86 protein-coding genes, 4 tRNA genes and 1 rRNA gene are annotated in these 92,636 nt (G+C 43.2%); 58 read left to right on the top strand and 33 right to left on the bottom strand.

The window, feature by feature from the left end; all coding sequences use genetic code 11:
- Positions 1-281 precede the first annotated feature (281 nt).
- The 9 genes from BN1765_RS01400 to dnaA all read right to left on the bottom strand — a co-directional run bounded on the left by BN1765_RS01400 (position 282) and on the right by dnaA (position 12,707).
- Positions 282-1,831: ribosomal RNA gene (locus tag BN1765_RS01400) — 16S ribosomal RNA — on the bottom strand.
- Between the two features lie 529 nt (positions 1,832-2,360).
- The gene (locus tag BN1765_RS01395; RefSeq protein WP_230199491.1) at positions 2,361-3,449 is read right to left on the bottom strand and encodes an HD-GYP domain-containing protein; all 1,089 of its coding nucleotides are present in this window, start codon (positions 3,447-3,449) and stop codon (positions 2,361-2,363) included.
- A 163-nt stretch (positions 3,450-3,612) separates the two neighbouring features.
- Positions 3,613-6,129 carry a DNA gyrase subunit A gene (gene gyrA, locus BN1765_RS01390; protein ID WP_050613531.1) on the bottom strand — a complete coding sequence of 839 codons (2,517 nt, stop codon included), beginning with the start codon at positions 6,127-6,129 and terminating at the stop codon, positions 3,613-3,615.
- Between the two features lie 91 nt (positions 6,130-6,220).
- The gene (gene gyrB / locus BN1765_RS01385) at positions 6,221-8,140 is read right to left on the bottom strand and encodes a DNA topoisomerase (ATP-hydrolyzing) subunit B (protein ID WP_050613530.1); all 1,920 of its coding nucleotides are present in this window, start codon (positions 8,138-8,140) and stop codon (positions 6,221-6,223) included.
- A gap of 87 nt (positions 8,141-8,227) precedes the next feature.
- Complete coding sequence (remB, locus tag BN1765_RS01380; RefSeq protein ID WP_069202974.1) at positions 8,228-8,473, bottom strand: extracellular matrix regulator RemB; 246 nt, start codon at positions 8,471-8,473, stop codon at positions 8,228-8,230.
- Positions 8,474-8,483: 10 nt separating this feature from the next.
- A complete protein-coding gene (gene recF, locus BN1765_RS01375; protein WP_050613529.1) occupies positions 8,484-9,602 on the bottom strand; it encodes a DNA replication/repair protein RecF in 1,119 nt (372 codons plus the stop codon).
- Between the two features lie 13 nt (positions 9,603-9,615).
- Positions 9,616-9,834: a S4 domain-containing protein YaaA gene (gene yaaA / locus BN1765_RS01370; RefSeq protein ID WP_050613528.1), complete on the bottom strand. Its 219-nt coding sequence runs from the start codon at positions 9,832-9,834 to the stop codon at positions 9,616-9,618.
- Between the two features lie 176 nt (positions 9,835-10,010).
- A complete protein-coding gene (dnaN, locus tag BN1765_RS01365) occupies positions 10,011-11,144 on the bottom strand; it encodes a DNA polymerase III subunit beta (RefSeq protein ID WP_050613527.1) in 1,134 nt (377 codons plus the stop codon).
- 216 nt (positions 11,145-11,360) lie between these two features.
- A complete protein-coding gene (gene dnaA, locus BN1765_RS01360) occupies positions 11,361-12,707 on the bottom strand; it encodes a chromosomal replication initiator protein DnaA (RefSeq protein WP_050613526.1) in 1,347 nt (448 codons plus the stop codon).
- Between the two features lie 800 nt (positions 12,708-13,507).
- Here dnaA and rpmH point away from each other — a divergent pair.
- From rpmH to BN1765_RS01310, 11 genes are all read left to right on the top strand, one after another.
- Entirely contained in the window at positions 13,508-13,642 is a 135-nt protein-coding gene (rpmH, locus tag BN1765_RS19410) for a 50S ribosomal protein L34 (protein WP_019243402.1), read from the top strand.
- Between the two features lie 95 nt (positions 13,643-13,737).
- Positions 13,738-14,100 (top strand): ribonuclease P protein component, encoded by a 363-nt coding sequence (gene rnpA / locus BN1765_RS01355; RefSeq protein ID WP_050613525.1) that lies wholly within the window; start codon positions 13,738-13,740, stop codon positions 14,098-14,100.
- Between the two features lie 137 nt (positions 14,101-14,237).
- Positions 14,238-15,008, top strand: coding sequence for a YidC family membrane integrase SpoIIIJ (gene spoIIIJ, locus BN1765_RS01350; RefSeq protein WP_050613524.1), 771 nt, complete (start codon positions 14,238-14,240; stop codon positions 15,006-15,008).
- Positions 15,005-15,625 carry an RNA-binding cell elongation regulator Jag/EloR gene (jag, locus tag BN1765_RS01345; RefSeq protein ID WP_050613523.1) on the top strand — a complete coding sequence of 207 codons (621 nt, stop codon included), beginning with the start codon at positions 15,005-15,007 and terminating at the stop codon, positions 15,623-15,625. The genes spoIIIJ and jag overlap by 4 nt, the downstream gene beginning before the upstream one ends.
- Before the next feature lie 446 nt (positions 15,626-16,071).
- Entirely contained in the window at positions 16,072-17,457 is a 1,386-nt protein-coding gene (gene mnmE / locus BN1765_RS01340) for a tRNA uridine-5-carboxymethylaminomethyl(34) synthesis GTPase MnmE (RefSeq protein WP_050613522.1), read from the top strand.
- A 30-nt stretch (positions 17,458-17,487) separates the two neighbouring features.
- A complete protein-coding gene (gene mnmG / locus BN1765_RS01335) occupies positions 17,488-19,374 on the top strand; it encodes a tRNA uridine-5-carboxymethylaminomethyl(34) synthesis enzyme MnmG (RefSeq protein ID WP_050613521.1) in 1,887 nt (628 codons plus the stop codon).
- Positions 19,375-19,394: 20 nt separating this feature from the next.
- On the top strand, positions 19,395-20,111 hold the full coding sequence (rsmG, locus tag BN1765_RS01330; RefSeq protein ID WP_050613520.1) for a 16S rRNA (guanine(527)-N(7))-methyltransferase RsmG: 717 nt from the start codon (positions 19,395-19,397) through the stop codon (positions 20,109-20,111).
- A 195-nt stretch (positions 20,112-20,306) separates the two neighbouring features.
- Complete coding sequence (gene noc, locus BN1765_RS01325; RefSeq protein ID WP_050613519.1) at positions 20,307-21,170, top strand: nucleoid occlusion protein; 864 nt, start codon at positions 20,307-20,309, stop codon at positions 21,168-21,170.
- A 384-nt stretch (positions 21,171-21,554) separates the two neighbouring features.
- Entirely contained in the window at positions 21,555-22,316 is a 762-nt protein-coding gene (locus tag BN1765_RS01320) for a ParA family protein (protein ID WP_050613518.1), read from the top strand.
- Positions 22,309-23,148 (top strand): ParB/RepB/Spo0J family partition protein, encoded by an 840-nt coding sequence (locus BN1765_RS01315; RefSeq protein ID WP_050613517.1) that lies wholly within the window; start codon positions 22,309-22,311, stop codon positions 23,146-23,148. The genes BN1765_RS01320 and BN1765_RS01315 overlap by 8 nt, the downstream gene beginning before the upstream one ends.
- A gap of 85 nt (positions 23,149-23,233) precedes the next feature.
- Positions 23,234-23,947: a DUF554 domain-containing protein gene (locus BN1765_RS01310; RefSeq protein WP_050613516.1), complete on the top strand. Its 714-nt coding sequence runs from the start codon at positions 23,234-23,236 to the stop codon at positions 23,945-23,947.
- Here BN1765_RS01310 and yyaC read toward each other — a convergent pair.
- Positions 23,938-24,576, bottom strand: coding sequence for a spore protease YyaC (yyaC, locus tag BN1765_RS01305; RefSeq protein ID WP_050613515.1), 639 nt, complete (start codon positions 24,574-24,576; stop codon positions 23,938-23,940). The genes BN1765_RS01310 and yyaC overlap by 10 nt on opposite strands.
- A 164-nt stretch (positions 24,577-24,740) precedes the next feature.
- Between yyaC and BN1765_RS01300 the strand changes: the two genes are divergently transcribed.
- The 6 genes from BN1765_RS01300 (at position 24,741) to rpsR (ending at position 28,436) form a co-directional block, all read left to right on the top strand.
- Positions 24,741-25,646: a mechanosensitive ion channel family protein gene (locus tag BN1765_RS01300; protein ID WP_050613514.1), complete on the top strand. Its 906-nt coding sequence runs from the start codon at positions 24,741-24,743 to the stop codon at positions 25,644-25,646.
- Between the two features lie 17 nt (positions 25,647-25,663).
- Positions 25,664-25,861, top strand: coding sequence for a DUF951 domain-containing protein (locus tag BN1765_RS01295; RefSeq protein WP_050613513.1), 198 nt, complete (start codon positions 25,664-25,666; stop codon positions 25,859-25,861).
- 146 nt (positions 25,862-26,007) lie between these two features.
- Positions 26,008-27,108, top strand: a complete 1,101-nt coding sequence (ychF, locus tag BN1765_RS01290) for a redox-regulated ATPase YchF (protein WP_050613512.1) — start codon at positions 26,008-26,010, stop codon at positions 27,106-27,108.
- 160 nt (positions 27,109-27,268) lie between these two features.
- The gene (gene rpsF, locus BN1765_RS01285) at positions 27,269-27,556 is read left to right on the top strand and encodes a 30S ribosomal protein S6 (protein WP_050613511.1); all 288 of its coding nucleotides are present in this window, start codon (positions 27,269-27,271) and stop codon (positions 27,554-27,556) included.
- A 70-nt stretch (positions 27,557-27,626) separates the two neighbouring features.
- Complete coding sequence (ssb, locus tag BN1765_RS01280; RefSeq protein ID WP_050613510.1) at positions 27,627-28,142, top strand: single-stranded DNA-binding protein; 516 nt, start codon at positions 27,627-27,629, stop codon at positions 28,140-28,142.
- A gap of 57 nt (positions 28,143-28,199) precedes the next feature.
- Complete coding sequence (gene rpsR / locus BN1765_RS01275) at positions 28,200-28,436, top strand: 30S ribosomal protein S18 (RefSeq protein WP_050616648.1); 237 nt, start codon at positions 28,200-28,202, stop codon at positions 28,434-28,436.
- A 206-nt stretch (positions 28,437-28,642) separates the two neighbouring features.
- Here rpsR and BN1765_RS01270 read toward each other — a convergent pair whose 3' ends face one another.
- Both BN1765_RS01270 and BN1765_RS01265 read right to left on the bottom strand, forming a co-directional pair.
- Entirely contained in the window at positions 28,643-29,200 is a 558-nt protein-coding gene (locus tag BN1765_RS01270) for a short-chain dehydrogenase (RefSeq protein WP_050613509.1), read from the bottom strand.
- A 401-nt stretch (positions 29,201-29,601) separates the two neighbouring features.
- Positions 29,602-29,952 (bottom strand): GIY-YIG nuclease family protein, encoded by a 351-nt coding sequence (locus BN1765_RS01265; protein WP_050613508.1) that lies wholly within the window; start codon positions 29,950-29,952, stop codon positions 29,602-29,604.
- A gap of 138 nt (positions 29,953-30,090) precedes the next feature.
- On the opposite strand from BN1765_RS01265, the gene BN1765_RS01260 reads away from it, so the two are divergent.
- The 5 genes from BN1765_RS01260 to dnaB all read left to right on the top strand — a co-directional run bounded on the left by BN1765_RS01260 (position 30,091) and on the right by dnaB (position 36,165).
- Positions 30,091-30,837 carry a DUF2087 domain-containing protein gene (locus tag BN1765_RS01260; protein ID WP_050613507.1) on the top strand — a complete coding sequence of 249 codons (747 nt, stop codon included), beginning with the start codon at positions 30,091-30,093 and terminating at the stop codon, positions 30,835-30,837.
- A gap of 348 nt (positions 30,838-31,185) precedes the next feature.
- A complete protein-coding gene (locus BN1765_RS01255) occupies positions 31,186-32,127 on the top strand; it encodes a YybS family protein (protein WP_050613506.1) in 942 nt (313 codons plus the stop codon).
- 56 nt (positions 32,128-32,183) lie between these two features.
- The gene (locus BN1765_RS01250; RefSeq protein WP_050613505.1) at positions 32,184-34,154 is read left to right on the top strand and encodes a DHH family phosphoesterase; all 1,971 of its coding nucleotides are present in this window, start codon (positions 32,184-32,186) and stop codon (positions 34,152-34,154) included.
- A complete protein-coding gene (rplI, locus tag BN1765_RS01245) occupies positions 34,151-34,600 on the top strand; it encodes a 50S ribosomal protein L9 (protein ID WP_050613504.1) in 450 nt (149 codons plus the stop codon). Before BN1765_RS01250 ends, rplI begins: the two co-directional genes overlap by 4 nt.
- 200 nt (positions 34,601-34,800) lie before the next feature.
- A complete protein-coding gene (gene dnaB / locus BN1765_RS01240) occupies positions 34,801-36,165 on the top strand; it encodes a replicative DNA helicase (RefSeq protein WP_050613503.1) in 1,365 nt (454 codons plus the stop codon).
- Positions 36,166-36,217: 52 nt separating this feature from the next.
- Here the strand turns inward: dnaB and BN1765_RS01235 are convergent, their stop codons facing one another.
- The gene (locus BN1765_RS01235) at positions 36,218-37,642 is read right to left on the bottom strand and encodes a polysaccharide deacetylase family protein (RefSeq protein ID WP_050613502.1); all 1,425 of its coding nucleotides are present in this window, start codon (positions 37,640-37,642) and stop codon (positions 36,218-36,220) included.
- Positions 37,643-37,942: 300 nt separating this feature from the next.
- On the opposite strand from BN1765_RS01235, the gene BN1765_RS01230 reads away from it, so the two are divergent.
- The 13 genes from BN1765_RS01230 to rlmH all read left to right on the top strand — a co-directional run bounded on the left by BN1765_RS01230 (position 37,943) and on the right by rlmH (position 48,215).
- Positions 37,943-39,235 (top strand): adenylosuccinate synthase, encoded by a 1,293-nt coding sequence (locus tag BN1765_RS01230; RefSeq protein WP_050613501.1) that lies wholly within the window; start codon positions 37,943-37,945, stop codon positions 39,233-39,235.
- Positions 39,236-39,524: 289 nt separating this feature from the next.
- Positions 39,525-39,600, top strand: a tRNA-Lys gene (locus tag BN1765_RS01225).
- Between the two features lie 8 nt (positions 39,601-39,608).
- A tRNA-Glu gene (locus tag BN1765_RS01220) sits at positions 39,609-39,680 on the top strand.
- 74 nt (positions 39,681-39,754) lie between these two features.
- A tRNA-Asp gene (locus BN1765_RS01215) sits at positions 39,755-39,830 on the top strand.
- Positions 39,831-39,836: 6 nt separating this feature from the next.
- A tRNA-Phe gene (locus BN1765_RS01210) sits at positions 39,837-39,909 on the top strand.
- A 428-nt stretch (positions 39,910-40,337) separates the two neighbouring features.
- The gene (gene yycF / locus BN1765_RS01205; protein ID WP_050613500.1) at positions 40,338-41,048 is read left to right on the top strand and encodes a response regulator YycF; all 711 of its coding nucleotides are present in this window, start codon (positions 40,338-40,340) and stop codon (positions 41,046-41,048) included.
- 7 nt (positions 41,049-41,055) lie between these two features.
- The gene (gene walK, locus BN1765_RS01200; protein WP_050613499.1) at positions 41,056-42,879 is read left to right on the top strand and encodes a cell wall metabolism sensor histidine kinase WalK; all 1,824 of its coding nucleotides are present in this window, start codon (positions 41,056-41,058) and stop codon (positions 42,877-42,879) included.
- Complete coding sequence (locus tag BN1765_RS01195; protein ID WP_050613498.1) at positions 42,876-44,204, top strand: YycH family regulatory protein; 1,329 nt, start codon at positions 42,876-42,878, stop codon at positions 44,202-44,204. The genes walK and BN1765_RS01195 overlap by 4 nt, the downstream gene beginning before the upstream one ends.
- Entirely contained in the window at positions 44,191-45,003 is an 813-nt protein-coding gene (locus BN1765_RS01190; protein WP_050613497.1) for a two-component system regulatory protein YycI, read from the top strand. Before BN1765_RS01195 ends, BN1765_RS01190 begins: the two co-directional genes overlap by 14 nt.
- 75 nt (positions 45,004-45,078) lie before the next feature.
- On the top strand, positions 45,079-45,873 hold the full coding sequence (locus BN1765_RS01185; RefSeq protein ID WP_050613496.1) for an MBL fold metallo-hydrolase: 795 nt from the start codon (positions 45,079-45,081) through the stop codon (positions 45,871-45,873).
- A gap of 155 nt (positions 45,874-46,028) precedes the next feature.
- Positions 46,029-47,216, top strand: a complete 1,188-nt coding sequence (locus BN1765_RS01180) for a S1C family serine protease (protein ID WP_050613495.1) — start codon at positions 46,029-46,031, stop codon at positions 47,214-47,216.
- A gap of 266 nt (positions 47,217-47,482) precedes the next feature.
- Positions 47,483-47,641 (top strand): CxxH/CxxC protein, encoded by a 159-nt coding sequence (locus BN1765_RS19245; RefSeq protein ID WP_069202973.1) that lies wholly within the window; start codon positions 47,483-47,485, stop codon positions 47,639-47,641.
- A gap of 94 nt (positions 47,642-47,735) precedes the next feature.
- Positions 47,736-48,215, top strand: coding sequence for a 23S rRNA (pseudouridine(1915)-N(3))-methyltransferase RlmH (gene rlmH, locus BN1765_RS01175; RefSeq protein ID WP_050613494.1), 480 nt, complete (start codon positions 47,736-47,738; stop codon positions 48,213-48,215).
- 173 nt (positions 48,216-48,388) lie between these two features.
- On the opposite strand, the gene BN1765_RS01170 is transcribed toward rlmH, so the two are convergent.
- Positions 48,389-49,141 (bottom strand): alpha/beta hydrolase, encoded by a 753-nt coding sequence (locus BN1765_RS01170; RefSeq protein WP_230199490.1) that lies wholly within the window; start codon positions 49,139-49,141, stop codon positions 48,389-48,391.
- 76 nt (positions 49,142-49,217) lie between these two features.
- Here BN1765_RS01170 and BN1765_RS01165 point away from each other — a divergent pair, with 76 nt between their 5' ends.
- From BN1765_RS01165 to BN1765_RS01145, 5 genes are all read left to right on the top strand, one after another.
- Positions 49,218-50,048 carry a helix-turn-helix domain-containing protein gene (locus BN1765_RS01165; RefSeq protein ID WP_050613493.1) on the top strand — a complete coding sequence of 277 codons (831 nt, stop codon included), beginning with the start codon at positions 49,218-49,220 and terminating at the stop codon, positions 50,046-50,048.
- 153 nt (positions 50,049-50,201) lie between these two features.
- Complete coding sequence (locus BN1765_RS01160) at positions 50,202-51,170, top strand: ABC transporter substrate-binding protein (RefSeq protein ID WP_050613492.1); 969 nt, start codon at positions 50,202-50,204, stop codon at positions 51,168-51,170.
- A gap of 134 nt (positions 51,171-51,304) precedes the next feature.
- Positions 51,305-52,285, top strand: coding sequence for a FecCD family ABC transporter permease (locus tag BN1765_RS01155; protein WP_050616646.1), 981 nt, complete (start codon positions 51,305-51,307; stop codon positions 52,283-52,285).
- Positions 52,285-53,301, top strand: coding sequence for a FecCD family ABC transporter permease (locus BN1765_RS01150; RefSeq protein ID WP_050613491.1), 1,017 nt, complete (start codon positions 52,285-52,287; stop codon positions 53,299-53,301). Before BN1765_RS01155 ends, BN1765_RS01150 begins: the two co-directional genes overlap by 1 nt.
- Before the next feature lie 5 nt (positions 53,302-53,306).
- Positions 53,307-54,092, top strand: a complete 786-nt coding sequence (locus BN1765_RS01145; RefSeq protein ID WP_050613490.1) for an ABC transporter ATP-binding protein — start codon at positions 53,307-53,309, stop codon at positions 54,090-54,092.
- A 96-nt stretch (positions 54,093-54,188) separates the two neighbouring features.
- Here the strand turns inward: BN1765_RS01145 and BN1765_RS01140 are convergent, their stop codons facing one another.
- Positions 54,189-54,644 carry a hypothetical protein gene (locus tag BN1765_RS01140; protein WP_050613489.1) on the bottom strand — a complete coding sequence of 152 codons (456 nt, stop codon included), beginning with the start codon at positions 54,642-54,644 and terminating at the stop codon, positions 54,189-54,191.
- 308 nt (positions 54,645-54,952) lie between these two features.
- Positions 54,953-55,468: a peptide-methionine (S)-S-oxide reductase MsrA gene (gene msrA / locus BN1765_RS01135; RefSeq protein ID WP_050613488.1), complete on the bottom strand. Its 516-nt coding sequence runs from the start codon at positions 55,466-55,468 to the stop codon at positions 54,953-54,955.
- Positions 55,469-55,855: 387 nt separating this feature from the next.
- On the opposite strand from msrA, the gene BN1765_RS01130 reads away from it, so the two are divergent.
- A complete protein-coding gene (locus tag BN1765_RS01130; RefSeq protein WP_050613487.1) occupies positions 55,856-56,845 on the top strand; it encodes a glutaminase in 990 nt (329 codons plus the stop codon).
- Between the two features lie 61 nt (positions 56,846-56,906).
- Here BN1765_RS01130 and BN1765_RS01125 read toward each other — a convergent pair whose 3' ends face one another.
- The 6 genes from BN1765_RS01125 to BN1765_RS01100 all read right to left on the bottom strand — a co-directional run bounded on the left by BN1765_RS01125 (position 56,907) and on the right by BN1765_RS01100 (position 64,699).
- Positions 56,907-57,815 carry a Gfo/Idh/MocA family protein gene (locus BN1765_RS01125; protein WP_050613486.1) on the bottom strand — a complete coding sequence of 303 codons (909 nt, stop codon included), beginning with the start codon at positions 57,813-57,815 and terminating at the stop codon, positions 56,907-56,909.
- Positions 57,816-57,988: 173 nt separating this feature from the next.
- Positions 57,989-60,352: a glycoside hydrolase family 65 protein gene (locus BN1765_RS01120; protein WP_075050771.1), complete on the bottom strand. Its 2,364-nt coding sequence runs from the start codon at positions 60,350-60,352 to the stop codon at positions 57,989-57,991.
- Positions 60,353-60,563: 211 nt separating this feature from the next.
- Positions 60,564-61,244 (bottom strand): beta-phosphoglucomutase, encoded by a 681-nt coding sequence (gene pgmB, locus BN1765_RS01115; RefSeq protein ID WP_050613485.1) that lies wholly within the window; start codon positions 61,242-61,244, stop codon positions 60,564-60,566.
- Positions 61,245-61,368: 124 nt separating this feature from the next.
- A complete protein-coding gene (locus tag BN1765_RS01110; RefSeq protein ID WP_050613484.1) occupies positions 61,369-62,193 on the bottom strand; it encodes a carbohydrate ABC transporter permease in 825 nt (274 codons plus the stop codon).
- Between the two features lie 13 nt (positions 62,194-62,206).
- Positions 62,207-63,157 (bottom strand): carbohydrate ABC transporter permease, encoded by a 951-nt coding sequence (locus BN1765_RS01105; protein WP_050613483.1) that lies wholly within the window; start codon positions 63,155-63,157, stop codon positions 62,207-62,209.
- Positions 63,158-63,412: 255 nt separating this feature from the next.
- A complete protein-coding gene (locus BN1765_RS01100; RefSeq protein WP_050613482.1) occupies positions 63,413-64,699 on the bottom strand; it encodes an ABC transporter substrate-binding protein in 1,287 nt (428 codons plus the stop codon).
- 297 nt (positions 64,700-64,996) lie between these two features.
- Between BN1765_RS01100 and BN1765_RS01095 the strand changes: the two genes are divergently transcribed.
- On the top strand, positions 64,997-66,019 hold the full coding sequence (locus tag BN1765_RS01095; RefSeq protein WP_050616645.1) for a LacI family DNA-binding transcriptional regulator: 1,023 nt from the start codon (positions 64,997-64,999) through the stop codon (positions 66,017-66,019).
- 98 nt (positions 66,020-66,117) lie between these two features.
- Here BN1765_RS01095 and BN1765_RS01090 read toward each other — a convergent pair whose 3' ends face one another.
- Positions 66,118-66,894: a DUF1189 family protein gene (locus BN1765_RS01090; protein WP_050613481.1), complete on the bottom strand. Its 777-nt coding sequence runs from the start codon at positions 66,892-66,894 to the stop codon at positions 66,118-66,120.
- A gap of 209 nt (positions 66,895-67,103) precedes the next feature.
- Between BN1765_RS01090 and BN1765_RS01085 the strand changes: the two genes are divergently transcribed.
- Positions 67,104-69,473, top strand: coding sequence for a glycoside hydrolase family 65 protein (locus BN1765_RS01085; protein WP_187119416.1), 2,370 nt, complete (start codon positions 67,104-67,106; stop codon positions 69,471-69,473).
- Positions 69,474-69,583: 110 nt separating this feature from the next.
- Complete coding sequence (locus tag BN1765_RS01080) at positions 69,584-70,063, top strand: hypothetical protein (RefSeq protein ID WP_050613480.1); 480 nt, start codon at positions 69,584-69,586, stop codon at positions 70,061-70,063.
- 59 nt (positions 70,064-70,122) lie between these two features.
- Here BN1765_RS01080 and BN1765_RS01075 read toward each other — a convergent pair whose 3' ends face one another.
- Positions 70,123-71,220 carry an ABC transporter ATP-binding protein gene (locus BN1765_RS01075; RefSeq protein ID WP_050613479.1) on the bottom strand — a complete coding sequence of 366 codons (1,098 nt, stop codon included), beginning with the start codon at positions 71,218-71,220 and terminating at the stop codon, positions 70,123-70,125.
- Between the two features lie 266 nt (positions 71,221-71,486).
- Positions 71,487-72,470, bottom strand: a complete 984-nt coding sequence (guaC, locus tag BN1765_RS01070) for a GMP reductase (RefSeq protein ID WP_050613478.1) — start codon at positions 72,468-72,470, stop codon at positions 71,487-71,489.
- Between the two features lie 340 nt (positions 72,471-72,810).
- Between guaC and BN1765_RS01065 the strand changes: the two genes are divergently transcribed.
- Entirely contained in the window at positions 72,811-73,152 is a 342-nt protein-coding gene (locus BN1765_RS01065) for a zinc ribbon domain-containing protein YjdM (RefSeq protein ID WP_050613477.1), read from the top strand.
- Between the two features lie 212 nt (positions 73,153-73,364).
- Positions 73,365-73,853, top strand: coding sequence for a PaaI family thioesterase (locus tag BN1765_RS01060; protein ID WP_050613476.1), 489 nt, complete (start codon positions 73,365-73,367; stop codon positions 73,851-73,853).
- Positions 73,854-73,936: 83 nt separating this feature from the next.
- On the opposite strand, the gene BN1765_RS01055 is transcribed toward BN1765_RS01060, so the two are convergent.
- Entirely contained in the window at positions 73,937-74,716 is a 780-nt protein-coding gene (locus BN1765_RS01055) for a DUF817 domain-containing protein (protein ID WP_050613475.1), read from the bottom strand.
- 239 nt (positions 74,717-74,955) lie between these two features.
- Here BN1765_RS01055 and gpmA point away from each other — a divergent pair, with 239 nt between their 5' ends.
- The gene (gene gpmA, locus BN1765_RS01050; RefSeq protein WP_050613474.1) at positions 74,956-75,711 is read left to right on the top strand and encodes a 2,3-diphosphoglycerate-dependent phosphoglycerate mutase; all 756 of its coding nucleotides are present in this window, start codon (positions 74,956-74,958) and stop codon (positions 75,709-75,711) included.
- Positions 75,712-75,789: 78 nt separating this feature from the next.
- On the opposite strand, the gene BN1765_RS01045 is transcribed toward gpmA, so the two are convergent.
- Together BN1765_RS01045 and BN1765_RS01040 are read right to left on the bottom strand one after the other, a co-directional pair.
- Positions 75,790-76,131 carry a heme oxygenase gene (locus BN1765_RS01045; RefSeq protein ID WP_050613473.1) on the bottom strand — a complete coding sequence of 114 codons (342 nt, stop codon included), beginning with the start codon at positions 76,129-76,131 and terminating at the stop codon, positions 75,790-75,792.
- 105 nt (positions 76,132-76,236) lie between these two features.
- On the bottom strand, positions 76,237-77,646 hold the full coding sequence (locus tag BN1765_RS01040) for a sigma-54 interaction domain-containing protein (RefSeq protein ID WP_050613472.1): 1,410 nt from the start codon (positions 77,644-77,646) through the stop codon (positions 76,237-76,239).
- A 329-nt stretch (positions 77,647-77,975) separates the two neighbouring features.
- Here BN1765_RS01040 and BN1765_RS01035 point away from each other — a divergent pair, with 329 nt between their 5' ends.
- Both BN1765_RS01035 and BN1765_RS01030 read left to right on the top strand, forming a co-directional pair.
- Positions 77,976-79,169: an ornithine--oxo-acid transaminase gene (locus BN1765_RS01035; RefSeq protein ID WP_050613471.1), complete on the top strand. Its 1,194-nt coding sequence runs from the start codon at positions 77,976-77,978 to the stop codon at positions 79,167-79,169.
- Positions 79,170-79,310: 141 nt separating this feature from the next.
- Positions 79,311-80,018 (top strand): hypothetical protein, encoded by a 708-nt coding sequence (locus tag BN1765_RS01030; protein WP_050613470.1) that lies wholly within the window; start codon positions 79,311-79,313, stop codon positions 80,016-80,018.
- A 41-nt stretch (positions 80,019-80,059) separates the two neighbouring features.
- Here BN1765_RS01030 and BN1765_RS01025 read toward each other — a convergent pair whose 3' ends face one another.
- The 3 genes from BN1765_RS01025 to BN1765_RS19895 all read right to left on the bottom strand — a co-directional run bounded on the left by BN1765_RS01025 (position 80,060) and on the right by BN1765_RS19895 (position 82,877).
- Entirely contained in the window at positions 80,060-80,788 is a 729-nt protein-coding gene (locus tag BN1765_RS01025; RefSeq protein WP_050613469.1) for an amino acid ABC transporter ATP-binding protein, read from the bottom strand.
- Positions 80,781-82,193, bottom strand: a complete 1,413-nt coding sequence (locus BN1765_RS01020) for an amino acid ABC transporter substrate-binding protein/permease (RefSeq protein WP_050616643.1) — start codon at positions 82,191-82,193, stop codon at positions 80,781-80,783. The genes BN1765_RS01025 and BN1765_RS01020 overlap by 8 nt, the downstream gene beginning before the upstream one ends.
- 507 nt (positions 82,194-82,700) lie before the next feature.
- On the bottom strand, positions 82,701-82,877 hold the full coding sequence (locus BN1765_RS19895) for a hypothetical protein (RefSeq protein ID WP_154666071.1): 177 nt from the start codon (positions 82,875-82,877) through the stop codon (positions 82,701-82,703).
- Between the two features lie 233 nt (positions 82,878-83,110).
- Between BN1765_RS19895 and BN1765_RS01010 the strand changes: the two genes are divergently transcribed.
- The 4 genes from BN1765_RS01010 (at position 83,111) to BN1765_RS00995 (ending at position 88,033) form a co-directional block, all read left to right on the top strand.
- On the top strand, positions 83,111-84,556 hold the full coding sequence (locus tag BN1765_RS01010; protein WP_050613467.1) for a DEAD/DEAH box helicase: 1,446 nt from the start codon (positions 83,111-83,113) through the stop codon (positions 84,554-84,556).
- A 77-nt stretch (positions 84,557-84,633) separates the two neighbouring features.
- Entirely contained in the window at positions 84,634-85,281 is a 648-nt protein-coding gene (locus tag BN1765_RS01005; protein WP_050613466.1) for a DUF305 domain-containing protein, read from the top strand.
- Positions 85,282-85,345: 64 nt separating this feature from the next.
- On the top strand, positions 85,346-85,816 hold the full coding sequence (locus tag BN1765_RS01000) for a hypothetical protein (RefSeq protein ID WP_050613465.1): 471 nt from the start codon (positions 85,346-85,348) through the stop codon (positions 85,814-85,816).
- Positions 85,817-85,915: 99 nt separating this feature from the next.
- Positions 85,916-88,033 carry a catalase gene (locus BN1765_RS00995; protein ID WP_050613464.1) on the top strand — a complete coding sequence of 706 codons (2,118 nt, stop codon included), beginning with the start codon at positions 85,916-85,918 and terminating at the stop codon, positions 88,031-88,033.
- Positions 88,034-88,091: 58 nt separating this feature from the next.
- Here BN1765_RS00995 and BN1765_RS00990 read toward each other — a convergent pair whose 3' ends face one another.
- On the bottom strand, positions 88,092-88,388 hold the full coding sequence (locus tag BN1765_RS00990) for a winged helix-turn-helix transcriptional regulator (RefSeq protein WP_082195389.1): 297 nt from the start codon (positions 88,386-88,388) through the stop codon (positions 88,092-88,094).
- Positions 88,389-88,569: 181 nt separating this feature from the next.
- Here BN1765_RS00990 and BN1765_RS00985 point away from each other — a divergent pair, with 181 nt between their 5' ends.
- Together BN1765_RS00985 and BN1765_RS00980 are read left to right on the top strand one after the other, a co-directional pair.
- Positions 88,570-89,064 (top strand): lactoylglutathione lyase family protein, encoded by a 495-nt coding sequence (locus BN1765_RS00985; protein ID WP_050613462.1) that lies wholly within the window; start codon positions 88,570-88,572, stop codon positions 89,062-89,064.
- A gap of 149 nt (positions 89,065-89,213) precedes the next feature.
- Positions 89,214-89,780 (top strand): biotin transporter BioY, encoded by a 567-nt coding sequence (locus tag BN1765_RS00980; RefSeq protein WP_050613461.1) that lies wholly within the window; start codon positions 89,214-89,216, stop codon positions 89,778-89,780.
- A gap of 147 nt (positions 89,781-89,927) precedes the next feature.
- On the opposite strand, the gene BN1765_RS00975 is transcribed toward BN1765_RS00980, so the two are convergent.
- Positions 89,928-90,335 carry a YkvA family protein gene (locus BN1765_RS00975; protein ID WP_050613460.1) on the bottom strand — a complete coding sequence of 136 codons (408 nt, stop codon included), beginning with the start codon at positions 90,333-90,335 and terminating at the stop codon, positions 89,928-89,930.
- A 183-nt stretch (positions 90,336-90,518) separates the two neighbouring features.
- Between BN1765_RS00975 and BN1765_RS00970 the strand changes: the two genes are divergently transcribed.
- From BN1765_RS00970 to BN1765_RS00960, 3 genes are all read left to right on the top strand, one after another.
- Positions 90,519-90,995, top strand: a complete 477-nt coding sequence (locus tag BN1765_RS00970) for an N-acetyltransferase (protein ID WP_050613459.1) — start codon at positions 90,519-90,521, stop codon at positions 90,993-90,995.
- A gap of 158 nt (positions 90,996-91,153) precedes the next feature.
- Positions 91,154-91,675 (top strand): GNAT family N-acetyltransferase, encoded by a 522-nt coding sequence (locus BN1765_RS00965; RefSeq protein WP_050613458.1) that lies wholly within the window; start codon positions 91,154-91,156, stop codon positions 91,673-91,675.
- Between the two features lie 55 nt (positions 91,676-91,730).
- On the top strand, positions 91,731-92,636 hold a 906-nt coding region (locus tag BN1765_RS00960), incomplete at its 3' end, for a LacI family DNA-binding transcriptional regulator (RefSeq protein WP_050613457.1).

Raw genomic sequence — 92,636 nt, 5'->3', positions numbered from 1 at the left:
AAGAAATATTGGTTTTACTTGGTGTGTTTGGATGCAAAAATTTACTTTGCCTTCTTACTGTTATCTAGTTTTCAAGGAACAAATCCGTCGAATGATCAACTTTGTTCTTCTTCGTCAGCTTCAATCACTCAGTCACTCACTTATGCAAATAAGCTCGTTCCTTCGTTCAATCGCTTCCTCGAATAACTCGTTGCTGATTCGACTCAGTTTTATGTTTGAGAAAGGAATGCTCTCTCAAAACTAAACAAGACAGTCACGTAACATTCTTCTAATTTCCTTAGAAAGGAGGTGATCCAGCCGCACCTTCCGATACGGCTACCTTGTTACGACTTCACCCCAATCATCTGTCCCACCTTAGGCGGCTGGCTCCAAAAGGTTACCCCACCGACTTCGGGTGTTACAAACTCTCGTGGTGTGACGGGCGGTGTGTACAAGGCCCGGGAACGTATTCACCGCGGCATGCTGATCCGCGATTACTAGCGATTCCGGCTTCATGCAGGCGAGTTGCAGCCTGCAATCCGAACTGAGAATGGCTTTATGGGATTGGCTAAACCTCGCGGTTTCGCTGCCCTTTGTACCATCCATTGTAGCACGTGTGTAGCCCAGGTCATAAGGGGCATGATGATTTGACGTCATCCCCACCTTCCTCCGGTTTGTCACCGGCAGTCACCTTAGAGTGCCCAACTGAATGCTGGCAACTAAGATCAAGGGTTGCGCTCGTTGCGGGACTTAACCCAACATCTCACGACACGAGCTGACGACAACCATGCACCACCTGTCACTCTGTCCCCCGAAGGGGAACGTCCTATCTCTAGGAGTGTCAGAGGATGTCAAGACCTGGTAAGGTTCTTCGCGTTGCTTCGAATTAAACCACATGCTCCACCGCTTGTGCGGGCCCCCGTCAATTCCTTTGAGTTTCAGTCTTGCGACCGTACTCCCCAGGCGGAGTGCTTAATGCGTTTGCTGCAGCACTAAAGGGCGGAAACCCTCTAACACTTAGCACTCATCGTTTACGGCGTGGACTACCAGGGTATCTAATCCTGTTTGCTCCCCACGCTTTCGCGCCTCAGTGTCAGTTACAGACCAGAAAGTCGCCTTCGCCACTGGTGTTCCTCCAAATATCTACGCATTTCACCGCTACACTTGGAATTCCACTTTCCTCTTCTGCACTCAAGTCCCCCAGTTTCCAATGACCCTCCACGGTTGAGCCGTGGGCTTTCACATCAGACTTAAAGGACCACCTGCGCGCGCTTTACGCCCAATAATTCCGGACAACGCTTGCCACCTACGTATTACCGCGGCTGCTGGCACGTAGTTAGCCGTGGCTTTCTGGTTAGGTACCGTCAAGGTACCAGCAGTTACTCTGGTACTTGTTCTTCCCTAACAACAGAACTTTACGACCCGAAGGCCTTCTTCGTTCACGCGGCGTTGCTCCGTCAGACTTTCGTCCATTGCGGAAGATTCCCTACTGCTGCCTCCCGTAGGAGTCTGGGCCGTGTCTCAGTCCCAGTGTGGCCGATCACCCTCTCAGGTCGGCTATGCATCGTTGCCTTGGTAAGCCGTTACCTTACCAACTAGCTAATGCACCGCGGGCCCATCTATAAGTGATAGCCGAAACCATCTTTCCTTCTTCCTCCATGTGGAGGAAGAACCTATCCGGTATTAGCCCCGGTTTCCCGGAGTTATCCCAGTCTTATAGGCAGGTTGCCCACGTGTTACTCACCCGTCCGCCGCTGACTTCCGGGAGCAAGCTCCCTTCTGTCCGCTCGACTTGCATGTATTAGGCACGCCGCCAGCGTTCGTCCTGAGCCAGGATCAAACTCTCCAATAAGTGTTTGACTTGCTCATAAAATAAAACTTGTGTGTTTCAACTCTGTTGAAACGTTTAGTTAGAATTAACGTTGACGTGTTGTCTTGTTTAGTTTTCAAAGAACATCTTCGGTCGCTTGTTTCCTAAGCGACTTTTATATATTATCATTTCTGTGTAACATTGTCAACAACTTTTTTTCTTCGTTTGTGAAGACGTTTATCTCTTGTCGACTTTTATTATTATATAGATGCTCCTTATAAAAAGCAAGCTATTATATAAAAGACAGAAAAATAAATTTACTGTCCTTTCCTAAATCCCTTTTAACACATTCCCCAGCCCAAATAAAAAGCATGAAGCCATGCAATATAGGCTTGGCTTCATGCTTTTTATGATCTATTAATTGATCTCTTTCTACCTGATGCTAAACCTCTCGTTTTCAACATAAGAATGAAGACAAAGAAAAAGCTGCACATCAAGCCATTGTAAGGACTAAAAGCAGTTTAAAGAATGATCGGCGAAGAATGAAGGAAAACTCCCATCGTTAAAAGTTTCACTTTATCTTTTCAACGATATATATAGCCCTTTCTTTATCTAAATCAATCAGTTCCCCTGAATCACTTATCTTAACCATCGGCCTCATCGGATAACGAGTGCTCATGAACATAATTTCTCCACTTCGCCCATCGGATAATTCCACTGATGTGCCAATGGACAATTTGACAGCTCCCCGGACAAGTGTGTCGATCATTTCAATATCAAATTTGCCAAACTCATCGTGCATCATTAATTCAAGTACACGATAGGACGACAGGCGAGGCCTATAGACTTTATCTGAAGCCATAGCATGGAAAACGTCAGCAACCGCTACAATCCTTGAAAAAGGATGAATCTTATCAGCCTGGACAGCATTTGGATAACCGGATCCGTCCAACCGCTCATGATGCTGGAGAATGGCCAGCTTCATTTCCTTTTTGATCCCTGTACTTTTCTGAAGCATCTGATAACCCAATAACGGATGATTTTTAATTTCTTTAAATTCTTCCTGCGTTAACGGGCGTTCCTTGGCCAAAATGCGATTCGGGATTTTTGCCATCCCTATATCGCTTAGACAACCAGCAAGGCCTACTTGGACAATATCGCCCTGATTATAGTACAGTTTCTTAGCCATATATGCAGATATCAGCCCCACTGATATAGCATGATGATAAAAATAATCATTTTTATTTGTATAATGATGGAGAGAAAAGAGATCTTCCTCTGATGGCAACGCTTTCTCAAGAAGGGGCACAAATATGTTTCTGATTGCCGGAACATCGACCATAGATCCAGCTTGCCAACCTTTAAAAAGCTTTTTGAAGGACTTTACTGCATCCATATATGAAAGAAGGAAACTGGTTTCCTTACATGTTTCACCGCCGGCCTCACCATGGTCAGCATCGCTTGTTTCTTTTGGATTAACAGCTTTGCCGTCCTCCCTGTATTTTTCAACGTATAATTCCTTGATTAAAAAGGCATTCAATACCTCTATCAGCTCATTGGTCACAATTGTCTTTTTATAGGCAATCGGATGCCCCTTCCTTAACTGGATATCCCTCTCCAGGATGCATCCCTCTGTAAGATCGCCTAGCTTGATTTTCAAAATCCCCACCCCTAATCAGGACAAACTTTATGTATATGTCTATAATAATAAAACATTCCACTTGGGAAAACTATACAATTTAAAAAGATTAAGTAAATTACAAGTAAAACATAAAAACCCATAAAAAAAGCCCGGGTCCGATTAATCGGATCCGAGCCTTTTTTTATTCATTGTCACTAACCTCATTTGAATCTGCTGTTGCCTGTTCCTCTTCCGCATGTGCGTCTGTCGGGGCATTGCCAGCTTCTTCTTCGTCTTCTTGGTCGACGATGGCCACTGTGGACACATACTCATTTTCTTCATCACCCAGGCGGATCAGCTTAACGCCTTGCGTGTTCCGTCCTGTCTGTGAAATGTCGCTGACAGCTGTACGGATAATAACGCCTGCCGCTGATATGATCATAAGGTCTTCATCGCCGGTAACCGTTTTAATCGCCACTAAATCGCCAGTTTTTTCAGTGACATTGCACGTTTTGATTCCTTTGCCTCCTCGGCTTTGAATCCGGTATTCTTCTTCTTTCGTACGTTTTCCGTAACCGTTTCTTGTTACATTCAGGATTTCATCGCCTTCATGCACCAATTCCATTCCGATTACTTCATCGCCTTCACGGAGAGTAATCCCTTTTACACCGGTCGCCGTTCTGCCCATTGTTCTTACATCCTCTTCTGGAAAACGGATCATCATACCGTCTTTTGTTCCGATGATAATTTGCTTATGGCCGTCAGTCAATCTAACGGAAATCAACTCATCCTCTTCCTTTAGGCCAAGTGCAATCAAACCATTGTTGCGGATATTGGCAAAAGATGCAAGAGGAGAACGTTTGCTGATGCCGTGCTTGGTCGTGAAGAATAAGAAATTATCCTCATTAAACTCACTGACTGGGATAATAGCATTCACCCATTCGCCTTTTTCGACTTCCAAGAGGTTGATGATAGGAAGCCCCTTGGCTGTACGTCCATACTCTGGGATTTCGTATCCTTTGGCGCGGTATACTTTCCCTTTATTCGTAAAGAATAAGATCGTATCATGCGTGCTGGTCGTCAACAGATGCTCTACGAAATCATCTTCATGCGTACCCATGCCCTGAACGCCTCTGCCTCCGCGTTTTTGACTCTTGTATGTCGAAATCGGCAGGCGCTTGATGTAGCCTTTTTGTGTCAATGTCACAACGATGTTCTCAACAGGGATTAAATCTTCATCCTCAATGCTCTCCAATCCTTTGAGAACAATCTCTGTCCGTCTTTCATCGTTGAAGCGCTCTTTAATTTCTGTCAGTTCTTCGCGGATAATTTGAAGAACCTTCTCTTCATCAGCTAGGATCGCCTTCAATTCGTTGATCAATTCAACCAGCGCCTGATATTCGTTTTCGATTTTTTCTCTTTCTAGTCCTGTCAAGCGTTGCAGACGCATATCGAGGATAGCTTGGGCTTGTTTCTCGGAAAGAGAGAAATTGCTCATTAATCCTTCTCTTGCGATATCCGTCGTTTCTGATCCACGGATCAACGCAATAACAGCGTCAAGATGGTCAAGGGCAATGCGCAGCCCTTCCAGGATATGCGCTCTTGCCTCCGCTTTCCGCAGTTCGAATTCGGTACGTCTGCGGATAACGACCCTTTGATGGTCCAAATAATGTGTTAAGCACTGCTTTAAGTTCAGCACTTTCGGCTGGCCATCAACCAAAGCAAGCAGGTTAATGCCAAAATTGGTCTGCAGGGCAGTATGCTTGTAAAGATTATTGAGAAGGACATTTGCATTGGCGTCTCTGCGAAGCTCCATAACAATACGCATTCCTCTGCGGTCGGATTCATCCCTTAAGTCGGTGATGCCATCGATCTTCTTATCGCGCGCCAATTCTGCAATCTTTTCAATCAATTTGGCCTTATTGACCTGATATGGAATTTCATGAACGATAATCGTTTGCTTGCCATTTGCCTTTTCCTCAATTTCAACACGGGCGCGCAAGGTAATGGAACCTCTGCCCGTTTGATAGGCTTTACGGATTCCGGAACGGCCAAGGATCAGTCCGGCTGTCGGAAAGTCTGGCCCTGGAATGTATTCCATCAACTCATCGATTGTAATATCAGGATTGTGTGTGATAGCTAATACTCCATCGATTACTTCACCAAGTTGGTGCGGAGGTATATTCGTCGCCATCCCTACAGCAATCCCCGCTGAACCATTCACAAGTAAGTTTGGGAATCTGGCCGGAAGAACAACCGGCTCTTTTTCGGCACCGTCGTAATTGTCTTGGAAATCGATTGTGTCCTTATTGATATCACGGATCAATTCCATAGAAATTTTTGACATACGGGCTTCTGTATAACGCATGGCAGCTGCCTGGTCGCCATCGACAGATCCGAAGTTCCCGTGGCCATCCACCAGCATATAGCGGTAGTTAAAAGGTTGCGCCATACGGACCATAGTGAAATACACAGCAGTATCGCCATGCGGATGGTATTTACCGATAACTTCACCGGTGATACGGGCCGACTTCTTGAAAGGCTTATCGGCAGTGATTCCCAAATCATTCATCGCATATAGAATCCGTCTGTGCACCGGCTTCAGACCGTCCCTCACATCAGGAAGCGCCCTTGATACAATAACGCTCATCGCGTAGTCAAGGAATGACGTACGCATTTCATTACTTATATTAACTTCTGTTACTCTTGATTCTGACATGGAGCAAACCTCCTTTTGAAAGCATTCACTTATCTATTTTCTCGATTCGTATGATGTAAAAGACAGGATAGACCTAATCTATCCTGTTCCCTTAAATATCTAGGTTTTTTACATAAACGGCATTTTCTTCAATGAAGTTTCTTCTTGGTTCAACTTTATCGCCCATCAGCATTTCAAACGTTTCATCTGCATCAATTGCATCGCTCAAATGCACCTGCAGCATGGAACGCATATCGGGGTCCATTGTCGTCTCCCATAATTGTTCCGGATTCATTTCCCCAAGACCTTTGTAACGCTGTAAATTTGGCTTCGGCTGTTGAGGAAGCGTGTTTAGAATTTCTTCAAGCTGTCTATCATTATAGGCATATTCCACTTTCTTACCTTGTGAAATCTTGTAAAGAGGCGGCTGGGCGATATATACATAGCCGCTTTCGATCAGATTTCTCATATAGCGATAGAAGAATGTAAGCAATAGTGTGCGGATGTGAGCCCCATCGACGTCGGCATCTGTCATGATGACGACTTTATGGTAACGGGCTTTAGAGATATCGAATTCATCGCCGATCCCTGTTCCAAGCGCCGTAATCATCGTCCGGATTTCTTCGTTTGACAAAATTCGATCCAAACGCGCTTTTTCCACATTCAGAATTTTTCCGCGCAACGGAAGGATGGCTTGGAAATGGCGGTCGCGTCCCTGCTTCGCTGAACCGCCCGCAGAGTCTCCCTCAACGATGTACAATTCTGAAATGGACGGGTCCTTAGAGGAGCAATCCGCCAATTTCCCTGGCAAACTGGATACTTCCAGAGCAGATTTTCTTCTGGTCAGTTCCCTTGCTTTTTTGGCTGCCATTCTTGCACGGGAAGCCATCAATCCTTTTTCTACGATCTTCCGGCCTATTGTCGGGTTCTCATACATAAACTTTTCCAGTTTGTCGGAAAGAATGGAATCCGTAATCGTTCTTGCTTCTGTGTTGCCCAACTTTGTCTTCGTTTGCCCTTCGAATTGGGGATCAGGATGCTTGACGGATATAATCCCGGTCAACCCTTCCCTTACATCTTCCCCTGAAAGGTTCGCATCGTTTTCTTTGATTAATCCCTGCTTGCGGGCATAATCATTAATCACACGAGTCAACGCTGATTTAAATCCAGCTTCATGCGTCCCACCCTCGTGTGTAGGGATATTGTTCGCAAATGAGTAGATGCTGCTTGTGAAACCTTCGTTGTATTGCAGGGCCACCTCAATGGTGATGCCATCCCGTTCGCCCGAAATAGCGATTGGCTCTTCATGGATGACTTCCTTGCTGCGGTTTAAATGCTCCACATAAGACACGATTCCGCCTTCATAATGATAGCTATTTTCCCGCTTAGGCTCCCTGTTGTCCTTGATGGAAATTTTGATATTCTTATTCAGAAAAGCGAGTTCCCTGATACGGGTCGCTAGCGTATCATAGTCGTATTCCAGTGTTTCCGTGAAGATTTCCGGATCTGGACTGAAGTGGATGACTGTTCCTGTGTGGTCAGTTTCCCCAATGACTTTCAGATCGGCAACCGGAACGCCTCTTTCATATTTTTGGTAGTAGATTTTTCCATCACGGTGGACACTGACTTCCAAGTAGGAGGATAGAGCATTAACGACTGATGCACCTACACCGTGAAGGCCTCCGGATACCTTATATCCTCCACCGCCAAATTTACCTCCTGCATGGAGGACAGTCATGATGACCTCTACAGCCGGACGTCCCATTTTCTCCTGGATATCCACCGGAATACCGCGGCCATTATCTTTTACTGTAATACTATTGTCTTCTTCAATGATCACTTCGATATGATCGCAGAAACCTGCCAGCGCTTCATCAATACTATTATCGACAATCTCCCATACAAGATGGTGAAGGCCTTTTCCGCTTGTCGAACCGATATACATTCCCGGACGTTTCCGAACCGCTTCAAGACCTTCCAAAACCTGTATCTGATTGGCATCATACGTTTGTTGTTCTGTTTTTTGATCCATAGTCAATCCGTATCACCTGCACTTTTTATTTAAAATCCATTTCTGTCGCTTACTATTTATGTGAATCAATCTAGCAATCATTTTTCCTTAATCATAGAGGGGCCCTCGTTTCGAACGTTTAATAAGCGTGGAAGAGGATAAAGGGGAAAAATAAATATGATTGGCAGTTACGACAATCGATTTGCATGTGTCTGTCCCAATCTGAATGGGTTTGACAGGCCATTTCCCAAGAAACTCCTGAACACTTGAGGAATTCTTGACTGTTTGGCAGTCAAGGACGGCCAACAAATCCTTTGCTTTGACCACCTGGTCCCCGCCAATGCTAATATACATGATTCCACCCCTATTTCACTTGCTTCATTTGCCCCTGTACCACTTCAAACGCCGCCGCTTCCCTTAAGGTCGCGTGGTCAATCCCTTCCACGCTGGTCGTTGTAACGAACGTCTGGACTTTCCCTTGAATTGTGTTTAATAAATGGGATTGTCTATAGTCGTCTAATTCGGAAAGAACATCATCAAGCAGCAGGATCGGATATTCCCCGATTTCAGAATAAATCAATTCTATTTCGGCCAGTTTCAACGATAGGGCGGTCGTGCGCTGCTGCCCCTGGGAACCAAAGGTCTGAACATCACGGCCGTTCACGATGAAGACAAGATCATCGCGATGCGGACCAAACAGCGTAACGCCGCGGTCAATCTCTCTTTGTTTTATTTTATCAAATTTCATTTGGTATTCTTCAGTCATTTTCGACAAATCCATTGAATCTGATACATCTACGGATGCTTTATATTGTATTTGAAGTGTTTCGAGGTTACGGGAAATGCCCTTATGGATGGGTTCGGCCCATTTTTGGAGAAGCGCAAGGAATTGAAAACGTTTCTCGACGACTTTCACCCCATACTCAATGAACTGCTCGGTCAATACATCGAGCATTGCCATATCCGTCTGTTTTTTGCTTTGAAGCAATTTTAGGTAATGATTGCGCTGCTGCAGGATTTTTTGGAATTGCGAGTACTCATATAAATACAAAGGCGATACTTGTCCAATTTCCATATCTATAAAACGCCGTCTGACCTGTGGGCTGCCTTTGACAAGGTTCAGATCCTCCGGCGCGAACATGACGACATTCATATTTCCAATATATTGGCTGAGCCGTTGCTGCTCAATATGGTTGCACTTTGCTTTTTTTCCTTTTTTTGAAATGATGAGTTCAAGCGGGATTGTACTGTTCCGTTTTTTTATCCTACCTTCTATTTTAGCATATTCTTCGTCCCAGCGAATAAGATCTTTATCATTGGACGTTCTATGGGATTTAGCCATGGCAAGAACGTAGATCGCTTCCATGATATTGGTTTTGCCCTGTGCATTTTCACCCAGGATGACATTCACTTTATTTTCGAAACCTATTTCAAGATCTTCATAGTTTCTGTAGTTCTTCACTTTAAGCGATTCAATATGCATACGATCGTTCCTTTTATTCTTCTCCGCTTATAAGGAATTTGCCGAATTGCGGGATTTCAATGACATCTCCATTTCTTAACTTGCGCCCTCTGCGCACATCTAGTTCACCATTGATAAAAACGTCATGTTCACTCAAGAACCATTTAGCCATGCCGCCGCTATCTATGACATCTGCGATCTTCAAAAATTGGCCCAGCGTTATATATTCAGTTGAGATAGCAATTGATTTCATACGTATATACACTCTTTCTATCAAGATTTCTGATACTTAATTTTACTAAAGTAAATGATAATACACAAAGAAAACTCTTTATTAGTTTATCATGCCCTTTTTCCGGGTGTATTTTGCCTTGGCAAAGTAAAAAAGCTGCCAGTCGAAACTAACAGCTTTCACTATTCAAGATAAAATCAATACGTTCTTACCGGCAAAATCAGTTGAAGCATGGAATCATCATGTTGTGCTTGGATGACAAAAGGTCTCATGGCCCCTGTAAAGCTAACTTTGATATCCGTTCCTTCAAGTGCTCTTAGGGCATCCATCATAAACTTGGCATTGAAAGAGATTTTAAGGTCTTCCCCTTCAATATTTTCCACTTGCACTTCTTCTACCACTTTCCCAATTTCAGGAATGTTGGAAGAGATTTCGACTCCTGATTGGCCTAAGGTTGAAAGTTTAACGATATTATTTTTTCCTTCACCCAATAACGAAGCACGCACGATTGATTGAAGGAAATCTTTTGTGTTCAGCGTCACATCCGTTTTGCTTTCCGTTGGGATCAGGCGGGATGTGTCAGGGTAATTGCCTTCAAGTAGTCGGGAGAAGAATAACAAATGCTTCGTTTTAAATAAAATTTGGTTATTAGTAATGACGATATGCACCAAGTTATGAGAATCATCCAGAATTTTGCTCAACTCAGTCAAGCTTTTACCAGGAATGACTACGTTATAGTTTTCAGCAGCCTTCGATTCTACCTTTGCTTTCCGTAAAGAGAGCCTGTGGCTATCTGTTGCAGTACAGGTGATATTTTCGTTTTCTATCTTCCAGTTGACACCTGTCAAGATAGGGCGTGTTTCTGACGTGGACACTGCATAAACAGTTTGGCGAATTAAGGTCTTTAAGAGATCGGTAGGAATACAAATGGTATTCTCTTCTTCGATTTGTGGAAGATGAGGATATTCATCTGGATCTAAACCATTTAGATTGAACTCTGCTTTTCCTGAACGAATAATCGTTTGGAATCCGTTCTCTACAGAGATCTCCACATTTTCTAGAGGAAGTTTTTTGACAATCTCGTTAAAGAACTTTGCTTGAAGGACAATGCTGCCCTGCTGCTTGATCTCAACCAATTCATTCCCTTCTTCTTCTAAAGGGATGAATGATTGGATCGAGATATCAGAGTCGCTTCCCGTCAGACTTACTCCATTATTTGTAGCTGTGATTTTAATACCAGTCAGAATAGGGATGGTTGTTCTAGAAGCAACTGCTTTCATTACATCTTGCACACTTTCGACAAGTTTGTCTCTTTGTATGATGAATTTCATAGTGAACCTCCTGATTTTATGAACGTATGTTTATATTATTTTTTTTAAAAAAAGTAGTAACAGTAGTAATAGGGGCTGTGAGTATGTGGATAACTGCCATTTTGCTAAGGAAAAACAGTCTATCCACATGTGGACAGACTGTGCATAAACATAATGAGGTTATCAACATTATTCAGTTTGCCGATAGATTTGCCTATTTAGCCGATGTATCTATCTTTACTTTAACTGATTATTGATCTCTTTAATTTGCATTTGAAGTTGGGGATCGGTTTGCAAAAGCTTTGAGATTTTTTCGTGAGCATGGATAACAGTAGTATGATCCCGTCCTCCAAATTCATCCCCTATTTTTGGCAGGGAGGAATCCGTTAGTTCACGTGACAAATACATGGCAACCTGGCGAGGGAAAGCGACGGATTTCGTACGTTTTTTTGCCTTGAAGTCTTCAAGCTTAATATTGAATTGCTCGCCTACGGCCTTTTGGATTTCATAGATTGTAATAACCTTTGGTTTCGAGCTCGGAATGATATCCTTTAATGCTTCAGCTGCTAGATCAGCATTGATATCTTTATTGATCAACGACGAATAGGCGACAACCCGAATCAAAGCTCCTTCAAGTTCACGGATGTTGGAGTCGATTTGATTGGCGATATACAGCATTACTTCGTTTGGTATATCCAACCCTTCTGCTTTTGCCTTTTTTCGCAGAATCGCAATTCTTGTTTCCAGATCAGGAGGAGTAATATCCGTGATAAGGCCCCATTCGAAACGTGAGCGCAGCCGGTCTTCTAGTGTTGGAATTTCCTTTGGCGGCCGGTCACTGGATATGACAATCTGTTTACTTTCTTCATGGAGCGTATTGAATGTATGGAAAAATTCTTCCTGAGTGGACTCTTTTCCCGCTAAAAATTGGATGTCATCGATCAGAAGAACATCCACGCTCCGGTATTTATTGCGGAAATCCTCCGCTTTATTATCACGGATGCTATTGATGAATTCATTCGTAAATTTCTCTGAAGATAAATAGACAACCTTTGCGGATGGATTATGTTCCAATACATAATGTCCGATGGCGTGCATTAAGTGAGTCTTCCCCAATCCAACTCCCCCATAGATGAACAATGGGTTATAGGCTTTCGCCGGTGCTTCCGCTACGGCCAATGAAGCAGCATGGGCGAATCGGTTGCCGGACCCAATGACAAAAGTGTCGAACGTATTTTTTTTATTCAGCATATGCTGAGGAAAATCAGCTGAATCCTCTTGTTTCTGCTGTTTTACTTTTTGCTGTCCGTTCAAATCAGACTGCGTGTCATTTTGATTTTGGGGTATAACGAATTTCACGAATAATTCTTCGCCGATCACATCATAGAGAACACTTGAAATAAGTTGGGTATAGCGACCCTCCAACCAATCCCTTGCAAATTCGTTTGGAGCAGTGATGGTTAATGTATCGCCTTGGATTGCTGTGGCCTTCGTTGATTTTAACCATGTTTCATAGCTCGGTTTGCTTACTTTCTTCTCCATCTGCAGTAATACCTGGTCCCACAGGACATCAATATTTTCCAAATTTGTCCCTCCTTTTTCAGTTAATCAATGTTGCTAGTAAAAAAAGATAAATGCGCTAACCAATCTTTTTAGGTATAGAAATGTGAAAAAACACATAATCTGAAAAGGTAGTAATATGCTTTAACAGTAAGCGTAAAATCTATGCTTATCTTACATAAAGATGTGGATAAACTACATAATAAGAAATAATCTAGTTTTCGACAAAAAAAGCTACCTGTGGACAAGTAGTTATAAACAACTGTAAATAACTATCCACAAGTTATGCACAGTTTGTGGATAAAAGGTATTATGCCGAAAAGTTATTCAGAGTGAAAACACAAATATGATAACAAATAATTAAAGGCGTTGCAACGATTATTCATACTTATCCACATAACGCACCTTTGTGGGAAACTATTTATCACCAAAGAAAGGATATGTTAAAAACCTGTCTAATAATGTTGTGGATAACGAAAAATGTCGAAAAAAATATCCACAAGTGATAAATCAGGGGACAATTCTTCTTCTATCTTCCCTGTTCTTTCTTTTTTTTATACAAGGAATAAAATCGAATAAACGAAACGTTGGCCAGTGCAGGACTAAAACGCTCGCCGATCATCAGCTGAATTATTTTTGCTGCTGCTTGAAGGGGAGTTTCGCGCCGGTTCGAAGGGTCCCCAAAAATAGATTTCAGCGGACAAAGATGGGTGGCGGATCTCCATTCCAATATCTTTTTCTTAATAGAGTTGACAATTTCAAGGTCTCGTCTATATAATTAGTAAGACTGTCTTTAACTGTTATCCTCAGGGAGGTGTCATATAATGAAAAGAACTTATCAACCAAATAAGCGTAAACACAGTAAAGTTCACGGTTTTCGTGCACGCATGAGCACTAAAAACGGACGTAAAGTGTTAGCAGCTCGTCGTCGTAAAGGAAGAAAAGTATTATCTGCATAGGCCACTGAAAAATCTCAGTGGTTTTTTTTCAGTTAAAAAGGCAATTATGATAAAAAATAATTGCAGAGCAGATTGCTTAATTTGAAGGTGTATAAATGAAAAAGAAATTTAGAATCAAAAAAAATGAAGAATTTCAGCGTGTTTTTCATGAAGGTGAATCATTCGCCAACAGACAATTTGTCGTGTATATCCTTCAAAAAGAGGACCAGGACTATTTCCGGATCGGATTGTCGGTCAGTAAAAAAATCGGCAATGCGGTAACAAGGGTCCGTATTAAACGCTATATCCGCCAAGCATTCCTTGAGCTGAACAGCCAGGTGCGAGAACAGCGGGATTATGTGGTGATCGCCAGAAAACCTGCGGCAGATATGGCGTTTAATGAGGTCAAAAGTAGTCTGATACACGTTCTAAAAAGAGGAAAAGCATTAAAAAGCCCGTCCAAGAAGGAAAGTAAGTAGCACTAAGAAAGGCATGTAGTTGTACTGGCGCCTCTAGCAGTTGTGCATCCGTTTACATATTGTACAAGCCTGCAAAGAAGACGAGCTTTTTAATTTAAATACAATTTTAGTACCAGGCATTAAGGAGGAAATCACGTTTGAAAAAGCGAATATTGCTTATCGTTGCAATTGCTTCATTGATGATGTTGCTTTCTGGTTGTTCACAAGTCAATCAGCCGATAACGAGCGAAAGCACAGGATTCTGGAATGAATTCGTTGTCTATCCTTTATCGGTAGTTATCACGACTATTTCCCATGCATTAGGCAATAACTTTGGGCTTGGGATTGTTGTTGTAACGATTCTCATTCGGCTGATCTTGCTTCCGCTTATGATCAAACAGACGAGAAGCACAAAGGCGATGCAAGCCATTCAGCCTGAAATGCAAAAATTGAAAGAAAAATATGCATCAAAGGATGCGGCCACTCAACAAAAACTTCAGCAGGAAACAATGGCACTTTTCCAAAAGCATGGAGTAAACCCGTTGGCAGGATGTTTACCTCTTATTATCCAGATGCCAATCTTGATCGGTATTTACCATGCAATTATGAGAACCCAGGAAATCGCCAACCACAGCTTCTTATGGTTCGACCTTGGGGATAAAGATCCATACTACATCTTGCCAATTATTGCTGGTGTTGCAACATTTGCACAGCAGAAGATGATGATGGCCGGACAGGAAGCCAATCCGCAAATGGCCATGATGCTATGGCTAATGCCAATCATGATCATTGTGTTTGCAATTAACTTCCCATCCGCACTTTCGTTGTATTGGGTTGTCGGTAACATCTTTATGATCGTACAGACATTCTTTATAAAAGGGCCGGACTTACGCAAGAAGGCCAGTCCTGCGGGAGGAAATAAAAAGTGAGAGAAGTAACTGCTAAAGGCCAAAGTGTCGAAGAAGCAGTAGAGATTGCCTTAGCTCAATTAAACACAACTAGAGACCGGATTGAGATCGACGTACTCGATGAAGGAAAAAAAGGATTATTTGGATTATTCGGTTCGCGCAAAGCCGTGGTAAAAGCAACGATGAAACCGGATCCGATAGAGGAAGCAGAAAAATTCTTGCAGGAAGTAACCAGCCAAATGGGGTTGCAGGCGAAAATTGACAAGAAGATCGAAGGTAGAAATGTCACTTTCACATTATCCGGAGATAAGCTGGCTCTTCTAATCGGCAAAAGGGGACAAACGTTGAATTCTCTTCAATATTTAACGCAGCTGGCAGCCAATCGCCATGCGAAGAAGCATTTGACAATCATGCTTGATGCAGAAGAATATAGAAGCAGAAGAAAAGAAACACTGGTCCATCTCGCTGAGCGGGTAGCCCAAAAAGTATTGCGGACGAAGAAAGAAGTAGTCCTGGAACCAATGCCTTCATATGAGCGAAAAGTAATTCATACTGCATTGATGAAATACAAACAGATTGAAACGTATTCTAGTGGTACAGAACCTTACCGCCATTTAGTGATCACAACTAAAAAATAAAAAAAACCTTTCCGTTCAGCGCGGAAAGGTTTTTTTGTCCCTTTCTAATTGGCGCTAAGGCACCGATTGTTCAATTAACGGCCGGTAGGATCTTCCGCTGTTTTAGAGAAGGGTGTTTTAAGAAATGCCTCCTAGGTGCAAAATGAAAAAGACAATGGATAAAGAGGGATCGGAAGATTGTTATTCACATGTGGATAAGTTACAATAAGCGGAGAAAAATGGTCCGAAATGCCATGTGGACAACTTTTGGCGGAAGCAAATTAGCTTTTGTTGAAAAATAGACTATGGTATTCTAGATATTTAGGCTAAAAATAACTGGAGAAAGTCCGGTTTTTGATAAAGTGAAACTTTGATCGTTGGGGATTGCCATTCATTCTCCACCAATCAAAAAGTTGAACCAATCGGATTGGGATAAAAGGACATAACAACTAATGGAGAGGTGCTATATGGAGTTTGATACAATTGCAGCGGTATCCACGCCCATGGGGGAAGGAGCGATCGCAATCGTCCGCTTAAGCGGAAGCGATGCATTCCCGATCATCGACAAGATTTACAGCGGGCCCAGCCAAAAAAAACTGTCAGATGCCCCTTCGCATACGATTCACTATGGGCATTTAAAAGATCCCCGTACAGAAAAGACGGTTGAAGAAGTAATGGTTTCTGTCATGAGGGGCCCAAAAACGTTCACAAGGGAAGATGTGGTGGAAATTAACTGCCATGGCGGGATTGTTTCCGTTAAAAAGGTGTTGAATCTCGTTCTTTCTATGGGAGCAAGATTGGCTGAGCCCGGGGAGTTTACAAAACGCGCCTTTCTGAATGGCCGTATTGATCTATCGCAGGCTGAAGCAGTCATGGATTTAATTAGAGCGAAGACAGACCGTGCCATGAATGTGGCACTTAACCAAATGGAAGGCCGGCTTTCCACACTGATTAAAAAGCTGCGCCAGGAAATCCTTGAAGTGCTGGCCCATATCGAAGTGAATATCGACTATCCTGAATATGATGATGTGGAAGAAATGACGCACCATATGCTTATTGAGAAAGCATCCTACGTCGATGAACAGTTAAAAAAATTGCTACAGACAGCAGAGCAAGGGAAAATTTTGAGGGATGGTTTATCGACGGTGATTATCGGACGCCCGAACGTCGGGAAATCCTCTTTATTGAATAGCCTTGTCCACGAAAACAAAGCAATCGTCACAGATGTCCCTGGTACGACAAGAGATGTGATCGAAGAATACGTCAATGTAAGAGGCGTACCTTTACGATTGGTCGATACAGCGGGCATCCGGGAAACAGAAGATATCGTGGAACGGATCGGCGTAGAAAAATCGCGCGCCGTTTTGAAGGAAGCGGATTTAATTTTGCTTGTCCTCAATTATTCAGAGGAATTAACCAAGGAAGATGAGCAGTTGTTTGAAGCAATTGCAGGAATGGATGCTATCATTATTGTTAATAAGACAGATCTTAGCCAGAAGATCGACCTGGAAAGAGTGAAAGAATTGGCGGGGCAATCCCCGGTCATCACAACTTCCCTATTGGAAGACCAGGGAATCGATGAACTGGAAGAAGCGATTTCTGCTTTATTCTTTGAAGGCGAGTTGGAATCGGGAGATCTTACGTATCTTTCTAATACACGTCATATCGCCTTGATCTCCCAGGCTCAAAGTTGCATTAAAGATGCAATTTCAGCTATTGCCGGAGATGTACCGATTGATCTTGTGCAGATTGATTTGACGCGCTCGTGGGAGTTGCTTGGTGAAATTATCGGCGACAGTATGCAAGATAGCTTGATTGATCAGCTATTTTCACAATTCTGTTTAGGAAAATAAAGAAGGTTTATTAACAAAGGAGGAAGAGGAATGCCATACGAAGCAGGCCATTATGATGTAATCGTAGTAGGAGCCGGACACGCAGGCGTTGAAGCGGGACTTGCTTCCGCCCGGATTGGGGCAAAAACGCTTATGCTTACCATTAATCTTGATATGGTGGCATTTATGCCATGCAACCCGTCTGTTGGAGGACCGGCGAAAGGGATTGTCGTAAGGGAAATCGACGCCTTAGGCGGAGAAATGGGCAAGAATATAGATAAGACGCATATCCAAATGAGAATGCTGAATACAGGAAAAGGGCCGGCAGTACGTGCATTGCGTGCGCAGGCAGATAAATTTCTGTATCAACAGGAAATGAAATTAACGATCGAGAAGGAAGAAAATCTTTCATTGGTTCAAGGCATGGTTGAACGATTGATTATTGAAGACGGCAAATGTACGGGTGTGGTGACGCAGACAGGAGCTACGTATACGGCCAAAAGTGTCGTCATCACGACAGGTACGTTCCTAAGAGGGGAAATTATCCTTGGGGAATTAAAGTACTCAAGCGGCCCGAATAATCAGCAGCCTTCCATTAAACTCTCCGAACACCTGGAAGAACTAGGTTTTGACCTTGTTCGCTTTAAAACAGGTACGCCTCCGCGTGTGAATAGTGACAGCATCGACTACAGCAAGACGGAAATCCAGCCAGGAGACGATGTACCAAGAGCTTTTTCGTATGAAACGACCTCTTACATCACTGACCAATTGCCATGCTGGCTTACGTATACAAGTACGCAAACACACCAAATCATCGATGCCAACCTGCACCGGTCACCGATGTATTCAGGGATGATTAAAGGAACCGGACCGCGTTACTGCCCGTCGATTGAAGATAAAGTGGTACGCTTTAACGATAAGCCGCGCCACCAGATTTTCCTTGAACCGGAAGGAAGAAATACAAAAGAAGTATATGTCCAAGGGCTTTCCACCAGTCTTCCGGAAGATGTGCAAAAGCAAATGCTGGCCACTATTCCGGGATTGGAAGAAGCACAACTGATGAGAGCTGGATATGCCATTGAATACGATGCCATCGTACCGACTCAATTATGGCCAACATTAGAAACGAAAAAAATTGAAAACCTATATACAGCGGGACAAATAAACGGCACTTCCGGCTATGAGGAAGCAGCCGGACAAGGCTTGATGGCCGGTATCAATGCAGCCCAAAAAGCGCTTGGCAGAAAAGAAATTATCCTTGGGCGTGCAGATGCCTATATAGGCGTGTTGATTGATGATCTAGTTACAAAAGGTACAAATGAACCGTATCGTTTGCTGACATCACGTGCGGAATACCGTTTGCTTTTGCGCCATGATAATGCCGATTTGCGCTTGACGGATATCGGTTTTGAAATCGGTTTGATCAAGGAAGACCGTTACCGGGCTTTCCAGGCCAAAAGACAAGATATCGAAGAAGAAATAGCCAGATTGAAATCCACTATTCTGAAACCGACAGAGGAGCTTCAGCAGCTTGTCTTAAAAGCAGGAGGAAGCGAGCTGAAAGACGGCATCCGCGCGTCTGACCTGATGAGACGCCCAGAGATGAATTATGCTGTTATTGACCAAATTGCGCCAAGTGAAAAGGTGCTTTCCGAAGACGTCAAGGAACAGGTGGAAATTCAGATCAAATACGAAGGATATATCGAAAAATCCTTGCAACAAGTTGAAAAGCTGAAAAAGATGGAAGACAAAAAAATACCGGATAACATCGATTACGATGCCATCAACAGCTTGGCATCCGAAGCCAGACAAAAATTGAAGAATGTCCGCCCGCTTACGGTGGCCCAAGCTTCAAGAATCTCCGGCGTCAATCCGGCAGACGTATCCATTCTGCTTGTTTATCTGGAGCAAGGAAAAATCGCACGTGTATCAAATTAAATGACAGAGGTTGAATGCCAATGAACGAAGAACAATTCATCACTATGCTGAAGGAGAAGGGCATCGAGCTCTCTCCGCGGCAAGTGGAACAATTCCAGCTTTACTACTCCACATTGGTTGAGTGGAATGAAAAAATGAACTTAACGGCCATTACTGAGAAGAATGAGGTTTACTTGAAACATTTCTACGATTCGATCACAGCCGCTTTCTATGTAGACTTCTCACAAGTCGAGCATGTATGTGATGTAGGGGCCGGTGCAGGCTTCCCCAGCATACCGATCAAAATCTGTTTCCCTCATCTGAAGGTATCCATTGTTGATTCATTGAATAAGAGAATCTCTTTTCTGGAACATCTGGCACATACGCTTCAATTGGAAAATGTTCATTTTTACCATGACCGTGCAGAAACGTTTGGCCAAAACCCGGCCCATCGTGAATCCTACGACCTGGTGACAGCACGTGCGGTTGCCAGATTATCGGTCCTTTCTGAACTATGCCTTCCGCTTGTTTCACAGGGCGGCAGGTTCTTCGCCATGAAAGCGGCAAGCGCCCAGGAGGAACTGAAGGATAGCAAGAAGGCAATCTCAACGCTTGGAGGAGAAATGGAAGCAGTCGATAGCATGTTATTGCCGATCGAAAACAGTGAGCGGACCTTCATAACCATTAAGAAAGTCAAAAAGACACCAAAGAAATACCCAAGAAAACCTGGAACGCCAAATAAAACACCCATTTCCTAAGCATTTTGTGCCTTTCTGCCATTTACTCGCAAAGAGAGGATAGGCAGAAGGCACCGAATGTACTAAAATAGAGGAAGTGCAATCATTCAAGCTTTGCTTTTTTTTGTATGATTTTGTCGTTAGAAAATAGAAGGAACTTGTCATTTTCATAGAGAATATGTACCGAGGGAGTTTCTTAAAGGTGGTGTCAGGGATATGAAGCATCCTTTTTCACGTTTTTTTAATATTGGTGAAAAAGCAGAAATTGTGGAAGAGCATACGGAAGATGTGAAGCCAAACAATAACGAAGAGATCAAGAAAATTCCCCTTTCAGATATCGTTCCAAATCGTTTTCAGCCGAGAACGGTTTTTAATGATGAAAAAATAGCGGAACTCGCGCAAACCATTCACACGCATGGAATCATCCAACCGATTGTCGTGAGGGAATACGAACAAGGTCGCTTTGAAATCATTGCGGGTGAACGCCGTTTCAGAGCAATGCAAAAATTAGGCTGGGAAGAAGCGCCGGCCATCATTAAAACATTTAATGACCGGGAAACAGCTTCCGTTGCCCTCATAGAAAATCTCCAGCGGGAAGAATTATCCCCGATAGAAGAGGCGATTGCCTACAGCAAATTGATCGAATTGCATCAGCTGACCCAGGAAGCATTGGCACAGCGATTGGGAATCGGACAATCGACAGTCGCCAATAAGCTAAGATTGCTGAAACTTCCGGAAGAAGTAAGGGAAGCATTGATGCAGAAGACGATCACCGAGCGCCATGCCCGATCGTTGATTCCTTTAAAAAATGCTGAAAAGCAAATCCTGCTGCTTCAAGAAATCTTGGAGAAAAACCTGAATGTCAAACAGACGGAAGAAAGAGTGGAAAAACTCTTGGCGGCTACGGAGAAAAAACCGAAGCCGAAGCGGAAGGCATTCAGCAAGGATATGAGAATTGCCGTCAATACAATCAGGCAATCTTTGAATATGGTCATGGATAACGGCATCAAGCTTGATGCGGAAGAAGAAGAACATGACGAATATTATCAGTTCACTATTAAAATACCAAAGAAAAAATAAATAGATAGAATACGAGGGAGTTTTTGTGCGTGGCCGCGTGCAAAAACTCCTTTTTCGTTATGCTCTGAGAAAATGATCAATCCTCTCTAATAAATGGAAACAGGAGGTAAAGTTGGAAAAAGCGAAATATATTTTGCCCTTTTTTATGTTAAAATAAGTTACACGTGAAACAAAAAAGAATATATCCCATTCTAACCGGTGCTAGAACTTCCACTTCAACCTGAAAGCGAAGATAAAGAAGCGGTCAAGCGCCAGTGAGAAATGAAGAAAAACTCCCAGCAATTAAAGTTTCACTTAATAAAAAGTATAATTCGCCTCTGGATATTGTTGCTGAACAATTCAGGGATGCATATTGGAAATGAAGGGATAAAGGTAGGTGGCAATGTGGGAAAAATAGTGTCTGTTGCGAATCAAAAAGGCGGAGTGGGCAAAACAACAACCTCTGTCAATCTGGCTGCTTGTTTAGCATATATCGGGAAGAATGTCCTTTTGGTGGATATCGACCCTCAGGGCAATGCAACAAGCGGTGTCGGCATAGAAAAAGCGGATGTCGACCAATGCATATATGATGTTCTCGTAGATGATTTGGAAGCCATTGAAGTAATCAAACCTGCTAAGGTAGAGAATCTGCATGTCATTCCCGCCACCATACAATTAGCTGGTGCAGAGATTGAATTGGTACCCACCATTTCAAGGGAAGTGCGCCTGAAGCGTGCGCTGGAAAAAGTAAGAAATAATTATGATTATATTATTATCGACTGTCCTCCGTCACTCGGGCTATTGACAATCAATGCACTCACTGCATCCGATGCCGTCATTATCCCCGTGCAATGCGAATATTACGCTCTAGAAGGATTGAGTCAGCTACTAAATACTGTTCGGCTTGTACAGAAACATTTGAATGAAGAATTAAAGATTGAAGGTGTATTGCTGACTATGTTGGATGCGCGGACCAATCTGGGAATCCAGGTGATCGAGGAAGTGAAGAAATACTTTCAGGACAAAGTCTATCAAACGATCATTCCACGAAACATCAGGCTCAGTGAAGCGCCCAGCCATGGCGAACCTATAATCATTTATGATGCGAAGTCAAGAGGGGCGGAAGTATATCTAGATTTGGCAAAGGAAGTGGCATCAAATGGCTAAAGGACTTGGAAAAGGAATCAATGCTATTTTTAACATTGATAGTGATAAAGAAAACTCGGTCCAGGAAGTATCTATCAGAGAATTAAGGCCGAATCCCTATCAGCCTCGTAAACTCTTTACAGAAGAAGGAATCGACGAATTAAAGGAATCCATCAAGCAGCATGGCATCCTTCAACCGATTATTGTAAAGAAAAGCATTAAGGGCTATGAAATCGTCATGGGGGAAAGACGGTTTCGGGCTGCCAAAGCAGCTGGTCTTAGCAAGGTGCCTGTGGTTGTGAGGGATTACAATAATCAACAGATGATGGAATTGGCAGTTTTGGAAAATCTTCAGCGTGAAGACTTGACGCCTATAGAGGAAGGCGCTGCTTATCAAACCCTTCTTGACCATTTAGATATTACCCAGGAAGAGCTTGCAAAAAGGTTGGGCAAAAGCCGGCCGCATATCACCAACCATATCCGTTTGCTTTCTTTGCCTGAGGATATCCAAGAAATGATTTCACAAAGAAAATTGACCATGGGGCATGGCCGTGCCTTACTAGGATTGAAGAAGAAAGCATTGCTTCCGGGAGTCGTGGAAAAAGTGGCAAAGGAAGAAATGAATGTTCGGCAATTAGAACAGTTCATCCAGCAATTAAATGAAAATGTTCCACGTGAAACGAAAAAGAAAGAAACAAAGAAAGACATCTTCATTGAAGAGCGTGAAAGTTATTTGCGCGAACGATTCGGCACGACGGTAACAATTACGCAACGAAAGAAAAAAGGAAAAATAGAAATCGAATTCTTTTCTCCTGATGATCTAAATCGAATTCTTGAACTGCTTGAACGATAAAGTTGACGAAAAGCCATCCGATCAGGGTGGTTTATTTGTAATCAAACAGCAGAGGTCTAAAATGAATGAAAATAGGTGAATGCATATGGTATTGCTAGGCAGTATAGTGAATGGCATCGGGATAGCCATCGGCACATTAGTCGGCAGGATCTTCCGGAATATTCCTGAAAAAATGAAGGAAACCATTATGTATGCCATCGGATTAGTGGTCGTCTTGATCGGCATACAGATGGGCATTAAAAGCGAGCAAATCCTTATTGTTATTCTGAGTCTGGTGATCGGCGCTGCACTTGGAGAATGGTGGGCATTGGATGAAAAATTGAATGCAGCTGGCCATTTTCTGGAGCGTATGCTGAAATCCAAGGGAGAAACACAAATAGCGGAAGCTTTTGTGAATGCGACATTGATATTTGTCATTGGAGCAATGGCCATATTAGGCGCTCTCGACAGCGGCATCCGTGGCGACCACAGTGTGCTGTACACAAAGGCGATCATTGATGGATTCACAGCTATTGTCTTGGCCAGTGCGCTCGGGATCGGTGTTTTGTTTTCAGCAGTCCCTGTCATGTTGTACGAGGGGTTGATTGCCGTCTGTGCAAAAGCAATCGCCCATTTTGTTCCAGGCGATTTGTTAGATTTATTCATTGTTGAAATGGGGGCTACAGGAGGTATAATGATTGTGGCAATAGGGTTAAATATAATGGGCATTACTAAGATACGAGTCGCAAATCTATTGCCTGCCATTGTGATGGCTGTTATGCTAGTAGCTGTTTTTTATTACGGGCATATTCAATTATAATCAAGTTTTTCTTTGGTCTGCTCAGTCATAGGCCAGTAGCCCCTCGGATTTCTGCCGATGCAGCCTGTCTTGCGGCTGGCTGCGATGATGCCATCCGCGATGGTGCGCGCCATCTTTATGACCAAGCTCAGCCTGGTGTTTTGCAGAACGGCAAATTCCATAAAGCCACTGACATTTACGATACCCGTCACATGGATATGGCCGATTTCAGGGAGGTTTTTATGGACGCCTGCGCCTGGTTTTAAAGGGCCTTTGTGGACTTGGAGGGTGCCGACGTTTTTGATTCTTCCTAAGCAAGCATCGACCGCAATGATAAAAGGCAGTTCATGGAGGCTTTGGATACGTTCTGCTTGTTCCTGGAGATTTACGGCATGGATCGGTTCATCCAATGTCCCGTACACATGGTAAGGGGGAGCTATTGCTTCCTTCAGGAAACTGCCAACCAACGGGCCAAGTGAGTCGCCGGTAGATCGATCAGTGCCAATGCATGCAATCACAATGGGAGAAGGTTGTTCAGCCGGCATATAGCTTAATAGTTTATCCGCCAACTGCAATGGTGCATCATCTTGGGCATAAGGGATAGGTGATGGTTGTCCATCGGGCAGAATACCTCTTTTTTTTGGATACATGGCTTTAATCTCCTTCGGTAGGGTAGTAACAGTATACGGAAAATACAGGAAAAGTATACGCGCTAGAGAAGAATTTGGAAGGGAACCTTCGCAGCATGATTGAGTTGAACAGAAACATCCCATTTGCAGCGGCTTAAAGCGAATGTGAAGGAGAAGGTGAATAGATGGATATAGATAAAAATCACATAACAGGAAATAAAGTGGTAGATGCGTTGTTGTCAAATTTGTTAAGTGAAGAATTATGGATTGGCTTAGGCATGGTTATCCTTAAAATTATGCTGATTATCGTTATTGCCGGCCTAATCGTCAAGTTTGCCAAAAAAATCATCAGCAATATTTTCTTGCTTCGGGCCAAGAGCCCTCTTCGCGTCTCGGAACGAAGAGAGGCAACTATGCTGAAGCTGCTGAAAAATGTTATCTCATATTTTATTTACTTTATTGCGTTAACCATGGTACTGGAAACGCTCGGATACAATGTGAAGGCGTTGATAGCCGGTGCCGGGGTTGTCGGTTTAGCAGTCGGTTTCGGTGCACAAAGCTTGGTGAAGGATGTCATTACCGGTTTCTTCATTATTTTCGAAGACCAGTTTTCTGTAGGGGACTACGTCCGAATTGGAACGACTGAAGGGAATGTTGAAGAAATTGGTCTTCGTACGACCAAGATCAAGGTATTCACAGGCGAAATCCATATTATCCCGAATGGAAGCATTATGGAGGTAACGAACTTCTCCATCCATAATAGCTTAGCGGTTGTCGATATCGGAATTGCCTATGAAGGTGATTTGGCAAAAGCAGAAAGGGTCATTACTGAACTGCTGGAAACCATGCCTGGCCGCTATGAAAATTTAGTTGGCACGCCGGTTTTGCTGGGCATTCAAAATCTTGCCCAGTCGGAGATCATCCTGCGCATTACAGCTGAGACGGTTCCTATGCAGCATTTTGCATTTGCGCGTGAGCTGCGCAGGGAGCTGAAAAACGTACTCGATAAAAACGGCATAGAAATTCCATTCCCAAGAATGGTCTTGTATAGCCGGAACGATACGCACCAAGAACAGGCAGCCAATTCATAATGAGGGAGGACGATCGGATGGAAGATAAGCAATACGGATTGCAAGATGTAGTGGAGATGAAAAAGGCACATCCATGCGGAACGAATAGATGGCGGATCATTCGACTGGGAATGGACATCCGCATTAAATGCGAAGGCTGTGGCCATAGCGTTCTCATCCCAAGGAAGGAATTCGGTCGTAAAATGAAAAAAATTCTTGTGAAGCATGAAGAGTAAGGGATAAACGAAGCCATATCTTTACTTGTCTTTTAGTAGTGTAATCACTATAATTGGTAGAGGTTTCATTTCCGTTACGAATATAAGTTATTGAAATAGAGTTTATAAGGGCATATCCGCCCATTATAAAGAGGAGTGAATGTTACATGGCTTTAACAGCTGGTATCGTCGGCTTGCCTAACGTCGGCAAATCGACACTATTCAACGCAATTACACAAGCAGGCGCCGAATCTGCCAACTATCCGTTCTGTACGATCGACCCGAACGTCGGTATCGTAGAAGTGCCTGATCACCGTCTACAAAAACTGACTGAGCTTGTTCACCCGAAAAAAACAGTTCCAACAACATTTGAATTCACGGATATTGCCGGTATCGTAAAAGGTGCCAGCAAAGGGGAAGGCTTGGGAAATAAGTTTCTTTCTCACATCCGCCAAGTGGATGCCATCTGTCAGGTAGTCCGTTGCTTCGAAGATGAAAATATCACCCACGTATCCGGTAAGGTCGATCCGATCGACGATATCGAGGTCATCAACCTGGAACTGATCCTTGCCGACCTGGAATCTGTCGATAAACGTATCGGACGCGTAGCAAAAATGGCTAAGCAAAAAGATAAGGAAGCAATGTATGAGCATGACATTCTTCTCCGTTTGAAGGAAGCTTTTGAAAACGAAAAACCTGCCCGTGCGCTTGAATTCACAGAAGAAGAAATGCGTGTCGTCAAAATGATGCATCTTCTGACCATTAAGCCTGTTCTTTATGTAGCCAATGTGAGCGAAGATGATGTAGCAGATTCAAGCGACAATGAGTACGTACAAAAAGTGCGTGATTTTGCTGCTAAGGAAAACTCTGAAGTGATTGTCGTTTGCGCAAAGATTGAATCAGAGATTGCTGAATTGGATGCAGAAGAAAAAGCGATGTTCCTCTCTGAACTGGGCATCGAACAATCAGGTTTGGATCAATTGATCCGTGCTGCCTATGATTTGCTTGGCTTGGCGACTTATTTCACAGCCGGCGTGCAGGAAGTGCGTGCATGGACATTTGTAAAAGGCATGAAAGCCCCACAATGTGCAGGCATCATCCACTCTGATTTTGAAAGAGGATTTATCCGTGCCGAAACCGTTTCATATGACGATCTGTTGGCTGGAGGAAGCATGGCTGCCGCACGTGAAGCTGGAAAAGTACGCCTTGAAGGAAAAGAGTATATTGTGCAGGATGGAGACGTTATCCACTTCCGCTTTAATGTATAATGGAATAACAATGCCGAGCTTGTTTTGACAAGCCGGCTTTTTGTTTGCACGCTCTTGTTGCAAAGGGACAAGAGCTGTGATATAATCAAGGCTCGTGAGTAATTATTTAATTGCTCCTTGCCCATATAAGGGCCGTTTAGTCCAAAAGGAGGTGACCGTGATGAGAAAATACGAAATTATGTACATCATCCGTCCAAATATCGAAGAGGAAGCTAAAAAAGCTTTGGTTGAGCGTTTCAACACAATCCTAACTGATAATGGTGCGGAAATTACAGAAACAAAAGAATGGGGCAAGCGCCGTCTTGCATACGAAATCAATGACTTCCGCGATGGCTACTACATGATCATTAAAGTTCAGTCAGAAGCTGCGGCAGTTCAAGAATTCGACCGTCTTGCTAAAATCAATGAAGATATTATCCGCCATATGGTAACAAAAGACGAAGCATAATATAGATTTAAAATATCCGATCCAAGGCGCTTTCTTATAAAGTGCGGAGGAAAGGAAGGAGTTGATTCTGATGATGAACCGTGTCGTTCTTGTAGGACGTTTAACTAAAGATCCAGATTTGCGCTATACGCCAGCAGGCGTGCCAGTAGCGACTTTCACACTTGCGGTGAATCGAAACTTTTCGAATCAGCAAGGTGATCGTGAAGCAGATTTCATTAACTGTGTCGTTTGGCGTAAGCCGGCTGAAAACGTCGCAAACTTCCTAAGAAAAGGCAGTTTGGCGGGCGTGGACGGACGCATTCAAACACGTAATTATGAGGGACAAGATGGTAAGCGCGTATATGTGACCGAAGTTGTGGCTGAAAGTGTCCAATTCCTTGAACCTAAAGGCTCCAATAACGGTGGCAACAGAAACGAAGGCGGTTCCTTCGGAGGCGGACAGCGTGATGACTTCTCATCATATGGCCAAAACCGTAACCAGAATCAAAACCAACAGCGGAATGGCAACTACACTCGTGTAGATGACGATCCATTTGCAAACGGCGGTCAAACGATCGACATTTCAGATGATGATCTGCCATTCTAACATATAAACACCGTTTGTTTATATGAGTATCCAATAAGGAGGGAAATAACAATGGCAATGGGTGGACGCAGAGGTGGCCGTGCTAAACGTCGTAAAGTATGTTACTTTACTTCTAACGGTATCACTCACATCGACTACAAAGATGTAGATTTGTTGAAAAAATTCGTTTCTGAGCGTGGTAAAATCTTACCTCGTCGTGTAACAGGAACTAGCGCTAAGTACCAACGTAAATTGACAGTTGCAATCAAACGCGCACGTACTATGGCTTTACTTCCATACGTATCTGGTGAGTAATTAAATAGTAAAAAGCACAGTGGATATTAACTCTGCTGTGCTTTTTTTGTACTTATAAAAATACACGAGGAAGAATATTGAAGAATCTATTTCAAAATAGGATTGGTTATTTTAGGTTATTTTATTGCTTCTTTTTATTTTATTAAAGCCCTTGTTATTTAAAGTACCAGTCCTGTTTCAACTAATGTCCTCCCTAACACTTTAAATTACCAATGAGGGCGATTTTCCCAAGGTTCAATTTGACCAATTATCAGTACTTTCTTTTTCTTCCTAATAGCTTCAATGACACCTTCAGAAATTTCCTTATTTGTTAGCCATCTTGACTGGGTATCTTCAAATTTAAAACCTAATTGAACTTGATAGTAATGTACATAATCAGAAGGTGCATTACTCTTTTTCTTGATTTCATTTAAATTTGAACTACTCCCTACTATATGAAATAATTCACAACTATTTTCCCCTTTCGAAACCTCATTAGCAATAATTTGAAGAGCATTTTCTGCAATTGAATGAATCCACGCTACTACCAGATCAATATTTCCATTCTCCTTAATGGCTCTATTTATTTCCTCTTTCAATTCGTCATTATTTCTATAATCAACTAATAATGGAGTTACATGGCTTTCCGAACTGGCCTCTTGTAGAAGTTGCTTCATTCGTTCAGCATCTCTAGCAATAATAGACACATGATAGCCGTTATCTATTAACCAAAGCGAAACTCTTGATAACATACCAGTACCACCAACAACTAATGCGTGTTTCAATCATCTTCCCCCCTCGAGTCTTAGTAATCGACAATGAAAGCCTTCATTAACCAACCTTCCTTTAGCACAATCAAAAGAGCCACCCTCCATTAGCATCCTCATTATGAGTTCAAAACCTTTACACCCGGATCTTCTAATTGTTTAGTATAAGGATTCCAAAAATGATAGTGAAAAAGCACAAAAGTCACCTCTTTATTTTGGGTCATTACATTAAGAATTCAAAACAAACGTAAATTTTCCTTCTTTATACAAAAAGATAAGCCTTAAAAATTTGAAAGGAGAGAAGGTCTTGACCAAGGTCATTATTATTAATGGAGGGACCTGTGGACTAAGCTTCCTCGTTTGAACAGAAAAAAAGAAACATTGGCGCCTGAGCCGCATGTTTCTTCATCCAAGGGATTTTATTTTTTGTTATATCCTTTTTCTCCATATGGCTGGATTTGTTCTTTCCATTTTTCATCCAGCGCTTGCAGTGCTTCTTTTTCGTTGAAATAGGGGTCGTCTTCCTTCTTTTTTAAGATTTCAAGTGTTTCAAATGTAAACGAATCCTTCCCGTAAAGGTTCCAATCTTCCTGCAAAGCCCGGTTTGTATCGGTTCCCGCTTCCAAGGAAAATTTTCTTCCATTTATGCTTTTTAGATTACGGGTACTGCCCACCCACTTCTTTTGATTGGCTGTATTGGTGATCATATAAATGCCCGCTTCAATCGGTATTTCTTTGTACATTTGTTTCAGTTCTTTTTTCCGGTCCATCATCGTACCCTCTTTCGTTTAATATACAAACATTTTATAACAATGTTTGTCATTATTCAAACGATATTGTAAATATGTTTGACATATAGCAAACAAAAAGATATTATGTTTGTAAAATAGACAAAGGAGCTTAATGGGATGAGCGAGACGGAATTATTTTGGAAAGCCAATTTCAATGAGTTAAAGCAGGGTTATAAAGAACAAGGAGAAACGTATGTGTGCCTGTTATGCGGCCACAAACTGCAAAAAGGGATCATTTATCCTGTTGACCAAGTATATTATGAAGCCTATAGAAGGATGGAGCTGCATATTAAAGAGAAGCATGGTTCTGTTTTCGAGTTTCTGATTGGCCTCGATAAAAAGCTGACAGGTTTGACCGATCACCAGAAGAACTTGCTAGCTTTGTTTTACCAAGGGAAAAATGACCGTGAAATCCAGAAAGAGCTGGAAATTGGCAGCTCTTCGACGATCCGCAACCATCGTTTTGTCCTGAAAGAAAAAGAACGGCAGGCTAAGTTATTTCTGGCAATGATGGAGCTGCTGAAGGAAAAGGATGAGCATGCGCCGGCAATGCTTGAAATACCTAAGCATGCAACGATGATTGACGACCGTTACCGTGTGACTGAAGAAGAAAATGAAAAGGTACTGAAAAAATATTTCAAAGACGGCAAACTGACATCATTTTCGATGAAGCAGAAGTATAAAATCATTGTTTTGCGTGAAATGATTAAACGCTTCGATGAAAATGCTACCTATACAGAGAAAGAAGTGAACGAAATCCTAAAAACCGTTTTTGAAGATTTTGTAACACTTCGCAGATATTTAATCGAATACGGGTTTCTTGACCGCAAAAGTGACGGAAGCTCGTATTGGATCAAGAAATAAACAACGCTAAAAAGCCCTTGCGACCATCAAAATGGCAAGGGCTTTTTTCAGTTCTAACTGGCGCTAAGACCCCTTTAAAAGTGATGAGATGAAAAAACTTGTAGGTAGGCGAACAAGTGTAAGGAAGAATCCGATTGATCCGACTCCCAACCAATTGAAGTTTCAACTTTATTCGTCTTTTTGCTGGCATGCTGGGCTGTAATAAAGAAGTCAAATATATGCTCCATAAAGTGCAGTAAGTTTGAAGGAGAAAGGGTATAATAGGTACAATGAGTGAATTGTAGGAAAAAATGTTTTAAAATAAAAGGGCTTGAGAATTTTTTTAGAATTGAAGGGAGTTACATACATTTGAACCAAGGTAAAAAATTAGCGGAAAGTGGAGTCCTTTTAGCGATTTTTGCGCTTATGCTGCTTATGCTTCTATACATACCTCTTGCTAGTATAGTCATATTTTTCTTTATGCCGGCTCCATTCGCTTTGATTTCGAGCAAATATGACTTGAAATGGTCTTCGTTGTTCCTGGTTGCTTCCATGCTGATTGCTTTTATCATCAGTGGGGTGGGAGCGCTTCCTGCTCCCGTCATGGCAGGATTGATCGGGATTACAATCGGATATTATATAAGAACCAATAAGAGCAAGCTGGAGATGTTTATCGTTTCCACATTATTGTTCATTGCTTGTCTGTTGGTCTTTTCGGTTGCCACTATGGCATTGATGAATATAAATATAGTGGATGAATTCACTAAAATGTTCGATCAGTCCTTCGAACAAGCCCGTACCATGATGTCGGCAATGGGCCAGGAAGACCAACTCAAACAATTCACCGAACAAATGGCGCAATTCACGTCTCTGTTCCAGACATTGCTCCCAAGCTTTGTCGTTATTGTTTCAATCATTATGACCGCTCTAATGGTATTGGCAAGCAAATCTGTTATGAACCGGACCCGGTTTGCACGCCTTGAGATAGGAAGGCTGCGCGACCTATCGCTGCCAAGAAGCCTTTTATGGTATTATTTACTTAGTATGCTGTTAATATTATTCATTCAACCGGAACAGGGAGAATTTCTTTATACAGCGCTAATGAATATCCAATTTATTTTAGAATTTTTCATTATGCTTCAGGGCATCTCTTTATTATTCTTTTATAGCCACTCAAAAGGCTGGTCAAAAGGAATCCCGATCTTCGTCGTGATATTGACGGCTATCATTCCGATTGCATCTTCTTTTGTCCGCATCTTGGGAGTAATGGATTTGGGCTTCCGCTTGCGGGAATCAATCCAGAACAAATAAGAAATGCTGATACCCACGAAAGATGCAGAAAATAGTAGCTTTTAGGAGCTGAAAAGATGTTATCTAATTTAAAAAAAATGTCGATTCGATATCCAATATATGCTTTGCTGGCAATTGTTACGGTTCTTTTTGTTTTCCTTGCCTACTATAATTGGATTCTTGCCATTGTTGGCATCCCGATCGTCATGTTCCTCTTTTATTCTGTCCTCGTGATTGAGTTCAATAATAAAAGAGAAACAGAAAAATACATTTCTACGCTCTCCTACCGGCTAAAGAAGGTTGGGGAAGAGGCCCTTTTGGAAATGCCAATCGGGATTATCTTGATCAATGAAGAAAACACGATTGAGTGGGCCAATCCGTTCATGGCTTCTTGCTTTCATGAAGATACGCTTGTCGGCCGTTCACTGTATGAGGTGGCTGAACCATTAATCGCTCTTGTAAAGCAGGAAGTAGAGGATGAAACGGTTACGTTATATGAGCGGAAATTCCGTGTTGTCCAAAAGCCGGAGGAACGGTTGCTTTATTTATTCGATGTCACCGAAAGAGTGCAGATCGAACAGCTGTATGAGAATGAGCGTACGGTCATTTCAATTATCTTCCTTGATAATTATGACGAACTGACACAGGCCATGGATGATCAACGCAGAAGTAGTCTGAACAGTCTTGTAACCTCGCAATTGGATAAATGGGCCAAAGATAATGGCGTCTTTATGAAAAGGATATCGTCTGATCGGTTTATTGGCGTTCTCAATGAAGATATCCTGCAGCAATTAGAGAAGGATAAATTCTCGATCCTTGATCAAATAAGGGAAGTAACGGCCAAGCAGCATGTTCCGTTGACGTTGAGCATCGGAGTGGGCTGTGGGGCTCCCTCGTTGCCTGAGCTTGGCACTCTTGCCCAGTCAAGCCTCGATCTTGCACTCGGGCGCGGTGGGGACCAGGTAGCGATTAAGCTCTCAAATGGGAAAGCTAAATTTTACGGCGGCAAGACGAATCCGATGGAGAAGCGGACACGCGTCAGAGCACGCGTCATCTCGCATGCTTTGAAAGATATTGTGCTCGACAGTGATAAAGTGATCATTATGGGGCATCGCTATCCGGATATGGATGCGATTGGGTCGGCCATCGGCATTTCCGAAGTAGCCAACATGAACGATAAGGAATCATATATTGTTGTAAATTTTGAAGAGTTGGATACGGGCGTTAAACGCTTGATGAATGAGCTGAAGAAAGAACCAAGTCTCTACTCGCGCTTTATTTCTCCGGAAGATGCCCATGAATTAATTACGGATGAGACATTGCTGGTGATTGTGGATACACACAAGCCATCTATGGTCATCGACGAGAAGCTCGTCCGTGCCATCGACAAGATTGTGGTGATCGACCATCACCGCCGCGGCGAGGAGTTCATCAACAGAGCATTGCTTGTCTATATGGAACCGTATGCTTCCTCGACTGCGGAACTGGTGACGGAGCTGATTGAATACCAGGAAAAAGGAAGCAAGATTGATGCATTGGAAGCGACTTGCCTATTGGCGGGGATTATCGTTGATACGAAGAGCTTCACATTGCGCACCGGTTCAAGAACGTTTGATGCGGCATCTTATTTACGCTCGAATGGTGCTGATACAGTGCTCGTGCAGAGATTCCTGAAGGAAGATCTATCGACTTATATCAAAAGGGCGCAATTAATAGAAAGTGTGTATTTTTACCGTGATGGAATTGCCATTGCTACAGGCCAGCCGGACGAAGTGAATGAGCAGGTGCTAATTGCTCAAGCGGCTGATACATTGCTTACTATGGACGGTGTAGGGGCATCGTTTGTTGTGTCCAAAAGAGCGGAGAACACCGTCAGTATTTCGGCGCGGTCACTTGGTGATGTCAACGTCCAAATTATTATGGAATCATTGCACGGCGGCGGGCATCTTACCAATGCGGCTACGCAAATTGAAGATAGTACTGTTGACGAAGCTGTGATATTATTGCAGAAAGCTATAGATGATTATTTGGGAGGGTACACAGAATGAAAGTAATTTTCTTAAAGGATGTTAAAGGTAAAGGTAAAAAAGGCGAAGTGAAAAACGTATCAGATGGATATGCACAAAACTTTCTATTGAAACAGCAAGTAGCTGTAGAAGCCACTCCCGCTAACTTAAAGAAATTAGAAGCGCAAAATAATAAAGCTAGCCAGCTTGCTGCTGAAGAACTGGCGCAAGCGAAGCAATTAAAGGAAAAAATCGAAAAGCTTACGGTTGAATTAAGCGCGAAAGCAGGAGAAGGCGGCCGTCTGTTCGGAAGCATCACGACTAAACAAATATCCGAGGCATTGCAATCTGCAGAAGGCATCAAAATCGATAAGCGCAAAATGGAATTGCCGGAAGGAATCCGTTCATTGGGTTATACAAAAGTGCCTGTCAAGCTTCACCATGAAGTTTCAGCCACATTAAATGTGCATGTAAAAGAAGCTAAGTAAGCAAAAAATTAACATGTACGAGTGTCCCAAGCCGATGTAGAATAGACGTAGAGATTATAATAGAGATAGACGGTATGGTACAGGGTCTCCTGTGCTGTAAGGTTTAAAGCGATAAGGCGACTCCTGGTTATGTGATTTGCATGGGAGTCGTCTTGCTTATGAGCGGAACTTTTTCTCGCACAATATAGGGGGTTATTGTATTGAATGAGATCTTCCAAAACCAAATTCCGCCGCAGAATATCGAAGCTGAACAAGCAGTGCTTGGGGCGATTTTCCTTCAGCCGGCTTCGTTGATTGTTGCCACTGAGCTTCTTACGGCTGATGATTTTTACCGGGTGGCGCACCAGAAAATCTTCCAGGTGATGGTGAACCTGAACGATAGGGGAAGTGTGGTCGATCTAGTCACAGTCACGGAGGAATTGGCAGCAACAAAGAACCTTGAAGATGTGGGCGGTGTTTCATATCTGAGTGAATTGGCGGATTCCGCACCGACGGCCGCTAATATTGAATATTATGCACGTATTGTGGACGAAAAATCCTTGCTGCGCCGCACAATCCGAGTCGCGTCCCAAATCGTACAGGATGGGTACAACCGCGCTGACGAGGTAGAAGCTTATATTAGTGATGCGGAAAAAAACATCATGGAAGTGGCACAGCGAAAAAATGCTGGAGCATTCCAGGATATCAAGGATGTCCTCGTATCCACATACGATAATATAGAGGTGCTCGCCAACCGAAAAGGCGATATTACAGGGATACCGACAGGTTTTGCTGAATTGGACCGCATGACTGCCGGTTTCCAGCGCAATGACTTGATTATTGTAGGAGCCCGCCCATCAGTGGGTAAAACGGCCTTCGCATTGAACATCGCGCAAAATGTAGCGACGAAGACAGAAGAAAACGTTGCTATATTCAGTCTGGAGATGGGAGCGGAACAGCTTGTCATGCGTATGCTGTGCGCGGAGGGCAATATCAATGCCCAAAACTTGCGGACAGGCGCGTTGACAGACGAAGACTGGCGAAAGCTGACGATGGCTATGGGAAGCCTGTCCAATGCAGGAATCTACATTGATGACACGCCAGGTGTCCGTATAGGGGATATCCGTTCCAAGTGCCGGCGTTTGAAGCAAGAACACGGTCTAGGCATGATCCTGATCGATTACTTGCAATTGATTCAAGGCAACGGGAACTCTGGCGATAATCGCCAGCAAGAGGTATCCGAAATTTCCCGTTCCCTAAAAGCATTGGCCCGTGAATTGAAAGTCCCGGTCATCGCTCTATCCCAGCTTTCCCGTGGAGTGGAGCAGAGACAGGATAAACGGCCGATGATGTCAGATATCCGGGAATCAGGAAGTATCGAGCAAGATGCCGATATCGTTGCTTTCCTTTACCGTGACGATTATTACGATAAGGAATCAGAGAATAAAAACATCATTGAAATCATCATTGCGAAGCAGCGGAACGGCCCGGTCGGAACTGTATCGCTCGCTTTCGTGAAGGAATATAATAAATTCGTCAATATCGAAACAAGATATGACGATTCAAGTATGCCGCCAGGCGCATAAAAAGGGAAAAGGCTTTTAATCAGCCTTTTCCCTTTTTTGCATGGTAATATTCTCAAAATGATTTTCCGTTATAGAAGGCACTGCCCACATAGTTGCCCGGATTCCCTTGGAGCTGCAGCAATTGGCTGACAGTGACAAAGTGATAGCCTCTTTTAGCCAATTCAGTCAAAATGCTGTCTAATGCCAAAGCCGATGCTTCGTGGATATCATGCATGAGAACAATGCTGCCGTTATGTGTCCGGTTCAGCACAATGTTCTTGATCGCCGTTTGGTTATGGCTCTTCCAGTCGAGCGTATCCACCGACCAGTTGACAATCGGCGCGTTGGCCATTTGCTGGACTTCATGGTTGAAAGCCCCGTATGGCGGGCGCAGAGCAGCCGGAGTCTGGCCGGTAATCTTGGCAATTGATGCAGCTGTTTGATTAATTTGCTTCACAAGCTCCTGCCTGGACAGATTCGTCAGCTTTGGATGGCTCCATGAATGGCTGCCGATTTCATGGCCTTCGTCGAACTCGCGCTTGACAATGGCGGGATAGTATTCCACGCGGTTCCCCAGCACAAAGAAGGTGGCTTTTGCTTTGTGGCGTTTCAGTGTATCCAATATATAAGGAGTCCATTGATGGTGGGGTCCGTCATCGAATGTCAATGCTACATATTTTTGCCCAGGCACAAGCGGAAAGGGCTTTTCGCCGTTTTTGCGGCCTGTTGTGGCTGAAAGGAGCTCGGTATCATTGGTGATTACTTGTTTCAGCGTTTCCATATAGGAGTCCTTAACAATTCCTCTCAGGTCGTCCAAAGCAATTTGCAATTTATAAGCAGGACCAAGCTGATCTTTGAGGAAATAGATATCCATGGAGTGATCTGAAAAGCCAAATGTGCCGTAGTTGGCCATTTCTGCTTTTGTCCCTTCCATTACGAGCCCCGGGTTCGTTCGTTTCATAAAAGTACTGTTTTTAAGAATATTATATTGGGCAATACTGGAAATGCGTTGCAACGAGGAATCGTCGTTCAATAATGATTGGATGGTGATCAGCTTTTCCGTCTGCCGGTCAAAATTAAGTGTATAGATACGGTCGGATCCTGTTTTTCCCGGCACATCGATATGGCTTGTAAAGACAACGGAGAGCAGTTGTTTCGATGAATGGGAAATATCGTAATCCAATAGTAATGCCGAATCGTTTTTATTGTTTGGAATGGCTGACTTTGCTTCTTGTATAAAAGCTTCTTTTTGATCGTTTACAAATGATTTAATAGCAGAATTTATATTGGATTGCTTTGTGCGCGGAAAATGAATCGCGTACTTATATGCCTTGTATTCTCCCACCTCTGTTTCAATTTCCAGACCCGGATACTTTGATTCTTTTACAGTCGTTTGTACATGATTGTTTTTCATTTCTCCATCATTGCTTGCCTTCTCAGCGCAGGCGGTCAGAGTGACCATAACAGCCAGAGAGAGAAGAACAGGTTTCCACTTCATTTATAAATCCCCCAAACATTTCCTCATTCGTAAGTCTGTAGAACAGTATATGCCTTGCTTTGTTTTAATAATAAAAGGAAAATAATACAGTTTTTCCTAAAAACAACTACTTTATTATACATGAAATCCCATTTTTCGGATAAAGTAATTGAAAGTTATGTCAAAATAAAAAATAGACGAACAAAAATAGTGTTTAATATTTGCATCGTTCGTATTTACCTTGACTTATGATGAGTTTGATTGATAAAATAGCTATGTTTGATAGAAAACGGACAAAGGAATTTTCGGAGGTGCAAGGATATGTCTTCAGTAGTAGTAGTCGGAACACAATGGGGAGATGAAGGGAAAGGCAAGATTACGGATTTCTTGTCTGAGCATGCAGAAGCGATTGCACGTTATCAAGGCGGCAATAATGCCGGCCATACAATAAAATTCAATGGCGTTACGTACAAACTGCATTTAATCCCATCTGGAATATTCTATAGCGACAAAATCTGCGTAATCGGCAATGGAATGGTAGTCGATCCTAAAGCGCTGAATGAGGAGTTAGAATACCTTCATAAGCAAGGGGTGACAACTGATAACCTGCGTATAAGCAATCGGGCTCATGTCATTCTTCCGTACCATCTTAAGCTGGATGAAGTAGAAGAAGCCAGAAAAGGCGATAATAAGATTGGAACAACAAAAAAAGGCATCGGCCCTGCCTATATGGACAAAGCTGCCCGCATAGGGATCAGAATGGCCGATTTATTGGATAAAGAAGTATTTAAAGAGAAACTTGCGCATAATCTCGAAGAGAAAAACCGCTTGTTGGAAAAGATGTACGAGACAAGCGGGTTCTCTTTGGATGAAATATTTGAAGAATACTATGAGTATGGACAACGGGTTAAGCAATATGTGTGCGATACATCGGTTGTGCTGAATGATGCACTCGATGAAGGGCGAAGAGTATTATTTGAAGGTGCTCAAGGCGTCATGCTCGATATCGACCAAGGAACTTACCCGTTCGTCACTTCGTCGAACCCGGTAGCCGGTGGTGTTACGATTGGCTCAGGAGTTGGCCCTTCTAAGATTAATCATGTGGTAGGGGTGTGCAAAGCTTACACAACACGTGTGGGTGATGGCCCATTCCCGACAGAGCTTGATAATGAAATCGGCCATCAAATCCGCGAAGTCGGCCGCGAATATGGAACAACGACAGGCCGTCCGCGCCGTGTTGGCTGGTTTGATTCAGTCGTTGTGAGACATGCGCGCCGTGTCAGTGGAATTACAGATCTTTCATTGAATTCGATTGATGTCATGACAGGAATCGAAACGCTCAAGATCTGTGTGGCGTATCGCTATAAAGGAAAAGTGATAGAGGAGTTCCCTGCAAGCTTGAAACAGCTGGCCCAATGTGAGCCTGTCTACGAAGAACTTCCAGGTTGGACAGAGGATATCACTTCTTGCAAGTCGCTGGATGAACTGCCAGCCAATGCCCGTCATTATATAGAACGTGTATCTCAATTGACCGGCATTCCTTTATCAATCTTCTCGGTCGGCCCTGACCGTTCCCAAACGAATGTGGTCAACAATCCTTGGAGACAAATCTAAACGGTTGAATAATGTAATCGCCCCTTTTCGAAGGGGCGATTTTTTTTACTCCATCACTTCAACTGATGCATGTAACAAAGGAGTGTAAGCGGGAGACCAAGTACCAGTAAGAATCATGATTGGTTGGGAATGAAAAAATACCAATCACATTTTCACTTTAGATGAATATGAAAATGCCTTGGAATCTTTTTAAATAAAATTTTTTAAAAAAATATATTGCAATTAGATAGATTTATATGATACTATTAAAAACGTCGCTGAGAGATGTTAGCGAGATATAATAAAGCATGAGCCATTAGCTCAGTTGGTAGAGCATCTGACTTTTAATCAGAGGGTCGAAGGTTCGAATCCTTCATGGCTCACCATTGTCTATGGCCCGTTGGTCAAGCGGTTAAGACACCGCCCTTTCACGGCGGTAACACGGGTTCGAATCCCGTACGGGTCATCTTTCAATTAAAATTAGTGAGAAGCAGATAGAGAAACAAACTGTTATCCACTTTATATATATAGCAAATTAGTGGTCCCGTGGTGTAGCGGTTAACATGCCTGCCTGTCACGCAGGAGATCGCGGGTTCGATTCCCGTCGGGACCGCCATTATTTGGCTCAGTAGCTCAGTCGGTAGAGCAAAGGACTGAAAATCCTTGTGTCGGCGGTTCGATTCCGTCCTGAGCCATCCTATTCTTTATCCAACGCCTATATACGTAGGCGTTTTTATTTTGCTTTTTTAATTGATTTGCCAGTATTTCTCCTTCTTCATACACCATTATTTCTGGGGAAATAGTTGTAGGCAGAATTTACTTGAGGACATCGTCATCCAATTCGGCAGCCATTTGCCGGTTAAATAGAGAGCATCCCTAAAGAGAAAAGCAAGTGCAAATGAAAACGTAAGAGTCATCCGTATAGCCGTTCTGATCCGGATAAACGGGTGCTGCCACTTGATCAGTAGCAGTTTTAAAGTCTTTTGCCATATCTTCACGGGAAAGAATACTGGCCAAAAAGGTGAATTACAAGAGTTAACATGATAAAGTATTATAGAGAGCTTATTGAAATGAACCTATTAAATGATAGTCAAATAAATGAATTTTTGAAGGAGACTTTGGCATGGAAAAAAAGATCCTTGTTATAGATGATGAAAAACCAATTGCAGATATTATAGAATTCAACTTGAAAAAAGAAGGATTTGATGTTTATTGCGCGTATGATGGCAATGAAGCGCTGGAAATGGTTGAGGAAGTACAGCCTGATCTAATCTTGCTTGACATCATGCTTCCAGGAAGAGACGGCATGGAAGTATGCCGGGAAGTCCGGAAAAAGTATGAAACACCGATCATCATGCTGACAGCAAAAGATTCAGAGATCGATAAGGTGTTAGGGTTAGAGCTTGGTGCCGATGATTATGTGACCAAGCCATTCAGCACACGCGAACTGCTGGCAAGGGTGAAGGCGAATTTAAGGAGACAAACATCGCTTGTGAACCAAACCCAGGAGGAAGAAGAAAATAAAGAAATCACAGTAGGATCATTAACGATCCATCCGGATGCTTATATTGTTTCCAAACGAGGGGAAACGATTGAATTGACGCACCGTGAATTTGAGTTGCTCCATTATTTGGCCAAGCATATTGGCCAAGTGATGACACGCGAGCATTTGCTTCAGACAGTGTGGGGCTATGACTATTACGGTGATGTGCGTACAGTCGATGTGACCGTCAGAAGGCTGCGCGAAAAAATTGAGGATAATCCCAGCCACCCTGGTTGGATCGTAACACGAAGAGGGGTCGGCTACTATTTACGCAATCCTGAACAGGAGTAATTAATTAATGAAAAGAGTAGGCTTTTTCCGTTCCATTCACATGAAATTCGTATTAATCTACGTGCTGCTGATTTTGGTTGCCATGCAGATCATCGGGGTCTACTTTGTGGATCGGCTCGAAAAAAGCATGGTCAGCAACTTCCAGAATTCCATCAAAGAAAAAGTGAATCTGTTGGCTTATAACGTCAAATCCGAGTTATCCAAGGATAAAGATTCGGATACGTTGACTGTCGACCTGCAGAAGATTCTGCAGGATTTCAAGGCGGATTCAGATGATATATCAGAAGTTAGGATTCTGGATACCAATAATAAAATCATGGCGACATCAGATGTCGATAACAAAGGAATCATCGATAAGCGGATTAAAGAACCGATGACTAAAATGGAGATTGAAGACAGCAAAGTCTTTCTTGATCCAAAAACCAAAGACCGGGTATGGGTGCTTTCAACGCCTATCCTATCCGACCCGGACAATAAAACCGGCCGAAAGCTCGGCACGATTTATTTAGAGGCAAAAATAGAAAATGTCTTTGTCCAATTGCGCGAAATCAATAATATTTTTGCTACCGGGACAGTGATCGCACTTGGAGTAACCGCTGTTCTTGGTATTTTGCTTGCGCAGACGATCACAAGGCCGATGGCGGATATGAAGCGCCAGGCACTTGCGATGGCGAAAGGAAATTTTAATCGGAAAGTGAAAATCTATGGTGAAGATGAAATTGGCCAGCTGGCGATGACTTTTAATTCCTTAACGAAAAGATTGCAGGATCTCCAGGCGACCACCGAAGGCGAGCGGAAGAAACTGTCTTCCGTCTTGGCGTTCATGACCGATGGAGTTATTGCAACCGACCGGAAAGGCCGCGTCATCCTGATTAACGAGCCGGCGGCACAGCTATTGAACGTTTCACGTGAAACAGTGCTCAGTATGCCGATTGTTTCATTGCTCGGTATTGAGGATGATTATACATTCGAGGATTTATTGGACCAGCAGGATTCATTGAATCTGGATTTCAGCAATGACGATGAACATTATATCTTGCGCGCCAATTTTTCTGTCATCCAAAAGGAAACAGGCTTTGTAAACGGCTTGATTACGGTCCTTCATGATATTACGGATCAGGAAAAAATCGACCAAGAGCGCCGTGAATTCGTGGCGAATGTATCGCACGAATTGCGTACGCCGCTTACGACGATGCGCAGCTATCTGGAAGCGTTGGCTGACGGTGCCTGGAAAGATGAAAACCTGGCGCCTAATTTCTTGAACGTCACGCAGAATGAAACAGAGCGGATGATCCGCCTTGTGAATGATTTGCTGCAGCTTTCCAAAATGGACAGCAAGGATTACCGCCTGAAGAAAGACTGGGTCAATTTCAGCGAATTCTTCAACCATATCATTGACCGTTTTGAAATGGGAAAAGAAGGCCATATTACCTTCAAACGCATTATTCCCCGCAAAGCGATTTTCGTTGAAATTGATGAAGATAAAATTACGCAGGTATTATACAATACCATTTCGAACTCCATTAAATATTCTCCTGAAGGGGGCCAATTGACCTTCCGCTTAAGAGAATTGGAGAAAAGTATAGAAATCAGCATTGAAGACCAAGGAGTAGGCATTCCGAAGGACAAGCTCGAGAAAATTTTCGAACGCTTCTACCGGGTTGATAAAGCGCGGACAAGAAATCTTGGAGGAACAGGACTGGGCCTTGCTATTGCCAAGGAAATGGTCGTGGCGCACGGGGGGAGCATATGGGCACGGAGCATAGAAGGAAAAGGGACGACTATTTTCTTCACGCTACCTTATGAAGATCAAGAGGATGAATGGGAATGAATAAAGAAGGTATAAAATCAATTGTTCTTACATTTTTGGTCCTTTTCAGCGGCTTTTTGACTTGGAATATATGGACTTACTCCCCCAATATTGAAAAAATCAATAAAACCGAATACATCAACAATGTGGCTATTTCGATGAAAAATGAAAGCATGGCCACCATCTTTATCCCTTCACAGGCCATCTATCACCAAGAAGATGGCCATGTCGGGACATTGGATAATAAGCTGATCAATCCATTGATTGCAAAATTAAAGGACTGGACGTTTTATGATTTGAAGAACGTTTCCAGCGAAATTACCGAGGAAAAGATGAATTCCTTTGTCCATAAAAATGGCATGCTAGAATTCGTTTTTCCTGATAATATTCCTTTCTCTCTGTATAAAAAAATACTGAGTGTGGAGGATAAAGAGCTGCCTGATTTCGAATTCAACCGCATTCTCGTCTCAAGCAAGATGCGTAACGGACAGGATAATCATATATATTTCCAATCAACGACTGACAAAACCATATACCGGCTGAGCATTGTTGATTCGAAGGATATTGATGAATTCAAAAATAAAGTGAACCAAGATACGAAGGCAATGATCCCGATGCTGAAGCTGAATAAGGATATCTATATCCCAGCGAACGCACTGACCGTCAAAAGTTATAATTATTTCATTGATCAAATCAGTTCATCTGATTTCAAGAATGCTTTGTTTACCGAACCGAACAACGTCAGCAAGAAACATACACGCGATGGAGAGCAATATTCCTATTCCAATGGGCGCAGTGTCATGAATATCGATAATAAGCGAATGATCATGACCTACGAAAACTTGCTGTATAACAATGTGTATGCCACGACACCAGCCGAGATCCTTGACCGGAGCATCAATTATCTCAATGATCACTCCGGTTGGGAAAAGGGCTACCGTTATGCAGAGACGGATATCGAGGCCTTTAAGACTAAATTCCGCTTGTATGTCAATGACTTGCCGGTCTTCAATGAATACGGCATTTCGGAAATAGAGCAGATATGGGGGAAAAATGAAATTATCCAATATCAGCGGCCGATATTTAGTATCGGTTCCATATACGATTCTCATAATATCAAGGAAGTTACCCTGGATTCTGGTAAACAAGCCTTGGAAATGCTGAAGACTCAAATGAATGTGGAGCTAAACGAGATTGAAGATATGACAATCGGCTATGAGATGGAAAAGAAAGAGAACCCGAAAACGTATATTGAGCTGAAGCCGGCATGGTTCTATAAGATGGCCGGTGAATGGAAACAAGTAAAGTCGGAACTGTCAGGAGGTTATCCAAATGGATTGGAGTAAAACGAAAACGATTTTTATTATCGTCTTTCTCATTTTGGATGTCTTCCTCCTGAATCAATATATCGGCAAGAAAACGGCTACACAGTATGAAGTCCTGGCAGAGTCGTCTTTTGAAGATAACTTGAAGGAAAATGATATATCATATAAAACGCTCCCGAAGGATAAAGGGGAAGACCAGTATATATCCACGAAACGGAAGGTATTCACAAAGGAAGACTTCAAAAAAACGAAGTTTCCGAAGCAAATCAACATCTCCGAAGACGGTAAGACAGTTACGGTGACATTGGACTCGCCGGTGTCAGTCGGAGAGAAGAACCACAGCGAAGCCGCTAATACGTTCGTAAAGGATAATGTCCTATATGGAGACCATTACAAGTATTTTGGTGCCGATAAGGATCGAAACAGTCTCGTTTATTATCAAACCTATAAAGGCAAGATGTTCGCCAAGAACTATTTCGCCAAGCTGGAGTTGTTCTTGGATGCCAATAATGAAATTGTATCCTACCAGCAGACCTACCTGGATGACATCGAACCGAACGAAGGGAAAGAAGAGTTGCAGACCGCCCTTAAGGCCATCGAAGTGCTCTTTAGGAACGGAAACATCCCGGCTAAAAGCAAAATTACGGATGTTGAGCTCGTTTACTGTTATTATCTAGATAACTCAAGCATTATATTTGTCCCTTCTTGGCGAGTGGAACTTAATAAAAAAGATAATTTATTTGTCACAGCATTTGATGGTGAAATCCTTTCTTCCGAATCTATGATTAAACAGGAAAAAGAAACGGGGATTGAACCATAAGTTGCTGCAGCTTATGAAATAGAGGACACTCTGAGGGATCTATCCTTTGAGTGTCTAAGTATTGGAGTGAATTGGATGTCTATGCGTTTTAGCGTCCTTGCCAGCGGGAGCACAGGGAATGCGTTTTACCTGGAAGCGGGAGACCAGCGCATTTTGGTAGATGCCGGCTTCAGCGGCAAGGGGATGAATGAACTATTCCAACAGATTGATCGAAGCATGGAGGATTTGACGGCTGTCCTTGTGACCCATGAGCACAGCGACCATATCAAAGGGCTCGGCGTGGTGGCCCGGAAGTACAAGGTGCCCGTCTATGCGAACGAGAAGACATGGAAGGCCATGGAAAACCATATCGGCGAGGTGCCGACCGAACAGAAATTTATTTTTGACATGGCGACTGTCAAATCATTCGGAAGCCTCGATATTGAGTCCTTCGGGGTTTCTCATGACGCCGCTGAGCCAATGTTCTACACCTTCCATCATGAAGGCAAAAAAGTGGCTTTAATGACGGACACCGGCTATGTCAGCGACCGGATGAAAGGGGTCATCTCCAATGCAGATGCCTTCATTTTCGAAAGCAATCATGATGTGGGGATGCTCCGTATGGGACGGTATCCGTGGAGCGTCAAACGGCGGATTTTGAGTGATGTCGGGCACGTCTCGAATGAGGACGCGGCTTTGGCGATGGGCGATGTGATCGGGGACAATACGAAGCGCATCTATCTTGCCCACTTAAGCCTCGATAATAATATGAAGGACTTGGCGCGCATGTCCGTGGCACAGACGCTTGAAAATCAAGGGTTTGTTATCGGTGACGGTTTTTCACTGTACGATACGGACCCGAAAAAAGCGACCGAATTGGTCGAAGTATGACGTAAAAAGGATGGATTTGTTCCATCCTTTTTGTTTGCCAAAAAACGCGTCTGCCTGTGATAATTGCACTAAACAAGATATATTTTCCCGGACGAGAGGCCATACTAAAGGAACCAAGGGTTATACATACAAGGAATAAGGAGAGGAAGGATACAATGGGCTATTATGATCAAGATTACTATGATGATTCACGCAGAAGGCGCCCAAAGAAATCTGGTTACTTCTGGGCCGGATTGGCCGGTGTCATAATCGGGGCATTGCTGGTGGCGTTCATCCTGCCGGCGTTTGGCTATAACAAGCAGGTCGGCAATGTGGCTAACACCCAGAAAAAACAATCATCCATTCAGCAAAATGTAGCTCTGAACGTCTCATCTTCCGTAACGAAAGCATTCGATAAAGCAGCAGATGCCGTAGTCGGCATTACGAATATCCAGGAAGCCAGTTTGTTCAACCAAGGCGGGGAAGCGGGAACAGGTTCGGGTGTTGTCTATAAAATAGCCGACGGCCGCGCCTATATCGTCACGAACCACCACGTTATCGAAGGAGCAACAAAGCTCGAGGTTTCTTTGGCCGACGGTACAAAAGTGCCAGCCAAGGTCCTAGGCAGCGATGTCTGGACGGATCTTGCCGTTATCTCCATGGACAGTAGCAAAGTGAAAACAACAGCGGAATTTGGCAATTCAGATACTCTAAAACCCGGCGAACCTGCTATCGCCATCGGCAACCCGCTTGGACTGCAATTTTCCGGATCGGTCACGGAAGGCATTATTTCCGGTTTGAACCGGACAATCGAAATTGATATCAATAATGACGGTATCGTCGATTGGAACTCTGAAGTCATTCAGACCGATGCAGCGATCAATCCCGGCAATAGCGGCGGAGCGCTCGTCAACATCAAGGGGCAAGTGATCGGTATCAACTCCATGAAAATCGCGGAACAGGAAGTAGAAGGCATCGGCCTTGCCATTCCGATTAATTCCGTTATTCCCATCATTGAGGATATCGAACAGTTCGGCAAAGTCAAACGGCCTTATCTTGGTGTCAGCTTAGTGCCGATTGCGGAAATAACACAATATCACCGCGAAAACACATTCCACCTGCCTACAAGTGTCAAAGAAGGTGTTGCTGTAGCGGAAGTGGAACCAGCATCGCCGGCAGACAAAGCAGGCATGAAGCCGTACGATGTCATCGTGGAAATGGATGGCGAAAAAATCGTCGACATGGCTAGCTTCCGCACCCATCTGTATGAAAGCAAGAAGATCGGAGACCGCTTGAAAGTGAAAATCTACCGCAATGGCAAAGCGATGGAACTAGAAGTCACTTTGCAGGGCGGAACATTCTAAGGAGCCGCAGTTGCGGCTCTTTTTTCTCTAGTTTGGAGAAAGAAGTTCAATCGTTACGTCGCTAAACGAGTCCTTTCACATTTCGGTGGTGTTGATAACTTTGGTGGTTGTGCTATGATGGCTATTGTGGTGAAAAGATTTTTTTAAATCGAATAAAAACCTTAACGTTGTGGATAATTATCTTTATTGAAGCGGTTCAGTTTTTTTAGGGGTAAAATCCGGAAATATAATATAGTAACAGGAAGATAAAAAGGAGGAAACAACCAATGATTTATTGCTGCAAAGAACACGTGGAACTAGCGCTGGACGTGGTCGTAGACGAATATGAAACAGCGCCCGTTATGATGGAATTAACGGAGGAACAAAAGTTATCAACAAGCTGTGAATACTGCTCTGAGCAGGCCATATATATGGTAGGGAACTAATATTCTCCCACAAAATGTGGACAGTAATTGTGCATATGTGGATAACTTTTGTGGATAACTTGTTAATATTCTGTTTGTAAAGTGAGGATAAAGCGTGAATATCTCGATCATCACAGTTGGAAAACTGAAAGAGAAATACTTGAAGCAAGGGATCGCCGAGTATACGAAAAGGCTGTCAGCTTATGCGAAAATAGAGGAAATCGAGCTCGCGGACGAAAAAGCGCCCGAAAACTTGAGTGAAAACGACATGTTGATCGTCAAGCAAAAAGAGGGGGAGCGGATCTTGTCCAAGATTGCCCCTGACACCCACGTAATCGCCTTGGCCATCGAAGGCAGCATGAAAACATCCGAGCAGCTGGCGGCCAGGCTCGACCATTTGGCCACCTACGGCAAAAGCAAAATCGCCTTTGTCATCGGTGGTTCTTTGGGCTTGAGCGATGAAGTCATGAAGCGGGCTGACGAGACATTGAGCTTTAGTAAAATGACATTTCCCCATCAGCTCATGCGGCTTATTTTGGTGGAGCAGATTTACCGAGCTTATAGGATTAATCGGGGTGAACCGTATCATAAATAACGTTATCTCCTAATCAGAACAAGAGTATTAAAAAGAAAAATTTAAATACTTCTTAAGGCTGTCAAAACCTCGGCAGCCTTATTTTGCAATGATCAATAATAATTTCCTCTAAAGTATTTGCAGAGGCTCTCTTATAATATCCAAATATAATAGTTTCTTAACCAAACCTCTAACTAAATCCCGCTCCCACCCAAAAACCGAAAAGCACGGCTGATCACAGTCGGGACAACGGAAGCATGATTTTCTTCTAGAGCTTCATAAAAGGCGACAGGAAAGCCTCGTCCGGAAAGGGATTCATACATCATGCGGGCATCCTCTACCATAAAGCCTTCAAGCTCGCCCGCTGCCAGGAATAATCCATTGCAAGTGCCGCCGTTCTTGATGAATGTTTCCTTATAAGCTACAAGTTCATGATCGTTCCACCATATGGAAGGGCTCAGTGCAATGTATTGAGAAAAACTCTTTGTATGCTTGAACAGACTCCAAAGGACATAATAGCCACCGAGTGAGTGTCCAAACAATATTTCGTTACCGCTATCTACAGGATAATCGCGGTGAATAATTGGTTTGAGCTCATGTTCAATAAATAAATGAAAATCTTCAGCGCCGCCTACTGCCTGGGGAATCATTTTTTGCATGCGCTCGGGGTATTGATAGGACTCGGCAGGTGCTGTGAAGTCATAAAATCTGCGCTGGCGCATTGTTTCTTTTTCATGATTGATGCCGACGATGATGGCAGGTTTCACTTTTGTTTTTGCAGCATTTTTGGATTGGAGCTCAATCGTTTTCTTTGCCAGGTCAAAATAGGATAAGCCATCTAATACATAAATGACGGGGAAACCTTCTTTCGGGCATTCTGCCTCTGGTACAAATAGATCGACTGTATATGTATAGTTTGTGTTGTTTGAATGCAGTGAAAATGACAACTCTATTTCCTCCTCAAACGTGATATAATGCAAATGATAACGATTATCAATTAGATAGTCAATTGAGGGGATATGTATGGATTATACAATTAATCAGATCATCGACTATTTTGCGAAGGCATCCATCGAGTATGTAGATAGCATTACGAATCAAATATTGCCGCATCAGACGGACGGTAACCGGTTAACAGCGCAAGGGGTGTCCGGGATTGTGATACCGCTGTCGGGGAGCGGTTATTTTTCTTTCAATGGGACGACTTATAAAATGAAAGAAGGGACGATTGTCCATGCAGGCCCGCAAATGGATTTGGCAATCGAAACGATAGGGGATAAGCCGTGGGAATATGCGGTGATTCATTATAAAACGTTACGCTATGCATCATTTGATTTACATAATAAAGACTTCCCGATCCAAGTAAGGCAAACGGCGAAAATAAAAGAATATGTCTATCAACTTATTAAGTATTCGGCGGAACCGGGAAGCTTTGCAGCATTTCAGGTTAAAGTCATTTTTTATAACTTAGTGAAAGAAATGTTGGAACAGGCAAAAAGACATTTTGATGAAAAAAATACCTCCATTATCCCAAGGGCTATTACTTTTATACAAGAACACTATGCCGATGACTTTTCGATTGCTGAGCTGGCGGAAATGTTTCATATAGAGAGGCGCCGATTTTCGGAGCTGTTTGAACAGCATATAGGCCTCACCCCTATTCAATATATAACCGAATATCGCATTCGCGCTGCCCGGGAAATGCTTAGGATTAATCAGCATTCAATTGCTGAGATTGCGGAGATGGTCGGTTATCAAGATCATTTTTATTTCAGCCGTGTCTTCAAAAAACATGTCGGGATGTCTCCATCACAATATAAAAAATATATCGTAGAAAATTGTATTTATATCTAGCGAGCATATTGATTGCTTGCTTTTTTTATTTTATTTTTCGGCAAAAGTCCATATTTTTTAAAAGGCCAGTCCATTCCTTTCTACATATAAATTTGTTAGAATTTCATACATAAATGAGAATAACTCTCAATTAAGGAACTGGAGCGTGTAAACATGAAAAAACGTTGGTTATTTGGAGTGACTGCAGCCCTTACTTTGGCGTTAGCAGGTTGCGGAGATCAAGAAGCGGAAACGGAAAAAACGTCAGCCAAAACAACTGAAGAAGCCAAAGCAACTGAAGCAGAAACTCAAAAAATTTCATACCTAGGAACGGATTATACCATTCCTGCTAAAGCGGATAGCATTGTAGCGGCAAGCTTGGAAGCAATGGAAGATGCAGCGGTGCTTGGCATTAAACCGACTGGCGTGCTCGAAATTGCGGGTGAAATTCCGGCTTACTTAGCGGAAGACCTAGAGGGTGCGAAGCTGATCGGCGATAAACGGGCGCCTAATGCAGAGGCGGTTTTAGCACTTGATCCGGATGTAATTGTCGGTACGTCAAAATGGAGCGACGGCACAATGGCGGAAATGAATAAAATTCAAACAACGCTGCCTTACTCCCATATTTCAACCAACTGGAAAGAAAACTTAACAGCTCTGGCCCAAATGGCAGGCAAAGAAGATGAGGCAGAAAAAATCATTGCAGACTATCAGGCAAAAGCCGAATCAGCAAAAGCACAAGTGAAAGATAAATTGGCGGATAAAACGGTCTTAATGATTCGTGTGCGGGGGGGATTAATGTACATCTATCCTGCAAACACGTACTTAAACCCGGTCTTATATGATGATTTAGGCTTAACTGTTCCAAAAATTATTGCTGATACAAAAGCACAGGCAGAAATTACTTTGGAAACATTAGCTTCTGTCAACCCGGATGCAATCTTCCTGCAATTTGAGGAATCAGAAAATGCGGATGCACCAGATGCGCTTAAAGACCTGCAAAAAAATCCGATCTTCTCTAGCCTGACAGCGGCTAAAAATAAACAAGTGTTTGTTAATACAATCGATCCGCTTGCTCAAGGAGGTACAGCGTGGTCTAAAGTGAAGTTTTTAGATGCAGCAGTTGAACATTTAATTCAATAAAGAAGAGTCTTTTAGCGGGCAGCATTGAGTTTGCCCGCTTTCGTTTGAAGCTGTTTTTAGGTGGTTGCTGTGTTTGTGAAAACAGCTTTTCATTATACAGGGAATAGGTGGGCGTTTTGGAAAATAAAAAACCAATGGTCATTTTAACGTTAGCACCTGTGTTCATAATGGTTATAACGTTTATTTCCGTTATGTACGGAACAAAAGAAATTAGTTTGATGACAGTATGGGAAGCAATCGTCCACTTTGATACGAATGACATCGATCATCGTATTATTCGGACAGGGCGTATGCCCCGGGCAATTGCTGTTCTTTTAGTCGGGGCCTTTTTGGCAGTGGCAGGATCCATTATGCAGGGAATCACAAGAAATTACTTAGCGTCTCCGTCATTGATGGGCGTTAACGATGGTTCAGCGTTTGTGATTACGCTCGCGATTGTCTTTTTTCCAGGGTTATCAAATATGCACATGATTCTACTGTCGATGGTCGGTTCAGCAATGGGTGCTGGACTTGTTTTTGGTTTCGGCTCTCTTATCCGCAATGGCTTGTCACCTGTACGGCTGGCCATTATCGGAACGGTTATAGGGACATTTCTAAGTAGTATTGCGACAGCGGTTGCGATGTATTATCAAGTGTCCCAGACGGTCAGTGCCTGGTATAACACGAAATTACAAGCCGTTGATATGGATATGTTAATGCTGTCATTGCCGATCGGTGCCGTTGGGCTTATTTTAGCCATGATTTCTGCAAGAGCCATAACCATTACGTTTTTAGGGGAAGATGTAGCAATCGGCTTAGGGCAAAAGACGAAAGCGGTTAAAATCGTGAGTATGTTGGCGGTCGTTTGTTTAACGGGAACGGCTGTTGCATTGGTGGGGAAAATAGCATTTGTAGGTTTAATCATTCCGCATATTACACGTTTTTTAGTAGGTGTTGATTACCGGATGATCATTCCTTGTTCGGCAGTTATTGGCGCTTTTTTTCTTTCGCTTTGCGACTTAATCAGCCGATACATCAATTTTCCTTATGAAACGCCGATTGGAGTGGTGACTTCTATTATTGGCGTGCCTTTCTTTTTGTATTTAATTCGTAAACGCGGGGGTGAAAAAGCATAATGAAACGTTTTATCCTCGCATTTATCGCGTTCTTCCTGCTATTGGCTGTTGGCAGTTACTTGCACATTACGAATGGTGTTTTCGATATGTCGATTCTCGATGTTGTAAAAACATTGCTTCGCATCGACCCGAATGAAAAGTTTGATTTAGTGATTTTTGATTTTCGATTACCCCGTATCGTCATTGCTGCATTAGTTGGAGTTGGGCTTGCCATTGCCGGTGTTGTCTTGCAAGGAATCACACGTAATGGCTTAGCGGATCCGGGCATTTTAGGGATCAATGCAGGGGCAGGAAGCGCCATCGTTCTTTTTATGTTTTTCTTTCAAGTCCGCATGATGGGTGCCGATATGAGCAACTGGGCTTCGGTTATGGCCATGCCGCTATTTGGCTTTGCTGGCGGGATACTTGCGGCTGTGCTGATCTTTCTATTTTCATACAAGCATGGCCGCCTCGATATGCAGCGGCTGATATTGACAGGCCTTGCGATCAATAGCGGATTCGGTGCTTTGTCGATGTATCTATCGCTCAAGATGAACTCAAAAGACTATGAATCAGCAGCACTGTGGATGTCAGGCTCTATTTATAATGCCAACTGGACCTTTATCATTGCGATGCTTCCTTGGATTGTCCTATTCGGAATATATGCCTATAAAAAAGCGTATTTGCTCGACTACTTCCAACTGGAAGAGGAACATATTAAAAGCTTAGGGATTGCAGTGGAACGGGAGAAAATGGGTCTGCTGCTTGCAAGCGTTGGCTTGGTAAGTGCCTGTGTCTCCGTATCGGGAAGCATTGGCTTTATTGGGCTGATGGCGCCGCATATAGCCCGCCAACTAGTCGGCATCCGCCATCAGTTTGTCATGCCGATAGCCGCAGTGATTGGTGCAGCCCTGCTCGTATGTTCCGATTTTGTGGCGAAAACGGTGTTTGCACCGTCTGAATTATCAGTAGGGATCGTCGTTTCCATTATCGGAATTCCTTATTTCTTATATTTACTCGTGAAGGTGAAAGGGTGATTGTAATGAGTACAGCTTTTAAAATAGAAGAATTAACGTCTGGCTATGAAAATGCCATTATTTTAAATGAAGTAAATGTATCGATTGAAGCCGGGAAAATAACGACCATTATCGGCCCGAATGGCTGCGGGAAATCGACGTTGTTAAAAACGATTGGCCGTATTTTGAAAAAGCAAGGCGGACAAATTTATATCCAGGATCAAAATATAGATCAAATACCGACAAAGGAAATTGCCAAAAAGCTTGCAGTGTTAGCGCAATCTCCATCGGCACCTGGAGAGTTGAAAGTGGAAGAGCTCATTTCGTACGGGCGTTATCCGCATCGCAAAAATGTAAACCGCTTAACTGCACGCGATAAGGAAATGATCGAATGGGCCATGACGGTGACCAATACGATCGAATTTCGAAGCCGGAATCTATCACAATTATCAGGAGGACAACGCCAACGTGTTTGGCTGGCGATGGCCCTTGCTCAAGAAACGGACATTTTACTGCTTGATGAACCGACCACTTATTTAGATATGGCCCATCAGTTAGAAGTTTTAAATATAGTAAAGACATTAAATGAAGAACATGGTTGTACGATTGTCATGGTCCTGCACGACATTAATCATGCTGCCCGCTTTTCTCAGCATTTAATTGCGATGAAGCAAGGGAAGGTTCAGAAATGTGGTTCACCGTCTGAAGTTATTTCGAATGACGTAATGAGAGAAGTCTTTCAAATCGCCGCCCGTATTGTCCATGACCCTGAATTGGAGGTCCCTATTTGTTATTCGTATGATGTTTTATAAGATGTAGAGAGCGTAGTAAAAATGAACGCAGAAAAGGGTGTTCAGTACTCTTTTCTGCGTGGGATATGCCTGCTTATTTAAGTAGTAGGTTTTTTATCAAAGAAATAAATTTAAATCCGTTTTATCTGTGTTCGCTGCCAATGCTCCATGGATATGATCTTGTATCATATGCAATTTTTTCTTTTCGAAGAACGGGACACTAATTAAATAAGGGGTGCCAGATTTTTCGATATTCAATATTGTCTGGATTCCACTTGCTGCAATTCCAACTCCAAGAATGAAAAGAATTAAGCCAAGGATAAAGTGATCGCTGATATTCCCAAAACCGATAAATAACACGATCAGTCCAAGAATAATCGGTTTAAGATTGTATTTGGTCGTTAAAGTAGTCCCTGAAATATTTTTGAGTGGAATACTTTGTTGATCTTTACCTGCAGGGATGAATCCTAAAATGGTGTTCGCTAGATCCGTTTTAATAAATCGACTATCAACCTCTATTTTTCCTTTAATCCAGAAGAAGAATAAGCTAATTGAAAATGTAACCTTTTTCATTTTTCTCATCTCTCTGAAAGTTTAATAGTTATTTCTATATAATATTTATACCCCCGAGAAAAAAAGTTTAAATGTTTATATTTACATTTTGATTGTATTTTTTAATAAATTGGCTTCTGGAGAAACATAATAATAGATATTTAGAGAAGCCGCCCGCACAAAAAATGATAAAGCCTTATACTCGGCCAAAAGAGAAGGGCGTAATCAAGTCCACATCGATTCCGCTGATAGGAAAACAGGCGATTGACGAAATAAAAACACATCCAACTTAAAAAGCCTGGATGTGTTTTTTATTTAAATGCTATTCGTTATTTCCACATTTTCTCGATGAATTCATCTCGTCCGCTTTGTTGACGGTCTTCTTTATAATGTGCTGGATTCTTTTTATAGTAATCTTGGTGGTAGTCTTCTGCGGGATAAAAAGTCGCGGCTTCCCGTATTTCGGTGACAATCGGCTTGGCGAATCTTCCGGAATCGGCAATTTGCTTTTTCGATTGCTCTGCAAGGATGCGCTGATATTCATTCGTTACAAAAATCGCCGTTCTATACTGCGAACCTCTATCTTGGAACTGGCCATCCGGATCGGTTGGATCGATTTGCGGCCAATAGATATCTAATATATTCTTTAACGGGAAAGCTTTTTCGTCATAAACAATTTCCACTACTTCATAATGCCCGGTTGTGCCGGTTTTGACCTGTTTATATGTAGGATTTTCAACAGTGCCGCCCATATAGCCGGACGTGACCGATTCAATGCCATCGTAGGAATCAAAAGGCTTGACCATGCACCAAAAGCACCCGCCGGCAAAATAGATTTTCTCCATGTTTTCATCCTCCCGCTTCTTTTTCTCTATTATATACTGCCGGTCAACGATCTCCCCCAAGGATTGCCTGCTATTAGTTGTAAACCCGTCCTATATTCATTAGAAATAACAGCTATTAGGATCATAATGGCGGTCCTTACTAATCGGTAGAGAAGAGTGACAATCCCCCTCCTATTTCCCTCCCTTTACGAAACATTCTTTTTTGGCGTATGATTATATTATCGGGGAATAACAATAGAGTGTATTTTAATAACTAATTAAAATGAATAGTGCTGTTTTTATCAGCATGTTTACATAAAGAATTTCAGGAAGAAATAGCGAAAGACAAATGATGAGGATCGCAGGTTCTCATCATTTATTTTCCCCAAATTGAAAGGAAGATACGATATGGGCGAATCACAAGATAAATTGGAAGAGATATGCCTTGATGGGCAAAAATGCGTGGAAGAATGGGTAGAACAGCATAAATCCTATACAACTCAAGGAGAATGCGCTGCCTATATTCCGGCGCTTAAGCGGGAAGACCCCGGACAATTGGGCATCTGCATGATTGGCGCTGATGGCACGGTCATCAAGGCGGGCGATTGGGAAGCAACGTATACACTGCAAAGTATTTCCAAGGTAATCAGTTTTATAGTGGCTTGTATGGAACATGGTGTTCCGTATGTGATGGAAAAGGTGGATGTGGAGCCGACAGGGGATGCCTTCAACTCGATTGTACGGCTTGAGTTGCACAAGCCGGGAAGACCGTTCAATCCGATGATCAACGCTGGGGCTATTACGGTTTCTTCGATTTTGGTCGGGGATACGCCGACCGAGAAAGTGGAATCGGTCTGTACATTTATCGAGAAAATTGTAGGGAAACGTCCCTCCGTCAATGAAGAGGTCTTTCAATCTGAATGGCATACGGCCCACCGGAACCGGGCATTAGCACATTACCTGAAGGAGACAGGATTCCTGGAAGGTTCGGTCGAAGAAGCATTGGAGGTTTATTTGAAGCATTGCTCCATCGAAGTCAATTCGGAGGATATCGCCATGATCGGACTGGTTCTTGCGCTTGATGGGTATCACCCAATTCGGAAGGAAGTTATCTTTTCGAAGGAAGTGGCCCGGTTGACAAAGGCATTGATGGTCACTTGCGGCATGTATAACGCTTCTGGGAAATTCGCTGCATTTGTCGGTGTTCCGGCGAAAAGTGGTGTGTCCGGGGGCATTATGTCAGCCATTCCGCCTAGTGTTAAATCACAAGGCACGCCATTTCCGGCAGGCTGCGGCATAGGGATTTATGGCCCGGCTATAGATGAGATTGGCAATAGTGTTGCTGGGGTCCAGCTATTGCGGCATATTGCGAAAAAATGGGACCTTACGATTTTTTAAAATTGATTCAGAAAAAGGATTGCATTCTATAACAGAACGCAATCCTTTTTCTATGGCTATTTTAGCTGTCCGATTCTATGGCTTTAACGATTCTTTCACAGATGGCATGGGTAATCAAAGAGTCCTCAATGGATGGATTCGGCGTTGCATTTTTCTCTGCACATTCGATGAAATGGTCCATCATTTGGTGAAAGCCGCGCTTGTACAGTGTCGGTTCCCAGTCGCCAAAACCAGAAAAGGATACCTCTTTATGATGGTAATGGGTTGTTTCAACTAGGCTATTGACGACGTATTTATCATGGCCGGTTGAATATTCAATGATTTCCTCGGTCACGCCGCCGTTTCTGTTCATGATCCCCATAGCAGTGCAGCCTTCGCCGATCAACTGCAGAATCAAATGGTCCAGTTGGCCCTCTTTTTTTAGGTATTGGACTTTTATATCCTTGACCTCTGTATCCATCAAGAATCTTAATGTATCGACCACATGTACAAAATCTTCGACAACGAATCTTCTTACATAGTCAGGAGAAGCGTATCTATTCTTTTGTATGAGAATCAAGCTAGGTTTGCCTTTCTCCTTCAGTTCCTTTACTTTGGGGATGAATCTCCTGTTAAAACCCACCATAGCCATTTTTCCTGCTTGTTTCGCTAAGCTGGCAATCTCCTCGGTTTCCTCAAGATGCATGGAAACAGGCTTATCTATATACGTATGGATTCCATGTTCCAACAGTTTTTTGGCCACTTCATAATGCGCTTCGGTTGCTGTAGAGACGATTGCCGCTGTGATTCCTTTGGCAATCAATTCTTCTACGGTCTGGACATATTCATCGATGCGGTATTTTTTTGCGAGAGCATGTAATGTATCGGCATTTCGTGTACACAGCACCAGTTCAATGCCTTCTTTTTGAGAAAGGACAGGCAGGTACGCTTTTTTTGCTATATCGCCTAATCCAATAATGCCTAATTTCATCGTAAAACACCTCATTTTAATCGGATTTGGTTTACAGCAGGTCCTTTCATCTAGCATAACACTGGGAAGGCCTTAAATCTCTTTTGCAGTGATGATTCCCTCAAATGTTTTTTTCCTGAAGTCTCTTCGGCCTGCAAACCAGGAGTCAATCTTATACAGAAATCACACAGCTGCTAGACAGAAACCGAAGCAATTTCTGCGGTGAATGGCTCTTTGATCTGGGTTTGCATATGATCTTTCAGGCTGTATACAGGTTGTCGGGAATGGCCTTGGAATAAATAAGTAACTGTGCTTTCTGAATGCAAATCTATGGGTTGGCCATAGATGGTCATGGATAAAGCATCCCCTTCCAGCAATTTCACAGTTAATGATTCTCTATGGACAGTAATGCTAAGCTTCCGACCCTGATACGTAATGGTGAATTGGTAGCTTTCCCATTGTTTCGGAAGAGAAGGGGAAAGTTCCAATCCAGATTCTTTTATGCGCAAACCGGCAAATCCGTAAACGATGGCCATCCATGTGCCGCCCATATTGGCCATATGAAGTCCGTCTCTCGTGTTTCCGTGGATATTGTCCAAATCCAGCCGCGCTGTTTCAATAAAGTAATCGTATGCTTTTTCATGATAGCCCACTTTAGAGGCCATAATGCTGAAAATACAATGGGAAAGCGATGAATCATGTGTTGTGATTTTCTCGTAATAATCATATGAATGTTTAATTGTACTGAAATCATGCTCGTCTTCCAAAAGGAAATGGCTAAGGACTGTATCGGCTTGTTTGCATACCTGGCGGCGGTACAGTGCTAACGGATGGTAATGCAACAATAATGGATAGTTCTCCTTTGGCGTATGTTCAAAATTCCAAACCGTTTTCTCCAAGAAGCTGTCGTCTTGCGGATTGATGTCTTTGTCAGCATCATAAGGCAGATACATCAAATCGGCCGCTCTTTGCCATTCTGCTGCTTCCTCAGGCAGCAGTTCTATTTTTTCTGCAATGGCCTGTAGGGCTTCCGCATGATCTTCAGCCAGCAAGCGATAAATCGATGCTGCCCATTTCAAATTATATTTAGCCATTATATTTGTATAGTAATTATTGTTGACGAGGCATGTGTATTCATCAGGGCCGGTGACATTGTTTATAACGAATCGATTCCCGAGGAAATGACCGGCATCTACCCAAAGCCGCGCTGTTTCAAACAGGACTTCTGCGCCATATTGCTCCATGAATTCGATATCGTTTGTCACCAGGAAATATTGGATATAGCTGTAGGCAACATCAGCGCTGATATGGTATTGTGCCGATCCGGAAGGGAAATAAGCCGAACTTTCTGTTCCGGAAATGGTGCGCCAAGGGAATAATGCCCCTTTGGAATGGCCCATAATGTTGGCATGTGCACGGGCCCCGTCTAAAATATGGTGCCGGTAAAGCAATAAATGCTTGGCCAGCTCCGGCTTGGTCAGAAGAAATACCGGGAGCATATAAATTTCGGTGTCCCAGAAATAATGCCCTTCGTAGCCTTCCCCTGATAATCCTTTGGCGGCTATATTCGAATAGAAATCGCGGCCGGTGGATTGCAGCAAGTGGTAGAGGTTGAAGCGTATTCCTTCCTGAAGGGCGGGATCGCCTCCAATCTTTACATCGGCATCTTTCCAGAAATCCGCCAAGTATGCTTCCTGTGCAGCCAGCAGGCTTTCAAAATCCGTAAAGGCCTGCAGGGCTTTTGTTGCTTCTTCTATCAGAAGGCTGCCATGGCGCAGAGTATCCGTATATGCATTCCATTTTGTGAATACTACTGGTTTTGTTAGCTCGAAAGAACATTGGGTGATCACCCGGTGCTCTTGTACGGTATGCTCCATCTGATGTTCTATATCGACTGTATAGGTTGTAGCGCATGCAGTCCGCAGTTTGGTTGCATTTGTTTCAGTGATGATCGAAACAATTCCGTTTTTTTCTAATGACTTAATGACATGCAGATGTTTCGCGTGGTCTGATGCCAATCGGGGGTCATTGGGATCGGTGAAGTTTTCAACATTTCCATTTATAGTGGAAGTGATGGTAACCAACCCGTGATAGTTGATTGGTTCGATTGTTAGCTGTATAGCGAATAATTCCTTCACATCGAAAGAGACAGCCCGTCGAAATGTAAACTTGAATTCATGGCCCTTGGGTGACCGCCAATGAATTAGGCGTTCTGCATAGCCTTTATCCATATGCAATTTCCGTTCATAAGAGAGAACATCTCCGCTGAATAATGAAAAGTGCTCCTCTCCAATCGCGATTCGTATTCCTTGAGCATCTGTCATATTGACCATCGTTTGTTGTACGTCGGGAAAGCCATATAGTTTTTCGCCGTACGTTATTTTAGTTGTATCATGGAATGCGTTCATATAGGTTCCTCTGATACTTGTAAATCCAACTTGATAGCCCTCTTCAAAATTGCCGCGGACGCCTAAATATCCATTGCCTAGAAAAAATAAGCTTTCTTCCTGCAATAATTCGTTTTGGGACAGTTTCGCAGATGTCAGTGTCCAAGTCATAGCAAAAGCCTCCTCATCAGGTGATGATATAAAAAAAGGCTTAGCAAAATAATCGCAAGCGAACGTGAAACACATTATTTTGCCGAGCCTGTTTCATAGATTTGTTTTTACCTATTTTCAATCTGCGCTAAGGCACCCATTTTCACGCTAGGGTGAAGTGGGTGGCAAAGCGAAGAATGACCAGCGGGGAACGAATGAAAATTGTAACCAATCAAAGTTTCACTTTTTGCTTATCGAAAATGGTTTTAACCAAATCAAGATTCAATTGTTCAGTCGATGATACGACATACGCAGCGTTGCGCAGGACATCTTGGTCGCCCACGCCGATGGCCACCATATGGGCGGAATTGATCGCTTCGATACCTGCCTGTGCGTCTTCCACGCCGATACAATTTTCCGGCGGAACGCCAAGCGCCTTGGCTGCTTTCAGGAAAACTTCTGGATCGGGCTTGGAATGGGCAACGGTTGCTGCATCGACTATATGGTCGAATAAGGGCTGAACGCCAAGCCTGTCTGTCACTTGAAAGGCATTTTTCGAAGCGGATGCCAGCCCAATTTTCAATCCGGCCCCTTTCAGTTCCGTTAGAAACCTTTTAATGCCTGGAAGCAGATCCTCATTTGTGATGTGGGCGATCAATTCTACATAATGATCATTCTTCTTTTTTGCGAGCTCTTCTTTTTCATCTTTGGTAAAATCGTTTTGCCTGTTGCCAAGTGCCAGGATGCGTTCCAATGATTCAGTTCGGCTGACACCCTTTAATGTTTCGTTGAATTCACGGTCGAACGGGATATGTAAGTCTTTCCCAAGCATTTGCCAAGCAAGGAAATGGTATTCTGCCGTATCCGTGATGACACCGTCAAGATCAAAAATAACCGCTTCTAAAGTTTTCAATGGGCTCCCCACTTTCTAAATAGAATGAAAGGTTAACTGATTGATTGCTGTTAGGACGGTTGATTAACCCTTTGCCAGAGACTGTCTTAAGCTTGTCGGGGTTAAGCAGGCGTTCTCCGCTTTTCTATTTCTCCCCGCCGATTCTTAGGCCTTGCATGAAGTATTTATTCAACAGGATATACAGGATTATGATTGGGACGATGGATACGACGGAAGCTGCCATAATGTAATTCCATTGTGTCAGGTTTTGGCTTTGGAATGTTTGCAGACCGAGCGTCAATGTATATTTCTCCGGAGAGGAAATGTACAGTAGCGGCTTTAAGAACTCATTCCAGAAACCAAGGAATACGAACACTCCCTGTGTTGCGATTGACGGCCGCGCCATTGGAAAAACAATTTTGCGGAAGGTCTGGAAACGATTCAAACCATCGACTTGAGCGGCTTCTTCTACTTCTTTCGGGAAGTTGATGAAGAATTGGCGCATCATAAAGATATAAGCAAAGTTAATGGCACCCGGCAGGATTAGGGCACTGTAAGAATCCAGCAAACCAAGCGATTTCATAATCAAATAGTTTGGTATTAATAGAATTTGTGCCGGCACCATCATAACCGCCAGGATTAGAAGAAAAATATAGTTTCGTCCCGGAAAGCGCAGGCGTGCCAGCGCATATCCTGACATGGTATTGATGATAATGTTGACGATTGTGCCTAGACCCGCAATGATGAATGAATTGAAGATCCATTTCACGAACATTGGATCTTTCGTAAAGATATATTTGAAATTATCTAATGTCCCTTCCTGAGGCAGGATATTTAAACCGCCAGCCACAATCTCTTTATACGGTTTGAAGGCGGCCAGTACTGCCCATAGAAACGGGTAGAGTGTTACAAGAGCGTATATGACAAGAATGGTATACAGGATTGCCCTCGACCATTTAAACTTTTTCATAATTGTTCACTCCTTAATAATGCGACTCTTCACGGTTTACTCTGCGTGCAATCATGGAAACCACAAATATAATGATGGTTAGGATGATAGCGAGCGCTGCAGAATAACCCATTGTGCCCATTGTCTTAAAGGCGTATTGATAAACGATCAATGAGAAGGTCAATGTTGCGTTATTCGGCCCTCCACTGCCTCCTGAAATAATATAGGCTTGGTCGAACAATTGGAAACAACCGATAATGCCCATCAGTAGGACGTAGTTTGTTACAGGTGTTAGATTTGGAACCGTAATCTTTATTAGTTTTTGCCATGCGTTTGCGCCATCAATATCGGCGGCTTCATACAGGGAATGCGGAATATCCTGTAAACCAGCCAAATAGATTGTCATAAAAAATGGGACAGTTGACCAGATATTCATAACCATGATGGTATTTAAAGCAAACTCTGTCTCGTTGATAAAATTAATTGGCGCGTCAATGATTCCCATGCTTGTAAGGATATTATTGAAAGGCCCGTTTAGGCTAAACAGGAACATGAAAATCATTGTGAGAGCCGAACTCGAAGTCAGCGTCGGCAAAAAGAAAATGGTACGGAATGTGTTCTGGAACTTAACGCCTGAATTCAGGACGGCTGCAATTAGCAATGCAATGATCGTTTGGCAAGGAACGACAATGGCGACATAGCGGAGAGTGTTCTTAAGGGCAATCCACACGCGTTCATCGTTCAATGCATTACTGTAGTTTTTTAAGCCTACCCAGTCAAAAGCAATGCCGCTGATTAAATTTACTTTTGTAAAAGATAGGAAAAGCGAGTAAAAGATCGGAATAAGCGTGAATACAAGCATAATAATGATTGCAGGCAGCATGAAACCGTAACCTGCCAAGGCTTCACGGTATTTTTTTTTAGACTTGTTTTTTTGCAAGGAATCAACCGAAGTCTGGTTCGTTAATTGTATTTCTGTTTCCATTCTTCATGCTCCTTTCCCATTGATCGTATTCAAACCGGCGCTATGTCGGCCGCTTCTACATAAGAGAGAACGAAGAAGCAAAAGCGGAATACCAAGCGCTGGCAAGAATCCGATTGGTTTGACTCATGACCGGAGGGGTAGAACTGCCCACCGATTAAAGTTCACTTTATAAAAGGCGCCTTCCGAACATTCTGATGTGTGAGAAGGCGCCTTTTATTTTTTGCTTTTTCTAAGGCGCTTTAAGCGCACCTGTTGTTAGTTTTTGAGTTGCGTTTTAATATCCTTGTTGGCAGACGCTTCTGCTTTTTTCATGGCGGCTTTTAAGGACATTTCACCTTTAATGGCTGCCGGAAGCATATTGTTGTACTCACGCATGATGATTGGCAGCGTAGTGCCGTTTTGCCATGTAGTTGCATAGTCGGCTGCAGCAATGAATGGAGCCATTAGTTTATTGTCTTTCAGATTCATAGCTGCTGTTACTGATTCACGGCTAGGAATTACGCCGGCGCCTTCCGCCCATAATTTCATCCCTTCCGTGCCTGTTACGTAGTTGATGAATTCCCATGCGGCCTCTTTTTTCTCAGATTGTGCATTCATTGAATAAGAGACTGTGTACATCATTGATGCATGTTTGCCGCCGATTGTAGGATGTTCAATCGTTCCGAATTTAACATTAGGGAAGTTTTGCTGCAGGTTAGCTACACCCCAGTTTCCTTCGAGCATGATGGCTGCTGCTTCAACACCGAAAGAATCGCCGGAGTTCCCTTGCCCTAAATCCTTGGCGCTGTTGATTAGTTTGCTCTTATATGCATCTACATACATTTGCATATATTGTAATTGATCGTTCTTTGATAGGACTGCATAGCCGTCTTTGTCAACAATGCTTGTTCCGTTTGCCTGCATAACATGCATATGGCGAGCCAATTCAGGAGTAGAAACAAAAGCTTGTTTTCCCTTTGGAAGCTTTGATTGCAGATCTTTTAAGAAAGCAGGCCATTCTGTTATTTCGGTAGGGATTGTTGCCGGATCAACACCAGCTTGGTTCAATAGGGTTTCATTGTAGAATAATCCAAGAGTGGAGTTATCCTTAGGAATTCCATATTGTTTTTTATCGGGACCGGTAAACCCTTTGTAGGCCGGTTTATAGAAATCGTCTTTGTTAAAATCTTTTGTTTGATCGATATAAGAATCAAGCGGTTCAAGTACTCCTTGTTCAATCAGTGCAGGCGCCTCCGATACGTCCACGTAGAATACATCCGGAGCTGTTCCACCGATTAAATCTGTTTGGAGCTGAGTTGCATAATCGTTATAAATACGTTTTTTTACTTTGATTCCGGTTTTTTCAGTGAATGCTTCCAGCAACTTATCATAAGTCGCAGCTTCTGCTTCGGAACCTTTCCATGAGCCAACCGTAATGGTTTGTCCCTTGCTTTTGTCACTGCTGGATGCCTCACTTGTACTTTCGTCTGAGCTACAGGCAGCGGTAGCAAGTAACATGGCAGAAGCCAGGACTGCAACCGCAGGTTTGATAAACTTTTTCATGTTTAATTAGCCTCCTCCTGATGATAAAACCAGCATTTAACGAAAACGTTTTGAAATAGTTGTCTTTTTTAGTTCAGAACAATTAAACTTATTTTATAAGGATTAATATTCTGTCAGTAAACGCTTTCGTTTGGTATACACTTATTATATCCAAAACGTTTTGGATTTACAAAGTTTTTTTGAAAAAGTATAAACAAACGAAATAATTCAAAAATGGGGTGATATGGGAAGTTCGAAGGCTGATTACATAAAATGGTACAATGAAATGAATGTACTATTCGCGGGGGGAGAAATTTGTTGGTAACTATAAAAGATATTGCAAAAGCAACGGGTTTTTCTATAACAACGGTATCCAGAGCGTTGAATGGCTATTTGGATGTCAATGAAAATACAAGGAAGAAAATTCAGGAGGTTGCTGACAGATTAGGGTATTCACCCAACATGCTGGCAAGGGGCCTGGTTATGAAAAATAGCCATACAGTCGGATTCTTGATTACAGATTTGAAGAGGTCCAGTGTGAAGGATAATTTTCTGTTCCAGACCTTATGCGGGGCTATGGATTACTTGCAGCATCTTGAATACGAATTGGTCATGTTGACCACAACCACTTCCAAGCAAAGGAACAAAACATATCAACAATTATGCAATGAGCGAAATTTGGACGGAGTTATTATCCAGGGATTGAAAACGGATGATCCTTATTTGCAGGAAGCGAAGGAAAGCGGTAAACCGTGTGTATTAATTGATATTCCCGCCCATTCATCCAAAACAGGCTATGTAACAACCAATCAATTGGAAAGTGCCAAGCAAGCAACGAAATATTTGTACCGGATGGGTCATCGTAACATCGCATTTATTAATGGGCATGATTCGGCTTATGTCAGTAAGGAGCGGCTTAAAGGTTACAAGCAGGCATTGGAAGAGTGTGGCATCGATGATCGTCCGGAGTTTGTTTGTAACGGTGGTTTTGACGAAGATCAAGCGAAGCAATGCGCCATTTCTTTGGTGCTTGCCTATCCGGAGATCACAGCCATTTTTTGTGCAAGTGATGTGATGGCGCTAGGTGTGATTAAGGCAGCGAGAGAAATGAGCATTGCTGTTCCCGAGGAGTTATCCATCATTGGTTTTGATAATATTTTGCTGTCGGAATATGTGACTCCTAGCTTGACGACAATCGCTCAGGACCCCTATGAGATTGGAAGAATGGCAGCGGAAATGATGGTGTCGTTTATAGAAGGAAAAGAGACCGAACCGATTGTGACCTTGAATAACCAATTGATTGTCAGAGATTCGACGGCTCCGCCGCCGATTATTCGGTAAACCAGTTACGGTCACTTGATTGTGGGAAACTTAGTGCTGGATAGAACGGGATAAATAAGCAGGCCTGCATGGCGGTTATAACCATGCAGGCCTGTTTATTATGCTGCTTCTGCGCCAATCGAACGAATTGTACGGAAAGCAAAAAAGCCCGCCACACACCAATAAAGCAAGAAGAAGTAGCTGCTTTCAAAGCCTAACAATTCAAAAATGGTTTTCACAAAAATAGGTGCACTGATGCCGTATGCAGTAATTGTCCATGCTTCTCTATAGGAAATTTTCACAAACTTTTTGAATCCAAACCCTGCCAAAGCGAGCAAGCTGATGATGGCTAGGTGGGTAACAAGATCGATGGCTGTATTCGTGTATTGATATAACGGTGCAAAATAGCTAATTTTTTGGGATGCTTCCTTGGCCCATGAGACTACTTCTTTATTCGACAGTTTTCCTTCATTTTCATCGTTCAGCAATGGGAAGGCAGCGTATGAGAAGCTTGTTCCTGGGAAACCAACCCTTCCGTAACTCCATTGTTTTTCTCCTAATGAAAGAATATTTTTGAAGCCGTTTGTACGGAATGAGGAAGTTGTGTCGCTTCCAACCACAATCATCGTTTCTATTTGGGGCAAGGCAATTACTTGGGGCGGCCCTTCTTTATGCAATCCTTCTTTTGTGAGGGTAAATGGGTCAAGCATCTTTGTTTGATCGTATAGATTTTGCTGAGATCCTTTGTACAAGGCAAAGCCGGATAGGCATATATTGGACAGCAAAATGAGAAGCAATACATAGAAAAAAGATTTCCATAGACTTTGTTTTTTCCAAGAAGCCACTTTTTTAGAGGAAAATCCAATACTGGCTACAAATTGATCGACGATATTCATTTCATCACCATACTTCCAAAAAGATTCTAGTTGCATGAGCGTTAATTGACTAGTATAAAAATTATCATAACAAAAAATTTTTCTAAAATAACTTCTTGTTTATCCGAAACGTTTCGGATAGAATGGGAGTGAAAAATGGAAACGCTTTATATGCTGTTTGCTCGGTTTATGAGAGATTACAAAATTTCTTATTGAAAGGAAGTATGAGTATGTCGGCTTCTATTATGCAATATAATCGCGGAACTGAATCCTATGAGAATTGGGTTGTCACCGAATCCGCTTATCATCCGAAATTAGTGGGAAAAGCGGAAGCGATCTTTTGTTTGGGGAATGGTTATATGGGCCAACGCGCAGCTGCTGAAGAAAGAAACTTAGCTGAAACGCGCAATCTGTTTGTAGCCGGAACATTCAACAAATTTGCCGATAATGAAGTGACTGAGCTTCCGAATGCTGCGGATGTCCTGTGGATGGATATCGTGCTTGATGGCCAGGATTTTAATTTGGAACAAGGAACCATTGTTTCTTACGAGCGCTCACTTAACTTGAAGGAAGCCGAACTAACGCGTAAAGTTGTCTGGACATCCAATGAACAAAAGACATATCGCTTTACATTCCGCCGTTTTGTCTCGTTGGCGGATCGGCATTTGATCGCTCAAAGAGTGGAAATAACACCACTGGACCAGGAGGCAGAAATCAGCATTACTTCCGGGATAAATGCGCAAGTATCTAATAGCGGTGTCCAGCATTTCAAAGAAGGCGAAAAACGTCTTTACAATAAGAGAATCTTACAACTTACACAGACAACTACTGAAAGCAATATTGAGTTTATCCTTAATTCGACACATACATTTGAAATAGATAGCCGGCCGGTGGATCCGACAGGGTTGATTAAAATGAAACGCCGCAAGATTTATTACACGTACGAGCCTGTCTCGGTGGCGAAAGGCGAAACATTTGCCATCGAGAAGATATCGAATGTATTTACAAGCAGAGATATAGATATGGAAGATGTGAATAATAGGAAGGAGCATACAAGGAAGCATGCAGAAGCCGCCAGTGCCAAGGGGTATAAAGAGCTGTTTTCCCAGCATGCAAAGGTGTGGAAAGAACAAGTATGGGATGTATGCCCAATCACCATCGAAAGTACAAATAGTCTTGACCAGCTGGCGATCCGCTTTGCCCAATATCATATGACTGTTTTCACACCTTGGCACGACAATCGGATGAATGTTGGGGCGAAAGGATTATCAGGTGAAGGATATAAGGGCCACACCTTCTGGGATACGGAATTATTCGTGCTGCCTTACTTCATTTATAGCTATCCGAAAGTAGCGCGCAGTCTGTTGGAATACCGCTACTTGACGCTTCCTGGCGCCCATAAAAAAGCGAAAGAAAATGGATATGCAGGAGCCATGTTCCCGTGGGAATCTGCATGGATGGAAGATGGAGAGGTAACGCCGATATGGGGAGCTGCTGATATTATCACTGGTGAAGCGACAAAAATTTGGTCCGGTTTTCTGGAGCAGCATGTGACTTCCGATATTGCATTCGCGACATGGCAATATTATCAAGTCACTGGTGATGAAGATTTTATGGAGAAATATGGCTATGAAATCCTATTAGATACGGCGAAATTTTGGCAATCCAGGCTGGAATGGAACGAGGAAAAGCAAGAATATCATATTAATGATGTCATCGGTCCGGATGAATATAAGGAACACGTCAATAACAACGCGTTCACCAATTATATGGCCTATTGGAATATCCAAAAAGCGATGGAGTATTACCGCATACTGAAAGAGAAAAAGCCGGAAATCTTCAGCCGCCTGAATGAAAAGCTTGGTCTTGATGAAGTGTATCTCAAGTGGGAAAGCAAATTGGATCAAATCTATTTGCCGCAGCCGCGCGAAGAAGATCTCGTCATCGCTCAAGATGATACATATCTATCCAAACAAATCATTGATCTGACTAAGTACAAAAACCAGGTAAATATCGGATCGATATTCAAAGACTATAACTTAACACAGGTAAATAATATCCAAGTATCGAAGCAAGCGGATATCATGGTACTGTTTTATTTACTTGAAGGCTTGTTCAGCCGGGATGTAAAGAAGGCAAACTGGGAATATTATGAGCCGAAAACGCTGCATGATTCTTCACTGAGCTTGTCCACGCACAGTGTATTGGCGTCAGATATGGGAGATATGGATTTAGCGTATGAATTATTCCATAAAGCGTGTGCCATCGACTTAGGCCCGAATATGAAGACGAGCGACGAAGGCATTCATGCAGCTTCATTGGGCGGAATTTGGCAATGTGTTGTCAAGGGCTTCGGTGGCGTCCGCATGCTGAATGGCAAGCTTCGCATTGCCCCATCCCTTCCAAAAAACTGGACCAAACTGACCTTCCCGATCTTTTGGCATGGAGACCGTTTACAAGTAACGGTAACAAAAGATACTTTGAAGGTGGAAAAACAAACAAAGAGAAATAATACAGTCACTTTTAGTTATAAAGATAAAGAGTATACAGTTTCAGATACAGTTGAAGTGCCACTTTTAACTCCGACTCCAGTTGCTTAATGATAAAACGCCTCCCAAATGACATGGGAGGCGTTTTTCTATGGCCGGCCTTTTTTTGCGTAACCTATTATAAAGCGGGAACGTCTATGTGGTGAAAGGAGGGGGAATGGATGAAAGGAATACATCTGTTCGGTTTGATACTGGCCGTTATTTTTGCTGTTGGTTGTTCTAAAAACGAAGAAAATGCACTGCCCGGTGCAAAACCGCCGGATGTCCATATAACTGCAGGCACCGGTCAACTGAATTCAAAGCTAGGTTCCTATTGCTGGTCAAGTCCGGGGAAAGGGGTCTGTGTTGATACTGCAGGGCCCAAACAGCTACTAAGAGGTGAAAGGGCACTGGTCGTTAAACCAAATGAAACAATATCCATTTTGATGGATTATGAACCGAAGCCCAATGAAGTTTATTTAGCAGAAGTCATGGATGAAAGCAAAGAGACAGAAATAAAGATAGATAAAAACAATACCTTTCAAGCTCCAGGCCAAAAAGGAAGTTATGAATATGCGTACAGTGTTTGGTGGATGGATCAGAATCGTGAAAATACCTCTCTTGGCGATGCTTATTATGCATTTAAGCTGGAAGTGAAGTAACAGCTAGTCGCCTTGCAGGAAAACCCCCTCGGCAGGCTGTGCCAAGGGGGTGGGCGGACTTAACAGATGCGTACTTCTGTCTCTTGGTCAAAGAAGTGCGCTTTATTCATATCTAGAGCGATTTCAAGCACCTGTCCGGCTGTTACCGCTGTTTGTGCGTCAACGCGCGCCACAAAATTTTGGCCGTCAATTGAAGAATACAGCATAAATTCGGCGCCCATTAGTTCACATACATCGATATGCGCGGATATCGATGTGTCTTTGGAAGCTTGGATGAAATGCGGTTCATCATGGAAATCCTCCGGACGGATGCCGAGGATCAGCTGTTTGTTCAGATAGCCTTGATCGCGAAGTATCTCCATCTTTTCTTCAGGAATAGACAATTTTGTTGTATCTAATTGAAAATAACCATCCTTCAAAGTCCCGTTCAGGAAGTTCATGGAAGGCGAGCCGATGAAGCCGCCGACAAATACGTTTGCCGGGTTCTCATATACTTCTTTCGGTGATCCGATTTGCTGAATGACTCCATCCTTCATGACAACAAGGCGGGTTGCCATTGTCATGGCTTCTGTCTGGTCATGCGTTACATAAATCGTTGTCGTATTTAACCGTTTGTGCAGCTTGGCGATTTCTGAGCGCATGGTTACACGCAGTTTCGCATCCAAATTTGACAGCGGTTCGTCCATGAGGAATACTTTAGCGTCGCGGACGATGGCACGCCCCAATGCTACACGTTGACGCTGTCCGCCGGAAAGTGCCTTTGGCTTACGGTTCAGATACGTTTCCAGGCCAAGAATTCTGGCCGCTTCATTCACCCGGCGATCGATTTCATCTTTTGGCATTTTTCGGAGCTTCAATCCGAATGCCATATTATCATATACAGACATATGAGGGTATAACGCATAGTTCTGGAATACCATAGCGATATCCCGATCCTTCGGAGGGGTGTCATTTACCCGTTTTCCGTCTATGTAAAAATCGCCTTTTGAAATTTCTTCGAGTCCTGCAACCATCCGTAAAGTAGTGGATTTCCCGCATCCGGAAGGCCCGACGAATACAATGAATTCCTTATCTTTGATATGCAAGTTAAAATCTTTCACAGCGGTTACTTTGTTATCGTAGATTTTATAGACATGATTCAAACGCAATTCAGCCATGTTGCCATACCTCCAAGAATAAGAATCGATTGTTAAATTACTATATTTAAATAGTAATAGGTATTGGAAAATAGCAAAATATGCGATTTGCACAAAAATTTATTCTATTCTTTGTGAACTGTGCAATCTAGCCAAATAAGCTTCTATGTATTCGTATTAACATTATTATTAAATACTATTAATACGCAACCAAACCATTTAGGAGTTGCCCTTTACAGAAAAAAAGGCAAGCAAGAAGAATTCCTGCTCACCTTTCGAATGATGGATTAAAATACTTTATCTCCATTAAAAATGGAGTTCTTCACGACGACATAATCAACGGTACGGATTGCTTCTAGTTTGTTGCCTCCTGCATAGGAGATGGAAGATTGCAGATCCTGCTCCATTTCCCTCAATGTGTCTTCTAGAGGGCCTTTATGTTCGACGTACATTTTTTTTCCTTCTACGTTCTTCTTCTCGCCTTTTTGGAATTCGGATGCAGATCCAAAGTATTCCTTATACAGTTTGCCGTCTCTTTCGATGGTTTCTCCCGGAGATTCTTCATGGCCGGCAAATAAAGAGCCGATCATGACCATGGAAGCGCCAAAACGGACGGACTTGGCGATATCTCCATGGGTGCGAATGCCGCCATCAGCGATGATCGGTTTGCTTGCTGCCTTCGCGCATAGACGTAGTGCTGCCAATTGCCAGCCGCCTGTGCCGAAGCCCGTTTTAATCTTAGTGATGCACACTTTACCTGGCCCAATGCCTACTTTCGTGGCGTCAGCGCCGGCATTCTCCAATTCTCTCACTGCTTCTGGCGTTCCTACATTCCCTGCAATGACGAAGGTTTCCGGCAAGTAATGCTTGATATGCTGAATCATCTTGATCACAGCGTTTGAATGCCCGTGGGCAATATCGATTGTCATATATTCAGGCAACAAATTTTCAGCTGCCAATTGCTGTACAAAATCATATTCTTCTTCTTTGACTCCAACGCTAATGGAAGCAATCAATCCGCGTTCATGCATATTGCGGATAAAAGAGGCGCGTTTTTCCGGTTCGAAACGGTGCATGATATAGAAATAACCGTTTTCAGCTAAATAAATAGCAATCTGCTCATCTATAATGGTTTGCATATTGGCAGGGACAACGGGCAATCTAAATGTATGGTTCCCCAATGTAACGCTTGTATCACATTCAGAACGGCTATTCACAATACACTTAGCCGGAATTAATTGAATATCTTCGTAATCAAATACTTTTCTCATGAATATTCACCTCTAAATACGAACGTTTTTTATTTAAACTCTTAACATTGTTCGGTACATATGTAATTTACAACAATTTTCAGTAGAAGTCAAAGCTTTCTCGGTGCTAAAAATGCAATCCAAAAATCAAAATACCGCTTTTTATCCATGACAGATAGAAAAATGCCTTAAATTTTGCAACAAAAACAGTCCTGCTTAGCGTGTTTGTCAATCCCGTAAGACTGTGTTATCATACAAGCCTATAAGGGATACCTAAGGATATCTTTACTATTCATACGAAGCGATCAATTGGGATAAAACAATTATAAAAATGAACATTAATGAATAGAGGTATCGAACTATGTCAGCTTTGCCTAATTGCCCTAAATGTAATTCAGAATACACGTATGAAGATGGAGTGCTGCTTGTTTGCCCGGAATGTGCCCATGAATGGTCGCCTGAAGCGGAAAATGAGCAAAATGAAGAACAAAAAGTCGTGAAAGATGCGAATGGCAATATCCTGAACGATGGAGATGCTGTTACCGTCATTAAAGACCTTAAAGTAAAAGGAAGTTCTTCCGTCCTTAAACAAGGCACTAAAGTAAAAAGCATCCGCCTTGTTGATGGTGACCATGATATTGATTGTAAAATCGATGGTTTCGGCGCCATGAAATTAAAATCAGAATTCGTTAAGAAAATCTAATTGTAGATGATTGAATCAGCCAGGCCTTTGCCTGGCTTTTTTTGCATGCCTGCTTTTCTGCACTTAGGGCGGTCAGTGTCCTTTTAATACGAAAAAAATGTATCCCATGGAGATAAAAATGGTGCATCCCCCATGCCTAGCAGATTCACTATTTTTATTCCAACATCTTCCTTTTATGCATGTTATAATGAAAGGAAAAAGGGGGAATTTCGATGGAAAATAGGCTGGTGCATGCCATTCAGGATGAATATCCGGACGATTTTGCCTGGTGTTATGGATGCGGAAGATTGAATGAAGAGGGCCACCATTTCCGGACAGGTTGGAATGGAGAGAAAACAGAAACAATCTACGAACCGCTAGCTATACATAAGGCGCTTCCGGGCTTTGTCTATGGAGGCGTGATTGCCTCATTGATCGACTGCCATGGGACAGGTTCTGCCTCGCTTGCCCTTCACAGAAAAAATGGCCATGAGCCTGGGGAGGGGGCTGAACCGCCGCGGTTTGTAACCGGATCACTGCAGGTAAACTTCCTGAAGCCGACACCGCAAGGAATACCATTGCGGGCAGTCGGGACGGTCACTGAAATCCATCCTAAGAAGTGGAAAGTGGAAACAGAGGTTTATGCCGGCGATACACTGTGCGCAACAGGTGAAGTGATTGCTGTCATTATGCCGGCTACATTCCTGGCTCCAACTGAATAATGGCTGTCCATTCTGATCATAGGGCATGGTGGATGGCACAAGGAATAAGCAGACAACCGGGTTGTCTGCTTATTTTGTCTGCCTTAATCGGATAGAGATATGGAGGGGCGTGGGCTATCGTTTTTCACTTTTTTCAACTGGGCGACAATGATGATGGAGATGACGACGAGCAAGAACCAGGAACTGATTTTTCCGATATGGACGATGGTCCATGCTTTTTCCTGGTCAGGGTACTGCCATGCGCCGAGAAAGGTCGTAATGTTCTCGGCAATCCAGATGAAAAAGCCAATCAACAGGAATGAAAGGGTTAGAGGCATCTTATAGGTCTTATCATTGAGTTCGTAAAAGACTTTCGTCCGATAAAAAATAACGAACAACATAGCAGTCAGCAACCATCTGCCGTCGAATAAAAAGTGATGCACGAAGAAATTTGCATAAATAAGGACCGAGATGGATACAGCCCAAAAGGCTTTTGGCCAGCCTACTATTCGCAGGTGAAGCCGTCTCCAGGCTTGGCATATATAACTGGCAACTGAGGCATACATAAACCCGCTGTAAAGAGGAACACCGAAAAATTTACTGTAGCCTTCTTCTGGATAAGACCATGAACCCATATGGACTTTATATAATTCAAGCGCTAAACCAATGATATGGAACAGGCAAATAACCTTTAATTCATCGAATGTCTCAAGCTTCAGGATGAGCATCATTGCTTGGGCAATCAGACAAACGACCAAAATCAGGTCATAACGGTGGAGATAGGGAAGATGCACATATTTAGAAAGAGCAAGAGCAGCAAAAATAATGACAGGAAAAATACAGGACAGAGCCTGCGCATAAGTAAAACACCAGAATGATTTCACTAACCGTTCCGCCTTTTCTGTAAGATTCGATTCTCTTACCTGTAACTATATGGAATGGAAACTTCTATGTCCAGGGGAAGAGCCGATGCAGTTGCCCGCTATAATAGATATTTATCTGAATGGATATGATTCATAGGTTTAATGCAGGCAAGGATGTGGAATTTCATAATAGTGATGCTATATGCAGCGAAAAACGGATAGGTAGAGAATGGAACGATCTCAAGAAGGAGGATGCAACGATGAAAAAAATAGTGTTGATCCGGCATGGGCAAAGTGTCTGGAACCAAGAGAACAAGTTTACCGGCTGGACCGATGTGGATCTATCGGAAACAGGCTTGATGGAAGCGAAACGGGCCGGCGCGATTCTGTCCCATAATGGATTCACATTCGATGTAGCTTATACCTCTGTCTTGAAGCGGGCAATCCGGACATTATGGATTATCCTCGATGAAATGGATCTTATGTGGCTGCCGGTTTATAAATCATGGAAGCTCAATGAACGGCATTATGGCGCTTTGCAGGGACTCGATAAAAAAGAAACGGCTAAAAAATATGGCGAAGAACAAGTACATAAATGGCGAAGATATGTCAACGTAAGACCTCCTGAATTAACGAAGGATGATTCACGCTATCCAGGACATGAAATCAAGTACAAGGAATTGAGGGAGGACCAGCTTCCCTTGACGGAAAACCTGGAAGATACATCAAAACGGGTGCTCGAAGAGTGGAATGAAGTCATTGCTCCCCAATTGCGTGAGAACAAAAAAGTCATTATTGCGGCTCATGGCAATACATTAAGAGCCCTTGTGCGTTATCTGGATGAAATCCCGGGAGATGGCATAGCGAGTTTGAACATACCCACCGGTACACCGCTCGTTTATGAATTGGATGATGAGTTGAAGCCGATTCGCCATTACTATCTCGATATGGAAGGCGAGGTCTCAAAAGAAGAAGTACCAGAGCGTTTGAAGGAGCGCGGGAAAAAGACCGAATGATACCGTTACGGCTTCTTGGATGAGAGCAATGAGCAATTTTTTAAGGCAGCGAAGACTCCGCTGCCTTTTATTTATTCATTAAGATTGAGCCGGGGCTGATTCAAGCACAGAAGCAACATCGTACATAAGCAATTCGCTGCCGATGATCGGCGACTCTTTTTTGGCGGCATCGGAATCTGGTTCTGGGCGTTTATGCGCTTGTTTGAAGGCATCGCTGTTTCTCCAGACAGAGAAGCTGTCCATATCTTCCCAATACATATTCACATTCAATTCGTCATAGTCAGTCAGATTTTTAGTGATCAGGACTTCCACTTTTACGAAGCCTTTCATGCTTTGCAGTGGTCCGGGCTGGGTGAAGCGCCCTGCCATTTTTTCAGCCATGCCTGTTTTTACTTTAATTCGGTTTGTAACAACAATCATCCCTTAACAGCTCCTTTTCATTTTTTAAGAATAGAGAGACGAGAATACACCATCTGCCTCTATTATACGTCGTCCATATTTCTACTGGAAATAATCGGCTTAACGCTATTTAATCCGGAATTTCTTTAAGCGGTATTGCAAGCTTTGCCGGCTGATATCCAAGGCCTTTGCGCTTTGTGATACATTGCCGTTATGCAAGTCTAATATTTTCTTTAAATAAAGTCTCTCGGTTTTATTCATATAATCTTCCAATGAAAGAAAGGCATCCGGACCATTTTCTCCGCCATTAGGCTCTTTTTCCGCAGCTTGTTCCTTCGTCTGCGTCTTATGCTTGAATAGCATCGGCAAATGGGCGGGCCTGATTTCGTTTTCCCCGGTTTCCAATAGATTCATTGCGCCTTCAATAATATGCTCCAGCTCACGGACATTTCCCGGCCAATCGTACTTCATGAACATTTCCTGGACTTCCGGCGTCACTTTTTTGACCGCCATATCAAATAATAAATTAAATTTCGTGATGAATGACTCGGCGAGGAGGGGAATATCTTCTTTCCGGTCACGCAAGGGCGGGATGAAGAGAGAGACAACGCTTAGACGATAATACAAATCCTTGCGGAGGTGATGGTTAGCGATGGCTTCAATCGGATCTTCATTAATTGTTGCAATCACCCGGACATCCATTTTCTTATCCTTCGTATCTCCCACGCGGCGAATGGTTTTTTCTTGGAGTGTCCGCAAGAGCTTGGCCTGCAGGGGAGGGGCAAGGGAGTTGATTTCATCCAGCAGCAGAGTGCCGCCTTCCGCTTGTTCGAAGAGGCCCGGCCTTTCAATCGAACCGGTGAATGCCCCTTTTTTTGTCCCGAATAGGATACTTTCGATTAAACTGTCTGGCAAGGAAGCGCAGTTTTGGCTGATGAATGGTTTAGATGAACGGCTGCTGCCGTTATGGATGCTTTGGGCAAACAGCTCTTTGCCTGTGCCTGTTTCGCCGACGATCAGGATGGATGATGAAGTTCTTGTCACTCGTTTGCTAGCTTCAATCACTTCGGCAAATATGTCACTAGCGCCGATGATGCTATCAAACGTATAGCGGGTGCCTCCTTTATTGAGGATATTATTTTTGATAATGCGTTCGAGGTTAGTGATATCCTTGGCGATTTCAATAGCGCCAATAATCTTTTGATCTTCATCGTACAGCGGATAGGTATCATTGATTGTCGTGATTTCCTGGCCGAGCTGGTTGAAATACGTTTGCTTGGAATTTTGCGATACAGTCCCTTTATTCAGTGCCTCCATCAATGTGCTGACGGATTCCTCTTGAAATATGAATATATCATGGATCGCTTTGCCGATGACATCTTCATAAGCCATTCCTTCTATCTCCGCCATTTTCCGATTATAGATGACAGTCAATCCTTCTCTGTTGATGATGTGGACCCCCATATCTACTACATCTGCAATGGTGCGCAGGACGGGCTCGAATCCTTTTAATCGCAACATTTGGTATAAATCCATCCAGACTCATCCCCTTTTGATAGATTCTTCCATTAATTGTAGAGGACGAATTTGTTTGGTGCAAATTTTTATGGCAGGTGAAAAATGATTTGGCATAAAGTGCAAAAATTGTTTGCAGCTGTCGGTGGTTGGGCTTAACATTTCAAAGCTTTTCTGTTGGCATAACAATTGCATATTAGAAAGGCGACAAAGAATCAGTCATAAAGAAGCACGGTACAGAAAGACCTACAAGTGAGTTAGGAAATAGATAAATGAATGAAAAAGGAAGATGGCTTCAAGGCATCATGCATTTGTGCAGCTAAAAAGCCAGATATTGAGGGGGAAAATAGATGAATACAGTTTCTGAAAAGATCATCAAGCAAACGGAACAATTCGGTGCACATAACTATCATCCACTGCCAATTGTTATTTCCAAAGCCGAGGGTGTATGGGTGCAAGATCCGGAAGGCAATAAATATATGGACATGCTCAGTGCTTACTCGGCCGTCAACCAAGGCCACCGCCACCCAAAAATCATCCAGGCCCTGAAGGACCAGGCCGACCGCGTCACACTGACATCGCGAGCCTTCCACAATGACCAGCTGGGTGAATGGTATGCCAAAATTGCTGAACTTACTCACAAAAACATGACAGTTCCGATGAATACAGGGGCAGAAGCAGTCGAAACAGCCTTCAAAGCGGCAAGAAGATGGGGATACCAAGTAAAAGGCATTCCTGCCAACCAAGCTGAGGTCATCGCTTGCGAAGGGAATTTCCATGGACGTACCATGACTGCGGTTTCGCTTTCTGCCGATGAAGAATACCGGGAAGGATTCGGACCGATGCTTCCAGGCATTCAATTAATTCCGTATGGAGATTTAGATGCTTTAAAAGCTGCTATTACTCCTAATACCGCTTCCTTTCTGATTGAACCGATCCAAGGAGAAGCGGGGATCATTATTCCGCCGGCTGGGTTCTTGAAGGCTGCCTACAAGCTGTGCAAGGAGAATAACGTTTTGTTCATTGCTGACGAAATTCAGTCTGGCCTAGGCCGTTCCGGTAAAACATTCGCCTGCGACTGGGAGGGAATTACCCCTGATATGTATATCTTAGGCAAAGCGCTTGGAGGCGGCGTTTTCCCGATTTCCTGCGTGGCTGCTAACAGCGATATTCTGGGTGTCTTCAATCCAGGGTCACACGGTTCCACATTTGGCGGGAATCCGCTTGCCTGTGCTGTGTCCATCGCTTCATTGGATGTTCTCGAAGAAGAAAAGCTTGCCGACCGTTCTTTAGAAATGGGCGGATATTTCATGGATTGTTTGCAAGAAATCAATCATCCAATCATCAAAGAAGTGCGGGGAAAAGGGTTATTCATTGGAATGGAATTGACTGAACCTGCCCGCCCGTACTGCGAAAAACTGAAAGAACAAGGCTTACTATGCAAAGAAACACATGATATGGTCATCCGATTTGCGCCGCCGCTAACTATTACAAAGGATGAATTGGATTGGGCCATTGAACGGATCAAACATGTTTTAGCTTAAATCACTTTCGTAAAAAGAGCTGTCTCCTAAATCTCTATTTGAGAAAAGGGGGCGGCTTTTATACATTCTTTTGTCTTAAGTGCTCCCTACGAAATTATAGAAGAATAGGGTATGGTAGAGATAGAGAGAGGAGTGGGGGCCATGGATCAAATCATCGGACAAGGAGAGCTGGCGGGAGGTATTCCATACACAATCGGCCAATTAACCATGGAAGAGCTGCCGAAAATAGCGAGGCTGCAAGAAGAAGTTGTCCGGGCAAACGGCCGGGGAAAAGAAACCTTACAGCCTCTGCCGATGGAAGAGTACCGTTATGTATTGGAAGGAAACGGCCTGTTGCTTGGCGTGTACGCAGAAAATCAATTAGTGGGTTTGAGGGCCCTGATGGTTCCATATAAGAAAGAAGGCCATCTTGGGCTGGATGCAGGATTGCCGAAGGAGGAACTGGACAAGGTCATTTACCAGGATATCACGATGGTCCATCCCGCTTACCGAGGCAATAGGCTGCAGCAAAAATTGGCTGTTTTAATTATGGAAGAGCTGGCGAAACGAGAACATCGATTTACGTATGTATGCAGTACAGTGGCGCCGAATAATATTCCGAGCCTGAAAGACAAATTTTTTCAAGGGATGGAAATTGCCGCTTTAAAAAAGAAATATGGCGGCTACTGGCGTTATATATTCATCAAAGGAATAACAGAGCCTACTGAGAAAACATGGACTAGCATCCGATCGGCGCCGATGTCTGATTTCGCAACTCAGCAACAATATCTGGAGGAAGGGTTTAGAGGGTTTGCGATGGAGCAAACAGAGGACGGATACAGAGTCATATACGGAAAGGCGCAGGCATAAGAAAAACCGGATGGAAGGCCATCCGGTTTTTGATTTTCATTTTACAACACTTTGTTAAGGAAATCCTGGGTCCGCGGGTGCTGAGGATTCTCAAAGACTTCTTTCGGCGAGCCTTTTTCGACAACGAATCCCCCGTCCATGAATATGACTTGATCGGCCACTTCACGGGCGAAGCCCATCTCGTGAGTAACGATGACCATGGTCATTCCTTGTGTGGCCAGCTGCTTAATGACGCTTAGGACCTCCCCGACCATTTCCGGGTCGAGGGCGCTTGTAGGTTCATCGAACAGCATGACATCCGGATTCATAGCCAAGGCGCGGGCGATTGCCACACGTTGTTTCTGGCCGCCCGATAATTGTGCTGGTTTGGCGTTGGCTTTGTCCTCGAGCCCGACTGAAGCCAACAGGCGCAGTGCATCCTTTTTGGCTTCTTCCTTCGATTTTTTGCCAAGCTCTACCGGTGACAGTGTGATATTCTCTAACACGGTCAGGTGCGGAAACAGATTGAAATGCTGGAACACCATGCCGATGTTCTCGCGTACTTTATTGATATTGATTTTTCGGTCTGTCAGTACATGGTCATCCACGATTACCTCTCCGCCATTGACTTCCTCTAATAGGTTCATGCAGCGCAGCAAGGTACTTTTTCCTGAACCGGATGGACCGATTAAGCAGACAACTTCGCCTTCTTTGACTTCAAGGTCGATGCCTTTCAGAACTTCCAAGTGACCATATGATTTCTTTAGTGAACTAACCTTGAGTTTAACCATGCTTAATCTTCCTTTCCATACGTTTCGATACTTGCGTCAGAATCATGATGATCACGAAATACATCACGCCGACAATCAGCCACATTTTGAATGATTCTAAGTTTCTCGCAATAATGATTTTCCCGCTTTGAGTCAATTCGTTGATGCCGATAATCGATAGGATGGATGTATCTTTCAACGTAATGATGAACTGATTGATGAAAGATGGGATCATTAAACGGATCGCCTGTGGCAATACAACTTTGCGCATGGCTTTCCCGTATGGCAATCCAAGGCTGCGGGCAGCTTCCATTTGCCCTTTATCGACCGATTCGATTCCGCCGCGGACGATTTCAGCCATGTATGCACCGGCGTTCAAGCTTAACGTAATCAGTCCGGCGGCAAGGGCGCTCATCCGGAAATCAAGAGCGGCTGGAATACCGAAATAGATGAAGAATGCTTGGACGATCAACGGAGTTCCGCGGAATATATCTACATAAACCGTTCCGATTGCGCGCAGCCATTTCTTTCTTGCCACTCTTAATAGGCCGAAAATAATACCTAAAATGGAGGCGATGACAAGTGAAACAACCGTTAACAGCAAGGTCATGCCCAATCCCTTGATTAAGCTTGGATAACTCGATTTAATCAGTCCGATAAATCCTTTATCTTCTTCAGATTTTTTGGTGGAAAGGTAGCTATCGACGATTTTATCGTATTCTCCGGATTCCTTTAGATTCGCCAAGCCGGCATTGAATTTGTCGAGCAATTCCTTATTTTGGCCTTTTGAAACGGCGAAGCCATATGAACCGCCTTTCTCTTTATCCGTTACAAGCTGAAGGCCGTTACCTTGGGCCACACCATAAGCCAATACTGGATAATCATCGAAAGCCGCTGCGGAATTGCCGGTCTTCACATCGTCGTACATGCTGGATGAATCATCGAATGTAGTGACTTTAAATCCGTATTGATCTTTAATGCTGTTAGCGAAGGACGCTCCTTCTGTCCCTGTTTTGACCGCTACAGTCTTCCCTTTCAGGTCTTTGTATGATTTGATGTCATCATTGCCTTCTTTGCTGGCCATTACGACACCGGATTCAAAATAAGGGGTGGAGAAGTCGAATTTTTTCTTTCGCTCATCCGTGATGCTCATCCCAGCGATGACACCATCAACTTGCTTGGATTCAAGCGCCTGGACAGCCGCATTGAAGCCTAGTTGTTTGATCTTTACTTTAAATCCTTGATCTTTCGCTATAGCTTTCAGTAAATCTATGTCGATTCCGACAAATTCACCGTTTGTATCCTGGAATTCGAATGGGGCAAACGTAGTATCTGTTGCGATTTCATATGTTTTTTCATTACTGCTTGCTGCTTTAGACTTCACGCTTGCCGAAAAAGGGATAAACATCGTTAACACTAAAGCCATTAATGTTACGAGAATAATGGATTTTTTGCCAGTCCTCATATTGTGAACCTCCTTGTTCTTATAAAAATGCAATTTTTAACGCTAGTGAGAATATTATGTTACTAAAGTAAAATATAATATACGAAAGAGATTATCTGTTTAAAATAATCAGATTAGTATAGGCGGATTTCTTTCATTTGTTTTGCTATGTTGTATATCGTTTTTGTGGGGAACAGAATCGGCGATCGATGAAGTTAGGAACTATGAATAAGGCAAGAACGCTTTTACATGGGCAAAAAGGGCAGGATGGTAACAGGATTGGCCTTGCCGGTATTTCACTTTTCTTGCGCTTATTTGCTCAAGCCGACTGCATGTTTCGTATGTATCAATACGTGCGTTATCTGTGCAGGAAAAACGATCATTGTCTGTACGCCAGGGATGTACAGTCCTTTTTCTGTTTAAGTTTTTACCCTATAAAGAGACAGAATCAAACACGGCTTTCTGGAGGATGCTTAATCGGATGAAAAATTAAGAAAGTAAACGCTGTTTGTTTTCGCTGGTTATTTTTCTTTTTGTCAGCTGACTTTTTGGTGCCGTAGAGTATTTGTTGCGGCTGTACCATGGTGCTTGATTCTGCGTTTGATCGGCCAAACATTGCTGAATGGCTTCTTGTTCTCTGGGTTCCTGGCTGGGTTCGTCTGACATCTTTCACCTCTCCTTTCTTTAGTGCGGTCCTCGGTAGATAGACCACATTACCCTTATTATGCTTAATTTTTCGCATTAGAGCAAGTTTTCCTAATATAATATATTGAAACGCGGGTATAATGCAAGTTTGGATTTAACATTCCAATGCGTATAATGGAAATAAACAGAACGGTAAGCAAGAGGCGGGCAATGAGAAAAAACACGCCTGGCCGTATGGAAGGGTAGAGAAATACATGGCAAAACATACATTTAAAGAATTCCCCCTGCATGAGGAAATACAACGTGCAATCGAAGAACTAGGTTACCAACAACCGACGGATGTGCAGGCCCGGGTCATTCCGTTGGCTTTAGAAAAAAAAGATCTCATCGTGAAATCAAAGACGGGCAGTGGCAAAACGGCAGCTTTTGCGATTCCTTTATGTGAATCTGTCGCTTGGGAAGAGAACAAACCCCAGGTACTGATTTTGACTCCTACCCGTGAATTGGCGGCACAAATCCAAAACGATATTACTAACATTGGCCGATACAAGCGGATAAAAGCGGTGGCACTTTTCGGCAAACAATCATTTGAAAAGCAGAAAATCCAGCTTAGCCAGAAGGTCCATATGATCGTGGGAACGCCAGGCAGAACGCTGGACCATATCAAAAAAGGGACATTAGTTCTTGATCATATCGATTATCTTGTGCTTGATGAAAGTGATGAAATGCTGAATATGGGTTTTATTGAGCAAGTGGAAGCCATCATGGAGCGCCTGCCGAAAAACAAGGCCACCTTCTTATTTTCCGCTACCATCCCAGATGACATTGATCAGTTGGCACGGGTTCATATGGACCATCCAAGCTTGATAGAGATAAAAGATGATGCTCATTCTGGCGGCAGCATCAAGGAAGCTATAGTTATGATTGCAGATAGCGACAGGCTATCTGTATTCCTTGATCTGGTGACAGTGGAAAATCCAGATAGCTGCATGGTATTTTGCCGAACGCAGGAAAGAGTCGATGACCTGCATAGCCAATTGAAACGGCTCCATTTTACGTGTGAAAAAATACATGGAGGCATGCGGCAGGAAGAACGGTTCGATGTGATGGAGCGATTCCGAAAAGGGGCTTTCCGCTATTTAGTCGCAACCGATGTGGCAGCACGCGGGATCGATATCGAAAGCATATCGTTGGTCGTCAATTATGATATGCCTTTAGAGAAAGAAAGCTATGTCCACCGTACAGGCAGGACGGGAAGGGCGGGCAAAGCCGGCAAGGCGATTACACTCGTTTCGGGGCGCGACCGGGAAAAGCTCGATGCTATTGAAGCATTTCTGGGAAGAAGTATACCTGCCATGGAACGGCCGGACCGGGAGAATGTCCAAAAAAGCAAAGCGGCGTTCACTGAAAAAATGGGCAGAAAACCAACATTAAAAAAAGATAAAAGTGAAAGCATGAATCAGCACATCATGAAACTCTATTTCAACGGCGGTAAAAAGAAAAAAATCAGGGCAGTCGACTTTGTCGGCACCATTTGCTCTATTCCCGGAGTAAATGCGGATGATATTGGCATTATCACCATCCAGGATATCTGTTCATACGTGGAAATCATGAATGGCAAAGGGCCGCTAGTGTTGCAAGCAATGAAAAACAAGAAAATTAAAGGCAAGCAGTTAAAGGTCCATAAAGCATTAAAATAGGGCGAACCGAGCATAAAGCAGGCTTGGCTTTCAAATAATAAGGCGATCCTAATTCATATGCGAGGAGAAAAGCCACTATGTTGAAAACCATAAAGTTTCTAGGCATCTGCCTCATTATGTTGGTTTGCGCCGGCGCCTTGCAAACCTTTGCCGCTAGTTCCCAAAAGGAAACGACAACAGAATATAGAGAAAATTATCTTAAAATATTGAACCTCATGAGGGTGGAAATGAACCGGGCGGCTACGACGGGGGATCCCTCGATTGATTTTCTGAATGAAATGATTCCTCATCATGAAGCAGCGGTATCGATGTCCGAGAATATTTTAAAATACGGCAAAAACGAAAAAGTAAAGCGAATTGCTGATCGTATCCTCAACGATCAAGTTAAGGGCATCGCTAAAATGAAGCAGCTACGCAACAGGCTCATGATGAACCCGACCATCGATAAAAAAGCAGAAGCAGCTTACCTGAAAAAATACGAAGATATTTTCCGCAAAATGGTCCGCGCAATGGAAGAAGCGCCGGCAACGGAAAATGTCGATAGAGATTTCCTGAATGAAATGATTCCGCATCATGAAGGGGCTGTTGCGATGGCCGCTAATATCCTTGCTTATACCAAAGACCCGGAACTGAAAAAAATAGCAGAGCAGATTGTGGAAAGCCAGGGTAAACAGCTGGAGCAAATGAAAAAATTACGGACTGCGTTGAGCATGAAGCGGATTTAGTGCCGTTATAAAGATGGATAATCATGGTATAATCGAAAGGAATAGAAGGATAGGAAGTGGACAGATGCTATATGTACAGGGAGCCAGCTTATTCGTTGGCGGCATTCTCTTCTTATTGGCTGGCCGCATGATTATCAAGAGAAACAGAGCTGAAAAAAGCCGCCTCTTAATATATGGTTGCCTTGCTTTCACTTGGATCATGATCAGTATCCTAGTCGGATCAGACATGCTTGAAAAGCATCAAGCCGCTTTGCATAAAGCGAATCTGCAGCATGCAGGCAAATCTGTAAGTGATACGGCAGAAGAACAGCAGACACCATCTCAGACCAAAACGACCGAAGAATCGAAAGTAACGAAAAAAACACCCGTAAAGCCGGAAGAAGAAAAAGCGCCATATTCCAAAAGTGTCAGCCATGTCATTTCACCGGAAACGGAGCGTGCATATCAGAAATTGGCCGAACGTGTGCATGAAATCCAGGAATTCATCAATAATGGTACCGTTCTCCAAGAGAGTGATTCCCATATCGCAAAATAAAAAAATCGTCCAGAACATACATGGGCGATTTTTTTGTTTAATTCCAAAATCAAGGTGGTATATGAAACCATATTGAAACCGAATGGGAGGATTAAAGATATGGATAAGGAACAGCATTACTCTTCTGCAGGAGCAAATAAAAAGAATGAACAGCTGGATCAGCACAGAGTGGACGATACCGGCCAAAAATTAACGACAAATCAAGGATTGCGCATTGCTGATGACGAACATTCGTTAAAAGCAGGTAACCGCGGCCCAACCTTGATGGAAGATTTCCATTTCCGTGAAAAGATGACCCATTTTGACCATGAACGGATCCCGGAACGGATTGTCCATGCCCGTGGTTACGGAGCACATGGTTATTTTGAAGCGTATGAAAGCATGAAGGAATATACATGCGCCGACTTTTTAAGTGAAGCAGGCAAACAAACGCCGGTATTTGTACGCTTCTCCACTGTGGCTGGTTCCAAAGGTTCCGCCGATACTGTCCGTGACGTCCGCGGTTTCGCTACGAAGTTCTATACGGACGAAGGGAATTTCGACTTGGTTGGAAACAATATACCGGTATTTTTTATCCAAGACGCCATTAAGTTCCCTGATTTTGTGCATTCGGTCAAGCCGGAGCCCCATAATGAAATGCCGCAGGCTGCATCTGCGCACGACACATTTTGGGACTTTATGGTCCGTAATACCGAAGCGGCCCATATGCTGATGTGGCATATGTCCGACCGTGCCATCCCCCGAAGCTATCGTATGATGGAGGGCTTTGGCGTCCACACTTTCAGATTTGTCAACGCTGAAGGCAAAGCGCACTTCGTAAAATTCCACTGGAAACCATTATTGGGTACGCATTCGCTTGTGTGGGATGAAGCACAAAAACTGGCTGGTAAGGACCCTGATTTCCACCGCCGTGATTTATGGGAATCCATCGAACGAGGGGATTACCCACAGTATGAATTCGGCGTTCAAATCCTCCCAGAAGAAGATGAAAATAAGTTCGATTTTGATATTCTGGATCCAACGAAGATATGGCCGGAAGAAATAATCCCGGTGAAAAAAATCGGCAAGATGACCTTAAACCGCAATGTCGATAATGTGTTTGCAGAAACAGAGCAAGCAGCGTTCCATATAGGGCATGTGGTGCCGGGAATTGATTTTACAAACGATCCGTTGCTGCAAGGACGTCTATTCTCTTATACAGATACACAGCTGATCCGTTTGGGTGGACCGAATTTCCATCAGCTGCCGATCAATAAATCAGTCGCTCCTGTCCATAATAACCAACGCGACGGCTACGGCCAAATGAATATCCACCAAGGCAAGACAAGCTACCATAATAATGGCTTGAATGGCAATTCTCCTGATACAGCAACACCGCAAGAAGGTGCGTATGTCCATTACCAAGAGAAAGTGGAAGGCCGGAAAATTCAGCAGCGCAGCGCAAGCTTCGACGACCACTACAGCCAGGCAATTTTGTTTTGGAATAGCATGTCGCTGGTAGAAAAGGAACATATCAAGCAAGCTTTCAGTTTTGAAGTCGGAAAACTGACCAGCAAAGAATTGCAGCAGGAAGTTGTTGAATTGATCGGCCGCATCGATACAGAGTTGGCTAAACAGGTGGCTGTTGCCATTGGTGCCGAACCGCCAAAAACGACTCCTGCCTATAAAGTGACAGAAACCTCTCCTGCGCTAAGTATGATGAATACAACGTACAGTCCAAAAACATTGAAAGTGGCTATTTTGGCGCATAATGGTTTTCATTATAAAGAGGTCACTGATTTGATTAACGCATTGAAAAAAGAAGGCGTTCAATATGAGATCATCAGCGAAAACCTTGGCCAAATTGTCAGCGCAGAAGGCCCAGTGTTGCCGGTTGACCAGAACCTTCTGACTGCTGATTCCGTTGTTTATGATGCTATATATGTGGCAGGCGGTAAAGAAAGTGCCGCTTCATTGATGAAAAATAAAAAAGCCATCGTCATTGTTGCGGAAGCATATGAGCACTTTAAAACGGTTGGGGCGATAAATGAAGGGCTTGAATTGGTGAAAGCCGCAGGCATTCAGCCACTAGCGCCCGAAACGACGGACACAGCGGAACACATGTATAATGAAGCTGGTTTGATTTTCATGCAAAATGCCGGCAGTGAGACGAGTGACTTCACCCGCGCCTTTATTGAGGGCGTCGGCAAACAGCGCCATTGGGATCGTAAACAGTAATGTATCTTTAATTGGATAAAAAGTAAAAATGTTCCACGTGAAACGTGGAACATTTTTTTCATTTGCTGATCGTAATGCCTTCTTGGGATCCATATTGTTTAGCCCAAGAACATAATTGAGTGAGAACAGGCTGTAGCTGCTTGCCATATGCAGTCAATGAATATTCGACTTTTGGGGGCACCTGGGCGTACACATGGCGGTGGACGATTTTTTTATCTTCTAATTCACGCAGTTGTGTTGTCAGCATTTTTTGGGTGATGCCGGGCAGTAGCCTTCTCAGTTCACTGAATCTTTTTTTGCCATCAAGCAGATGCCATAGAATGATCAATTTCCATTTGCCGCCGATTAGGTCCATCGTCAGTTCCAGTGAACAGGTATATTCTTTTTGGATGCCAGCTATTTTCGGTTCCTCCTTATGTTCAATAGTATCCTTTTCGACACTATCTATGAAAAAAGTAAGTACTTGTTAAAAAAATGGGCGATGCCTAAGCTTATAGTATAGCAGATGAATAATAATCAGAAAGGAAGTTTGCAGCATGAGATATCCAAGAGCATTTTCACATATAGGAATATCGGTTCCAGATTTAGACAAAGCAGTCGCCTTCTACAAGGACGTTTTGGGGTGGTATACAGTGATGCAGCCATCTGATGTAGAAGAAGAAAGCGATACAGCCATAGGCGATATGTGCATCGAAGTGTTCGGCAAAGGATGGGGAACATTCCGGATCGCCCATATGGTGACATCAGATGGCATCGGCATAGAAATGTTTGAGTTCCCGAATAATGAGGAACCGGAGAACCACTTTGCCTATAAACAAACCGGCCTTTTCCACTTTGCTGTCCAAGACCCCGATGTCGAAGGCTTAGTGAAGAAGATCGTCGAGCATGGTGGAAAACAAAGAATGCCGATCAAGGAATATTATCCGGGTGAAAAGCCTTACCGTATGTGCTATGTGGAGGACCCATTCGGCATTATCTTTGAGATTTACAGCCATAGCTATGAAGTAACCTATTCAAAAGGCGCTTACTGACAAAAAACGGAATCTGCAAAAAGGCTGTCACTCTGAACGGAGAGACAGTTTTTTTATCTATTTATTTATGTAAACTAAATTTTTATTAGGTTGACATAAATCCTCCTTCTCTCTACAATAGTCGTAAAAAGAGGAAATGGGGAGAAACGATGAAACCACGCGATATGACACAGATTGCGCTATTTGCCGCCATTATGGGCGCCATGGGGTTAATGCCTCCTATTACACTGGGAATTACACCTGTACCAATTACCCTCCAATCCATGGGCGTGATGCTGGCTGGAGGTATTTTGGGAGCCAAAAAAGGAGCCCTCAGCTTACTTGTTTTTTTGTTGATTACGGCTGCCGGCCTGCCGCTGCTTAGTGGAGGTGTGGGGGGGCTTGGTGTATTTGTCGGCCCAACTGCAGGCTTTCTTTGTGGTTATGCAATCGTTCCATTTTTTATCGGCTATGCAATTGAACGGATGAAAACGGTGGCATATTGGAAAATAATCGCTGTGAATGTCTTATTCGGCATAATGTTGTTATATGTGTTCGGTATGTTTGGACAGGCTCTGGTGATGAATATATCCCCTCTGACAGCGCTGAAGACAAATTTGATTTTTTTGCCGGGCGATCTTCTAAAAGTTATGTTGGCCTCCTATCTGGTGTGCCGAATACGCAAGTCGCCGGCCATCATCAGACAATTGGGATTGCAACCTTCAAAAAATGCCTGAAGGGTAGGAGCCCGGGGCAGGGCATTCTGCTTCTTTTTGCAAGCAGTTATTGGGGAAATAAAGGACAGTGTAAATCTAAAAATGAAGGCGCCATTCACCTGATTGAAAGTCCATCAGGCAAATGGCGTCTAATACAAGGCCCGTCGGTTAGAGTGGATGAAGGTGATCTTTTTCCTGCTGCCATTGCCGAAATTGTTCCACATCCTCCGCAACCTGCCGGAATGTAAAGGCGAGGACGGCCGTATCATCGAGATAACCAAAACCCATGATAAAATCCGGTATCGCATCAGTGGGTGTGACGAAGTAAAGGATGCAGGCAATCATCGTCAATAAAGATTTCACGGGGACTTTCCGGTAATCGCCTTTCATATATGAACGCAAGCATTGAAATAAAAGATGCAGCTGATCCCATGCTTCACCTAGTATGTTTTTCTCTCCATTCGCTTTCGTGGTGGCTTTGTCCAATAAAGAAGCTAGTTTATGTTGATCATTCAAGTAAGACTTCGCTTGGCTTATATACTTCAAAAAAACATTTTTTAATGTGTTTTTTTTCATTCTTCATTTCCTTTCCCGGTATTCGACCACCTGATCCATCCCTATCTGACGCTAAGGCTGCCTCTTTACAAAAGGCGGAAATCAATGGTCGGTAGATATCATGCCGCTATCGGCCATATTCACTTTACTTTCGGTCATACTATACTAGTAACGTAGAGGATTTCTCGAGAGAAAGCAAAAGATATGAATAGTGAAGAAGGAGCAAAAAAGGAATTGGCATACATAATCAGAGAAATGCAAAAGACTCAAAATGAGCAGGGAAAGGTGATGGATATTTGGCTGGAAGCAACGATTGCTGGCCATCCATTCATTAAAGAAGCCTATTGGAAATCGCAGTTTAATACGGTAAGAGATAGGTACCTTCCTCGGTGTACCACCTATGTGTATGAAGATGAGACAGGAATATGCGGGTTTATTTCCGTTATAGGCCAACGCTATATCGGCGCATTATTTATTCGGGTCGACTCGCAAGGAAAAGGGATCGGCACAAGGCTGATCCAATATGTGTGCAAACAGATTCCTTTGCTGGAACTGGCCGTTTTCAGCAAAAATGAAACCGCTATCTCATTCTATAAAAAGAATGGATTCAGGATTATTTCGGAAGATATCGATCCGGATACAGGAGAAAGAGAATACATGATGAAGCAGGTAGAAAAGTAAGAGCCCGTTTTCTGTTTGGAACGGACTCCCGGATCTAAGGTGTATGCCAGTGGTAAGTACATACATATAAAATTGGCAGTAAAAACGAGGATGTATTAACATAAGGAGACAGCCATAAACGCCATTTTATCTATCAAACAACAGAACGGAGGGCTAGGATGAAAAAAATCATAGAAACCGAGAGACTATACTTGCGGGAGATGGACCAAGGGGATTATAAGGACCTCTGCGAAATTCTTCAGGATGAAGAGGTAATGTATGCTTATGAACATGCATTCAGCGATGAAGAAGTGCAGGATTGGCTTGACCGGCAAAAGGAACGGTACAGCCAATACGGCTTTGGCTTATGGGCGGCCATAGACCGGAGTAGTGGTGCATTTGTCGGCCAGATTGGTTTAACCATGCAGGATGTAGAAGGGACAGAAGAATTGGAAATCGGCTATCAGTTTAAGAAGAAATATTGGCATCAAGGATATGCGACAGAAGCGGCCAAGGCCTGCAAGGAGTATGCATTCCGGGAATTAAACCAGGACCGTGTCGTAAGCATCATACGCGATAATAATAGGGCATCCCAGAAGGTAGCGGAACGGAATGGCATGAAGGTGGAAAAAACCTTTGTAAAGCATTATTACGGAATGGACATGCCACATTATGTCTATAGCATCCGGAAAGATGGATAAAATATTGTGCTATAATATAAGGACTTGTATTCGATAAAAAGGAAGGACAAATAAAATGGCCGGCAGAGAAAAAAACAATAAACCAAGTATGAAGGATGTAGCGGAACTTGCGAGGGTTTCAACTGCGACTGTATCCCATGTAATCAATGGGACTCGATACGTGTCCGAGGAAGTTTGCGAGAAAGTGCAGAGCGCGATGAAAACCCTCAACTATGTCCCTAATCCGATTGCCAGGTCTTTACGAAGCCAGCAGTCCCATTTGATTGGTTTGATTATTCCTGTAAAGGCTTCTTCCGACATGGCGAACCTTTTCTTTATGACGATTGCCCAAGGGGTGGAGTCTATCCTTACGAAGAACGGCTATAAGATGATCCTTTGCAATTCATATGAAGATTTACAGGTGGAGAAGGATCTCCTCCGGATGTTCAATGCGCAGTTGGTGGATGGCGTCATTCTTGCTCCGGTAGCCCAAAAATTGGACGATTTGAGCGATGTACTTATCGGCCAGTATCCGCTTGTGGCGATCGACCGGAAAATCCAGTCTTTCACAGGCGATTGTGTCGAATCCGATAACTTTCAGGGCGGATATGAAGCCACCTCTCATTTATTAGAGAAGGGGCATAAACGGATCGGCTTTATCTCCAGCGACCTGAATATCACTTCAGCGTATAATCGTTACAAAGGATATTGCCAGGCACTCTTGGACAATGGTCTGTCTGTAGAAAAAGAATGGGTCAAAATTGGCAACGGCACGTTCGAGGAAGGCTTCCGGCTTGCCGGTGAATTAGCGGATGCTACGGATGTCAGCGCCTTATTCATCGCTAATAATACAATGACACCCGGTGCCCTTTCTTACTTTTATCAGCAAAAGATCGGCATACCAGATGAAATGGCGGTCGTCGGTTTCGATGATTATGAAATCTTGAAGGTGCTTAATCCGCCATTAACCTGTGTGAAGCAA

It is taken from the genome of Bacillus testis (assembly GCF_001243895.1).
GTDB lineage: Bacteria > Bacillota > Bacilli > Bacillales > DSM-1321 > Bacillus_AD > Bacillus_AD testis.
This window is presented reverse-complemented; position numbering and strand designations above follow the sequence as displayed.

Excerpts from the sequence above, each read along its gene's own strand:
- gyrA (WP_050613531.1), bottom strand. The coding sequence starts at position 6,129 with ATGTCAGAATCAAGAGTAACAGAAGTTAATATAAGTAATGAAATGCGT.
- gyrB (WP_050613530.1), bottom strand. The coding sequence starts at position 8,140 with ATGGATCAAAAAACAGAACAACAAACGTATGATGCCAATCAGATACAG.
- remB (WP_069202974.1), bottom strand. The coding sequence starts at position 8,473 with ATGTATATTAGCATTGGCGGGGACCAGGTGGTCAAAGCAAAGGATTTG.
- recF (WP_050613529.1), bottom strand. The coding sequence starts at position 9,602 with ATGCATATTGAATCGCTTAAAGTGAAGAACTACAGAAACTATGAAGAT.
- yaaA (WP_050613528.1), bottom strand. The coding sequence starts at position 9,834 with ATGAAATCAATTGCTATCTCAACTGAATATATAACGCTGGGCCAATTT.
- dnaN (WP_050613527.1), bottom strand. The coding sequence starts at position 11,144 with ATGAAATTCATCATACAAAGAGACAAACTTGTCGAAAGTGTGCAAGAT.
- rpmH (WP_019243402.1), top strand. The coding sequence starts at position 13,508 with ATGAAAAGAACTTATCAACCAAATAAGCGTAAACACAGTAAAGTTCAC.
- rnpA (WP_050613525.1), top strand. The coding sequence starts at position 13,738 with ATGAAAAAGAAATTTAGAATCAAAAAAAATGAAGAATTTCAGCGTGTT.
- mnmE (WP_050613522.1), top strand. The coding sequence starts at position 16,072 with ATGGAGTTTGATACAATTGCAGCGGTATCCACGCCCATGGGGGAAGGA.
- mnmG (WP_050613521.1), top strand. The coding sequence starts at position 17,488 with ATGCCATACGAAGCAGGCCATTATGATGTAATCGTAGTAGGAGCCGGA.
- rsmG (WP_050613520.1), top strand. The coding sequence starts at position 19,395 with ATGAACGAAGAACAATTCATCACTATGCTGAAGGAGAAGGGCATCGAG.
- noc (WP_050613519.1), top strand. The coding sequence starts at position 20,307 with ATGAAGCATCCTTTTTCACGTTTTTTTAATATTGGTGAAAAAGCAGAA.
- BN1765_RS01315 (WP_050613517.1), top strand. The coding sequence starts at position 22,309 with ATGGCTAAAGGACTTGGAAAAGGAATCAATGCTATTTTTAACATTGAT.
- BN1765_RS01310 (WP_050613516.1), top strand. The coding sequence starts at position 23,234 with ATGGTATTGCTAGGCAGTATAGTGAATGGCATCGGGATAGCCATCGGC.
- yyaC (WP_050613515.1), bottom strand. The coding sequence starts at position 24,576 with ATGTATCCAAAAAAAAGAGGTATTCTGCCCGATGGACAACCATCACCT.
- BN1765_RS01300 (WP_050613514.1), top strand. The coding sequence starts at position 24,741 with ATGGATATAGATAAAAATCACATAACAGGAAATAAAGTGGTAGATGCG.
- BN1765_RS01295 (WP_050613513.1), top strand. The coding sequence starts at position 25,664 with ATGGAAGATAAGCAATACGGATTGCAAGATGTAGTGGAGATGAAAAAG.
- ychF (WP_050613512.1), top strand. The coding sequence starts at position 26,008 with ATGGCTTTAACAGCTGGTATCGTCGGCTTGCCTAACGTCGGCAAATCG.
- rpsF (WP_050613511.1), top strand. The coding sequence starts at position 27,269 with ATGAGAAAATACGAAATTATGTACATCATCCGTCCAAATATCGAAGAG.
- ssb (WP_050613510.1), top strand. The coding sequence starts at position 27,627 with ATGATGAACCGTGTCGTTCTTGTAGGACGTTTAACTAAAGATCCAGAT.
- rpsR (WP_050616648.1), top strand. The coding sequence starts at position 28,200 with ATGGGTGGACGCAGAGGTGGCCGTGCTAAACGTCGTAAAGTATGTTAC.
- BN1765_RS01265 (WP_050613508.1), bottom strand. The coding sequence starts at position 29,952 with ATGGACCGGAAAAAAGAACTGAAACAAATGTACAAAGAAATACCGATT.
- BN1765_RS01260 (WP_050613507.1), top strand. The coding sequence starts at position 30,091 with ATGAGCGAGACGGAATTATTTTGGAAAGCCAATTTCAATGAGTTAAAG.
- BN1765_RS01250 (WP_050613505.1), top strand. The coding sequence starts at position 32,184 with ATGTTATCTAATTTAAAAAAAATGTCGATTCGATATCCAATATATGCT.
- rplI (WP_050613504.1), top strand. The coding sequence starts at position 34,151 with ATGAAAGTAATTTTCTTAAAGGATGTTAAAGGTAAAGGTAAAAAAGGC.
- BN1765_RS01235 (WP_050613502.1), bottom strand. The coding sequence starts at position 37,642 with ATGAAGTGGAAACCTGTTCTTCTCTCTCTGGCTGTTATGGTCACTCTG.
- BN1765_RS01230 (WP_050613501.1), top strand. The coding sequence starts at position 37,943 with ATGTCTTCAGTAGTAGTAGTCGGAACACAATGGGGAGATGAAGGGAAA.
- yycF (WP_050613500.1), top strand. The coding sequence starts at position 40,338 with ATGGAAAAAAAGATCCTTGTTATAGATGATGAAAAACCAATTGCAGAT.
- walK (WP_050613499.1), top strand. The coding sequence starts at position 41,056 with ATGAAAAGAGTAGGCTTTTTCCGTTCCATTCACATGAAATTCGTATTA.
- BN1765_RS01195 (WP_050613498.1), top strand. The coding sequence starts at position 42,876 with ATGAATAAAGAAGGTATAAAATCAATTGTTCTTACATTTTTGGTCCTT.
- BN1765_RS01190 (WP_050613497.1), top strand. The coding sequence starts at position 44,191 with ATGGATTGGAGTAAAACGAAAACGATTTTTATTATCGTCTTTCTCATT.
- BN1765_RS01185 (WP_050613496.1), top strand. The coding sequence starts at position 45,079 with ATGTCTATGCGTTTTAGCGTCCTTGCCAGCGGGAGCACAGGGAATGCG.
- BN1765_RS01180 (WP_050613495.1), top strand. The coding sequence starts at position 46,029 with ATGGGCTATTATGATCAAGATTACTATGATGATTCACGCAGAAGGCGC.
- BN1765_RS19245 (WP_069202973.1), top strand. The coding sequence starts at position 47,483 with ATGATTTATTGCTGCAAAGAACACGTGGAACTAGCGCTGGACGTGGTC.
- BN1765_RS01165 (WP_050613493.1), top strand. The coding sequence starts at position 49,218 with ATGGATTATACAATTAATCAGATCATCGACTATTTTGCGAAGGCATCC.
- BN1765_RS01160 (WP_050613492.1), top strand. The coding sequence starts at position 50,202 with ATGAAAAAACGTTGGTTATTTGGAGTGACTGCAGCCCTTACTTTGGCG.
- BN1765_RS01155 (WP_050616646.1), top strand. The coding sequence starts at position 51,305 with ATGGTCATTTTAACGTTAGCACCTGTGTTCATAATGGTTATAACGTTT.
- BN1765_RS01150 (WP_050613491.1), top strand. The coding sequence starts at position 52,285 with ATGAAACGTTTTATCCTCGCATTTATCGCGTTCTTCCTGCTATTGGCT.
- BN1765_RS01145 (WP_050613490.1), top strand. The coding sequence starts at position 53,307 with ATGAGTACAGCTTTTAAAATAGAAGAATTAACGTCTGGCTATGAAAAT.
- BN1765_RS01140 (WP_050613489.1), bottom strand. The coding sequence starts at position 54,644 with ATGAAAAAGGTTACATTTTCAATTAGCTTATTCTTCTTCTGGATTAAA.
- msrA (WP_050613488.1), bottom strand. The coding sequence starts at position 55,468 with ATGGAGAAAATCTATTTTGCCGGCGGGTGCTTTTGGTGCATGGTCAAG.
- BN1765_RS01130 (WP_050613487.1), top strand. The coding sequence starts at position 55,856 with ATGGGCGAATCACAAGATAAATTGGAAGAGATATGCCTTGATGGGCAA.
- BN1765_RS01125 (WP_050613486.1), bottom strand. The coding sequence starts at position 57,815 with ATGAAATTAGGCATTATTGGATTAGGCGATATAGCAAAAAAAGCGTAC.
- BN1765_RS01120 (WP_075050771.1), bottom strand. The coding sequence starts at position 60,352 with ATGACTTGGACACTGACATCTGCGAAACTGTCCCAAAACGAATTATTG.
- BN1765_RS01110 (WP_050613484.1), bottom strand. The coding sequence starts at position 62,193 with ATGAAAAAGTTTAAATGGTCGAGGGCAATCCTGTATACCATTCTTGTC.
- BN1765_RS01105 (WP_050613483.1), bottom strand. The coding sequence starts at position 63,157 with ATGGAAACAGAAATACAATTAACGAACCAGACTTCGGTTGATTCCTTG.
- BN1765_RS01100 (WP_050613482.1), bottom strand. The coding sequence starts at position 64,699 with ATGAAAAAGTTTATCAAACCTGCGGTTGCAGTCCTGGCTTCTGCCATG.
- BN1765_RS01090 (WP_050613481.1), bottom strand. The coding sequence starts at position 66,894 with ATGAATATCGTCGATCAATTTGTAGCCAGTATTGGATTTTCCTCTAAA.
- BN1765_RS01085 (WP_187119416.1), top strand. The coding sequence starts at position 67,104 with ATGTCGGCTTCTATTATGCAATATAATCGCGGAACTGAATCCTATGAG.
- BN1765_RS01080 (WP_050613480.1), top strand. The coding sequence starts at position 69,584 with ATGAAAGGAATACATCTGTTCGGTTTGATACTGGCCGTTATTTTTGCT.
- BN1765_RS01075 (WP_050613479.1), bottom strand. The coding sequence starts at position 71,220 with ATGGCTGAATTGCGTTTGAATCATGTCTATAAAATCTACGATAACAAA.
- guaC (WP_050613478.1), bottom strand. The coding sequence starts at position 72,470 with ATGAGAAAAGTATTTGATTACGAAGATATTCAATTAATTCCGGCTAAG.
- BN1765_RS01065 (WP_050613477.1), top strand. The coding sequence starts at position 72,811 with ATGTCAGCTTTGCCTAATTGCCCTAAATGTAATTCAGAATACACGTAT.
- BN1765_RS01060 (WP_050613476.1), top strand. The coding sequence starts at position 73,365 with ATGGAAAATAGGCTGGTGCATGCCATTCAGGATGAATATCCGGACGAT.
- gpmA (WP_050613474.1), top strand. The coding sequence starts at position 74,956 with ATGAAAAAAATAGTGTTGATCCGGCATGGGCAAAGTGTCTGGAACCAA.
- BN1765_RS01045 (WP_050613473.1), bottom strand. The coding sequence starts at position 76,131 with ATGATTGTTGTTACAAACCGAATTAAAGTAAAAACAGGCATGGCTGAA.
- BN1765_RS01040 (WP_050613472.1), bottom strand. The coding sequence starts at position 77,646 with ATGGATTTATACCAAATGTTGCGATTAAAAGGATTCGAGCCCGTCCTG.
- BN1765_RS01035 (WP_050613471.1), top strand. The coding sequence starts at position 77,976 with ATGAATACAGTTTCTGAAAAGATCATCAAGCAAACGGAACAATTCGGT.
- BN1765_RS01030 (WP_050613470.1), top strand. The coding sequence starts at position 79,311 with ATGGATCAAATCATCGGACAAGGAGAGCTGGCGGGAGGTATTCCATAC.
- BN1765_RS01025 (WP_050613469.1), bottom strand. The coding sequence starts at position 80,788 with ATGGTTAAACTCAAGGTTAGTTCACTAAAGAAATCATATGGTCACTTG.
- BN1765_RS01020 (WP_050616643.1), bottom strand. The coding sequence starts at position 82,193 with ATGGCTTTAGTGTTAACGATGTTTATCCCTTTTTCGGCAAGCGTGAAG.
- BN1765_RS19895 (WP_154666071.1), bottom strand. The coding sequence starts at position 82,877 with ATGTCAGACGAACCCAGCCAGGAACCCAGAGAACAAGAAGCCATTCAG.
- BN1765_RS01010 (WP_050613467.1), top strand. The coding sequence starts at position 83,111 with ATGGCAAAACATACATTTAAAGAATTCCCCCTGCATGAGGAAATACAA.
- BN1765_RS01005 (WP_050613466.1), top strand. The coding sequence starts at position 84,634 with ATGTTGAAAACCATAAAGTTTCTAGGCATCTGCCTCATTATGTTGGTT.
- BN1765_RS01000 (WP_050613465.1), top strand. The coding sequence starts at position 85,346 with ATGCTATATGTACAGGGAGCCAGCTTATTCGTTGGCGGCATTCTCTTC.
- BN1765_RS00995 (WP_050613464.1), top strand. The coding sequence starts at position 85,916 with ATGGATAAGGAACAGCATTACTCTTCTGCAGGAGCAAATAAAAAGAAT.
- BN1765_RS00990 (WP_082195389.1), bottom strand. The coding sequence starts at position 88,388 with ATGGACCTAATCGGCGGCAAATGGAAATTGATCATTCTATGGCATCTG.
- BN1765_RS00985 (WP_050613462.1), top strand. The coding sequence starts at position 88,570 with ATGAGATATCCAAGAGCATTTTCACATATAGGAATATCGGTTCCAGAT.
- BN1765_RS00980 (WP_050613461.1), top strand. The coding sequence starts at position 89,214 with ATGAAACCACGCGATATGACACAGATTGCGCTATTTGCCGCCATTATG.
- BN1765_RS00975 (WP_050613460.1), bottom strand. The coding sequence starts at position 90,335 with ATGAAAAAAAACACATTAAAAAATGTTTTTTTGAAGTATATAAGCCAA.
- BN1765_RS00970 (WP_050613459.1), top strand. The coding sequence starts at position 90,519 with ATGAATAGTGAAGAAGGAGCAAAAAAGGAATTGGCATACATAATCAGA.
- BN1765_RS00965 (WP_050613458.1), top strand. The coding sequence starts at position 91,154 with ATGAAAAAAATCATAGAAACCGAGAGACTATACTTGCGGGAGATGGAC.